This window comes from Enterobacter sp. 186315 (genome assembly GCF_053290175.1).
The window spans coordinates 1-113,137 of record NZ_JBPTTK010000013.1 but is presented as its reverse complement, the minus strand read 5'-3'; the positions used below and the strand labels follow the sequence as shown (position 1 = coordinate 113,137).

The 113,137-nt window shown below is 56.1% G+C and carries 109 protein-coding genes and 7 tRNA genes (1 of these 116 cut by a window edge); 52 read left to right on the top strand and 64 right to left on the bottom strand.

All coding sequences use genetic code 11. The features are described 5' to 3' along the window. The 4 genes from entA to ACSVHP_RS15585 form a co-directional block, all read left to right on the top strand. A protein-coding gene (entA, locus tag ACSVHP_RS15600) for a 2,3-dihydro-2,3-dihydroxybenzoate dehydrogenase EntA (protein WP_234673422.1) crosses the window boundary here: on the top strand, positions 1–261 show its end. 492 nt of this gene lie to the left of the window's left edge; 261 of the gene's 753 nt are visible here — the last part of the coding sequence; its start codon lies beyond the left edge, outside the window; its stop codon occupies positions 259–261. After that, positions 262–675 (top strand): proofreading thioesterase EntH, encoded by a 414-nt coding sequence (entH, locus tag ACSVHP_RS15595; RefSeq protein ID WP_447552367.1) that lies wholly within the window; start codon positions 262–264, stop codon positions 673–675. Between the two features lie 148 nt (positions 676–823). After that, positions 824–2,929 carry a pyruvate/proton symporter CstA gene (gene cstA, locus ACSVHP_RS15590; RefSeq protein ID WP_417315066.1) on the top strand — a complete coding sequence of 702 codons (2,106 nt, stop codon included), beginning with the start codon at positions 824–826 and terminating at the stop codon, positions 2,927–2,929. 103 nt (positions 2,930–3,032) lie between these two features. Then, positions 3,033–3,230: a YbdD/YjiX family protein gene (locus ACSVHP_RS15585; protein WP_006809671.1), complete on the top strand. Its 198-nt coding sequence runs from the start codon at positions 3,033–3,035 to the stop codon at positions 3,228–3,230. Here ACSVHP_RS15585 and ACSVHP_RS15580 read toward each other — a convergent pair. The 4 genes from ACSVHP_RS15580 to ACSVHP_RS15565 all read right to left on the bottom strand — a co-directional run bounded on the left by ACSVHP_RS15580 (position 3,227) and on the right by ACSVHP_RS15565 (position 5,988). Continuing rightward, on the bottom strand, positions 3,227–3,631 hold the full coding sequence (locus ACSVHP_RS15580; RefSeq protein ID WP_447552365.1) for a helix-turn-helix domain-containing protein: 405 nt from the start codon (positions 3,629–3,631) through the stop codon (positions 3,227–3,229). The two genes, ACSVHP_RS15585 and ACSVHP_RS15580, sit on opposite strands and share 4 nt — an antisense overlap. Next, the gene (locus ACSVHP_RS15575) at positions 3,612–3,908 is read right to left on the bottom strand and encodes a type II toxin-antitoxin system RelE family toxin (RefSeq protein ID WP_417315064.1); all 297 of its coding nucleotides are present in this window, start codon (positions 3,906–3,908) and stop codon (positions 3,612–3,614) included. Before ACSVHP_RS15575 ends, ACSVHP_RS15580 begins: the two co-directional genes overlap by 20 nt. A gap of 190 nt (positions 3,909–4,098) precedes the next feature. After that, positions 4,099–4,842, bottom strand: coding sequence for an SDR family NAD(P)-dependent oxidoreductase (locus ACSVHP_RS15570; RefSeq protein ID WP_447552363.1), 744 nt, complete (start codon positions 4,840–4,842; stop codon positions 4,099–4,101). Positions 4,843–4,899: 57 nt separating this feature from the next. Further along, positions 4,900–5,988: an oxidoreductase gene (locus tag ACSVHP_RS15565; protein ID WP_447552362.1), complete on the bottom strand. Its 1,089-nt coding sequence runs from the start codon at positions 5,986–5,988 to the stop codon at positions 4,900–4,902. Positions 5,989–6,148: 160 nt separating this feature from the next. Between ACSVHP_RS15565 and ACSVHP_RS15560 the strand changes: the two genes are divergently transcribed. The 4 genes from ACSVHP_RS15560 (at position 6,149) to ACSVHP_RS15545 (ending at position 11,071) form a co-directional block, all read left to right on the top strand. Continuing rightward, positions 6,149–7,651 (top strand): sugar ABC transporter ATP-binding protein, encoded by a 1,503-nt coding sequence (locus tag ACSVHP_RS15560; protein ID WP_417315077.1) that lies wholly within the window; start codon positions 6,149–6,151, stop codon positions 7,649–7,651. Further along, on the top strand, positions 7,648–8,643 hold the full coding sequence (locus ACSVHP_RS15555) for an ABC transporter permease (protein WP_447552361.1): 996 nt from the start codon (positions 7,648–7,650) through the stop codon (positions 8,641–8,643). Before ACSVHP_RS15560 ends, ACSVHP_RS15555 begins: the two co-directional genes overlap by 4 nt. Positions 8,644–8,673: 30 nt before the next feature. Beyond that, positions 8,674–9,738 carry a sugar ABC transporter substrate-binding protein gene (locus ACSVHP_RS15550; RefSeq protein ID WP_417314066.1) on the top strand — a complete coding sequence of 355 codons (1,065 nt, stop codon included), beginning with the start codon at positions 8,674–8,676 and terminating at the stop codon, positions 9,736–9,738. A gap of 91 nt (positions 9,739–9,829) precedes the next feature. After that, positions 9,830–11,071: an LVIVD repeat-containing protein gene (locus tag ACSVHP_RS15545; protein WP_447552360.1), complete on the top strand. Its 1,242-nt coding sequence runs from the start codon at positions 9,830–9,832 to the stop codon at positions 11,069–11,071. 92 nt (positions 11,072–11,163) lie between these two features. On the opposite strand, the gene mtnK is transcribed toward ACSVHP_RS15545, so the two are convergent. Next, positions 11,164–12,363, bottom strand: coding sequence for an S-methyl-5-thioribose kinase (mtnK, locus tag ACSVHP_RS15540; protein ID WP_447552359.1), 1,200 nt, complete (start codon positions 12,361–12,363; stop codon positions 11,164–11,166). 104 nt (positions 12,364–12,467) lie between these two features. Between mtnK and mtnA the strand changes: the two genes are divergently transcribed. Beyond that, positions 12,468–13,496: an S-methyl-5-thioribose-1-phosphate isomerase gene (mtnA, locus tag ACSVHP_RS15535; protein WP_447552358.1), complete on the top strand. Its 1,029-nt coding sequence runs from the start codon at positions 12,468–12,470 to the stop codon at positions 13,494–13,496. A gap of 42 nt (positions 13,497–13,538) precedes the next feature. Here the strand turns inward: mtnA and ACSVHP_RS15530 are convergent, their stop codons facing one another. From ACSVHP_RS15530 to ACSVHP_RS15520, 3 genes are read right to left on the bottom strand one after another with little or no spacing between them, the layout of a single operon-like run. Then, on the bottom strand, positions 13,539–14,081 hold the full coding sequence (locus ACSVHP_RS15530) for an acireductone dioxygenase (protein WP_234673434.1): 543 nt from the start codon (positions 14,079–14,081) through the stop codon (positions 13,539–13,541). Next, on the bottom strand, positions 14,078–14,767 hold the full coding sequence (mtnC, locus tag ACSVHP_RS15525; protein ID WP_447552357.1) for an acireductone synthase: 690 nt from the start codon (positions 14,765–14,767) through the stop codon (positions 14,078–14,080). The genes ACSVHP_RS15530 and mtnC overlap by 4 nt, the downstream gene beginning before the upstream one ends. Further along, complete coding sequence (locus tag ACSVHP_RS15520) at positions 14,764–15,378, bottom strand: methylthioribulose 1-phosphate dehydratase (protein WP_234673436.1); 615 nt, start codon at positions 15,376–15,378, stop codon at positions 14,764–14,766. Before ACSVHP_RS15520 ends, mtnC begins: the two co-directional genes overlap by 4 nt. 122 nt (positions 15,379–15,500) lie before the next feature. On the opposite strand from ACSVHP_RS15520, the gene ACSVHP_RS15515 reads away from it, so the two are divergent. Further along, the gene (locus ACSVHP_RS15515) at positions 15,501–16,661 is read left to right on the top strand and encodes a pyridoxal phosphate-dependent aminotransferase (RefSeq protein ID WP_447552356.1); all 1,161 of its coding nucleotides are present in this window, start codon (positions 15,501–15,503) and stop codon (positions 16,659–16,661) included. Here ACSVHP_RS15515 and ACSVHP_RS15510 read toward each other — a convergent pair whose 3' ends face one another. The 3 genes from ACSVHP_RS15510 to citR all read right to left on the bottom strand — a co-directional run bounded on the left by ACSVHP_RS15510 (position 16,662) and on the right by citR (position 19,553). Further along, positions 16,662–17,288: an IbrB-like domain-containing protein gene (locus ACSVHP_RS15510; protein WP_447552355.1), complete on the bottom strand. Its 627-nt coding sequence runs from the start codon at positions 17,286–17,288 to the stop codon at positions 16,662–16,664. Then, positions 17,273–18,496: a phosphoadenosine phosphosulfate reductase gene (locus ACSVHP_RS15505; protein ID WP_447552354.1), complete on the bottom strand. Its 1,224-nt coding sequence runs from the start codon at positions 18,494–18,496 to the stop codon at positions 17,273–17,275. Before ACSVHP_RS15505 ends, ACSVHP_RS15510 begins: the two co-directional genes overlap by 16 nt. A gap of 157 nt (positions 18,497–18,653) precedes the next feature. Beyond that, positions 18,654–19,553, bottom strand: a complete 900-nt coding sequence (gene citR / locus ACSVHP_RS15500) for a DNA-binding transcriptional repressor CitR (protein WP_447552353.1) — start codon at positions 19,551–19,553, stop codon at positions 18,654–18,656. 686 nt (positions 19,554–20,239) lie between these two features. Here citR and ahpC point away from each other — a divergent pair. Together ahpC and ahpF are read left to right on the top strand one after the other, a co-directional pair. Beyond that, positions 20,240–20,803, top strand: coding sequence for an alkyl hydroperoxide reductase subunit C (gene ahpC / locus ACSVHP_RS15495; protein ID WP_182919577.1), 564 nt, complete (start codon positions 20,240–20,242; stop codon positions 20,801–20,803). Positions 20,804–20,948: 145 nt separating this feature from the next. Further along, the gene (ahpF, locus tag ACSVHP_RS15490) at positions 20,949–22,514 is read left to right on the top strand and encodes an alkyl hydroperoxide reductase subunit F (protein WP_417312982.1); all 1,566 of its coding nucleotides are present in this window, start codon (positions 20,949–20,951) and stop codon (positions 22,512–22,514) included. A gap of 60 nt (positions 22,515–22,574) precedes the next feature. Here the strand turns inward: ahpF and uspG are convergent, their stop codons facing one another. Further along, positions 22,575–23,003, bottom strand: a complete 429-nt coding sequence (uspG, locus tag ACSVHP_RS15485; RefSeq protein WP_234673442.1) for a universal stress protein UspG — start codon at positions 23,001–23,003, stop codon at positions 22,575–22,577. A gap of 180 nt (positions 23,004–23,183) precedes the next feature. Here uspG and ACSVHP_RS15480 point away from each other — a divergent pair, with 180 nt between their 5' ends. Further along, a complete protein-coding gene (locus ACSVHP_RS15480) occupies positions 23,184–24,422 on the top strand; it encodes a zinc-dependent alcohol dehydrogenase (RefSeq protein ID WP_447552352.1) in 1,239 nt (412 codons plus the stop codon). 10 nt (positions 24,423–24,432) lie between these two features. Here the strand turns inward: ACSVHP_RS15480 and yldA are convergent, their stop codons facing one another. Both yldA and rnk read right to left on the bottom strand, forming a co-directional pair. Next, a complete protein-coding gene (gene yldA / locus ACSVHP_RS15475; RefSeq protein ID WP_417312978.1) occupies positions 24,433–24,522 on the bottom strand; it encodes a small membrane protein YldA in 90 nt (29 codons plus the stop codon). 138 nt (positions 24,523–24,660) lie between these two features. Further along, complete coding sequence (gene rnk / locus ACSVHP_RS15470) at positions 24,661–25,071, bottom strand: nucleoside diphosphate kinase regulator (protein WP_447552351.1); 411 nt, start codon at positions 25,069–25,071, stop codon at positions 24,661–24,663. A 242-nt stretch (positions 25,072–25,313) separates the two neighbouring features. Here rnk and ACSVHP_RS15465 point away from each other — a divergent pair, with 242 nt between their 5' ends. Next, the gene (locus ACSVHP_RS15465; protein WP_447552350.1) at positions 25,314–25,931 is read left to right on the top strand and encodes a flavin reductase family protein; all 618 of its coding nucleotides are present in this window, start codon (positions 25,314–25,316) and stop codon (positions 25,929–25,931) included. On the opposite strand, the gene rna is transcribed toward ACSVHP_RS15465, so the two are convergent. Next, positions 25,925–26,734 carry a ribonuclease I gene (rna, locus tag ACSVHP_RS15460; RefSeq protein WP_447552349.1) on the bottom strand — a complete coding sequence of 270 codons (810 nt, stop codon included), beginning with the start codon at positions 26,732–26,734 and terminating at the stop codon, positions 25,925–25,927. The two genes, ACSVHP_RS15465 and rna, sit on opposite strands and share 7 nt — an antisense overlap. 90 nt (positions 26,735–26,824) lie before the next feature. Beyond that, a complete protein-coding gene (gene dcuC / locus ACSVHP_RS15455) occupies positions 26,825–28,198 on the bottom strand; it encodes an anaerobic C4-dicarboxylate transporter DcuC (RefSeq protein ID WP_447552348.1) in 1,374 nt (457 codons plus the stop codon). A gap of 656 nt (positions 28,199–28,854) precedes the next feature. Between dcuC and pagP the strand changes: the two genes are divergently transcribed. Continuing rightward, a complete protein-coding gene (pagP, locus tag ACSVHP_RS15450; RefSeq protein ID WP_447552347.1) occupies positions 28,855–29,472 on the top strand; it encodes a lipid IV(A) palmitoyltransferase PagP in 618 nt (205 codons plus the stop codon). 190 nt (positions 29,473–29,662) lie between these two features. Next, positions 29,663–29,872: a transcription antiterminator/RNA stability regulator CspE gene (cspE, locus tag ACSVHP_RS15445; RefSeq protein WP_000034825.1), complete on the top strand. Its 210-nt coding sequence runs from the start codon at positions 29,663–29,665 to the stop codon at positions 29,870–29,872. Between the two features lie 220 nt (positions 29,873–30,092). Here the strand turns inward: cspE and crcB are convergent, their stop codons facing one another. Further along, complete coding sequence (gene crcB / locus ACSVHP_RS15440; RefSeq protein WP_447552346.1) at positions 30,093–30,476, bottom strand: fluoride efflux transporter CrcB; 384 nt, start codon at positions 30,474–30,476, stop codon at positions 30,093–30,095. Between the two features lie 67 nt (positions 30,477–30,543). Between crcB and ACSVHP_RS15435 the strand changes: the two genes are divergently transcribed. Together ACSVHP_RS15435 and tatE are read left to right on the top strand one after the other, a co-directional pair. Then, on the top strand, positions 30,544–31,332 hold the full coding sequence (locus ACSVHP_RS15435) for a deaminated glutathione amidase (RefSeq protein ID WP_447552345.1): 789 nt from the start codon (positions 30,544–30,546) through the stop codon (positions 31,330–31,332). 126 nt (positions 31,333–31,458) lie between these two features. Next, positions 31,459–31,662, top strand: coding sequence for a twin-arginine translocase subunit TatE (gene tatE / locus ACSVHP_RS15430; protein WP_447552343.1), 204 nt, complete (start codon positions 31,459–31,461; stop codon positions 31,660–31,662). A gap of 83 nt (positions 31,663–31,745) precedes the next feature. Here tatE and lipA read toward each other — a convergent pair whose 3' ends face one another. The 14 genes from lipA to leuS all read right to left on the bottom strand — a co-directional run bounded on the left by lipA (position 31,746) and on the right by leuS (position 46,710). Then, positions 31,746–32,711: a lipoyl synthase gene (lipA, locus tag ACSVHP_RS15425; RefSeq protein ID WP_234673451.1), complete on the bottom strand. Its 966-nt coding sequence runs from the start codon at positions 32,709–32,711 to the stop codon at positions 31,746–31,748. 206 nt (positions 32,712–32,917) lie between these two features. Beyond that, a complete protein-coding gene (locus ACSVHP_RS15420) occupies positions 32,918–33,871 on the bottom strand; it encodes a YbeF family transcriptional regulator (protein WP_234673452.1) in 954 nt (317 codons plus the stop codon). Between the two features lie 301 nt (positions 33,872–34,172). Beyond that, complete coding sequence (gene lipB, locus ACSVHP_RS15415; protein ID WP_447552342.1) at positions 34,173–34,814, bottom strand: lipoyl(octanoyl) transferase LipB; 642 nt, start codon at positions 34,812–34,814, stop codon at positions 34,173–34,175. Positions 34,815–34,908: 94 nt separating this feature from the next. After that, a complete protein-coding gene (gene ybeD / locus ACSVHP_RS15410) occupies positions 34,909–35,172 on the bottom strand; it encodes a DUF493 family protein YbeD (RefSeq protein ID WP_006177135.1) in 264 nt (87 codons plus the stop codon). Between the two features lie 106 nt (positions 35,173–35,278). Beyond that, positions 35,279–36,490 (bottom strand): D-alanyl-D-alanine carboxypeptidase DacA, encoded by a 1,212-nt coding sequence (gene dacA / locus ACSVHP_RS15405; protein WP_234673454.1) that lies wholly within the window; start codon positions 36,488–36,490, stop codon positions 35,279–35,281. A gap of 138 nt (positions 36,491–36,628) precedes the next feature. Then, a complete protein-coding gene (gene rlpA / locus ACSVHP_RS15400) occupies positions 36,629–37,735 on the bottom strand; it encodes an endolytic peptidoglycan transglycosylase RlpA (protein ID WP_447552341.1) in 1,107 nt (368 codons plus the stop codon). 16 nt (positions 37,736–37,751) lie between these two features. Next, positions 37,752–38,864 (bottom strand): peptidoglycan glycosyltransferase MrdB, encoded by a 1,113-nt coding sequence (gene mrdB, locus ACSVHP_RS15395; RefSeq protein ID WP_234673456.1) that lies wholly within the window; start codon positions 38,862–38,864, stop codon positions 37,752–37,754. A gap of 2 nt (positions 38,865–38,866) precedes the next feature. Further along, positions 38,867–40,768: a peptidoglycan DD-transpeptidase MrdA gene (gene mrdA, locus ACSVHP_RS15390; RefSeq protein ID WP_234673457.1), complete on the bottom strand. Its 1,902-nt coding sequence runs from the start codon at positions 40,766–40,768 to the stop codon at positions 38,867–38,869. A gap of 28 nt (positions 40,769–40,796) precedes the next feature. After that, complete coding sequence (gene rlmH, locus ACSVHP_RS15385; protein WP_003858701.1) at positions 40,797–41,264, bottom strand: 23S rRNA (pseudouridine(1915)-N(3))-methyltransferase RlmH; 468 nt, start codon at positions 41,262–41,264, stop codon at positions 40,797–40,799. A 3-nt stretch (positions 41,265–41,267) separates the two neighbouring features. After that, positions 41,268–41,585: a ribosome silencing factor gene (rsfS, locus tag ACSVHP_RS15380; protein ID WP_234673458.1), complete on the bottom strand. Its 318-nt coding sequence runs from the start codon at positions 41,583–41,585 to the stop codon at positions 41,268–41,270. Positions 41,586–41,854: 269 nt separating this feature from the next. Further along, entirely contained in the window at positions 41,855–42,520 is a 666-nt protein-coding gene (nadD, locus tag ACSVHP_RS15375) for a nicotinate-nucleotide adenylyltransferase (RefSeq protein WP_447552340.1), read from the bottom strand. Next, positions 42,513–43,544 carry a DNA polymerase III subunit delta gene (gene holA / locus ACSVHP_RS15370; RefSeq protein ID WP_447552339.1) on the bottom strand — a complete coding sequence of 344 codons (1,032 nt, stop codon included), beginning with the start codon at positions 43,542–43,544 and terminating at the stop codon, positions 42,513–42,515. Before holA ends, nadD begins: the two co-directional genes overlap by 8 nt. After that, complete coding sequence (lptE, locus tag ACSVHP_RS15365) at positions 43,544–44,113, bottom strand: LPS assembly lipoprotein LptE (RefSeq protein WP_234673461.1); 570 nt, start codon at positions 44,111–44,113, stop codon at positions 43,544–43,546. The genes holA and lptE overlap by 1 nt, the downstream gene beginning before the upstream one ends. Before the next feature lie 14 nt (positions 44,114–44,127). Continuing rightward, positions 44,128–46,710: a leucine--tRNA ligase gene (gene leuS / locus ACSVHP_RS15360; protein WP_417314449.1), complete on the bottom strand. Its 2,583-nt coding sequence runs from the start codon at positions 46,708–46,710 to the stop codon at positions 44,128–44,130. Positions 46,711–46,922: 212 nt separating this feature from the next. Here leuS and ACSVHP_RS15355 point away from each other — a divergent pair, with 212 nt between their 5' ends. After that, on the top strand, positions 46,923–47,405 hold the full coding sequence (locus ACSVHP_RS15355; RefSeq protein WP_234673463.1) for a zinc ribbon-containing protein: 483 nt from the start codon (positions 46,923–46,925) through the stop codon (positions 47,403–47,405). Positions 47,406–47,551: 146 nt separating this feature from the next. Here ACSVHP_RS15355 and rihA read toward each other — a convergent pair whose 3' ends face one another. The 10 genes from rihA to miaB all read right to left on the bottom strand — a co-directional run bounded on the left by rihA (position 47,552) and on the right by miaB (position 57,811). Further along, positions 47,552–48,493 carry a pyrimidine-specific ribonucleoside hydrolase RihA gene (gene rihA, locus ACSVHP_RS15350; RefSeq protein ID WP_447552338.1) on the bottom strand — a complete coding sequence of 314 codons (942 nt, stop codon included), beginning with the start codon at positions 48,491–48,493 and terminating at the stop codon, positions 47,552–47,554. 120 nt (positions 48,494–48,613) lie between these two features. Then, positions 48,614–49,339, bottom strand: coding sequence for an amino acid ABC transporter ATP-binding protein (locus ACSVHP_RS15345; RefSeq protein ID WP_134348442.1), 726 nt, complete (start codon positions 49,337–49,339; stop codon positions 48,614–48,616). Beyond that, complete coding sequence (gene gltK / locus ACSVHP_RS15340; protein WP_417315488.1) at positions 49,339–50,013, bottom strand: glutamate/aspartate ABC transporter permease GltK; 675 nt, start codon at positions 50,011–50,013, stop codon at positions 49,339–49,341. Before gltK ends, ACSVHP_RS15345 begins: the two co-directional genes overlap by 1 nt. Then, positions 50,013–50,753 carry an amino acid ABC transporter permease gene (locus tag ACSVHP_RS15335; protein WP_417315487.1) on the bottom strand — a complete coding sequence of 247 codons (741 nt, stop codon included), beginning with the start codon at positions 50,751–50,753 and terminating at the stop codon, positions 50,013–50,015. Before ACSVHP_RS15335 ends, gltK begins: the two co-directional genes overlap by 1 nt. Before the next feature lie 155 nt (positions 50,754–50,908). Beyond that, positions 50,909–51,814 (bottom strand): glutamate/aspartate ABC transporter substrate-binding protein, encoded by a 906-nt coding sequence (locus ACSVHP_RS15330; RefSeq protein WP_447552337.1) that lies wholly within the window; start codon positions 51,812–51,814, stop codon positions 50,909–50,911. 398 nt (positions 51,815–52,212) lie between these two features. Beyond that, entirely contained in the window at positions 52,213–53,751 is a 1,539-nt protein-coding gene (lnt, locus tag ACSVHP_RS15325; protein WP_447552336.1) for an apolipoprotein N-acyltransferase, read from the bottom strand. A 5-nt stretch (positions 53,752–53,756) separates the two neighbouring features. Continuing rightward, complete coding sequence (corC, locus tag ACSVHP_RS15320) at positions 53,757–54,635, bottom strand: CNNM family magnesium/cobalt transport protein CorC (protein WP_010428614.1); 879 nt, start codon at positions 54,633–54,635, stop codon at positions 53,757–53,759. A gap of 88 nt (positions 54,636–54,723) precedes the next feature. After that, positions 54,724–55,191: an rRNA maturation RNase YbeY gene (gene ybeY / locus ACSVHP_RS15315; RefSeq protein WP_447552335.1), complete on the bottom strand. Its 468-nt coding sequence runs from the start codon at positions 55,189–55,191 to the stop codon at positions 54,724–54,726. After that, positions 55,188–56,234 carry a PhoH family protein gene (locus ACSVHP_RS15310; RefSeq protein WP_447552334.1) on the bottom strand — a complete coding sequence of 349 codons (1,047 nt, stop codon included), beginning with the start codon at positions 56,232–56,234 and terminating at the stop codon, positions 55,188–55,190. Before ACSVHP_RS15310 ends, ybeY begins: the two co-directional genes overlap by 4 nt. Positions 56,235–56,386: 152 nt before the next feature. Next, entirely contained in the window at positions 56,387–57,811 is a 1,425-nt protein-coding gene (gene miaB, locus ACSVHP_RS15305; protein ID WP_234673471.1) for a tRNA (N6-isopentenyl adenosine(37)-C2)-methylthiotransferase MiaB, read from the bottom strand. Positions 57,812–57,947: 136 nt separating this feature from the next. On the opposite strand from miaB, the gene ubiF reads away from it, so the two are divergent. After that, positions 57,948–59,123, top strand: coding sequence for a 3-demethoxyubiquinol 3-hydroxylase (ubiF, locus tag ACSVHP_RS15300; protein ID WP_447552333.1), 1,176 nt, complete (start codon positions 57,948–57,950; stop codon positions 59,121–59,123). A 103-nt stretch (positions 59,124–59,226) separates the two neighbouring features. Here the strand turns inward: ubiF and ACSVHP_RS15295 are convergent. The 12 genes from ACSVHP_RS15295 to nagB all read right to left on the bottom strand — a co-directional run bounded on the left by ACSVHP_RS15295 (position 59,227) and on the right by nagB (position 66,097). Then, positions 59,227–59,301, bottom strand: a tRNA-Gln gene (locus ACSVHP_RS15295). A 36-nt stretch (positions 59,302–59,337) separates the two neighbouring features. Next, positions 59,338–59,412: transfer RNA gene (locus tag ACSVHP_RS15290), tRNA-Gln, on the bottom strand. A 44-nt stretch (positions 59,413–59,456) separates the two neighbouring features. Continuing rightward, positions 59,457–59,533 (bottom strand) — tRNA-Met (locus ACSVHP_RS15285). A 17-nt stretch (positions 59,534–59,550) separates the two neighbouring features. Next, positions 59,551–59,625, bottom strand: a tRNA-Gln gene (locus ACSVHP_RS15280). 32 nt (positions 59,626–59,657) lie between these two features. Further along, positions 59,658–59,732 (bottom strand) — tRNA-Gln (locus tag ACSVHP_RS15275). Between the two features lie 23 nt (positions 59,733–59,755). Further along, positions 59,756–59,840, bottom strand: a tRNA-Leu gene (locus tag ACSVHP_RS15270). A gap of 8 nt (positions 59,841–59,848) precedes the next feature. Beyond that, positions 59,849–59,925 (bottom strand) — tRNA-Met (locus ACSVHP_RS15265). A gap of 224 nt (positions 59,926–60,149) precedes the next feature. Next, entirely contained in the window at positions 60,150–61,814 is a 1,665-nt protein-coding gene (gene asnB, locus ACSVHP_RS15260) for an asparagine synthase B (protein WP_417315483.1), read from the bottom strand. 251 nt (positions 61,815–62,065) lie between these two features. Continuing rightward, positions 62,066–62,818: a ribonucleotide monophosphatase NagD gene (gene nagD / locus ACSVHP_RS15255; RefSeq protein WP_447552332.1), complete on the bottom strand. Its 753-nt coding sequence runs from the start codon at positions 62,816–62,818 to the stop codon at positions 62,066–62,068. Positions 62,819–62,863: 45 nt separating this feature from the next. After that, complete coding sequence (gene nagC, locus ACSVHP_RS15250; protein WP_447552331.1) at positions 62,864–64,084, bottom strand: DNA-binding transcriptional regulator NagC; 1,221 nt, start codon at positions 64,082–64,084, stop codon at positions 62,864–62,866. 8 nt (positions 64,085–64,092) lie between these two features. Further along, on the bottom strand, positions 64,093–65,241 hold the full coding sequence (gene nagA / locus ACSVHP_RS15245; protein ID WP_447552330.1) for an N-acetylglucosamine-6-phosphate deacetylase: 1,149 nt from the start codon (positions 65,239–65,241) through the stop codon (positions 64,093–64,095). A gap of 55 nt (positions 65,242–65,296) precedes the next feature. After that, positions 65,297–66,097 (bottom strand): glucosamine-6-phosphate deaminase, encoded by an 801-nt coding sequence (gene nagB / locus ACSVHP_RS15240; protein WP_234673477.1) that lies wholly within the window; start codon positions 66,095–66,097, stop codon positions 65,297–65,299. A gap of 326 nt (positions 66,098–66,423) precedes the next feature. On the opposite strand from nagB, the gene nagE reads away from it, so the two are divergent. The 4 genes from nagE to chiQ all read left to right on the top strand — a co-directional run bounded on the left by nagE (position 66,424) and on the right by chiQ (position 72,502). Further along, positions 66,424–68,445 (top strand): N-acetylglucosamine-specific PTS transporter subunit IIBC, encoded by a 2,022-nt coding sequence (nagE, locus tag ACSVHP_RS15235; RefSeq protein WP_447552329.1) that lies wholly within the window; start codon positions 66,424–66,426, stop codon positions 68,443–68,445. Positions 68,446–68,615: 170 nt separating this feature from the next. Continuing rightward, positions 68,616–70,283: a glutamine--tRNA ligase gene (gene glnS, locus ACSVHP_RS15230; protein ID WP_234673479.1), complete on the top strand. Its 1,668-nt coding sequence runs from the start codon at positions 68,616–68,618 to the stop codon at positions 70,281–70,283. Between the two features lie 447 nt (positions 70,284–70,730). After that, complete coding sequence (gene chiP / locus ACSVHP_RS15225) at positions 70,731–72,128, top strand: chitoporin ChiP (protein WP_447552328.1); 1,398 nt, start codon at positions 70,731–70,733, stop codon at positions 72,126–72,128. A gap of 47 nt (positions 72,129–72,175) precedes the next feature. Then, a complete protein-coding gene (gene chiQ / locus ACSVHP_RS15220; protein WP_447552374.1) occupies positions 72,176–72,502 on the top strand; it encodes a ChiQ/YbfN family lipoprotein in 327 nt (108 codons plus the stop codon). A 98-nt stretch (positions 72,503–72,600) separates the two neighbouring features. Here the strand turns inward: chiQ and fur are convergent, their stop codons facing one another. From fur to ybfF, 4 genes are all read right to left on the bottom strand, one after another. Next, a complete protein-coding gene (gene fur, locus ACSVHP_RS15215; RefSeq protein ID WP_447552327.1) occupies positions 72,601–73,047 on the bottom strand; it encodes a ferric iron uptake transcriptional regulator in 447 nt (148 codons plus the stop codon). A gap of 289 nt (positions 73,048–73,336) precedes the next feature. After that, positions 73,337–73,867, bottom strand: coding sequence for a flavodoxin FldA (gene fldA, locus ACSVHP_RS15210; protein WP_003858653.1), 531 nt, complete (start codon positions 73,865–73,867; stop codon positions 73,337–73,339). 156 nt (positions 73,868–74,023) lie between these two features. Beyond that, the gene (ybfE, locus tag ACSVHP_RS15205) at positions 74,024–74,311 is read right to left on the bottom strand and encodes a LexA regulated protein (RefSeq protein ID WP_234673481.1); all 288 of its coding nucleotides are present in this window, start codon (positions 74,309–74,311) and stop codon (positions 74,024–74,026) included. 129 nt (positions 74,312–74,440) lie between these two features. Then, on the bottom strand, positions 74,441–75,214 hold the full coding sequence (ybfF, locus tag ACSVHP_RS15200; protein ID WP_447552325.1) for an esterase: 774 nt from the start codon (positions 75,212–75,214) through the stop codon (positions 74,441–74,443). Between the two features lie 183 nt (positions 75,215–75,397). On the opposite strand from ybfF, the gene seqA reads away from it, so the two are divergent. Both seqA and pgm read left to right on the top strand, forming a co-directional pair. After that, the gene (seqA, locus tag ACSVHP_RS15195) at positions 75,398–75,946 is read left to right on the top strand and encodes a replication initiation negative regulator SeqA (RefSeq protein ID WP_447552323.1); all 549 of its coding nucleotides are present in this window, start codon (positions 75,398–75,400) and stop codon (positions 75,944–75,946) included. A gap of 24 nt (positions 75,947–75,970) precedes the next feature. Next, positions 75,971–77,611, top strand: coding sequence for a phosphoglucomutase (alpha-D-glucose-1,6-bisphosphate-dependent) (gene pgm, locus ACSVHP_RS15190; RefSeq protein WP_447552322.1), 1,641 nt, complete (start codon positions 75,971–75,973; stop codon positions 77,609–77,611). 101 nt (positions 77,612–77,712) lie between these two features. Here the strand turns inward: pgm and kdpE are convergent, their stop codons facing one another. The 6 genes from kdpE to kdpF are packed head-to-tail and all read right to left on the bottom strand — an operon-like array spanning position 77,713 to position 85,498. Continuing rightward, positions 77,713–78,390, bottom strand: coding sequence for a two-component system response regulator KdpE (kdpE, locus tag ACSVHP_RS15185; RefSeq protein WP_447552321.1), 678 nt, complete (start codon positions 78,388–78,390; stop codon positions 77,713–77,715). Continuing rightward, positions 78,387–81,074: a two-component system sensor histidine kinase KdpD gene (gene kdpD, locus ACSVHP_RS15180; RefSeq protein ID WP_447552320.1), complete on the bottom strand. Its 2,688-nt coding sequence runs from the start codon at positions 81,072–81,074 to the stop codon at positions 78,387–78,389. Before kdpD ends, kdpE begins: the two co-directional genes overlap by 4 nt. Beyond that, positions 81,075–81,650 carry a potassium-transporting ATPase subunit KdpC gene (gene kdpC, locus ACSVHP_RS15175; protein ID WP_447552319.1) on the bottom strand — a complete coding sequence of 192 codons (576 nt, stop codon included), beginning with the start codon at positions 81,648–81,650 and terminating at the stop codon, positions 81,075–81,077. It abuts the gene before it with no gap. Between the two features lie 12 nt (positions 81,651–81,662). Then, positions 81,663–83,711, bottom strand: a complete 2,049-nt coding sequence (gene kdpB / locus ACSVHP_RS15170) for a potassium-transporting ATPase subunit KdpB (RefSeq protein WP_447552318.1) — start codon at positions 83,709–83,711, stop codon at positions 81,663–81,665. A gap of 18 nt (positions 83,712–83,729) precedes the next feature. Beyond that, positions 83,730–85,409, bottom strand: coding sequence for a potassium-transporting ATPase subunit KdpA (gene kdpA, locus ACSVHP_RS15165; protein WP_447552317.1), 1,680 nt, complete (start codon positions 85,407–85,409; stop codon positions 83,730–83,732). Next, positions 85,409–85,498, bottom strand: coding sequence for a K(+)-transporting ATPase subunit F (kdpF, locus tag ACSVHP_RS15160; RefSeq protein WP_015386886.1), 90 nt, complete (start codon positions 85,496–85,498; stop codon positions 85,409–85,411). Before kdpF ends, kdpA begins: the two co-directional genes overlap by 1 nt. 308 nt (positions 85,499–85,806) lie before the next feature. On the opposite strand from kdpF, the gene ACSVHP_RS15155 reads away from it, so the two are divergent. The 7 genes from ACSVHP_RS15155 (at position 85,807) to nei (ending at position 91,505) form a co-directional block, all read left to right on the top strand. Then, positions 85,807–86,013: a YbfA family protein gene (locus ACSVHP_RS15155; RefSeq protein ID WP_234673490.1), complete on the top strand. Its 207-nt coding sequence runs from the start codon at positions 85,807–85,809 to the stop codon at positions 86,011–86,013. A gap of 191 nt (positions 86,014–86,204) precedes the next feature. Then, positions 86,205–87,617 (top strand): deoxyribodipyrimidine photo-lyase, encoded by a 1,413-nt coding sequence (gene phrB, locus ACSVHP_RS15150; protein ID WP_447552316.1) that lies wholly within the window; start codon positions 86,205–86,207, stop codon positions 87,615–87,617. Between the two features lie 10 nt (positions 87,618–87,627). Continuing rightward, the gene (locus ACSVHP_RS15145) at positions 87,628–88,371 is read left to right on the top strand and encodes a type 2 GTP cyclohydrolase I (protein WP_447552315.1); all 744 of its coding nucleotides are present in this window, start codon (positions 87,628–87,630) and stop codon (positions 88,369–88,371) included. A gap of 14 nt (positions 88,372–88,385) precedes the next feature. Continuing rightward, positions 88,386–89,042: a 5-oxoprolinase subunit PxpB gene (pxpB, locus tag ACSVHP_RS15140; protein WP_447552314.1), complete on the top strand. Its 657-nt coding sequence runs from the start codon at positions 88,386–88,388 to the stop codon at positions 89,040–89,042. Further along, on the top strand, positions 89,036–89,968 hold the full coding sequence (gene pxpC / locus ACSVHP_RS15135; RefSeq protein WP_417316564.1) for a 5-oxoprolinase subunit PxpC: 933 nt from the start codon (positions 89,036–89,038) through the stop codon (positions 89,966–89,968). The genes pxpB and pxpC overlap by 7 nt, the downstream gene beginning before the upstream one ends. Further along, positions 89,955–90,692: a 5-oxoprolinase subunit PxpA gene (pxpA, locus tag ACSVHP_RS15130; RefSeq protein ID WP_447552313.1), complete on the top strand. Its 738-nt coding sequence runs from the start codon at positions 89,955–89,957 to the stop codon at positions 90,690–90,692. Before pxpC ends, pxpA begins: the two co-directional genes overlap by 14 nt. A 21-nt stretch (positions 90,693–90,713) precedes the next feature. After that, on the top strand, positions 90,714–91,505 hold the full coding sequence (gene nei / locus ACSVHP_RS15125; RefSeq protein WP_447552312.1) for an endonuclease VIII: 792 nt from the start codon (positions 90,714–90,716) through the stop codon (positions 91,503–91,505). 99 nt (positions 91,506–91,604) lie between these two features. Here the strand turns inward: nei and ACSVHP_RS15120 are convergent, their stop codons facing one another. Continuing rightward, positions 91,605–92,888 carry a citrate synthase gene (locus ACSVHP_RS15120; RefSeq protein ID WP_234673497.1) on the bottom strand — a complete coding sequence of 428 codons (1,284 nt, stop codon included), beginning with the start codon at positions 92,886–92,888 and terminating at the stop codon, positions 91,605–91,607. Between the two features lie 638 nt (positions 92,889–93,526). Here ACSVHP_RS15120 and sdhC point away from each other — a divergent pair. The 19 genes from sdhC (at position 93,527) to cpoB (ending at position 112,921) form a co-directional block, all read left to right on the top strand. Further along, entirely contained in the window at positions 93,527–93,931 is a 405-nt protein-coding gene (gene sdhC / locus ACSVHP_RS15115; protein WP_234673511.1) for a succinate dehydrogenase cytochrome b556 subunit, read from the top strand. After that, the gene (sdhD, locus tag ACSVHP_RS15110) at positions 93,925–94,272 is read left to right on the top strand and encodes a succinate dehydrogenase membrane anchor subunit (RefSeq protein ID WP_234673498.1); all 348 of its coding nucleotides are present in this window, start codon (positions 93,925–93,927) and stop codon (positions 94,270–94,272) included. Before sdhC ends, sdhD begins: the two co-directional genes overlap by 7 nt. Next, positions 94,272–96,038: a succinate dehydrogenase flavoprotein subunit gene (sdhA, locus tag ACSVHP_RS15105; protein ID WP_234673499.1), complete on the top strand. Its 1,767-nt coding sequence runs from the start codon at positions 94,272–94,274 to the stop codon at positions 96,036–96,038. Before sdhD ends, sdhA begins: the two co-directional genes overlap by 1 nt. 15 nt (positions 96,039–96,053) lie before the next feature. Continuing rightward, positions 96,054–96,770 (top strand): succinate dehydrogenase iron-sulfur subunit SdhB, encoded by a 717-nt coding sequence (gene sdhB / locus ACSVHP_RS15100; protein ID WP_014169170.1) that lies wholly within the window; start codon positions 96,054–96,056, stop codon positions 96,768–96,770. Between the two features lie 268 nt (positions 96,771–97,038). Beyond that, a complete protein-coding gene (gene sucA / locus ACSVHP_RS15095; RefSeq protein WP_417316561.1) occupies positions 97,039–99,846 on the top strand; it encodes a 2-oxoglutarate dehydrogenase E1 component in 2,808 nt (935 codons plus the stop codon). A 14-nt stretch (positions 99,847–99,860) separates the two neighbouring features. Beyond that, positions 99,861–101,090 (top strand): 2-oxoglutarate dehydrogenase complex dihydrolipoyllysine-residue succinyltransferase, encoded by a 1,230-nt coding sequence (gene odhB / locus ACSVHP_RS15090; RefSeq protein WP_417316560.1) that lies wholly within the window; start codon positions 99,861–99,863, stop codon positions 101,088–101,090. A 95-nt stretch (positions 101,091–101,185) separates the two neighbouring features. Then, entirely contained in the window at positions 101,186–102,352 is a 1,167-nt protein-coding gene (gene sucC / locus ACSVHP_RS15085; protein ID WP_006809579.1) for an ADP-forming succinate--CoA ligase subunit beta, read from the top strand. Beyond that, positions 102,352–103,221, top strand: a complete 870-nt coding sequence (gene sucD / locus ACSVHP_RS15080; RefSeq protein WP_234673502.1) for a succinate--CoA ligase subunit alpha — start codon at positions 102,352–102,354, stop codon at positions 103,219–103,221. Before sucC ends, sucD begins: the two co-directional genes overlap by 1 nt. An 801-nt stretch (positions 103,222–104,022) precedes the next feature. Beyond that, positions 104,023–105,591, top strand: coding sequence for a cytochrome ubiquinol oxidase subunit I (gene cydA / locus ACSVHP_RS15075; RefSeq protein WP_447552311.1), 1,569 nt, complete (start codon positions 104,023–104,025; stop codon positions 105,589–105,591). 15 nt (positions 105,592–105,606) lie between these two features. After that, positions 105,607–106,746, top strand: coding sequence for a cytochrome d ubiquinol oxidase subunit II (gene cydB / locus ACSVHP_RS15070; protein WP_234673504.1), 1,140 nt, complete (start codon positions 105,607–105,609; stop codon positions 106,744–106,746). A 14-nt stretch (positions 106,747–106,760) separates the two neighbouring features. Beyond that, positions 106,761–106,874: a cytochrome bd-I oxidase subunit CydX gene (gene cydX / locus ACSVHP_RS15065; protein ID WP_234673505.1), complete on the top strand. Its 114-nt coding sequence runs from the start codon at positions 106,761–106,763 to the stop codon at positions 106,872–106,874. Further along, complete coding sequence (gene ybgE / locus ACSVHP_RS15060) at positions 106,874–107,164, top strand: cyd operon protein YbgE (RefSeq protein ID WP_234673506.1); 291 nt, start codon at positions 106,874–106,876, stop codon at positions 107,162–107,164. The genes cydX and ybgE overlap by 1 nt, the downstream gene beginning before the upstream one ends. Before the next feature lie 148 nt (positions 107,165–107,312). Beyond that, positions 107,313–107,717, top strand: coding sequence for a tol-pal system-associated acyl-CoA thioesterase (gene ybgC / locus ACSVHP_RS15055; RefSeq protein WP_447552309.1), 405 nt, complete (start codon positions 107,313–107,315; stop codon positions 107,715–107,717). Next, entirely contained in the window at positions 107,714–108,406 is a 693-nt protein-coding gene (gene tolQ / locus ACSVHP_RS15050) for a Tol-Pal system protein TolQ (protein WP_234673507.1), read from the top strand. Before ybgC ends, tolQ begins: the two co-directional genes overlap by 4 nt. Before the next feature lie 3 nt (positions 108,407–108,409). Then, the gene (gene tolR, locus ACSVHP_RS15045) at positions 108,410–108,838 is read left to right on the top strand and encodes a colicin uptake protein TolR (RefSeq protein WP_003858589.1); all 429 of its coding nucleotides are present in this window, start codon (positions 108,410–108,412) and stop codon (positions 108,836–108,838) included. A 41-nt stretch (positions 108,839–108,879) separates the two neighbouring features. Then, positions 108,880–110,133 carry a cell envelope integrity protein TolA gene (tolA, locus tag ACSVHP_RS15040; protein ID WP_447552308.1) on the top strand — a complete coding sequence of 418 codons (1,254 nt, stop codon included), beginning with the start codon at positions 108,880–108,882 and terminating at the stop codon, positions 110,131–110,133. Positions 110,134–110,267: 134 nt separating this feature from the next. Beyond that, entirely contained in the window at positions 110,268–111,560 is a 1,293-nt protein-coding gene (gene tolB / locus ACSVHP_RS15035) for a Tol-Pal system beta propeller repeat protein TolB (protein ID WP_234676467.1), read from the top strand. A gap of 35 nt (positions 111,561–111,595) precedes the next feature. Then, positions 111,596–112,117 (top strand): peptidoglycan-associated lipoprotein Pal, encoded by a 522-nt coding sequence (gene pal, locus ACSVHP_RS15030; RefSeq protein ID WP_003858578.1) that lies wholly within the window; start codon positions 111,596–111,598, stop codon positions 112,115–112,117. Positions 112,118–112,126: 9 nt separating this feature from the next. Then, the gene (gene cpoB, locus ACSVHP_RS15025; protein WP_447552306.1) at positions 112,127–112,921 is read left to right on the top strand and encodes a cell division protein CpoB; all 795 of its coding nucleotides are present in this window, start codon (positions 112,127–112,129) and stop codon (positions 112,919–112,921) included. The last annotated feature ends 216 nt before the right edge of the window (positions 112,922–113,137 follow it).

Sequence of the window (113,137 nt, the reverse complement as noted above, 5' to 3'; positions counted from 1 at the left end):
GCGGGCAGCGGCGTGCGCTGTAACCTGGTGTCGCCTGGCTCCACCGATACCGATATGCAGCGTACCCTGTGGAAAAGCGACGATGCCGAACAGCAGCGCATTCGCGGCTTTGGCGAGCAGTTCAAGCTCGGCATTCCGCTGGGTAAAATCGCCCGTCCGCAGGAGATTGCCAGCACCATCCTGTTCCTTGCTTCCGACGCCGCCGGCCATATCACCTTGCAGGATATCGTGGTGGACGGCGGCTCCACGCTGGGGGCGTAGATGATCTGGAAACGCCACCTGACGCTTGAGGAACTGAACGCCACCAGCCTGAACACCATGGTGGCGCATCTGGGCATCGTCTATACGCGCCTCGGCGACGACATCCTGGAAGCGGAAATGCCGGTGGATGCGCGGACCCATCAGCCCTTTGGCCTGCTGCACGGCGGGGCGTCCGCCGCGCTGGCGGAAACCCTGGGGTCGATGGCCGGATTTCTGATGACCCGCGACGGGCAGAACGTGGTCGGGACTGAGCTTAACGCCACCCATCACCGGGCGGTGTCGCAGGGCAAAGTGCGCGGCGTGTGCCAGCCGCTGCATCTGGGGCGCACCAGCCAGAGCTGGGAGATTGTGATATTTGACGAGCAGGGACGGCGATGCTGCACCTGCCGGTTGAGTACGATGGTGCTGGGGTAAGTCAGGCAGATCAAAGTGATCGGCTTAACAATGTGGTGTAAATGTCTGGTTTGACCACGCATTATTGCGTTTCGGAGTTGTTAAATTTTAAGCGGTGTTCTAGAAACAAAATGTAACATTCACTGTTTCTCGACAACGGATCACCACTATGAACAACTCAGGGAAATACCTAACATGGGCCGTGCTCTCCGTTGTGGGGGCATTCGCTCTGGGCTACATCGCCCTCAACCGGGGGGAGCAGATCAACGCGCTGTGGATTGTCGTTGCCTCCGTCTGCATCTATCTCATCGCCTATCGCTTTTACGGGCGCTATATCGCCAAAACCGTGCTGGCGGTGGACGCCACGCGCATGACGCCTGCGGTTCGCCATAACGACGGTCTGGACTATGTGCCGACCGACAAAAAAGTGCTGTTCGGTCACCATTTTGCGGCGATTGCCGGGGCAGGCCCGCTGGTGGGACCGGTGCTGGCGGCGCAGATGGGCTATCTGCCGGGGATGATCTGGATCCTCGCGGGCGTGGTGCTGGCCGGGGCGGTGCAGGACTTTATGGTGCTGTTTGTCTCGACCCGTCGCGACGGTCGCTCGCTGGGCGAACTGGTCAAAGAGGAGATGGGGGCGACCGCCGGGGTGATTGCGCTGGTGGCGACCTTTATGATCATGGTGATCATCCTCGCGGTACTGGCGATGATCGTGGTGAAAGCGCTGACCCACAGCCCGTGGGGAACCTACACCGTGGCCTTTACCATTCCGCTGGCGCTGTTTATGGGGATCTACATTCGCTATCTGCGCCCGGGGCGCATTGGCGAAGTGTCGGTGATTGGCCTGGTCTTCCTGGTGTTCGCGATTATCTCCGGCGGCTGGGTGGCGGAAAGCCCGACCTGGGCACCGTTCTTCGACTTCACCGGTGTGCAGCTTACCTGGATGCTGGTGGGCTACGGCTTCGTGGCGGCGGTGCTGCCGGTGTGGCTGCTGCTGGCTCCGCGTGACTACCTCTCGACCTTCCTGAAAATCGGCACCATCGTCGGGCTGGCGATAGGCATTCTGATCATGCGCCCAACCCTGACCATGCCGGCGCTGACCAAGTTTATTGACGGCACCGGCCCGGTCTGGACCGGCAACCTGTTCCCGTTCCTGTTTATCACCATCGCCTGCGGGGCGGTGTCGGGCTTCCACGCGCTGATCGCCTCCGGCACTACGCCGAAGATGCTGGCGAATGAAAATCAGGCCTGCCTGATTGGCTACGGCGGCATGTTGATGGAATCCTTCGTGGCGATTATGGCGCTGGTCTCCGCCTGCATCATCGATCCGGGCGTTTACTTTGCGATGAACAGCCCGATGGCGGTGCTGGCACCGGCCGGAACCGTTGACGTGGTGGCCTCTGCCGCGCAGGTGGTGAGCGGCTGGGGCTTTGCCATTACCCCAGAAACGCTGACCCATATCGCTAACGAAGTGGGCGAGCAGTCGATCATCTCCCGCGCGGGCGGTGCGCCAACGCTGGCGGTCGGTATGGCCTACATTCTGCACGGTGCGCTGGGCGGGCTGATGGACGTTTCGTTCTGGTATCACTTCGCCATTCTGTTTGAAGCGCTGTTTATCCTGACGGCGGTGGATGCGGGGACCCGCGCGGCGCGCTTTATGCTCCAGGATCTGCTGGGGGTGATCTCCCCGAACCTGAAGCGGACCGACTCGCTCCCGGCCAACCTGCTGGCGACCGCCCTGTGCGTGCTGGCGTGGGGATATTTCCTCCATCAAGGCGTGGTGGACCCGCTCGGCGGCATCAATACCCTGTGGCCGCTGTTCGGCATTGCGAACCAGATGCTGGCAGGGATGGCGCTGATGCTCTGCGCCGTGGTGCTGTTCAAGATGAAGCGCCAGCGTTACGCCTGGGTGGCACTCGTCCCGACCGCGTGGCTGCTGATCTGTACGCTGACCGCCGGCTGGCAGAAAGCCTTCAGCCCGGATAACAAAGTGGGCTTCCTGGCTATCGCTAATAAATTCCAGGCAATGATCGACAGCGGTAAAATCCCGGCGCAATATACGGAGTCGCAGCTGTCGCAGCTGGTCTTTAACAACCGACTGGATGCAGGCCTGACCATCTTCTTTATGGTGGTTGTGGTGGTGCTGGCGGTGTTCTCAATCAAAACCGCGCTGGCGGCGCTGAAAGAGGACAAGCCGACGGCGAAAGAGACACCGTATGAGCCAATGCCTGAAAACCTGGACGAGATCGTGACCCAGGCCAAAGGGGCGCATTAATTATGTGCCGGGTGGCGCTAGCGCTTACCCGGCCTACATTTCTTATCCCCCCTCTCCCTTTGGGAGAGGGCCGGGGTGAGGGGAAACAAGCGAGAAACTGATTATGTTCGACACCCTTTCCAAAGCCGGTAAATACTTAGGCCAGGCCGCCAAAATGATGATTGGCGTACCGGACTACGACAACTATGTCGAACACATGCGCGTCAACCATCCTGACCAGACGCCGATGACCTACGAAGAATTTTTCCGCGACCGCCAGGACGCGCGCTACGGCGGTAAAGGCGGGGCGAAGTGCTGTTAACCCTCTTTCGGTAAGTAGAGGCTAATCTGCTCCTGCTGACAGCCGTAGATAGCCGCCAGTTTTTCGCGGGTCCGTTTTTGCGGGCGGGAGTCCAGGGCTTCAAGCTGTGATACGGCGGACTGGGTGATGCCGAGTTTATCCGCCACTTCCTGCTGGGACATGCCGCGCAGAATGCGCCAGGCGGCCTGAAGGCTGACGTTCTCGTTATGCATGACGTCGCACACTTCACCAGGTAATCCTACGTCATCATAACAATCGTGTTCGACTTCAATGTCCTCTAGATCATCGTCGGTTTCGTCGTCGATTTCTGCCATCTGTAAGCACATACGAAAGTATTCATCATAGGGAATAACGACGTACTGCGCTTTCCCGTCATCGTCCTTAATTAGCTGAACAGCCATAGGGAGCTTTCTCCTCGTGAAGGTAGGTCGTTGATGTTCTGCGCTTGACGGCCAAAACATAACAATGGTTATCGGGATCGTCCCGAAGTGTAATCAGAATGCGGTAATCGCCCACGCGTAGTCGGAAATGATTTTCTGTTGCCGATATTCTTTTGATATCGGGCCGGGGAGCTGAGCGATCGTCCAGCGCAGCAAGTTTTGCTTTGATTCTTCGCTGAAATCGGCCATCGATTTTGGAAAACTCTTTCTCTGCCGTTTTTGACCAGACAATCTTCATCCGTACCTCCACTGTACGCCCACACGAAATATAAGGAAATAATAAGACTATTAGATAAATTCCGAATTTCTTATGTCGCACTGTAGAGCAGGGAATCTGCGGGTAAAAGAGGCAAAACGCAAACCGTCGAGGCGGCTCGAAAACGCCTCTTCCGGGCGACAGAGGCGTGCAGAAAAAGTGCGATCGGCCTTCAGGCGTTCAGCCCGCCGTCCACGTCCAGACCCGTACCGGAGATCTGCCCGGCAAGCGGGCTGGCGAGAAACAGCACCGCTGCCGCCACGTCATCCGGCTGGCCGTAATGTCCAATGGCGATCAGCTGACGCTGGGAGTCGGCCTGTTCACCGTCCTCCGGGTTCATGTCGCTGTTGGTCGGGCCGGGATGCACCAGGTTTACGGTGATGCCGCGCGGCCCCAGATCGCGGGCCAGACCCCGGGTCAGAGAGTTAAGCGCAGATTTGGTCATCGAATAGACGGCGATATTGGGCTGGGCAACGCGGTTAGCCAGACAGCTGCCGATGTTGATAATGCGCCCGCCGTCAGAGAGGTGCGCCAGCGCCGCCTGGGTGGCGATAACGACGCCGCGAATATTAACGTTGATCAGGGCGTCGATATCCGCGAGGGTCATGGCCTCCAGCGGGCCGCTGCGCGCAATCCCGGCGTTATTGACCAGAATATCCAGCCCGCCGAGGGCGCGCGCCGCATGGGTGACCGCATCCTGAATCGCCTCCGCGCTGGCGCTGTCGGCCTGCACTGCTTCACCGTGCCGTCCAAGCGCCTTAATTTCATCGGCAACCGCCTGCGCTTTGTCGGCGGATTTTTCATAGGTGATAACGACATCGGCACCGGCCCCGGCCAGCGCCAGCGCAATTGCCCGACCCAGCCCACGGCTGGCGCCGGTTACCAGCGCCTTTTTACCTGTTAAATCGATCTGCATGATGACCTCGTTGCGAGAGTGATGAGAATCATCATTAGGTATAGACGGTCGGCGCGATCAGCGGCTGAAGTATTCCACCTTCTCAAACGCGGCGCGCAGAACCGCCGGGCTGAGTTCGACAGGCAGATAGTGAATCGACTCCACCGGGCGCAGGGTGTGGGCGATAACCCTGTCCAGCTCTGCATCATGATGAATATCCACCTCCAGCTCGCGAAGCGTTGTCGGCAGATTAAAACGCTCATAGGCCGCGACCAGCTGCGCCAGCACGTCGTCCTGACCGAGCAGGGCGCTCTGCACCAGAATGCCGTAGGCCACCTTGGTGCCGTGCAGGTATTTTTCGGTTTGCGGCAGGACGGTTAAACCGTTATGCACCGCATGCGCCGCCGCCACGCGGGTATAGCGTTCGCCCAGCCCGCCCACCATGCCGCCACCGGCGATAATCGCGTCGACGACGTCCCGGAACGCCTGGGTCTCTTCGCCGCGCTTCTGGTCGGCCAGCGCCTGTTCGCTGCTCGCCAGCAGCACGTCGCGAATGGCCAGCGCGCCGTTAATGCCCAGGCGCACGGTCAGCGGCAGATGCTGCGGCTCGGGCGCCAGCACCACCGCTTCGTACCACTTCGCCAGCGTGTCGCCAATGCCCGCCAGCAGGTATTCCGCCGGGGCGTTAAGGATGATGTGAGGCTCCACCAGCACCAGGAAATTAGCGTCGTCGAAAATCTCAAACTGCAACGCCTGGCCCGCATCGTTATACCAGACGGAGAGCGGCGTCCACGCCGCGCAGGTGGCCGCGACGGTGGGAATACCGACAAACGGCACCCCTAAACGACGCGCCACGGCCTTAACCGTATCCATCACCGCGCCGCCGCCCACGCCAATCACCACGCTGGCCTCGCTGCCGGACGCGTTCACCAGCTGGGTGACGTCCCGTTCGCTACAGTGGCCCTTAAACAGCAGATGCTTCGCGCCCGGCGCGTTAAAGCTCTCCGGCAGGAAGGGGCGCGCGCCTTCGATGGCGCGTTCGCCGTAGATCCACACCGCGCGGGAAAGCTGCTCAGGGGTAAAAAATTCGTTCAGATGCGCAAGGCTTCCGGGATGGGAAAAGTAGTTCGCCGGGCCAGGCACGACGCGGATATCGGTGTTGCTCATGGTGTTGTCCTTTTTTTAGCAAGCGCTAACCCGATGTTATGTCTGGACATCCGGATGGCTAATAATATTTCGCTTTATCTTATGCCTTTTCCGTCGTTGTCAGTCAACCACAGCTGTGAAAAATTCGATAAATCAGAAGAGTTATGAAGGATTTACGCGGATGGTTTCCAGTCGCCTTGAGATGCGCGGTATCAGCCTGGCCTTTTCCGGCTTTCAGGCGCTGTCGCGCGTGGACTTTACGCTAAGCGGCGGAAGCGTCCACGCGCTGACCGGGGCAAACGGCGCCGGAAAATCGACGCTGATGGCGGTGCTGTGCGGCACGCACGCCCACTATGAGGGTGAGATCTGCATTAATAACCAGCCGGTGACGATCCGGGAACCGCGCGACGCCAGGCTGCTCGGTATTCATCTGGTGCAGCAGGAGGTGGACGTGGCGCTTATTCCGGGCCTGAGCATTGCCGAAAACATCATGCTCGATGATCTGGCGCAGCCGGGACACCGCTACCGCTGGGGGGCGATCCGCCAGCAGGCGCGACAGGCGCTGGCCCAGCTGGACGTGTCGCTGGACGTGCGCCGTTCAATTGACGGCTGTTCGCTTGCCGAAAAGCAGCAGATCCTGCTGGCGCGCGCGCTGTCGCATCACTGCCGGTTTCTGATCCTCGACGAGCCGACCGCGCCGCTGGACGCCCACGAAAGCGAGCGCCTGTTTACGGTGGTGAAACGCCTGCAACAGCAGGGGATCGGCGTGGTGTTTATCTCCCACCGCATCCATGAATTAAAAGCCATCTGCGACACCCTAACGGTGCTGCGCGACGGCAAGCTGATTGAGTCCGGCCCGATGGCGGATCTCAGCGGCGAAGAGATTGTCGAGAAAATGCTCGGCCACGAGCTGAGCGATATCTACCCGCCCGCGCGTCCGCCCCACAGCGACGAAACGCTGCTGCGCGTAGAGGGTTTGCACGACGACGCGCTGCTCAAGGATATCTCCCTGCACCTGCGTAAAGGCGAAATTCTCGGCATTGCCGGGCTGGCGGGCGCGGGGAAAACCGAACTCTGCAAGGCGCTGTTCGGCGCGATCAAAAGCCGGGTGGCAGGCGGTGAGCTGAATCATCAGCCGTGGAAACCGCGCGACCCGGCTGACTCGGTGCTGCGCGGGCTGGCGCTGGTGCCGGAGGAGCGGCGCAAAGAGGGCATTTTTATCGACGAGCAGGTGAGCATGAACCTCTCGGTGAGCGCCGATAGCAGCTTCTCGCGCTGGAGCCTGTTCGGGCATCGTCAGGCGTGGCGCTGGGCGGAGGAGGTGATTGCCAGAGTCGGCGTGCGCGCCCGCGGGCCGGGGCAGGTGTTACGTCGTCTGTCCGGCGGGAACCAGCAAAAAGTCGCTATCGGTAAATGGCTGCGCAACGACGCCAGCGTGCTGATTTTTGACGAGCCGACCAAAGGCGTGGACGTAAAAGCGAAAACTGACCTGTTCCAGCTGATCGACGGCCTGGCGCGCGAGGGCAAAGGGGTGATTTACGCCTCCGGCGAGTTTGCCGAGCTGGTGGGGCTGTGCGACCGCATCTGCGTGCTGTGGGACGGGCGGATCGTGGCGGAAATCGCCGGGGCCGAGGCCCGGGAAGAGACACTACTTTATTATTCAACCGGAGGAACGGCGTCGTGAGCAAGGCCCTTTCAGTTAATGCGGCGGCGTCTGGCCGTCAGCAGATTTTCGATTTTCTCTACAAGTGGGGCATGTTGCTGACCGTCGTCGCGCTGGTGGCCGTCTTTGGCCTGGCGTCGGACAACTTCCTCGATCCGAACAACATCATCAACATCCTGCGCTCCATCGCCATCGTGACGGTGATTGCCGTCGGCGTGTCGATTTCGCTGACCATCGGCGGGTTCGATCTCTCGGTGGGGTCAACGGCGTCGCTGGCGAACGCGCTGGTGGTGTCGCTGTTCGTCTGGCACGGCTTCGGCACGACCGAGTCGATCGTAATTACCCTGGCGCTCTGTTCGCTGGTGGGGCTGTTTAACGCCTTTCTGATCGTCATCCTGCGCATTCCGGACATGCTCGCGACCCTTGCCAGCCTGTTTGTGATCCAGGGCGTGGCGATGACCTACAGCTACGGCGGCTCGATCACCGAAAACATGGTGCTGCCGAGCGGGGACATGGCGGAAGGCACCATCCCGGCGGCGTTCAGCCTGCTGGGGCAGGTGCCGACGATTGTCATCATCATGCTGGTCGTCACGATTGTGGCGCAGCTTGGGCTGTCCCTGACCACCCACGGCCGCCGCATGTACGCCATCGGCGGGAACCCGGAGGCGGCGCGCCTCTCCGGCATTCGCACCACCCGCTACAAGGTGGCGGCCTACGTGATTGCCTCCCTGCTGGCGGGGCTGGGCGGGATCTTGCTCGCCTCGCGCATTGGCTCGTCGCAGGTGAACGCGGGCGGGGGCTATCTGATGGACGCGGTCGCGGCAGCGTGGATCGGCTTTTCGCTGGCAGGCTCCGGCAAGCCGAACGCGCTGGGGACGCTGGTCGGGGCGGTGATTCTGGGCGTGCTGTCGAACGGGCTGGTGATGCTCTCGGTGCCCTATTACGCGATGGACATTATAAAAGGGCTGGTGCTCGCCGTGGCGCTGGCGATTACCTACATACAAAAACGTTAACCATTTAAAACAACACAACGGGATAACAGAATGAAAAAAATCGCACTCTCTCTGGTGGCTTTAGGGCTGCTGACCGCGCTGCCGGGTTTTGCCGCAACGCCTGCACCGGTTCCGGCGGCCATTGCCGATCATGACGGGCCGATCCGCATCGCGGTGATCCGCAACCTCGGCTCGGACGACAACACCACGCAGTTTGTCGCCGGTGCGATCCAGGAGGGCAAAAAGCTTGGCTTTAAGGTCAGCACCTTTTTGAGCAACGGCGATGACGCCAAATTCCAGGACTTTGTGAACCAGGCGATCGGCCAGAAATACGACGGGATTATTCTCTCTCAGGGTCGCGATCCGTACTCCACCGCGCTGGTGAAGAAGGCCGTGGACGCCGGGATCAAGGTGTCGGTCTTTGATACCGCCGTGAACGGCGAGATCCCGGGCGTGACCGTGACCCAGCAGGACGACGCCTCTCTGACCAACCTCTCCTTCGGCCAGCTGGCAAAAGATTTCAACGGCAAGGCCAATATCGTCAAGCTGTGGGTGGCTGGCTTCCCGCCGATGGAGCGTCGTCAGGCGGCCTATAAAGAGCTGCAAAAACAGTATCCGGACATCAAAGAGCTTGAGTCCATCGGCGCGGTCTCGTCTGACGTGCAGGGCGATACCGCCAACAAGGTGGGCGCTATCCTGGCGAAATACCCGAAAGGCAAAATCGATGCTATCTGGGGAACCTGGGACGCCTTTAGCCAGGGCGCGTATAAGGCCCTGAAAGAGAACGGCCGCACCGAAATTAAGCTCTACAGCATCGATATCTCGAATCAGGATCTCCAGCTGATGCGCGAATCCGGCAGCCCGTGGAAGGTGAGCGTGGCGGTGGATCCGAAGCTGATTGGCGCCACCAACGTGCGTCTGATCGCCAATAAGATCGCGGGTGAAGCCACCCCGGCAACCTATGACTTTAAAGCGGCGGCGATCCCGCAGGCGCTGCTGACCGCCCAGCCGGGCGCGGTGAACGTGGCGACGCTGGGCAAAATCATCCCTGGCTGGGGCCAGACCGAAGACTTTATCGCCCCGTGGTTTGCGACGCTGGCAGCGAAAAACAAATAAACCCTTGCCGGGTGGCGCTGCGCTTACCCGGCCTACATATTGCACCCGTAGGCCCGGTAAGCGCAGCGCCACCGGGCGAAAGGAATCCACTATGTCAGCATTACCCACCCCCGAATACAGCCGCAATATGCGGTTAATCGGTCATAGCGATCAGGGCGGTCGCCCGGACGGCGTGCAGCTGATGGTGCATCGTGGTTTTGCCTATATCGGCCATATGGTGTCGCAGGGCTTTTCCATTGTGGACGTGCGCGACCCGAAAAACCCAAAACCGGCAGGCTATGTTCCCGCGCCGCCCGGCACCTGGAACGTGCATTTACAGGCGCACGACGACCTGCTGCTGGTGATCAACGCCCGGGATCTGTTTGCCGATGCCCGCTTTGCCGATGAAAAGGTCTATTACACCCGTCAGGTGGGCGAAACCGTCAGCGACGTGCAGGACAAAGGCTGGAGCGCCGGGCTGCGGGTGTTTGATATCTCCACCCCCGACAGGCCGCGTGAAATCGGTTTTCTGTCGCTGAACGGCATCGGCATTCACCGCATCTGGTACGTCGGCGGGCGCTGGGCCTATGTCTCGGCGCTGATTGACGGCTTTACTGACTATATCTTCCTGACCATCGACCTTGCCGATCCGCGTAAGCCGGAAGTGGCGGGACGCTGGTGGCTGCCGGGCATGAATCAGGCCGAAGGTGAACAGCCAGACTGGCCTGAAGGAAAACGCTACGCGCTGCATCACGCGATTATCGCTGGCGACACCGCCTACGGCAGCTGGCGCGACGGCGGGCTGACGCTGCTGGACGTAAAAGACCGCACGCAGCCTAAATTGATTAGCCATCGCAACTGGAGCCCGCCGTTTGGCGGCGGGACGCACACCGCGCTGCCGCTGCCGGATCGCAACCTGCTGGTGGTGCTGGACGAAGCGGTGCTTGATAACCAGGAGGACGGCGAGAAGCTCATCTGGCTGTTTGATATCCGCGAGCCGTCGAACCCGGTGAGTATTTCCACCTTCCCGCAGCCGGATGAAATCGACTACGTGGCGAAAGGGGCGCACTTCGGGCCGCATAACCTGCACGAGAACCGGCCGGGGAGCTTTGTCAGCTCCACGCTGATTTTCGCCACCTACCAGAACGCGGGCGTTCGCGCGTATGACATTTCGAACCCGTATCGCCCGGTGGAAACCGGCGCGCTGGTGCCCGCCGCGCCGCAGAGGATGATGGACACGCGGCCGAATCGCCCGCAGGTGATCCAGTCGTGCGACGTGTTTGTGGATGCGCAGGGGATTATTTACAGCACGGACTATAACGGCGGGCTGTCGGTGATTGAGTATTTGGGATGAGTTTTTGCCGGGTGGCGGCTCTGCCTTACCCGGCCTACATTTTGCACCCGTAGGCCCGGTAAGCGCAGCGCCACCGGGCAAACAAACGGCACTCAACTATACTGACGCACCCGTGCCACCAGCTCTTCCACGCTGTCGATACGCCCGGCAACCACAATCAGCGCCTTGCCAAGCGTAATGGCATGGCGCAGACACGCGTGGCGCATCGCCTCGTCCTGAATGGTGTCGATATCCGCTACGTGAGACAGTCCCACGCTGCGGCGGATCAGCTCGGTACCGCAGAAGCCAATCGCATCGTGCCACACTTTTTTCAGGAATTCGGAGGCATAGCCCGGTGCGCCGAGCGCCGCGTCGCGGGTTTTGTCAGTTGCCAGCGCCTGGAAGCGCTCCGCAAAGGTATTCCACAGCTCCTGAATATCGGTCAGTCGCTGTTCGCGGGCGGCGGCGGCATCGCGAATGCCCAGATGCCCCGGCAGGCCGCAGAAGTTCAGCAGCAGATTGCCGATGGCGGTGCCCACGTCAAAGCCAATCGGGCCGAAGTAGCCGAATTCCGCGTCGATGGCCTTCAGGCTGCCGTCCGCCACGAATATCGAGCCGCTGTGAATATCCCCGTGCAGCAGCGCCTCGGCCTGGGAGAAGAAGCGGTGCTTCAGAGAGGCCACGGCGATTTTTAGCTGGGCGTCATCGCGCAGGGCGGCCACGTCGTTTTCCAGCTCGGCAGGGTAGTTATTGCGCTCGTGGATCTGGTACGGATCGTTGAAGAACAGATCTTCGGTGATCTCGCACATCTCCGGGTTAATGAACTTCGCGACCTGCGCCTTTTTGTCGTGCGGATGCAGGTAAAAATCGCTGGTGTGGAACAGCGCGTGCGCGAGGTATTCACCCAGCTGACGCGCGGCCTGCGGGTAGTAATGATTTTTAATCAGCTCGCCGCGCCAGATTTGATGGCTGGACAGATCTTCCATCACCATCACCGCCAGTTCCGGGTCGAAGTGGTGAATTTTGACGGTGTGCTGCGGGCTGTGCCGGTAATGCTCGACCAGGGTTTCTGCTTCAAGACGCGCGCGATCCAGCGTCAGCGGCCAGGACTCGCCCACGCAGCGCACGTAGGGCAGCGCCTGCTTGACGATGATGCGGCTCACGCCCGCGCTGTCGAATATTTTAAACACCAGATTGAGGTTGCCGTCGCCCACCTCCTGCGCCTCTACCAGTGACGATGGTTTATCAAGGCCGCCAAACTGCTTTGCATACTCCACGGCGTCCTGGGCGGTAAAGGTACGGTATTGCGACATTGCCTGTTCCTCACTGATTTGCTAATAAAGACATGTAGACGTCTATACATCTGAACTTCATCCTGACACAATGTGCTACAACAACGCAACAGAGAATTAACGACATGCAGACATTACAGACGACCAGCCTGCGGGTGGCGGAGAATCAGCTCTTTATTCTCGATCAGCAGGCGCTTCCGCAGGAGAAACGCTGGCTGGATGCCAGTACCGTCGAGGCGCTGGTCGGCCATATTCACGCCCTTCGTGTGCGCGGTGCGCCGCTTATTGGCCTCTCTGCCAGCCTGCTGCTGGCGCTGCTGGCGGAAAACGGCAACAGCCGCGACGAGCTGGCCGTGGCGCTGGACACCCTGCGCGCCGCGCGTCCGACGGCGGTGAACCTGATGAACAACCTCGATCGCATGAAGCAGGCGCTCTGGCAGGAGGATTTTGTTCCGGCGCTGGCCGCTGAGGCGCTGCGCCTGATTGATGAGGATAAGCAGCTGTGCGATGCCATCGCCCGTGCGGGCAGCGCGCTGGTGAAGCCCGGCAGCCGACTGCTGACCCACTGCAACACCGGTGGGCTGGCAACGGCGGGCGTGGGCACGGCGCTGGGCGTTATTGCCCGTGCGCATCAGGAAGGGAACGTCAGCAACGTGTGGGTGGATGAAACCCGTCCGCTGTTGCAGGGCGGCAGGCTGACCGCATGGGAGCTCGGCGAGCTTGGCGTACCCTATCAGTTGATAACCGATTCCATGGCCGCCAGCCTGATGGCGAAAGGGCAGGTGGACGCGATCTGGGTCGGGGCTGATCGTATCGCCGCCAACGGCGATGTGGCGAATAAAATTGGCACCTACTCGCTGGCGGTGCTGGCGAAATTCCACGGCATCCCGTTCTACGTCGCCGCGCCGCATACCACCCTCGACCCGGCCTGCCCGAACGGGGATGCGATCCCGATTGAACAGCGCGCGGCCAGCGAAGTGACGGGCGTCGCCGGGAGCTTTGGCGCGGTGCAGTGGGCGCCGGAAGATGCGAAGGTATTTAACCCGGCGTTCGACGTTACGCCCGCATCGCTGATTAGCGGGTGGGTGCTTGATACCGGGGTGGTGTGGCCGGAGGATGTCATGAAGGGCGTTTTTAGGGGGAGCGCGGCCTGATGCCCTCTCGCTGACCCTCTCCCGCGGGAGAGGGAGAAAGGATCAGGCTAAACGCGGATACCCATCCGCAATCGCATCCCCGGTGAACTGCGCTACCCAGCCCTCCGGGTTATCAAATATACGAATGGCCGTGAAGTTCGGCTCTGACCCCATATCAAACCAGTGCGGCGTGCCCGCCGGCACGGAAATCAGATCGTTTTTCTCGCACAGCACCTGATACACCTCGTCGCCGATATGCAGGCAGAACAGCCCCGCGCCTTCAACGAAGAAGCGCACTTCATCTTCGCCGTGGGTGTGCTCGTTCAGGAACTTCGCGCGCAGCGCCTCTTTCTGCGGATTATCGGCGCGCAGGCTGATGACGTCCCAGCTCTGATAGCCTTTTTCCGCAACAAGCTTGTCGATCGCATGTTGATAGGCGTCGATCACCGCGTCTGGCGCAGGATCGCGACCTAAATCGCGGTCGGCGGCCCAGCGTTCAAAACGCACGCCTTGGGCGTTGAGCCGTTGGGCGATGTCGGCGGCGTCGGTGCCGTGCCACAGAGGCGTGCTGGCGTCTTTATCAGAATAAATCGTTAATGCGCTCATGAAGGGATCTGCTCCGGGTTAATCTCGTCAAACTGGTGAACCTGATGGTGGTGGCTTGCGCCATCATCATCACCACGAATCAGTTGCAGGGTGCGGAAACCGGCCTGCTCGGCGGCGTCCAGCTCCTGATGGATATCGGACAAGAACAGGATTTGCGACGGGGCAATGCCGGTATGCGCCGCAATGTTCTGATAAGACTTCACCTCGCGCTTGGCGCCGATGTGCGTATCAAAATAGCCGCTGAACAGATGAGTAATATCACCTTCATCGCTGTAGCCAAATAACAGTTTTTGTGCGGCGACGGAGCCTGAGGAATAAACATAGAGATCAATCCCTTGCGCTTTCCATTTCTCCAGCGAAGGCAGCACGTCCGGGTAGAGATGGCCGGTAAAATCGCCGTTGACGTAGCCGTCGTGCCAGATAATGCCCTGCAAGGCTTTTAGCGCGGTGGATTTACGATCTTCATCCATAAAGGCAAACAGCGCGTCGATCAGTTCGCTGACGCTGGCGTGCGGGTTGCCGATTTCATCGCGCAGGTTATCAAGGATTGATTTAACCGGCTCGGCGTACTGCTGCGCGTTCACGAAGGCCGCCAGCCGCTCACGCGCGTAGGGGAACAACACGTCGTGGACAAAACGGATATCGCTGGTGGTCCCTTCAATGTCAGTCACAATCGCGCGAATCATACTTTCTCCAGTTGTCGTAAACGCATTTCGCATTCAAATAAGAATTCCAGCCCTTCCAGATGGCGGCGAGCCTCCGCCACATCGCGGCCCCAGCAGGTTAAGCCATGCCCGCGCAGAAGAAAACCATAATTGAGCGTACGCTCCCGCGCGTAGTCCGCAATGCGCAAGGCGAGGGCGTCGATATCCTGATCGTTGTCGAAAACCGGGATCGCCACCGTATCCAGATGCGTGGTCTGCCCGGTGAGGGATTTTTGCATCTCGAAGCCGCTGAGGTGCAGTTCAGGCGATTTAACGATGCGCGACAGCACGGTGGCGTTGACGGTATGGACGTGCAGCACGGCGTTGGCGTCCGGGAAAAGGCGATAAATCAGCGTGTGCAGACCGGTTTCCGCCGACGGCTTACGGCCCGACGGCGCGCGGTTGGTGGCTATCTCCACCTGCAAGAAATCGTCGGTGGTCAGGCTGCCTTTGTCTTTGCCCGATTCGCTGAGCCAGCACAGGGCGCTGTCCTGGCGCACCGACATGTTGCCGCCCGTGGCGGGTGCCCAGCCTTTGGCGCCGATCCAGCGGCAGGCGTCGACCAGTTGTGTGAGTTGCAGGTTGTCTGTCATTTCCTTTTACCCTCGCGGCCAGGAATATTGATATGGTTTAGACGTCTAAGCGTCTTGATTGCCAAAGACTAACATCGTGTTATAGTGGCAGCAACATAAGTATTACAAGCAGGCATGACACAATGAGCAATAACCCGTTGATTCCAGAGAGTAAACTTCCCAATCTCGGCACTACCATCTTCACGCAGATGAGCGCCCTGGCGCAGCAGTACAACGCCATCAATCTGTCGCAAGGCTTCCCGGATTTTGACGGCCCCGCGTATTTACAGGCGCGTCTGGCGCATCACGTGGCGCAGGGGGCCAACCAGTATGCGCCCATGACGGGCGCGCAGGCGCTGCGCGAGGCGATTGCTGATAAAACGGCTGAACTGTATGGCTACAAGCCCGATGCGAACGGCGAGATTACGGTAATGGCGGGCGCGACCGAGGCGCTGTATGCCGCGATTACCGCGCTGGTGCGCACCGGCGATGAGGTGATTTGTTTCGATCCGAGCTACGACAGCTACGCGCCTGCGGTAGAGCTTTCCGGCGGCGTGGTGAAACGCGTGGCGCTGCAACCCCCGCATTTTCGCCCGGACTGGCAGGCCTTTGCGGCGCTGCTGAGCGACAAAACCCGGCTGGTGATCCTCAATACGCCGCACAACCCCTCCGCGACCGTCTGGCAGAAAGCCGATTTTGCCGCCCTGTGGCAGGCGATTGCGGAGCGCGAAATCTACGTTCTGAGCGACGAAGTGTACGAACACATCTGTTTTGCCGCCGAGGGCCACGCCAGCGTGCTGGCGCATCCCGAGCTGCGCGAGCGCGCCATTGCGGTGTCGTCGTTTGGCAAGACCTATCACATGACCGGCTGGAAGGTGGGATACTGCATCGCGCCGGCGGCCATCAGCGCGGAACTGCGCAAAGTGCATCAGTATCTGACCTTTGCGGTTAACACCCCGGCGCAGCTGGCGATTGCGGATATGTTACGCGCCGAGCCCGAACATTATCGTCAGTTACCGGACTTTTATCGCGCACGCCGCGATCTGTTTGTGAACGCCCTGAGCAGCAGCCGACTGGAAATTTTGCCCAGCGAAGGCACCTATTTCCTGCTGGCGGACTACAGCGCGATTTCCGATCTGGACGACGTGAGTTTTTGCCAGTGGCTGACCAAAGAGGCGGGCGTTGCCGCCATCCCGCTGTCGGTGTTTTGCGCCGATCCCTTCCCGCATAAGCTGATTCGCCTGTGCTTTGCGAAACAGGAGTCGACGCTGCTGGCGGCCGCCGAGCGTCTGAACGCCCTCTGACTATTTTACCGTCCAGGCTTCCGAGTAACGACGGTCTGCAAACATCTCCAGCAGGCCGTTGATTTGCTTCAGGCGCAGCACCTCGTCGCTGTCCATTCCCAGCTCTTTGCCTATCTTCTCATCGCTCCAGTCGAGCAGCGATAGCTCGCGCACGATGTCCGACATGGCGTTAATTTGATGGCGGCCGCGCGCCCGGTTATGGCGAATGGTGGCGGCCATGCGGTCATGCTTCTCCTGACGCTCTTTCCGCAGGCAGGTGACGGGCAGATAGCCTTTTAGCTGGCGCTTAAGCGCCGCGCGGTTTTTGCCAATCTCGTGACGGTGAAACCCGTCGACGATTTCAAAATGGTGGGGCGCGTTTTCCGTTACCACAATTGGCTGCGTAAAGCCGTCGATCTCCAGCGACTGGCTGAGCAGGCGCTTTTCCGGCGGGGCAACGTTGTTGGGATTGTAATCGTTGGCGCTGATCTCATCCTGCTTCACCCACAGCACGCAGTCGATGGGCTGCTCGCGAAACGGGCTGATTTCGTGAAGCGCCTGGCGAAAGGCGTTGATGGCCTCAATGCGCTCGCTTTCCGGCAGAGACTGAAGATAGGTCGTCATCTCTTTAATTAATCGTTGCTGCATAAAATTCCCCACTCCTTGCGTTTTGCTTTTATCCTGTCGCTGTACCGCTGATAATTTTTGGGCTTATTTGGGCTGAATGATAATGCCCGGCACCAGAAGTCATTATTCAATAGCACCTTGCATATCCGCCGCCACGATGGAATATCTTTTGAACCGATATCTCCTTCCTGGGTGTCGGGGATATCGTCCATCCCTTTCTTTTGATACCAGTTAAGGTAAATCGCAATTTTATTACGATAATGCTCCGCCGTTTTGTGCGGCATACTGTCGAGCAGAAGCATCGCGTACTGCTTCCAGCATAAATGATCGGGCTTAAGGATTTTCCTATGACCATAAAAGTGATTATCCTGGCCGGCATATATTCCACCGCTTCTGACGCCGCTGACGCGCTCGCACATCGCCGCCCAGCGGTCCGGTTCCAGAACGTGATAAAGCCACAGGCCCTGACGCTGCTCCGGCCCAAACGGTTCGCAAATTCGCATATAGCGCGGCGGTACGCCGGACTGGTACATCAGGTCGTACAGGGGGTTGTAGCAGCAGCCCGTTTTGGCAAACCAGGTCCAGATATCGGCGGTTTTCCAGTCGTAAAGCGGGTAGATATACCAGGCGTGACCGCCGGGGGCGACGGTGGTCCAGGGCTTATCATCGGCGAAACGCTGCTTGCGCGCGTTGGCAATCGTCAGAAAACGGTTGTAGGACTCGTCGGCGCGAATGCCGACCATCACCGCCGCCGGACGACGCGCGGCAAACCAGGCCGAAAACGCGCGCACGAACGCTTCGAACGTCATGCCGGGCTGGTAAAAATCAAAGAAGGCGGTATCGGTAATCGCATCTTCCGGCGGCTGACGAACCCAGTTTGTGCCGGGCTCCCAGCATTGCCATTCCGGCTGAAACTGCGACAGCGCGTTTTGCGTGGTTAAGGGCAGGGCGACCCAATAAAAGCCATCGATCACGTCCTGATACAGCGCGCGCATCGTCTCCACATGCTCGATGGTGCAGGAGAATTGGGCCTCCCAGTCGATAAACAGCACGCTGATTTTTTTATTCATCGCGCGTGCCAGCTGCGCGGTCAGGTGAAGCATGATGGTGGAATCTTTGCCACCGGAAAAGGAAACGCAGACCTGAGATAAGTTATCAAGCGTCCATTTGATGCGTTGTTGTGCGGCGTCGAGAACGTTCTGCGATAGCGGATATTTATACATCGACATAGTTAATCTCTCCCTGAGTCATTAATGTCGAATACGTTTTACGGAGTAATGATAGCAGTGAACAATTAGACAGTTCATCAACATGTTTTAAAAATGGCAAGGGGTTGACTGGAAAACAGGCGGCTCGGATATTTCCTTCCGCGCCGCATAAGAATATTTACTGGGTTTTGATGCGCTCAATAAATTTCGCAAAAATAGAGCTGTTAAGCGCCGCGCGGTTATAAACCATAAAAAGTTCAGGTTTAGGAAGTTCAAATGGAAGTTCCACTTTTCTTAAATTTAGCAGGTTTTTGTATGATTCAAAAAAAGGCTCGGGAACATATCCGACCAAATCCGACGTGCTAATTATATTCAGGATCGACATATACGAATCGCTGCGGAACGCAATATTTCTGTCGGCGAAGATGCTGTTTGATTGCGACTGAAACTCTTTAACGCCGACTTCAGCAGAGTGCAGCTGTGTAAATTTTTCCTCTTTTAACTCGTCCATTGTAACCGAGCCTTTCAGGCGCGGATGGTCGTTTCGGCACACTAAATACATCGTGAATTGATAGAAACGTGTGCATACGATCGAGCGGTTGTTCAGCGGAGAGAGAGTAAAGGCCAGATCCGCTTTTCGATAGGCGAGTAAATCCTCAGCCGTTTCGGGGGACAACATCATATCGTGTTGTTCTACTTCATAATTATGCTCGGAAAAAAGAAGGTGCAGCGGTTCAATCAAACGCCCCGGGATAACGATTTGCGGGCAGTAAATGACAAAGTTTTTCTTGAGACTGGAACCATGCATGATGTTGATAGTTTGCTCAATCTGGTTCAGGTTCTGCTCAAGATGGAGATGCAGGTTTGTGCCAACGGTGGTTGGCGTGATCCCTTTACCCGAACGGATAAAAAGAGGGTCTTCAAGCTGGTTACGCAGTCGTTGCAGGGACTGACTCACGGCGGATGGCGTGATATACAGCGTTTCAGCAGCCTTGCTGATGCTGAGGTGCTGATAGATACATTCAAAAATGACCAGAAGATTGAGGTCAAATTTTTTGAGGTCGTAGAGGTTTGCCATAGTTCATCCTGATTAAGCCATGTTTTGCGGTCGTTATCACATCACTGATAACTATAGATTGAAGCCAACCATTTACAATCCTTGTGGTTAACTTACTTAAATTACTATGAATGTCCGCTTAATATATCATGATGTCAAATTAATGAAACTAAACTTCAAAAGTCATTAAGATAATTTTATCCATAAAGAGTGACGATATTCATTGAAAAACAGATCTTAATTATATATGTGATAGCCTTTATCAGTGTTTTCTATTAATTATGCGTAAGTGAACAAGTAGTTTAATGCCGTTAATTATCTATATTGTGAATGGCTTTCGCCAATCGCTGAGAGCAGGGCAGCAAAACCGTCAGCACGTTTGATTAAACCTATCACAGCCATAGACAAGATTGCCGTGCCAGAAACGGACACGGATGATGTAATCAACCCGCTGTAATGACTTTGAAAAAGGTTATTGAGCGCAACGCAACGCCAGCTTCAGCTGGCACTGAATGTACCTATGGGAAGTTCAGGTATCAGGGCCGCCCATCGAGGCGGCCTTTTTACTTCAGGCTTTCTAATTAAGTTCACAACGTCATGTTTTCGGTTTGTAAGGTATGGCTGATTGATTTGATACAGCAAACGCATTAGCCCGCTTAGCGAAAGTTCGTTACCTTACATCCCAACGAAACAAGGAGAAAATACAGATGTCTTTAATTAATACCAAAATTAAACCTTTCAAAAACCAGGCGTTCAAAAACGGTGAATTCGTAGAAGTTACCGAGAAAGATACCGAAGGCCGTTGGAGCGTATTCTTCTTCTATCCAGCTGACTTCACCTTCGTATGCCCGACTGAACTGGGTGACGTTGCTGACCATTACGAAGAATTGCAGAAACTGGGCGTTGACGTTTACTCCGTATCTACCGACACCCACTTCACCCACAAAGCATGGCACGGCAGCTCTGAAACCATCGCAAAAATCAAATACGCGATGATCGGCGACCCGACTGGCGCCCTGACCCGTAACTTCGACAACATGCGTGAAGATGAAGGCCTGGCAGACCGTGCTACCTTCGTTGTTGACCCGCAGGGCATTATCCAGGCTATCGAAGTTACCGCTGAAGGTATCGGCCGCGATGCGTCTGACCTGCTGCGTAAAGTGAAAGCGGCACAGTATGTTGCTTCTCACCCAGGCGAAGTATGCCCGGCTAAATGGAAAGAAGGTGAAGCGACTCTGGCTCCATCTCTGGACCTGGTCGGCAAGATCTAAGTCTGTAGCGCCGGGTAGAGCTTCATTTACCCGGCATGAAATGGGTGCGTCCGCACCCATTTATTCCAACACCATGATGCAAGTTGCATTCAGGCTGCTCGTATAAGGCAGCTTGCATGATGACGTTTTAAGAGAGGGAAGAACGATGCTCGACACAAATATGAAAACCCAGCTCAAGGCCTACCTTGAAAAACTGACAAAACCCGTTGAACTGATTGCCACGCTGGACGACAGCGCAAAATCAGCCGAAATCAAAGGACTGCTGACGGAAATCGCCGAGCTGTCACCTCAGGTGACCTTTAAAGAAGACAACAGCCTGCCGGTGCGCAAGCCGTCCTTCCTGATCACCAACCCTGGCTCCGATAAAGGCCCGCGTTTTGCCGGCTCCCCGCTGGGACACGAATTTACCTCACTGGTGCTGGCGCTGCTGTGGACCGGTGGTCATCCGTCAAAAGAGGCGCAGGCGCTGCTGGAGCAGATCCGCGATATTGACGGCGATTTCGAGTTTGAAACCTACTACTCGCTCTCCTGCCATAACTGCCCGGACGTGGTGCAGGCGCTAAACCTGATGTCCGTGCTGAACCCGCGCATCAAACACACGGCGATTGACGGCGGTACGTTCCAGAACGAAATTACCGATCGCAACGTGATGGGCGTTCCGGCCGTATTCATGAACGGTAAAGAGTTTGGCCAGGGCCGTATGACCCTGACTGAAATCGTCGCGAAAGTGGACACCGGTGCAGAAAAACGTGCGGCGGAAGAGCTGAACAAGCGCGATGCGTACGATGTACTGATTGTCGGCTCCGGCCCAGCGGGTGCGGCGGCAGCGGTTTACTCTGCGCGTAAAGGTATCCGTACCGGTCTGATGGGCGAACGCTTCGGTGGTCAGGTGCTCGATACTGTCGATATCGAAAACTACATTTCTGTACCGAAAACGGAAGGCCAGAAACTGGCGGGCGCGCTTAAGGCTCACGTCAGCGATTACGACGTGGACGTGATTGACAGTCAGAGCGCCAGCAAGCTGGTTCCTGCGGCGGTGGAAGGGGGTTTGCACCAGATCGAAACCGCATCCGGTGCCGTGCTGAAAGCACGCAGCATCATCATCGCGACCGGTGCTAAATGGCGCAATATGAACGTGCCTGGCGAAGATCAGTATCGCACCAAAGGCGTGACCTACTGCCCGCACTGCGATGGCCCGCTGTTTAAAGGCAAACGCGTGGCGGTGATCGGCGGCGGTAACTCCGGTGTTGAAGCGGCCATTGACCTCGCGGGTATCGTTGAGCACGTTACGCTGCTGGAATTTGCACCAGAAATGAAAGCGGACCAGGTATTGCAGGATAAAGTACGTAGCCTGAAAAACGTGGATATCGTGCTGAACGCGCAGACCACCGAAGTGAAAGGCGACGGCAGCAAAGTGACCGGCCTGGAATACCGTGACCGCGTGAGCGGTGATATTCACAGCGTTCCGCTGTCCGGCATCTTCGTTCAGATTGGTCTGCTGCCGAATACCACCTGGCTGGAAGGCGCCATCGAGCGTAACCGTATGGGTGAAATCATCATCGATGCTAAGTGCGAAACCAGCGTGAAGGGCGTGTTTGCGGCAGGCGACTGCACCACCGTGCCTTACAAGCAGATTATCATCGCGACCGGTGAAGGTGCGAAAGCGTCCCTGAGCTCGTTCGATTATTTGATCCGCACGAAAACAGCATAATAAAAGAAAGTAAGATTACACCTGCAATGTGAGGAGGCCACCGAAAGGTGGCCTCTTTTTTTATCTGACGACCATCACCGGAATATGGGTGTGGCGGATCACGCTGGAGGCATTCGAGCCTAACAGGTGCGTGGTGATCGACGGGTTACGCGAGCCAATGACCACCACATCGGCTTTCAGCTCGTTCGCCAGCTCGTTGACCGCATCGCGGACGCTGCCAAATCTGACGTGGGTTTTGATGCGCGAAGGATCGATGCTGAAGTGATCGACCATCGTTTGCAGCCGCGCTTCCGCTTCGTGTTGCAGATGCTCTTCAAAACGGCGGACGTCGGCCGCAAAGCGGTGCAGGCTCAGGCTGGCGGAGCCTGGCAGAACGTGCAGAAGATGGATAATGCCGTCCTGCTGCGCGAGAAATTCGGCGTGACGAACGGCTTTATCGCTCAGCGCCATCTCAAAAACATCAACCGGCATAATGATTGTCTTATACATACCCGTTTCTCCTTGTTTATAAACGCTTAATTCATTCAATCACAAAATAAATGTGGTTTCTGCAAGCCGTATGGCAAATTTATCTTTCGCCAGGATAAATCTCAAAACCGCTCATTTTCCAGGCACATCTCCTGAGGTAGCTACCCTTTTATAAGCTCTCTCACATCTTCCGGAGGTTGCATGAAAGCATTGACGTATCACGGTCCGCATAATGTTCGCGTTGATAATGTCCCCGATCCGGGCATCGAACAGCCTGACGATATCATCCTGCGCGTCACGGCCACCGCTATCTGTGGCTCTGATTTACACCTCTATCGCGGGAAAATCCCTAAGGTTGAACACGGCGACATTTTCGGCCATGAATTTATGGGGGAAGTGGTGGAATGCGGCCAGGATGTGAAGAATTTGCAGAAGGGCGATCGGGTGGTGATCCCCTTTGTGATTGCCTGCGGCGACTGCTTTTTCTGTCAGATGCACCAGTATGCGGCCTGTGAAAAGACCAACTCCGGGCAGGGCGCGGCGCTGAACAAAAAGCAAATCCCGGCCCCGGCGGCGCTGTTTGGCTACAGCCACCTGTACGGCGGCGTGCCCGGCGGCCAGGCGGAGTACGTTCGCGTGCCGAAGGGCAACGTTGGCCCGTTTAAAGTCCCGCAACTGCTTTCAGATGACAAAGCGCTGTTCCTCTCCGATATTTTGCCCACCGCCTGGCAGGCCGCCAAAAACGCCCAGATAGAAAAAGGCTCGAGCGTGGCGGTATTCGGCGCGGGACCGGTTGGCTTACTGACTATCGCCTGCGCGCGGCTGCTGGGGGCGGAACAAATTTTTGTTATCGATCATCATCCGTACCGGCTGCGGTTTGCGCAGCAGCGCTACGGCGCCATCCCGATAAACTTTGACGACGATAACGACGCGGCGGAGAAAATTATCGAGCAAACCGCCGGGCAGCGCGGCGTTGACGCGGTGATTGATGCGGTAGGCTTTGAGGCAAAAGGCAGCACCACGGAAACCATCCTCAGCAACCTCAAAATTGAGGGCAGCAGCGGCAAAGCGCTGCGCCAGTGCATCGCCGCCGTGCGTCGCGGGGGGATTGTCAGCGTGCCGGGCGTTTACGCCGGATTTATCCACGGTTTTCTTTTCGGCGATGCCTTTGATAAAGGGCTTAGCTTCAGGATGGGGCAGACCCACGTTCACGCCTGGCTGGGCGAGCTGCTGCCGTTAATCGAACAAGGTCTGCTCACGCCCGAAGAGATTGTGACGCACTATCTGCCGCTGGATGACGCCGAACGCGCCTACAAGATTTTCGAAAAACGCGAAGAGGAGTGTCGCAAGATAATCCTGGTGCCGGGCGCCACATCGCCAGAAGCGGCGCAGCAGAAGGTGACGGGGCTGGCGAACACGCTGCCGGGTGGCGTAGTGTGATCGCGCTCGCTTACCAGTGGCGCTCCAGGTAAAGCACAGCCATGACAATGATTGCCAAAAAGAAGAGAAAAACCAGTGTGATAACCAGTATTTCACTCATAACCGTCCCCACGGCACCAAAACAGATTAAGCCTGGATTAAGCGGTTTTTGATCGAAATAAGAAGTTTGGGTGAATTACGCAAAGAGGATGCGAAGGCATCCTCTGGTCAAAGCGGCTGAGCGCTTGTTCAGAAGGGCTTAACGAAGATAATCGCCAGCCGCTTCTGGCTGATAGAGCAGTTCGAGCACTTCCAGGTGCGCAGAGGCTCCGCCCGGCAGCTCCCAGTGGATCGTGTCCCCGGTCCGTAAACCGATGAGTGCCGCACCAACGGGAGCCAGAACGGAAAGCTGCGTCGCGCTTTCGGTCATCTTCGCCGGATAAACCAGCGTGCGGGTGCGCTCTTCGCCGGTTGTCAGGTCGCGGAACTTCACCTGGCTGTTCATCGTCACCACGTCATGCGGCATGGATTCCGGGGTACACATTTGTGCCCGATCCAGCTCGGCGTTCAGCGCATCGGCAATCGGCAGCGCCGCATATTCTGGCTTCTCCAGAAGCATATCGATACGTTCTGCGTCGAGTTCATTAATGATAATTGTGGGTCTGGACATTTTTACTCCATGTCGTTAATGCTGCGTGTCACGCAGAAACCAATCCAAAAGAAAACCCTCGCCGTCTGGCAGCGAGGGTTTAACTCCCCTGATGATACTCATTGCGCGACCAGGTTTGAAGTGATGTCGGTCACATTCATCTGTCATATGAATTTTTGGCGAAAAACGCGACCCTTGCTACATTTGCAATATCATCAGATCCACAACGTATTCCGTATCAGACACTTCAACCCGAGAAAACTATGTACTTCTATGAACCTTCCCAGGGACACGGCCTGCCGCATGACCCGCTGAACGCTATTGTTGGCCCACGCCCTATTGGCTGGATCGCCTCTTGTGATAAAGAGGGCCGCCCGAATCTCGCGCCCTACAGCTTTTTCAACTGCTTTAACTACCGTCCGCCAGTCATTGGTTTTTCCAGCAACGGCTGGAAAGACAGCGTGCGGAATATTGTCGAAACGGGGGAGTTTGTCTGGAATCTGGCGACCTTCGATCTGGCTGAGGCGATGAACCAGACCTCGGCCATGCTGCCGCACGGCGAAGATGAGTTTGCCTTTTCCGGGCTCACACCCGCCGCGAGTCATCTGGTCAAGGCCCCGCGCGTGGCGGAAAGCCCGGTGAACTTCGAATGCCGCCTGTCCCAGTGCATACAGCTGACGGGCGCAGACGGTACGCCGATTGACACCTGGCTGGTGCTGGGCGAAGTCGTGGGGATCCATATTCAGGAAACGCTGCTGGAGGAGGGGATTTTTCAGACCGCCAAAGCCCGCCCGATCCTGCGAGCAGGCGGGCCGACGGCCTATTATTCCATTGGTGAAGAGCACCGGTTCGACATGACGCGCCCCGGCGCGGGTCAGTAACCGACCTTATCGATAACAAACTGCTTTCCGCAGTTGCCCGGATGGGGCTGCGGGGCAAACGAACTGGCGGAGAGCGGATTATTAATCGTGGCCGCCTTCAGGGAGATCTGCATTTCGGTCAGATAGGCCGGATTGCCGTTGCAGGTCAGCTTGATGGCTTTTACGTTCTGTTTGCCAAAGCTTTTCGCGACGGCGGCGTCGAATGCGTTGCGGCTAACGGTTTTACCGTAGTTTTCCGTCAGAAATGCCCCCAGCGCGCTGCTTTTCACTTCCTGATTCAGGCGCACCATCGTGCCGAAATAGGCGTCGGGATCGAACCCGAAGCAGACGCCATGCTTGGCGTATTCGTAGCGCTCAAGACAGGAATTTCCCCCGGCGCCCGGCATTACGGTGTTTAGCTTAGCGGCGCCCGACAGCGACAGCCCGGTTTCCGCCGCCGCACATTTACGGCTGGCTTTCGCTTCCGGCATGTTGGGGATCGGGCGGGTCGCGCAGCCAAAGCGCATCCAGCGGCGTTCATCGACACCGCGCGCGGCGATAGATTTTGGCAGGCCAGGCCACAGGCCGTGAACGGTCAGGAAATCGGTTTTCGTGTTGCTCTCTTTTTGCAGGCGGCATTCGTTCGGCTCGTCACGATTGCGTTCGTGCATACTCTGGCAAAAGCCCGTTTGCCATGAAAGTGCCAGAACGTAACGATCGAAATCCCCGTACTGCGTCGCCTGAAGCGGATCGGCCTGTGCGGAGAAAATGCAAAGTGCAAGCGCCACTGCCCCAGACGCAATAGCGATATCCTTCCTGAACATTTGAATTCCTGATGATTAAAAGCGGATGATTTCTGGGAGTTATTAAAGCACAAAAAGCGCCCGCAGGCGCTTTTTTGGTAAAGGGGGAATTTATCCGACCGCCGTGCCCGGAACCAGCACCTCGGTGGCAATGATGACCACAATCAGGCCAACCAGTACAGGAACGGAGGTGCGTTTTACCACTTCGAACGGGGATATTTTTGCCATCCCCGCCACCGCGACCACTACGCCGGAGACCGGGGAAATGGTACGGCCGAGGTTGGACGCTTGCAGCATCGGAATCGACAGATACGCCGGGTTAATGCCGGAAGAGTGGGCCAGTTTCGGGATCATCTCAACGAAGGCGTAGAACGGTGCGTTGCCGGAGCCGGTGGTCATGGCGGCCAGCATGGTCAGCACAACCAGCACCAGCATCAGGATGATGCTTGCCGAGCCGAACGAGGTTGCGATGGAAATCAGGCTTTGAATAAAGCCGATGGTGCTCAGCCCTTGGGCGAACACGCCCGCCGCAACCAGCAGCATCACCACGCCCGCGAAGGCATCGGCCATACCGCGATAGGCCACTTCCAGCGCCGAAAATACTTTCTGCGTATTGAAGCCGCGCACGAACTCCAGCACCGCAGCCAGCAGCATACAGATAACCAGAATGGTAATAATGTGCAGCTGTGGACCCCATTTGCCGTCAAAAATCAGCACGCCGATAATTGGGGTGAAGGGCAGAATGGCGTAAAACGCCGGGGCGGTGGTGGTGATTTCATCCACATCCAGCATTTCGTGGCTGATGTTCTCTTTTTTATCGAGATAGCGCTGCCAGAAGAAGTGGGCGACGGCCATCGCAATAATGGCGGCGATCGAAATCGGCAGCGTCGTTTTGAAGGCAAAATCGATCAGCGACATCTCTGCCGCTTTTGCGGCCAGCACCACGTCACCGGAGGTGGGCGACAGGATAATGGCGGCCGGAGAAGCACAGATAGCGGCCGCCGCACCGCGGCTGATGCCCACGTTGACCATCACCGGGAAGAGGGTAGCCATTAACAGCACGCCAAGACCGGTTGCGGAGGAAACGGCTAACGACATCAGGCAGGCGAGGAAATAGGCCGCAATCATCAGCAGGTAGGGGGAGTTGATGTATTTCAGCGGTCTGGAGGCCAGCTTCACCACCATATCGTTCGCGCCGATGTGGGTCATAAAGGCCGCAAAACCGCACAGCATCATGATCATCATGCCCAGATCGCCACCGCGGCTCATCAGCAGAATCTTGATGTATTCCACGATGTCCGTCGCGGTGTAACCGGTACTGGTTTCGCTGGCGGGTAACACCTTGTGGCCCATAATGGCGCTGATAATCAGCAGCGTCAGGCCGCCGACAAACAAGACCCCGGTGGCCGAATAGCCTTTAATGATGTAGCGTGCGACACCGACAATGACGACGACTCCGATGAGGAGTTCGATAAACGTAAGCATGGTTTCCCCTGTCTCCTGGCTGCCCGAGAGCACAAATAGTCAATAAAAAAGAACGCTAGAATGTGCCGAATTACTGGCCTGCCCTTGCTGATTAAAATCAATAAAAATACGACTAAAGGAGAGCGTAACGACATTTTTGCCATCGTCGCTGCATTTACAGCATCAAGGTATTGACCGAGTAAATCATAAGTATATGTCATATAAATGATGCTGATTTGTTAATGTTTTGCTGGTAGGGCTATAAGGTATTTTCGCTACAATATATCCTTATAAATTTAAAGGTTAATTGGGCGGGCGTTATTATTTACGCCAGTCAGGTGACGTCATTTATAGCGTGAAACTTTTTATAATTAATAAACTCCCCTGGCCAGTGAATAATCTTAAATATCAGTTTTTACTTACTTTTAGTGTGGCTTTTAAAGCGTGTTTGCGGTAGTGGGAAAGCGCCTCAACGCGCGCCTGGCCTGGGCCTGACCGGGTCGCAAGAGAGCTGGCGGCTATTTCTGTTCCCAGTTAAAGGTAGTTTTAACGTTAGGTTTACACTTCGTGTTCACTTATTTACGTACGCGGCCTATTCCGTATTAAGAATATTCCCAGAGCTGTGGTTGTTAATTAGGAATAACGCTCATGCTGTTAAGGTTTCATTAAGAAAATTTATGATAAACTCCCTGCCGAATACTAAGAATGGTAATTGTATTGTGATTGTACGAAATAAATTTATCTTGATTTTATTGTTTATTTTTGGGCAGTTAACATTTTCAACTGTGGCGATTGCTCAAGACAACGCGACGGATAAAGGCTGGTTCTCCACTTTTACGGATAACGTCGCGCAAACCTGGAACGCGCCGGAACATTACGATCTCTATATTCCAGCGATAACCTGGCACGCGCGCTTTGCTTATGACAAAGAAAAGACGGACAAATACAACGAGCGTCCGTGGGGAGCGGGTTTTGGTCAGTCGCGCTGGGACGAGAAAGGAAACTGGCACGGCATCTATCTGATGGCGTTCAAGGACTCTTTCAACAAGTGGGAACCCATTGGCGGCTACGGCTGGGAAAAAACCTGGCGACCGCTGGCGGACGATAAGTTTCATATTGGTCTGGGTTATACCGCAGGCGTGACGGCGCGTGATAACTGGAACTATATCCCTATCCCGGTGCTTCTGCCGCTGGCCTCCATCGGCTACGGACCTGCGACTTTTCAGATGACCTACATTCCAGGAACTTACAACAACGGTAACGTTTACTTCGCGTGGATGCGTTTTCAGTTTTAACTGCGAAAACCTTATCTGAAGGTGAAAAAACGTACCACCTTTGAATCATAAAGGATAAAAATGCGTCAGCTAAAATTAACGCGACTTTTGTCACTTTTTATCAAAGATCCGCTGGACAAAACGTCCCACAATTGTTGTACTGATACCCGACACAGCATTTGTGTCGTTTTTTAATGTAAAGGTAATTTTGATGTCTAAGATTAAAGGTAACGTTAAGTGGTTTAATGAGTCCAAAGGATTCGGTTTCATTACTCCAGAAGATGGCAGCAAAGACGTGTTCGTACACTTCTCTGCAATCCAGACCAATGGTTTCAAAACTCTGGCTGAAGGTCAGCGTGTAGAGTTCGAAATCACTAACGGTGCCAAAGGCCCTTCTGCTGCTAACGTAATCGCTCTGTAATTCAGACGCGTCAGCAAGAATTTCAAAACCCGCTCACTGAGCGGGTTTTTTTTCATCTGGATTTAGCCAGCCAGATAGATTTTCAGGAAGCTGGCGATTATCAGCACGCTCAACAATACCATGCCTGCACTCATCAAACTCTCTTTCATTCGTTCACCCTCGTTCTTCATTGCAACCAGAGTGACAGAGAAAAATTAAGCCAACATTAACGCACCGTGACTTAATGGGTGCTGGCGGAAGAAAATAGCCAAAATGCGAGCGCGGTCATCGCAAATGAGCCGAGCAGGTTAATGGCAATGTTGGTCAAGGCCCAGGTGAAACGGCCTTCCTGAAACAGGAACACCACTTCGGCTGAGAAGGTCGAGAAGGTCGTCAGACCGCCGCAAAAGCCGGTGGTGATCAATACCTTCCACACCGGATCGATATGGGTCATTCGGTTAAACCACGCCAGCCCGGCGCCGATAATAAATGCCCCTAACAGGTTGGCGACAAGCGTGCCTACCGGGATCGCATGATGCATCGGATTAAATCGCATACTTAAGAGCCATCGCGCAACGCTCCCCGTTCCCCCACCAATAAAAACGGCTAAAAGTAGTTGTAACACGCTAAATACCTGCTATTTGATGTGTAAGGGCAACAAGTTTAACGCTGATTACGCGCAGGGGACAAATATGTATGTTGCGGTAGGGCAGTTTGCAGTTACGCCACGCTGGCAGGAGAACGCCCGCACGTGCGTGGCATTGATGGCGCAGGCGCGTGAAAAGGGGGCCGCTCTGCTGGTGCTTCCCGAGGCGCTGCTGGCGAGGGACGATCACGACCCGGATTTATCGGTCAAATCGGCACAGCCGCTGGACGGCGAATTTTTGCGGCTGCTGCTTGCTCAGAGCGCGGGCAATCAGCTGACGACGGTTCTGACCGTGCATGTTCCTTCTTCGTCGGGAAGGACGGTCAATACGCTGGTGGTGCTGCGTGATGGCGAAATCATTGCCCGTTACGCGAAACTGCATCTCTACGATGCGTTCAGCATTCAGGAATCACGCCTGGTCGATCCCGGTGGCAGTCTTCCTCCGCTGATTGATATAGAAGGAATGAAGGTCGGGTTGATGACCTGCTACGATCTGCGTTTCCCCGAGCTGGCGCTAAACCTGGCGCTACAGGGGGCCGACGTGCTGGTGCTGCCTGCCGCGTGGGTGAAGGGGCCGCTGAAGGAGCAGCACTGGGCAACGCTGCTGGCGGCCCGCGCGCTGGATACCACCTGCTACGTTGTGGCTGCGGGGGAGTGTGGAAACAAAAATATTGGCCAGAGCCGGGTGGTTGATCCGCTCGGGGTGACGATTGCCGCCGCCGCGGAAGCGCCCGATCTTATCTTCACGGAGATAAATTCAGCCCGAATTGCGCTTGCGCGTCAGCAGTTACCCGTTCTGCGGAACCGACGGTTTGCGCCACCGCAATTAATGTGATGTTTTTTTCAACAATGCTTGATTCACCTTGTTACAGATTGCTATTGTGTGCGCGCGCCAAATGACCGTTAATAGATTCAGGTTTTTGGCGCTGAATGCAGCCTGTTTTAAGTCAAGAAGGTATCTATGGGTGAGATTAGTATTACCAAACTGCTGGTGGTTGCCGCACTGGTCGTCCTGCTGTTTGGTACCAAGAAGTTACGCACGCTGGGTGGCGATCTGGGTGCTGCCATTAAAGGCTTCAAGAAAGCGATGAATGACGATGATGCGTCGGCGAAGAAAAGCGCCGAGGATGACATCCCTGCTGAGAAGCTTTCTCACAAAGAGTAACGGCTATGCCTGAGGGCTAGCGAAAAAAAACCGGCTCAATGGCCGGTTTTTTTATAGCGTTAGTGTAAATAAATATGTCGGGTTTATTTAACTTCTTCGCCTTTCGCCTGCATATCGGCGTGGTATGAGGAACGAACAAACGGGCCACAGGCAGCATGGGTGAAGCCCATTGCCATCGCCTCGGCTTTCATCTCATCGAACTCATCTGGGCTAACATAACGCTGCACCGGCAGGTGGTGACGGCTCGGTTGCAGATACTGGCCCAGCGTCAGCATGGTCACGCCGTGACGACGCAGATCGCGCATCACTTCAATGATTTCGGCATTGGTTTCACCCAGGCCAACCATCAGACCTGACTTGGTCGGAATATCAGGATGGGCTTCTTTAAATCGCTCGAGCAGCTTCAGTGACCAGTTGTAATCTGCACCAGGACGCACCTGACGATAGATACGCGGTACGTTTTCCAGGTTATGGTTAAACACGTCTGGCGGCGTTGCGGTCAGGATATCGAGCGCGCGATCCATACGGCCACGGAAGTCCGGTACCAGCGTTTCAATTTTGATGTTCGGGCTTTTCTCACGGATAGCAGTGATACAGTCAGCGAAGTGCTGAGCACCGCCATCGCGCAGGTCGTCACGGTCAACAGAGGTGATAACCACGTAGCGCAGCGCCATATCGGCAATGGTCTGCGCCAGTTTTTGCGGTTCGTTAGCGTCAGGCGCAACGGGGCGGCCATGAGCAACGTCGCAGAACGGGCAGCGGCGAGTACAAATCGCGCCCAGAATCATAAAGGTCGCGGTACCGTGGTTGAAACATTCAGCAAGGTTGGGGCAAGAGGCTTCTTCACAAACCGAGTGAAGGCCATTTTTACGCATCGCCGCTTTGATCCCCTGGATACGCGAAGAGTCAGCCGGAAGTTTGATTTTCATCCATTCCGGTTTTCTTAACAGCGCTTCGCGCTCTGTTACCACGTTTTTAACCGGGATAAGGGCCATTTTATCGGCATCGCGGTATTTAACACCGCGTTCCATCACAATGGGTTTACTCATAGCGTGCGTGTTCCAGTTGCGAATATCGAAGGAAAGCGTTTCAATTCAAGGGAATGTTGTATTTATCAACTATTTTTGAACGAACGACAGGCAGTATATCATTGAAATGGTCACTAAAGCAGCCTGCCAGGTCGCCAAATTGTAAAATAGTTGTTGATTAGTGCCTTTTGCCCCGCATGGCGCTGGGGCAAGGAGGGTATAGGGTATCAGAAGGCCTGGCGGATCACATTAATCACGTTTTCAAGAACCGGATCGCGCAGGCTAAGCTTGTTGTAATGCAGCGAAATTTCAATGGATTCCGCATTCAGCTGAGGCATCGGGATGCTCTGAAGCGGCCAGCATTTGCACAATAACGCGAACAGACGAGCGGGCATAACGCACAGCATATCGCTGCTGCTAATCAGGGACGCCATGGTAAACATATTGTAACTGCTGAAGCTGACCTGGCGCTCCGGGAAGATTTCATCGATGCGCTGACGCAGAAGGTTCATGCTTTGCCCTTCGCTCATAAAAGAGGAGTGCTCGTAGTTGCGTAAGCTTTCCAGCGTCAGGGGCTGACTGAGCGCCGGGTGATTCTGGCGGCACACCAGTACCAGCGTATCAACGTACAGGACGTTCTGCCCCAGCGCGCGGGCGTTAAAATTGTTGGTGTCGATAATCAGGTCGGTCTGAAACTGCGCGAGCTGCATTTCGGGTTCATTCACCGGGATATTACGCAGCAGCAGCTGAGGCGCGTGTTGTTTGATTGCCTTATAAATGACGGGCATGATCAGCACACCCACTGACGGTGATGTTCCTATGGTGATGGTTCGCTGCTTGTCATAGCTGCCGGTTAAATCCAGCGCTCCAAGAATGGATTCCAGCCCCTGACTGATGTACTCATGAAGATGGGTGGCATAGGCCGTGGGCGTTACGCCCTGACCTTTACGAATAAATAAAGGATCGGGAAATATAGCGCGCAATTTTTGAATTGACTGGCTAATTGCGGAGGGGGTGAGATTAAGAATTTTCGCAGCGTTAACGATACCCTTGTGGACATATACTGCCTCAAAAATAGTCAATAAATTGAGATCAATATTACGTAAAGTCCGAAAGATTTGCGGTTTATCTTCACCGCCGGGTTCATTCAGGCGTTTGGCTGGTAAATTATTATACTCCACGCTTTCACTCCGTTTTCATTCACAATATGAATGATAGTTGAATTTATTTATTGTGCCTGTAGAGATTCGTAAAGTGTTTTGATGGTGTCACTTGTTTATCAGAAACAAACAGTTGCGTGATTATCACGCAAGTTACGTGAGTGGCACAATCGGCGCTATCCGTGGGCTAAATAATATGCGGCGCTAATATACGGGCGCGTTCAGGCGCTTCGAAAATATAGAATCTGCGGATTATTGTAAAGTGCAAAAGCGGTAAATAAGCAGTGGCCCGCCAAATAATCGAGCCAGCATGTATTATATATTAAGCAGGGATATATTCGTGGGGAGGATTGTTAAGTAGCGCTAAAAACTTGTTTAAAAGCACAGGTCGAATAATATCAGGAGTAGCGGTTTCAACCCACTGGCGCATTTGCGTCATTTCCATTCCAGGATAACCACAAGGATTGATTCGCAGGAAGGGGGTGAGATCCATATTAATATTTAGCGCCAGCCCGTGAAACGAACAGCCTTTGCGAATACGCAGCCCCAGCGAACATATTTTCATCTCACCCACATACACGCCAGGCGCGTCGGCCCGCGGATGGGCGTCAATACCGTACTCGGCAAGGGTATCTACCACGGTTTGTTCCAGCAGCGTTACCAGCTCGCGTACGCCCAGCTTTCTGCGCTTGAGATTGAGCAGCACGTACATCACCTGCTGACCGGGTCCGTGATAGGTCACCTGTCCGCCGCGATCGCTCTGGATCACCGGAATGTCGCCGGTCGTCAGCAGATGTTCTGCTTTGCCAGCTTGCCCCTGCGTAAACACCGGCAGGTGTTCAACCAGCCAGATTTCGTCAGGCGTCGTGTCATCGCGTGAATCGGTGAAATCATGCATCGCCTGAGAGACAGGCTCGTAGGGTTGCAGCCCGAGGTGGCGGACAAGAATTTTATCCTGATGCAAAACGGTGTCTCCGAAGAAGAGGGAGAAAAGGTGAGCGGGATTATATCACAGCGGGGAGGCGGGTTACCCGGCAAACCGGGTAACCGCAGGGGGACTACAGCACCATACGAACAATTTCGATGTTGCCCAGCTCTTCGTACAGCGTTTCAACCTGCTCAATGTGCGTAGCGGTAATAGTAATAGAGACCGAGTGGTAGTTGCCCTTGCTGCTTGGTTTTACTGACGGAGAGTAGTCGCCCGGCGCATGGCGCTGTACCACTTCAACCACCTGATCAACCAGCTCAGGTTTCGCCAGACCCATTACTTTGTAAGTAAAAGAGGTAGGGAATTCAAGCAGTTCGTTAAGTTTGGTTTTCATGTCAGCTCCGGCGTAACGTCAAAAAATAATAACTCCCACGTCGGGTGGGAGTTATCAGGATACTTAGTATATGGGGATCAAAATCACACTTTCAAGTGTTCAATTTTTAGCCAAACCAGTGGTGGAACATCAGCTTAATGTAATCAATGATTTTGCCGAAGAAATTGCCTTCCGGGATCTCTTGCAGAACCACCAGCGGACGCTGGTCGATGGTTTTGCCATCCAGCTGGAAGTTAATGGTGCCCACCACCTGGTTTTTCTGCAACGGTGCGTGCAGCTCGGTGGTGTTCAGCACGTAGCTGGCTTTCAGATCTTTCATGCGGCCGCGCGGAATGGTCAGGTACAGATCTTTATCCACGCCCAGTGAGGCGCGATCGTTGTCGCCAAACCAGACCGGCTCGGAGGCAAACTCTTTACCGGCTTTAAGCGGGTTCACGGTTTCGAAGAAACGGAAGCCCCAGGTCAGCAGTTTCTTGCTTTCGGTTTCACGGCCTTTAAAGGTACGGCCACCCATCACGGCGGAGATCAGACGCATCTGCCCTTCGGTCGCAGAGGCGACCAGGTTGTAACCGGCTTTATCGGTATGGCCCGTCTTAATGCCGTCAACGTTCAGGCTGTTGTCCCACAGCAGACCGTTACGGTTGGTCTGACGGATGCCGTTGAAGGTGAACTCTTTCTCTTTATAGATGGTGTATTCGTTAGGCACGTCGCGGATCAGCGCCTGACCGATCAGCGCCATGTCGCGAGCGGAGCTGTACTGACCGTCAGCGTCCAGGCCGTGAACGGTCTGGAAGTGGCTGTTTTTCAGGCCCAGCGCAGACACGTAGCTGTTCATCAGACCTACGAACGCATCCTGACTGCCGGCTGCAAAATCGGCCATCGCGACGCAGGCATCGTTGCCGGATTGCAGGTTGATACCACGGATCAACTGAGAAACAGGAACCTGCATACCCGGTTTCAGGAACATCAGGGATGAACCTTTGAATACCGGGTTACCGGTCGCCCAGGCATCGTTACCGATGGTCACCAGGTCGGTTTCTTTGAACTTACCGGCTTTCATAGCCTGACCGATAACGTAGCTGGTCATCATTTTGGTCAGGCTGGCAGGATCACGACGGGCGTCGGCATTTTGTTCGGCCAGAACTTTGCCAGAGTTGTAATCGATCAGGATGTAGGACTCCGCGTCAATCTGCGGAACGCCAGGGATCATGGTCTTGATGTTCAGGTCATCGGCGTGAGCTGCTGAAAGTGCAGCGGCGCAAAGGGCCGTGGTCAGCGCCATGCGCTTCACAAAACGAGCAGTAAGAGTGGTCTTCATGGTCAGAACTACGACATCCGTGATGGAATTAAAAAAAGTGCCTTACTATAGCAAATGCTATACAGGCAGGCATCCGACTTTAAGCATGAGTTTGTGAATGTGTTTTACACAAACTGACAATCGGACACCGCCAATTCACTATTTTGCAACAGCGATAAATGACTGAAGCTGCGCTTCGCTTTGCAGACGTTGTTGCAGGGAGGCCGCCTGAGATTTACTGGCGAATGGCCCCATCTGGATACGCCACACCGCGCCGTTTTGCTCAACGCGCCCCGGTACGCCGAACTGCTGGCTTAAACGCTGCTGATACTGCTGCGCACGCGCCTGATCGCTAACGGCACCGACCTGCACCACAAAGCCACCGCTGGAGGCGGCTGGCGCAGAGACCGGCGCGCTTTGCGTCGTCGCAGGCGCCGTGACAGGGGCGGGCTGCGTCACCGGAGCAACCGCCGGAGCAGGGGTTGGCTCGCTGCCTTCCAGCACGCCAGAGGCTAACGTGGTCGGTGCGCCGAGGAAGCCGCTGCTTTTCACCGGCGCGCCGGTGCTGTCATCGCTTTGCAGCGTATCGTTACTGATTGCGCGCACTTCACCCTGAGGCTGAGCGGGCTCGGCCGGAGAAGAGGCTGCGCCCATACCGCCGCTTAAATCCGGGCGAGCAGGCAGGGCATAGGTCTGTTTCGCGACCGTGGTACAGGCGGTGCCTGGCCCGGAGAGCGTGCCGTCCTGCGCGACGATAATAGGATCGATACGCACTTTGGTGTTGTTTGAGGTGTTCAGACGATCGGCGGCGGCGCGTGATAATGAAATCACGCGATCGTTACCGTACGGGCCGCGATCGTTGATACGCACGACGATCATGCGTCCGTTCGCCAGGTTCGTAACGCGAACGTAGCTTGGGATCGGCAGGGTCGGGTGCGCGGCGGTAATCTGCATTGGATCGAAGGTTTCGCCCGATGCGGTCAGGTTGCTGCCCGGCTCGGCATCGTAAATGGCCGCAAGACCGGCCTGGCTGAAGCGGGACGGATCTTGCACAATTTTATAGCTTTTACCGTCGCGCTGATAATCCTGGTTTGCCGTGGCGTTTAGCGGTTCATAAACGGGATCCGCGCCGCTAATTTCGACAATCGGGCCGTTACAGACCGCAGGCTGCGGCGGCGCAACGGTCGCCTGCTGCTGACCATCATCACTTGTACAGGCTGCAAGCAAACTTGCTGCGATGCAGATACCCAGCCACTGCTTACGCATTGCGATCCCCTTATTTTTATACGCTTTTGGACAACATTTTCCTGTGGGTATGGATCGACATCACGATACCAAACCCGGCCATCAACACGATCAGTGCCGAGCCTCCGTAACTCACCAGCGGAAGCGGTACGCCTACGACCGGCAGAATACCACTCACCATACCAATATTTACGAAGACATAAACGAATAAAATCAACATCAACCCGCCGGCCATCACGCGACCAAAGGTGGTCTGGGCGCGCGCGGCGATCCACAGTCCACGCATGATCAGCAGCACGTAAAGCGCCAGCAGAACCAGGATGCCCACCAGCCCCAGCTCTTCGGCCAGAACGGCGAAAATAAAGTCGGTGTGGCGTTCGGGCAAGAACTCCAGCTGCGACTGCGTGCCGTGCAGCCAGCCTTTTCCGCGCAGGCCACCGGAACCAATTGCAATTTTAGACTGAATAATATGATAGCCCGCGCCCAGCGGATCGGTTTCCGGATCGAGCAGCATCATCACGCGCTGTCGCTGATAGTCATGCATCAGGAAGAACCACAGAATCGGGATAAAGGCGGCCACCAGCACCACCGCGATACCGATCAAACGCCAGCTCAGACCCGACAGGAACAGCACAAACAGACCGGACAGGGCGATAAGAATCGACGTTCCGAGGTCAGGCTGCGCGGCCACGAGCAGGGTAGGGAGGAAGATCAGCACCAGCGCAATCGCGGTGTTTTTCAGCGACGGCGGACAGACATCGCGGTTGATAAAGCGCGCCACCATCAGCGGAACGGCGATTTTGGCGATTTCTGACGGCTGGAAGCGAACAACGCCCAGATCCAGCCAGCGCTGCGCCCCTTTGGAGATGGCACCGAAGGCATCTACCGCCACCAGCAGGATAATACAGAAGATATAGAGATAGGGCGCCCAGCCTTCGTACACGCGCGGCGGGATTTGCGCCATCACTACCATGATCACCAGACCCATCGCGATTTGGCCGATTTTGCGCTCCATCATGCCGATGTCCTGGCCGCTGGCGCTCCAGATCACCAGGGCGCTGTAAACCAGCAGCGCGAGGAGGATCAGCAGCATGGCTGGGTCGATGTGGATTTTATCCCACAGCGATTTTTTATTTGGATTATCCGTCATGATTATTGGTCCTCCGCCGCTGCGGATGCCGGGTTTTCAGCCGGCAGTTCGGTGTTGTTGTCACCCAGCATAATGTGGTCGAGGATTTGGCGCATGATGGTACCTACAGCCGGACCTGCGCCGCCGTTTTCCAGAATCATCGCCACCGCAACCTGCGGGTTATCATAAGGGGCAAACGCCGTCATCAGCTTGTGGTCACGCAGGCGCTCGGCGATTCGGTGCGCGTTATAGGTTTCATTGGCCTTCAGGCCAAAGACCTGCGCCGTCCCTGATTTGGCCGCCACTTTGTAAGGCGCACCGGCGAAATATTTATGCGCCGTACCGTTAGCGCGGTTGGCTACGCCATACATGCCGTCTTTGGCAATTTCCCAGTAACCGGAGTGGATGTCCCCGACCGGCGCTTCGTGCGGCTGGATCCACGGCACTTTTTTGCCGTCTTCTACCGTACTTTGCAGCAGGTGAGGCACCTTCACCACGCCATCGTTAATCAGGATCATCATCGCCTTGTTCATCTGGATCGGCGTAGCCGTCCAGTAGCCCTGGCCGATGCCCACGGGAATGGTGTCCCCTTGATACCACGGCTTTTTAAAGCGTTTCAGCTTCCACTCGCGGGTTGGCATGTTGCCCGAACGCTCTTCAGAGAGGTCAACCCCGGTGTAGTGGCCGTAGCCGAATTTGCTCATCCACGTCGAGAGGCGGTCGATCCCCATGTCGTAGGCGACCTGGTAGAAGAAGGTATCCGCCGACTCTTCCAGCGATTTGGTGACGTTCAGATGCCCGTGACCCCATTTCTTCCAATCGCGGTAGCGTTTATCAGAGCCGGGTAACTGCCACCAGCCCGGGTCAAACAGGCTGGTATTGCGGTTTATGACGCCAGCGCTCAGCGCAGACACCGCCACGTAAGGTTTCACCGTCGATGCCGGAGGGTAGACACCCTGGGTGGCGCGGTTAACCAGCGGCGTGTTCGGGTCGTTCAACAGGCCGGAGTAATCTTTACTGGAGATACCGTCAACGAACAGGTTCGGGTCATAGCTTGGCATGGACACCATCGCCAGAATCCCGCCGGTGCGCGGATCGGTGACGACCACTGCCGCGCGGCTTCCGGCGAGCAGGGTTTCGATATACTGCTGGAGCTTCAGGTCAAGCGTCAGGTAGACGTCGTGACCGGCCTGCGGCGGCACCTCTTTGAGCTGACGGATCACGCGGCCGCGGTTGTTAACTTCAACCTCTTCATAGCCGGTTTGGCCGTGCAGCACGTCTTCGTAGTAACGCTCAATGCCCAGCTTGCCGATGTCGTGGGTTGCGGCGTAGTTCGCCAGCTTGCCGTCTTTATCGAGGCGGTCGACGTCTTTGTCGTTGATTTTCGACACGTAGCCGATAACGTGCGTCAGCGCGGAGCCGTACGGGTAGAAGCGGCGCTTGTAGCCTTTAACTTCTACGCCGGGAAAGCGGTACTGGTTCACGGCAAAACGGGCCACCTGCACTTCCGTGAGGTTGGTTTTGACCGGAATGGAGGTAAAGCGGTGCGAGCGTGCGCGCTCTTTTTTGAAGGCGGCGATATCGTCGTCGTTCAGGTCGACCACGCTTTTGAGCGCTTCGAGCGTGTTCTGAACGTTATCGACCTTCTCCGGCATCATCTCAATCTGATAGATGGTACGGTTCAGGGCCAGCGGGGTGCCGTTGCGATCGTAAATAATGCCGCGGCTCGGGGCGATAGGCACCAGCTTGATTCGGTTTTCGTTGGAACGCGTCTGGTAATCGGTGAAGCGGACAATTTGCAGATTATAAAGGTTGGCGATCAGCACGCCGGTAAGCAGCAAAATCCCCGTAAAGGCGACCAGCGCCCGGCGCACAAACAGCGCGGACTCAGCCGTATAGTCGCGAAAAGAATTCTGTAGTTTCATCCGCTGCTTAATCTACCCTGGTCAGTCATTACTCGCGGTGATAGGGGTGGTTGGTAGTAATGCTCCACGCGCGATACAAGCTTTCTGCCACCAAAACCCGAACAAGCGGGTGGGGCAACGTCAGCGCGGAGAGGGACCAACTTTGTTCTGCTGCCGCTTTGCAGGCGGGGGAAAGCCCCTCCGGTCCGCCAATCAGCAGGCTGACGTCGCGACCATCCTGCTTCCAGCGCTCCAGTTCGTGCGCCAGCTGCGGCGTATCCCAGGGTTTACCTGGAATATCGAGGGTAACGATGCGGTTCTTGCCAGCGGCAGCCAGCATCAGTTCGCCCTCTTTATCGAGAATACGTTTGATATCCGCGTTCTTGCCGCGCTTTCCTGCTGGGATCTCCACCAGTTCGAACGGCATATCTTTCGGGAATCGACGCAGATACTCAGTAAAACCGGTTTGTACCCAGTCCGGCATTTTGGTGCCGACGGCGACCAGCTGCAACTTCACGCATTAACCCCAGAGTTTTTCCAGCTCATACAGGCGACGGCTTTCGTCCTGCATAACGTGGACAATCACATCGCCAAGGTCGACAACCACCCAGTCAGCGGTCGCTTCGCCTTCAACGCCAAGCGGCATCAGCCCGGCAGCGCGCGATTCCTGAACAACGTGATCGGCAATCGAAACCACGTGGCGCGTAGACGTACCGGTGCAAATAATCATGCAGTCGGTGATGCTGGATTTACCCTTAACGTCGATCGTAATGATGTCCTGACCTTTCAGGTCATCAATTTTGTCGATAACAAAATCCTGGAGTTCTTTACCCTGCAAGTTTTCCCCCTGGGGTGATGAGATGGTGCAACTGTGAATTCGTGGCCAGACAGTATACCTGAACTGACGCCTGTGTCGGGACAAATGTCACCGGCCGGGCTTTTGAAGGCGGGTATCATCCCACCCTCCGCCTGAGATTGCATCGCCATTTTTGTAAAACAATTTCTGTAAAGCAATGCCTGGCGGGAAAGTCTGGCAGCGGAGGATATCAGCATGGTCGGGCCTGTCAAGGCAGGAGCGCGAATAACAGAGTTTTTCGCGCATCGTGCTTATTCTTCGGCGCTTTTCTGATACAGCCCGTGCTGATGAATATAGTCCAGCACGGCGCCTGGCAGCATGTCGGCGCAGGACAACCCCTGCTGCAAACGCTCGCGGATCAGGGTCGCGGAAATATCAAACCACGGGGTTTCCGCGAGATAAATCTTTCCGGCAGGCTGGTTATGGAGATCTTCGATATTGTCGGTCAGGTGGGCGTTAAGCCACTCCTGATGCTGCGCGTCGCGCATGGTGAGCGGATAGCCCGGACGGCGGCACACCAGCAGATGGCTGTTGTGCAAAATGGTTTCGTACTGGTGCCAGCTCGGAAAGTTGAGCAGCGAATCCTGACCAATGATAAACGCCAGCGGCTGCTGCGGCCCCTGTTCGGCGCGCCACTCGCTTAAGGTTTGCGACGTCCAGGAGGGCGTATCGCGGCGCAGTTCACGCTCATCAAGGGTAAACAGCGGCTTATCGGCTATCGCCAGCTCAAGCATCTGCTTGCGTTGTTCGCTGGTGGCTTCGGGCTGGGGGCGATGCGGCGGGACATTATTCGGCATGATAATGACGCGCTTCAGGCCAATCAGGTTGGCCAGGATCTCAACCGGCTTAAGATGCCCGTAATGCACCGGATCGAAGGTGCCGCCGTACAGTGCCTGTAAAGAGTGCATATTATCCATCAATAAAAACGTCTGCCAGCGCCTTATGGCACAGCAGCAGAGAGAGGCTTTCCAGCTCGCCCCAGATCGACTGACCGTAGTCTTGCTTGAGGGTCAGCTCGGCGCGCATCAGCAGCTGAATCGCCTGACGAAGCTGTTCGTGGCTCAGGCGATTGATCGCCTCGGTGGTCATCGCCCGGCGGTTTTGCCAGACGCGGTGCTTGTCGAACAGCGCGCGCAGCGGCGTCGTGGCCGACTGGCGTTTCAGGTTGATGAGCATCACCAGCTCACGCTGCACGGTGCGCAGCAGAATCACCGGCTCGCTGCCCTCAAGACGCAGCTGTTGCAGGATGTGCAGTGCGCGTTTGCTTTTGCCAGACAGCAGGGCGTCAACCCAGTGGAAAGGAGTAAAGTGCGCGGCGTCATTCACCGCCTGCTCAACGCGCGGCAGCGTCAGTTTGCCGTCAGGCCACAGCAGGGAAAGCCGGTCCAGCGCCTGGGCCAGCGCCAGCAGGTTGCCTTCGTAGCAGTAGCAAAGCAGCTGGTTCGCGGCATCGTCGAGCTGAAGATTGTGCTGTTTCGCGCGAGCGGCCACCCATTTAGGCAGGTGCGCTTGTTCGGGCGTCTGACAGGTGACCTGCACCGCGTTGGCTGAAAGCTGGGTAAACCAGGCCGCGTTCTCTTGCGCTTTGGTCAGTTTGTTACCGCGCACGATGAGCAGCAGATCGCTGTGCAGCAGGCTGACCAGCGTCGCCAGCTGTTCGTTAATGGCCGCGTTTGGGCCGTTTTCCGGCAGCAGGATCTGAATGGTCTGGCGCGAGGCAAACAGGCTCATCGCCTGACACAGCGAGAAGAGGGCGTTCCAGTCGGTGCTGTTGTCGATTTGAACGGTGTGGTGCTCGTCAAAGCCTTGCGCCGCCGCAGCCTGGCGGATGGCATCAAGACTTTCCTGGAGCAATAACGGATCGTTTCCAAGCAGCAGATACGCCGCGCGCAGCCCTTCATTGAGCTGCGCGCGGAGTTGTTCAGGATACAACCTGATCATCAGTTACCCATCGAGGTCGCGGCCGGCAGAGAATCTGCCGCCGGTTTTTCGACGATGTCGGTCCCTTCTTTCGAAGTGGCTTCGATGCTTGGCAGTTTACGGATCAGCTGTTCCGCTGCCTTGTCGTACATTTCGTTGATGATAATTTGCTGCTCGGCGTCTTTTGCCAGCGCAGTTTGCGGGTTATCAAAGAACGAACGGTAGACCTTGGTGCTGATTGGGTAAATGTCTTTACCCGGGATCAGAACCGCCGCGTTAACGTTCAGCACCATCTGGTATTCCGCCGTACGTCCATCCTGGAAGATAGACGCGGTATCTTTCGACAGCGTTGACGTTAAGACGCGCAGCGACGGCACGTCCTGACGCAGCGTTGACTTATCAACAAGCTCTACGCCATTAAGACGCAGCTGGTTGCGGATCGCGCGGCTCAGCGGGCCGTTTGGATCCCCGGAATCGAAGATCATGGTTTTCATCTGCGTTGGCACTGCCGTGGTGTTGCGCAGATGCCAGCCGCAGCCAGCGGTGACAAGCACCGCCAGAGATAAGAGTATTGTTGCCAGGTGTCGCACGTTTCCTCCCGCGCTTAGCCAACGACCAGATTCAGCAGTTTACCCGGTACGTAGATTGCTTTACGTAGGGTAACGCCCTCAAGATACTTCGCAACCAGCGGTTCCTGACCTGCACGCTCGCGTACCTGTTCTTCGGTTGCATCGACCGCCACGGTAATTTTACCGCGCACTTTGCCGTTTACCTGCACCACAACCAGCGTGGTGTTTTCAACCATGGCTGCTTCATCAGCAACCGGCCACGGCGCGTTGTCGATATCGCCTTCGCCTTTCAGCTCCTGCCACAGGGTGAAGCTTGCGTGTGGCGTGAACGGGTTCAGCATACGCACCACTGCCAGCAGCGCTTCACGCATTAATGCGCGATCCTGCTCGCCGTCCTGCGGGGCTTTCGCCAGCTTGTTCATCAGTTCCATAATAGCCGCAATTGCGGTGTTGAAGGTCTGACGACGACCAATATCATCGGTCACTTTCGCAATGGTTTTATGAACATCGCGACGCAGCGCCTGCTGATCTTCGCTCAGTGCCGCGGCGTTCAGCGCAGGGGCATCACCCTGAGAGGTGTGCTCGTAAACCAGTTTCCAGACGCGCTTCAGGAAGCGGTTAGCGCCTTCTACGCCGGATTCCTGCCACTCCAGGGTCATATCCGCCGGAGAAGCAAACATCATGAACAGACGCACGGTGTCCGCGCCGTAACGCTCAACCATCACCTGCGGGTCGATGCCGTTGTTTTTGGACTTCGACATCTTGCTCATGCCGGTATACACCAGTTCATGACCTTCGGCGTCTTTTGCCTTCACGATACGGCCTTTCTCGTCGCGCTCAACGATGGCATCAACTGGAGACACCCAGTTACGCTCGCCGTTAACGCCCACGTAGTAGAAGGCATCCGCCAGCACCATGCCCTGACACAGTAGCTGTTTGGCTGGCTCGTCAGAGTTCACCAGGCCTGCGTCGCGCATCAGCTTGTGGAAGAAGCGGAAGTAGAGCAGGTGCATGATGGCGTGTTCGATACCGCCGATGTAGATATCAACCGGCAGCCAGTAGTTCGCCGCTTTGGAGTCCAGCATACCTTCCTGATACTGCGGGCAGGTGTAGCGCGCGTAGTACCAGGATGACTCCATAAAGGTGTCAAAGGTGTCGGTTTCACGCAGCGCAGGCTGGCCGTTAACGGTGGTTTTTGCCCACTCAGGATCGGCTTTGATCGGGCTGGTGATGCCGTCCATGACCACATCTTCCGGCAGAATAACCGGCAGCTGATCTTCTGGGGTTGGCAGCACGGTGCCATCTTCCAGGGTCACCATTGGGATTGGCGCGCCCCAGTAACGCTGACGGGAAACGCCCCAGTCGCGCAGACGGTAGTTAACTTTACGCTCGCCGACGCCCAGAGAAGCCAGCTTGTCGGCGATGGCGTTGAAGCCCTCTTCGAAGCTCAGACCGCTGAATTCGCCGGAGTTGAACAGGGTGCCTTTTTCGGTCAGCGCCTGCTCGGACAGGTCAGGTTCAGAACCGTCAGCCGCCAGAATAACCGGCTTGATGTTCAGGCCGTATTTGGTGGCAAATTCATAGTCGCGCTGATCGTGACCCGGAACGGCCATCACCGCGCCCGTGCCGTATTCCATCAGGACGAAGTTCGCCGCCCAGACCGGGATCGCTTCACCGGTCAGTGGGTGAATGGCTTTAAAGCCGGTGTCGACGCCTTTTTTCTCCATCGTCGCCATATCTGCTTCGGCCACTTTGGTGGTACGGCATTCATCGACGAAGGTCGCCAGCTCTGGATTGTTCTCTGCCGCTTTCTGCGCCAGCGGGTGACCCGCAGCAACCGCCAGATAGGTCGCACCCATGAAGGTGTCCGGGCGGGTGGTGTAGACGGTCAGGGTCTGGTCGTAGTTTTCGACGTTGAAGGTAATTTCTACGCCTTCAGAACGGCCGATCCAGTTGCGCTGCATGGTCTTAACGGTGTCAGGCCAGTGATCCAGGTTATCCAGATCGTTCAGCAGTTCGTCAGCGTAAGCGGTGATTTTGATAAACCACTGTGGGATCTCTTTACGCTCAACTTTGGTGTCACAGCGCCAGCAGCAGCCGTCGATAACCTGTTCGTTCGCCAGAACGGTCTGGTCGTTCGGGCACCAGTTAACGGCAGAGGTCTTCTTATACACCAGGCCTTTTTTATACAGCTCGGTGAAGAACTTCTGCTCCCAACGGTAGTATTCCGGGGTACAGGTCGCCAGCTCGCGGCTCCAGTCATAGCCGAAGCCCAGCATTTTGAGCTGGTTTTTCATGTAGGCGATGTTGTCGTAGGTCCACGGCGCAGGCGCAGTGTTGTTTTTCACCGCCGCGCCTTCAGCCGGCAGGCCGAACGCATCCCAGCCGATTGGTTGAAGGACGTTTTTGCCCAGCATACGCTGGTAGCGTGCAATCACATCACCGATGGTGTAGTTACGCACGTGGCCCATGTGTAGTCGACCAGAAGGATAGGGAAGCATCGACAGGCAGTAATACTTCTCTTTGCTCTCGTCTTCGGTTACTTCAAAGGTGCGCTTCTCGTCCCAGTGTTGCTGGACTTTGGATTCTATCTCTTCCGGGCGGTATTGCTCTTGCATGGCAGCCAGTGGTCCTGTTTTCAATACAGCTACAAATGTAGCCAATGGATGTGTTGTCAGATCGGCATAGCATAGCCCAAACGCCCGCGTCAAAACAGCCTTTCACGCAAATGCGCTTTGCAGGAATTTACCGGGTCTGTGCTTCACCTGACAAAGCAGTGTCCAAATAAGGTCTATTATTAGAAACAGTTACTGACCCGGGAGGCAAAAGGATGAACAAGGTTGCTCAATTTTACCGCGAACTGGTTACTTCACTGACGGAGCGCCTGCGTAACGGCGAGCGAGATATCGACGCGCTGGTTGAACAGGCCCGCGTGCGGGTGATGCAAACGGGTGAGTTAACGCGAACCGAAGTCGAAGAGGTCACGCGCGCCGTTCGCCGCGACCTGGAGGAGTTCGCGCGCAGCTACGAAGAGAGCCAGGACGAGGTCGCCGACAGCGTATTCATGCGGGTGATCAAAGAGAGCCTGTGGCAAGAGCTGGCCGATATCACCGATAAAACCCAGCTTGAATGGCGCGAAGTGTTCCAGGATCTGAACCATCATGGCGTGTACCACAGCGGCGAGGTGGTCGGGCTGGGAAATCTGGTGTGCGAGAAGTGCCATCACCATATTGCGGTGTATACGCCGGACGTGCTGCCGCTGTGTCCAAAGTGCGGTCACGACCAGTTCCAGCGCCGACCGTTTGAGCCATAACTAAACGTAAAACGGCAACAAAGTTGCCGTTTTTAGTGTCTGCTCCCTCTCCCTGTGGGAGAGGGTTGGGGTGAGGGCATCACACCGCACAAGGTAAAAAAACTGTTTGCCCCCTCTCCCCGTGGGAGAGGGCCGGGGTGAGGGCATCAGGCCGCAGAGTAATAACCCAGTCTCTCCGCCAGCAAATCCACAAACGCCTCACGGTCAATATCCACCATCACCGTGGTATTCGGCTTATTCCCGGACAGCGAATAGTAATCCACCACCGTCATCCCCTGCGTGTATTTCCCCTGCGTTTCCACGCCCACCCAGCGCTCAATGGTGGTAAAGATGTCAGGCTTCAGCAGCCAGGCGATAGTGCAAGGATCGTGTAGCGGCGCGCCGTGGAATCCCCATTTCTCGTCTTTGTGATACTCCAGGAAGAAGTCGAGCAGCTCCGCCACGGTGGTGGCAACCGGATTGCCGATTGCGCGGAAGCGTTCGGTGTCTTCTGACATGATCTGCGCGCGGTGGGTCACGTCCAGCCCGGCCATCACAATCGGCAATCCTGACTGGAAAACAATTTCAGCCGCTTCCGGGTCAACAAAGATGTTGAACTCGGCCGCGGGCGTCCAGTTTCCCAGCCCCATCGCGCCGCCCATGATGACGATACGGGCGATTTTGCTGTGCAACTCGGGATGACAATTAAGCAGCAACGCGACGTTGGTTTGCGGGCCGGTAGCGACCAGCGTGACAGGCTCCTGGCTTTCACGCAGCACCTTTGCCATCAGCTCGACGGCGGTGCAGTTTTGCGGCGCAAAACCAGGCTCAGGCAACGCCGGGCCGTCCAGGCCGGACTCGCCGTGAACGTTGTCGGCAATAATCAGCTCGCGCATCAGGGGCTTCACCGCGCCGCCCGCCACCGGAATATCCGGGCGTTTTAACAGGGTCAGCATCCGCAGCACGTTACGCAGCGTTTTGTCCGGCGTCTGGTTCCCGGCAGATGAAGTCACCGCTTTGAGGTCAAGTTCAGGCGAGGCAAGAGCAAGGACGAGTGCAATCGCGTCATCATGACCTGGATCGCAGTCGAGAATGATAGGTAAGGCCATAGCGTTCTCCATTTTTAGCGTTATTTTGTGACAAGGGTAACGCTGCAATATGAAGTCGACGAGAGAAAGAAATGCAAAGCGTGAAGTAGTGCGCAATCAACAGATTGCGCACATAACGGATTAATGCAGGATTTTAGCGAGGAAGTCTTTTGCGCGGTCGGATTTTGGATTCGCGAAGAACTCTTCTTTCGGTGAATCTTCGACGATTTTCCCTTCATCCATGAAGATCACGCGGTTCGCCACTTTGCGGGCAAAGCCCATTTCGTGGGTCACCACCATCATGGTCATCCCTTCGTGCGCCAGTTCAACCATCACGTCGAGCACTTCGTTGATCATCTCAGGATCGAGCGCTGACGTCGGTTCATCAAACAGCATGGCGACCGGATCCATACACAGCGCACGGGCAATCGCGACACGCTGCTGCTGGCCGCCGGAAAGCTGCGCCGGGAACTTATCGGCGTGTGCCGACAGCCCAACGCGTTCCAGTAGCTTCAGCCCTTTCTCGCGCGCTGCTTTTTTATCGCGCTTAAGCACTTTCACCTGCGCCAGCGTCAGGTTCTCGATGATTGACAGGTGAGGGAACAGCTCGAAGTGCTGGAACACCATGCCGACGTGGGAACGCAGCTGCGCCAGATTCGTCTTCTTATCGTTCACTTTGGTGCCGTTAACGACGATCTCACCCTGCTGCACCGGCTCCAGGCCGTTGACCGTTTTGATGAGCGTGGACTTACCGGAACCTGACGGGCCGCAAACCACCACCACATCGCCTTTTTTGACTTCGGTAGAGCAGTCGGTCAGCACCTGAAAGTGCCCATACCATTTAGAAACATTTTTCAGGGAAATCATTACACAGTCCTTTTCTTCAGCCAGCTGACCAACAGCGACGCGCTTAAACTAATTGCAAAATAGACCGCACCGGCAAACAGAATCATCTCGACCTGCGTACCATCGCGCTCGCCAATGGTGGAGGCGGTACGGAAGAAGTCTGCCAGGCTGAGTACGTAGACCAGCGAGGTATCCTGGAACAGCACGATACCCTGCGTCAGCAGCAGCGGAACCATGGCGCGAAACGCCTGCGGCAAAATGATGAGCTGCATGGACTGCCAGTGGGTCATCCCCAGCGCCAGCGCGGCGCTCGACTGCCCGCGAGAGATGCTCTGGATCCCCGCGCGGATAATCTCTGAGTAATAGGCCGCCTCAAACATCGAAAACGCCACCATCGCAGAGATCAGACGAATGTCCGATTTCGGCGACAGTCCCAGCACGTTCTGTAAGAAGCCCGGCACAATCAGATAAAACCACAGCAGCACCATCACCAGCGGGATAGAGCGGAACACGTTGACGTAGGCGGTGGCAAACCAGGCAAGCGGCTTAAAGCTTGAGAGGCGCATCACCGCCAGCAGGGTGCCCCACACGATACCGATAATGATGGCGGTCACGGTGATCTTAAGCGTGATCAGCAGGCCATCAAGCAGATAGGGCATCGATGGAACGATAGAACTCCAGTCAAATTCGTACATTATTTACCCCCCAGATTGCCCGGCAGGCGAATTTTGCGTTCAACCAGGTTCATCACCAGCATGATGACAGCGTTTATCAGAACATAGGCGAGCGTGATCGCGGTGAAGGATTCCCACGCGTGCGCGGAGTAATCCAGCAGCTTCCCGGCCTGCGCCGCCATATCGACCAGCCCGATGGTGGAGGCGATGGCCGAGTTTTTCACCAGGTTCATCATCTCGGAGGTCATCGGCGGGACGATTACGCGGTAGGCGTTAGGCAGCAGCACGTAGCGGTAGGTCTGCGGCAGCGTCAGCCCCATCGCCAGCCCGGCGTTCTTTTGCCCGCGCGGCAGAGACTGAATGGCGGCACGCACCTGCTCGCACACGCGTGCGGCGGTGAACAGACCCAGACAGAGCATCGAGGAGACAAAGAACTGAATATTCGGATCCAGCTCAGACTTGAACCACATGCCAATATCTTCCGGCAGCAGTTCAGGAATAACCAGATACCAGGTAAAGAACTGCACGATCAGCGGAACGTTACGGAACAGTTCCACATAGAGGGTGCCAATAGTTGAAAGAAAACGGTTAGGAACGGTACGCAGAATACCGAACAGCGAGCCGACGAGAAACGCGATGATCCAGGCCGTGATGGAAAGCGCCACGGTGACCTGAAAGCCGCTCCACAGCCAGCCGAGATAGGTGGTGTTGCCGAACGGGGCTTGTTGCAGAAAAATGCCCCAGTTCCAGTCGATTGACATAATAAACTCCAGAAAAAAAAGGGTAGCAGCGCTACCCTCGAAGATTGGTGAGAAGCTCAATGTTCGCGCTGAGTGGGGAACGACCACTCAGCGTATAGTCTGTCCGCGCTTCCCGACAATCGAGAGGGCAGGAGATCCCGCCCCTGTCGTTCTAATTAGTTAAGAGCTTTATCGTTTGGTGATTTGAACAGCGCTTTCATATCGTCGGACAGTTCAAAGTTCATGTTGAGATTTTTTGGTGGAATCGGGTTCTTGAACCACTTATCGAACCATTTCGTCGCTTCGCCGGAGGTCTGTTTCTCAGCGATGGTGTCATCGATCAGCTTTTTAAAGTCCGCATCGTCTTTACGCAGCATACAGCCGTACGCTTCTTTAGACTGCGCGGTGCCGACGATTTCCCAGTTGTCTGGTTTCTTCGCTTTAGCGCGTTCGCCGGCCAGCAGGGCATCATCCATCATAAACGCCACCGCGCGGCCGCTTTCCAGCGTACGGAAGGAGTCGCCGTGGTCTTTCGCGCTGATGATGCGCATATCCATTTTCTTCTCATCGTTCAGCTTATGCAGCAGAACTTCAGAGGTGGTCCCGGAGGTCACGACAACCGCTTTGCCTTTCAGGTCAGCAAAATCTTTGATATCGCCGCCTTTCTTGGTCAGCAGACGGGTGCCTACCACGAAGATGGTGTCAGAGAAGGCAGCCTGTTTCTGGCGCTCCAGGTTGTTGGTGGTGGAACCACACTCAAAATCGAAGGTGCCGTTTTGCAGCAGGGGAATACGGTTCTGGGAAGTGATTGGGATCAGCTTCACCTGAAGGTCAGGTTTGTTCAGCTTTTTCTTCACAGCTTCAACGATGGCGTTGGAGTAGTCCTGTGAATAGCCCACGACTTTTTGCGTGTTGTCGTAGTAAGAGAACGGGACGGAAGATTCACGGTGGCCGACCACGATGACGCCATTTTTGGCAATCTTGTCGAGAGTGCTCCCGGCAGCCGGTGCGTCTTCAGCGTGTACGACGCCAGCGGACATTCCCATAACCAGCATTGCTGTGGCCAGTTTACGTAATTGCATACCCAACTCCTTTCTTATCAGCGCCAGTGACGCATTGATACCCATTGTGATGTTGTTATATCTCGCTTTATGCGAGTGCAGTGTTATGCAAGCTTGTTAACATTTAGTCTGGCTTAATGTAAAGATTTTGCTGCGTTATTGTTTATTTTTGCGAAGCGCGCCGCACCATTCAGAGGCAATAATCTCTCGTTGCACCGTTTCGGTGCTACCTGCGATCAATGCTGGTGCGACAAGGTTGCACAGTAAGCCAAACCGCGTTTGCGTGAATAAACAAAGCAATAGGCGTGCCAGAAATGAAGTTTGGAGGGAACTGTCGGGTGGCGGCTACGCCTTACCCGACCTACGAAGCGAAATGTAGGCCGGGTAAGCGTCAGCGCCACCCGGCAAAGGAGGTAAGTTTATTTATTACGCTGACGAAGGCTCATCAGCACGGCGCCAAAACCAAACAGCGCGGTCAGGATCCACAGCGGCCAGTTGCCGGTACGGGCGTACGGCGTCAGGCCGGTGGTTGGCGTCACTTTGGTGGTCAGCACCTGGCGGGTGAACTGCGGGATCATGGCCTGGATTTCGCCCTGCGGGCCAATCACCGCCGTAATACCGTTGTTGGTGCTGCGCAGCAGCGGACGCGCCAGCTCCAGGGAGCGCATACGCGCCATCTGGAAGTGCTGCCACGGGCCAATCGACTTGCCGAACCACGCATCGTTAGAGATGGTCAGCAGGAAGTCGGTGTCCGGGCGGAAGTTATCGCGCACCTGTTCACCGAGAATGATCTCGTAGCAAATGGCGGCGGTCAGTGCAAAACCGTGTGCGTGAAGCTGCGGCTGCACGTAAGGGCCACGGCTGAACGAAGACATCGGCAGGTCAAAGAACGGCGCCAGCGGGCGCAGAATCGATTCCAGCGGCACAAACTCGCCGAACGGCACCAGATGGTTCTTGTTGTACCGGTCAGTAGAGTTGTAGCTGTATTCGCTGTCTTTGCCGAGCGTAATGATGGTGTTGTAGGTATCGTAGCGGTTCTGCTGATTCAACCGCGCGTCTACAATGCCGGTGATCAGCGTACTGCCCCGCGCCAGCAGCAGGTCGTTCATCATCTTAAGGAACGGCTGCTGGTTGATTTCGAGATCGGGAATGGCGGATTCCGGCCAGATAATCAGCTGGGATTTGCCCATCACCTGCTCGGTGGCGTTGGCGTAGACTTTCAGCGTGTTGATCAGCTGGTTTTCGTCCCACTTCATGGCCTGCGGGATATCCCCCTGAACCATCGACACCTGCGTGGCGCGTTCCGGCAGCGGGGTGTACCACTGGATATAGCGCAGCGGGAAGGGAAGGGCAAACAGCACAACCGCCGTCGCCAGCGGCTTCCAGCTGCGTGAAACCAGCGCCAGCACCAGCAGCCCGCTCACCACCATTAGCAGGAAGTTAATTGCCTCCACGCCCATGACCGGGGCAAGCCCCTTTAGCGGGCCGTCAATCTGGCTGTAACCGAACTGGAGCCACGGGAAGCCGGTCAGCACCCAGCCGCGCAGAAACTCGGTGATTTGCCAGACGACCGGCGCGGCAATCGCCACGCGCACCCAGGTGGTTTTCGGCCACAGTCGCGCAAGGATCCCGGCAAAAAGACCGGTATAGAGCGAAAGATAGGCGGCGAGCAACACCACGAGGAAGACGTTGACCGGGCCGGGCATACCGCCAAACTGCGCGATGCTGACGTACACCCAGTTGATGCCGGAACCAAACAGCCCCAGCCCCCAGAAGTAGCCGATGGCGGCAGCCTGTACCGGACGGCGGTTCAGGGTTAACCCCTGTAGCCCCATCAGGGAAAGAAGCGCGGCAGGCCAGATGTCATAAGGAGAAAAAGCCAGCGTACCGCTGGCTCCGAGTAACAGCGCCAGCAGCAAACGGACGCGCTGGCGTTCAAGTAATGGGGCAAATGCCATTTACATTAATCTTCCAGTTTTGGCACCGGTGAGTCGTCCGGCGTTCTGACGTGAACCTGAATAATACGTCGGCTGTCGGCCATGGCGACTTTGAACTGGTAACCGTCTATGTCAACGGTTTCGCCACGGGCAGGAAGATGACCGAAGGCCTGCATCACCAGACCGCCAATGGTGTCCACCTCTTCATCGCTGAAGTGGGTACCGAAGGCATCGTTGAAATCTTCAATCGAGGCCAGCGCGCGCACGGTCCAGGTGTGGCGGCTCAGCTGACGGAAGTCGATATCCTCTTCTTCGTCATACTCGTCTTCAATTTCACCTACGATCAGTTCGAGAATATCTTCGATCGTGACCAGACCGGACACGCCGCCAAATTCATCAATAACAATCGCCATGTGGTAACGCTGAGAGCGGAACTCTTTGAGCATCCGATCCACACGTTTACTTTCCGGCACAACCACGGCCTGGCGTAACACTTTTTCCATGCTGAAGGCTTCGGCATCGCTGCGCATAAACGGCAGCAGATCTTTGGCCATCAAAATCCCTTCGATGTGATCTTTGTCTTCGCTGATGACCGGGAAACGCGAGTGGGCCGATTCGATGATCACATCGAGGCACTCGTCTAAAGTCTGGTTACGTTTCAGGGTGATCATCTGCGAGCGGGGGATCATAATGTCGCGGACGCGCTGGTCGGCGATATCCATAACCCCTTCGAGCATTTCGCGCGTATCTTCGTCGATAAGGTCGTTCTGCCCGGAATCACGAATCAGCTCCAGCAGTTCGTCACGGTTTTTGGGTTCGCCGTGGAAAAGCTGGTTCAGAATGAGGGAGAAGAATCCCTTTTTACTGTTTGTCGTGTCGCTACTGTGTGAATTGTCGTCGCTCATGGCGTTTGTTAAGGGTTCTCTTGTTAGTTCAACGTTATCCGCCGCGCTTTTTCCCTGCGCGGCGGCATGTTAGTCGGTCGGTGACTGACTATTCTTTCTCGGCAATGTACGGATCCTCATAGCCCAGAGCAAGCATTATCTCTGTCTCAAGGGACTCCATCTCTTCCGCTTCTTCATCTTCAATATGGTCGTAGCCCAGCAGATGCAGGCTGCCGTGTACCACCATATGCGCCCAGTGCGCATCCAGCGGCTTCTGCTGCTCTTTGGCTTCCTGTTCAACCACCTGACGGCAGATGATCAGATCCCCCAGCAGCGGCATCTCCATGCCCGGCGGTGCTTCAAACGGGAAAGAGAGCACGTTGGTGGGCTTATCTTTCCCGCGGTAGGTCAGGTTAAGCTCGTGGCTTTCTGCTTCATCCACCAGGCGAATCGTTACTTCTGATTCTTCCTGGAACTGCGGAATAACCGCATCCAGCCATTTCTGAAACTGTGCCTCTTCTGGCAGTCCGGAATTATCTCCACAGGCCAGCTGTAAATCGAGGATCACCTGACTCATTTATTCTCTTGCTCCTGCGCTTCGCGCTTACGTTCTGCGGCCACCTCGGCCCTGCGTTTCTGGTCTGCCTCTTCCCAGGCTTCATAGGCGTTAACGATGCGCGCGACTACCGGATGGCGCACCACGTCCTCGCTGTGGAAGAAGTTAAAGCTGATTTCATCGACTTCGGCGAGCACTTCGATAGCGTGGCGCAGGCCAGACTTGGTGCTGCGCGGCAGGTCAATCTGGGTGACGTCACCGGTGATAACCGCTTTCGAGTTAAAGCCGATACGCGTCAGGAACATCTTCATCTGTTCGATGGTGGTGTTCTGGCTCTCATCAAGAATGATGAACGCGTCGTTAAGCGTACGACCGCGCATGTAGGCCAGCGGGGCGACTTCGATAACGTTACGCTCGATGAGCTTCTCAACCTTCTCAAAGCCCAGCATCTCGAACAACGCGTCGTACAGCGGGCGCAGGTACGGGTCCACTTTCTGGCTTAAATCACCGGGCAGGAAGCCCAGTTTTTCACCCGCTTCAACCGCCGGACGGGTCAGCAGAATACGCCGGATCTCCTGGCGCTCAAGCGCATCTACCGCAGCCGCTACCGCCAGATAGGTTTTACCCGTCCCCGCCGGGCCCACGCCGAAGGTGATGTCATGGTCGAGGATATTGGCGATGTACTGCGCCTGGTTTGGCGTGCGTGGCTTAATCACGCCGCGCTTGGTCTTAATATTGATGGCCTTGCCGTAGTCCGGCACGCTTTCCGCGCTCTGTTCAAGCACGCGCGCCTCTTTAATGGCGAGGTGGATCTGTTCCGGTTCGATATCCTGGGTTTCACCGCGCATCGGGGCGGTATCGACATACAGGCTGCGCAGAATGTCCGCAGCCGCGTTGACGCAGATAGGGCGTCCGGTGAGTTTGAAATGGTTATCGCGACGATTGATTTCGATACCCAGACGTCGCTCCAGTTGTTTGATATTGTCATCAAACGGCCCGCACAGGCTCAGCAGGCGAGCGTTGTCTGCTGGCTCAAGGCTAATTTCACGCGTGTCTATATTCAAACCGTTCCTCTTTGATTGTCGTGTAGGGCTGGCATCGTAAAACTGTCATTACCGAAATTATTCACGCCATAGAATAAAGGCGCAAGCATTGGGAAAGATATTGGGATAAAGAAAGGAATTACAAGGCCTGCCGGAGCGGCAGGCCGGGCGGATTATGGCTGGTAGATACCCACGCCAGAATCGTTAACTTTACGGGTGCGAGTGATCACAGATTCCGGGGATTCGGCAATACGTAACCCCATTTCCTCTTCGGTGCGCACCACTTTGCCGCGCAGGGAGTTGGTCAGCACTTCGAGGATCTCCACGTCCACGAACTTACCGATCATGTCCGGGGTGCCCTCAAAGTTCACCACGCGGTTATTTTCGGTGCGACCCGAAAGCTGCATGATGCTCTTACGGGAGGTGCCTTCCACCAGAATACGCTGGGTGGTGCCGAGCATCCGGCGGCTCCAGGCGTTCGCCTGCTGAAGGATACGCTCCTGCAAAATGTACAGACGCTGCTTTTTCTCTTCTTCCGGCACATCGTCGACCATATCAGCCGCCGGAGTACCCGGGCGTGCGGAGAAGATAAAGCTGTAGCTGACGTCGAAATTCACTTCGCCGATAAGCTTCATGGTGCGCTCGAAGTCATCCGCGGTTTCGCCAGGGAAGCCGACGATAAAGTCGGAGCTGATCTGGATGTCCGGACGCGCCTGAATCAACTTGCGGATCGTGGATTTGTACTCCAGCACCGTATGCGGGCGGCCCATCAGGTTCAGCACGCGGTCAGAGCCGCACTGGATCGGCAGGTGCAGGAAGCTCACCAGCTCCGGCGTGTCGCGATAGACATCGATAATGTCGTCAGTAAATTCCATTGGGTGGCTGGTGGTGAAGCGAATACGGTCGATGCCGTCAATGGCGGCCACCAGGCGCAGCAGCTCGGCAAAGCTGCCGGTGGTGCCGTCGTAGTTCTCACCGCGCCAGGCGTTAACGTTCTGGCCCAGCAGGTTCACTTCGCGTACGCCCTGCGCCGCAAGCTGTGCGATCTCAAACAGAATATCGTCCGCCGGACGGCTGACCTCTTCACCGCGCGTGTAAGGCACGACGCAGTAGGTACAGTATTTGTTGCAGCCTTCCATGATGGACACAAAGGCGGTCGGGCCGTCGGCGCGTGGCTCCGGCAGACGGTCAAATTTCTCGATTTCCGGGAAGCTCACGTCAACAACCGGGCTACGGTTGCCGCGAACTTTGTTGATCATCTCCGGCAGGCGGTGCAGGGTCTGAGGGCCAAAGACAATATCCACATAGGGTGCTCTCTGGCGAATGAGCTTGCCTTCCTGCGAGGCGACGCAGCCGCCCACGCCGATGATCAGGTCCGGATTTTTTCGTTTAAGAAGTTTCCAGCGGCCTAAGACATGAAAGACTTTTTCCTGCGCTTTTTCACGAATTGAGCAGGTGTTAAGCAGCAGCACGTCGGCTTCTTTCGCGTTTTCAGTCAGCTGGTATCCGTGGGTAGTATCCAGCAGATCGGCCATCTTTGATGAATCATATTCGTTCATCTGACAGCCCCAGGTTTTTATATGGAGTTTTTTTGTCATCGACTTGCTCAGGCTCAGGATTGCAGGGCGCGTATTGTAATGCTTTGGTGCGGTTGTGACCAGTATGAAGGTTGTCAACCTCCTGAGCGCAAAAATCCGGTAAACTTAAGGGATTCTGGAATAAGGAAAATTGACCATGACACTCCAACAAACCGAAATTGCCGTTGTCGGCGGCGGGATGGTCGGCGGCGCACTGGCGCTGGGGCTGGCGCAGCAGGGATTCGAGGTAACCGTCATTGAACAGGCGGCACCGGCGGCGTTTGACGCTTCAGCGAAGCCGGACGTGCGTATCTCGGCGATCGGCGCGGCTTCCGTCGATCTCCTTCGCGGGCTGGGCGTGTGGGAGGCGGTGCTGGCGATGCGCGCTCACCCCTACAGTCGGCTCGAAACGTGGGAGTGGGAAAGCGCTCACGTCACGTTTGATGCCGCCGAGCTGAAGCTGCCGCGTCTGGGCTATATGGTGGAAAATAACGTTCTCCAGCAGGCGCTCTGGCAGGCGCTGGAAGCGCATCCGAAGGTGACGCTGCGCGTTCCCGCTTCGCTGAAAGCGCTGCATCGCGACGGAAACGGCTATCGTCTGACGCTCGATAATGACGACGAGCTGGCGGTCAAGCTGGTGGTGGGAGCGGACGGCGCGAACTCCCAGGTTCGGCAGATGGCGGGCATCGGCGTTCATGCCTGGCAGTATCATCAATCCTGCATGTTGATTACCGTGCAGTGTGAACAGGATCCGGGCGAGAGCACCTGGCAGCACTTTACGCCGAACGGCCCTCATGCGTTCCTGCCGCTGTTCGATAAGTGGGCGTCGCTGGTGTGGTACGACAAACCCGCGCGTATTCGCCAGTTGCAGGGGCTGTCGATGGAACAATTGCAGCGCGAGATAGCGCAGCACTTCCCGGCGCGTCTGGGGGATGTCACGCCGGTGGCGGCTGGCGCGTTCCCGCTCACGCGCCGTCATGCGTTGAAATACGCCCAGGAAGGGTTAGCGCTGGTGGGCGATGCGGCACACACCATCCATCCGCTGGCCGGGCAGGGGGTGAATCTGGGGTATCGGGATGTGGATGCGCTGCTGGACGTGCTGGGCAACGCGCGGGCACAGGCTGAACCCTGGGCGAGCCATCAGGTATTGAAGCGCTATCAGACGCGGCGGATGGCGGATAACTTCCTCATGCAGTCGGGAATGGATCTGTTTTATGCAGGATTCAGTAATGACTTAGGCCCGGTGCGCATTCTGCGAAATATTGGCTTGATGGCAGCGGAGCGTGCCGGGGGGCTGAAGCGTCAGGCGCTGAAATACGCCTTAGGACTCTGATATTTATTCCCTCTCCCTGTGGGAGAGGGCCAGGGTGAGGGCATCAGGCCGCACAACTCTGAAAAACAAAAAAGCCCGCAGAGCGGGCTTTCTTGTTTTTAAGTGGCTGGGGTGCAGGGATTCGAACCCCGGAATGCTGGTATCAGAAACCAGAGCCTTACCGCTTGGCGACACCCCAATTGCGTTAAGCAAACTGCCTAACGACTTTTTAAATTGGCTGGGGTACGAGGATTCGAACCTCGGAATGCTGGTATCAGAAACCAGAGCCTTACCGCTTGGCGATACCCCAACAATTTTTTCTAGTTTACCGAATAAATCGATAATTCACTAATTTGGTGGCTACGACGGGATTCGAACCTGTGACCCCATCATTATGAGTGATGTGCTCTAACCAACTGAGCTACGTAGCCAGTACTGCGTTCTTCGATGGCTGGGGTACCTGGATTCGAACCAGGGAATGCCGGTATCAAAAACCGGTGCCTTACCGCTTGGCGATACCCCAATACCGCGGAGAACCGCATAATCGAAGAAATATGGCTGGGGTACCTGGATTCGAACCAGGGAATGCCGGTATCAAAAACCGGTGCCTTACCGCTTGGCGATACCCCATCCGTGCAACGCTTACCTGGGAATGGTGCGGGAGGCGAGACTTGAACTCGCACACCTTGCGGCGCCAGAACCTAAATCTGGTGCGTCTACCAATTTCGCCACTCCCGCAAAAAAGATGGTGGCTACGACGGGATTCGAACCTGTGACCCCATCATTATGAGTGATGTGCTCTAACCAACTGAGCTACGTAGCCATCTTTTTTTCGCGTTACCTTATCGGCGTTGCGGGGCGCATTATGCGTATAGACCCTGGCAGCGTCAACACCTTTTTCAACGAAAATAGAGCGAAAGTGACTGTTTGGTTAGGTTGCGAACAGCGTGACCGAATATTCGGCAATTATTGGTTATTTATCGTTTTTGTCCAGCGAAACGGGAGGCAAAAAAAAGGCCCCGAAGGGCCTGTGAACGATCCTGTGGATCATTTATAAGCAGACTGATGCACGCCTACCGCGCGGCCTGACGGATCGTTCATGGATTTGAACGATTCATCCCATTCGATCGCTTTTGCAGAAGAGCAGGCGACGGACGGGCCACCCGGAACGCATTCCGCCGCGCTCGGTACCGGGAACAACTCTTCGAAGATCTCACGGTACAGATAGGCCTCTTTCGATCCCGGCGTGTTGTACGGGAAGCGGAAGCTCGCGGTTTCCAGTTGTTGATCGGAAACCTGCTTCGCGGCGACCTCTTTCAGAGTGTCGATCCAGCTATAGCCGACGCCGTCAGAGAACTGCTCTTTCTGACGCCACGCCACGCTTGCCGGCAGGTAGGATTCAAAACATTCACGCAGGATATGTTTTTCCATTTTGCCGTTGCCGCACATCTTGTCCTGCGGGTTAATGCGCATCGCCACATCGAGGAACTTCTTATCCAGGAACGGCACGCGGGCTTCAACGCCCCAGGCAGACATCGCTTTGTTGGCGCGGGCGCAGTCAAACATATGCAGCGCCTGTAATTTACGCACGGTCTCTTCGTGCAGTTCTTTCGCGTCTGGCGCTTTGTGGAAGTAGAGATAACCGCCAAATACTTCGTCAGACCCTTCGCCGGACAGCACCATTTTGATGCCCATCGCCTTGATTTTACGCGACATCAGGTACATCGGCGTCGAGGCGCGAATGGTGGTTACGTCATAGGTTTCAATGTGATAGATCACATCACGAATGGCATCCAGACCTTCCTGCACGGTGAAATGAATTTCATGGTGTACGGTGCCGAGGTGGTTTGCCACCTCCTGCGCGGCTTTCAGATCCGGTGCGCCTTCCAGACCCACGGCAAAGGAGTGCAGCTGCGGCCACCAGGCTTCTGAACGCTCCTGATCTTCCACGCGACGCGCGGCGTATTTCTTGGTGATCGCCGAGATCACCGAGGAATCCAGACCGCCGGAGAGCAGCACGCCGTACGGCACGTCTGACATCAGGTGGCTTTTAACGGAATCTTCCAGCGCCTGGCGCAGCTCGGCTTTGTCGGTCACGTTGTCTTTTACTGCGTCATAGTCGAACCAGTCGCGCTGATAGTATTGACGGATTTCGCCGTCTTTGCTCCACAGGTAGCTGCCCGCTGGGAACTCTTTAATGGTGCGGCAGACCGGCACCAGGGCTTTCATTTCAGAGGCAACGTAGAAGTTACCGTGTTCGTCGTGGCCCATGTACAGCGGGATGATACCGATGTGGTCGCGGCCGATCAGGTACGCGTCTTTTTCGCTGTCGTACAGCGCGAAGGCAAACATGCCCTGAAGATCGTCCAGGAATTCTGGCCCTTTTTCCTGATACAGCGCCAGGATCACTTCACAGTCAGAACCGGTCTGGAAAGCGTAGCGATCGCCATATTCAGCGCGCAGCGCCTGATGGTTATAGATTTCACCGTTGACGGCCAGCGCGTGCGTTTTTTTCTCGTTATACAGCGGCTGGGCACCGGCGTTGACGTCAACAATAGACAGACGCTCATGCGCCAGAATAGCTTTATCGCTGGCGTAAACGCCTGACCAGTCCGGGCCGCGATGGCGCATCAGGCGGGACAATTCCAGTGCTTTTTTACGCAGTTCGCCCGCGTCAGTTTTGATATCCAGTACGCCAAAAATAGAACACATAACCTTCTCCGTTAACCCTGTTGCTGTGTGATGTCGCTTGCTTATGAAAATGCCGCAAAGGGGCAGGGCGCGCAAGGTATTTACGGGGTAAATGGTAAAAAGTGCAATGCGGATTGCCGATCGGCGAAAAATGCGTATGTCTTGAGCGGATTTATTGATGAATCAGCAATAAAAGAGGATTTTTATTAGATGCGCTAATGTTCTGGCGCGTTAAAAATGAAAAACCACGCGCTGGGGCGTGGTTTTCGTCATTACAGAACGTCGATTTCGGCGACGGAGGGATAAATCCAGCTCGGGCGGAACGGCATGGCATCGATATCGTCAAGCTGCGAAACGCCGGAGAGCACCAGGATGGTTTCAAGACCTGCCTGGAAACCGGCCAGAATATCGGTGCGCAGGTTGTCGCCGACAATAATGGTCTCTTCTGAGTGTGCCTGCATCGTGTTCAGCGCGGCGCGAATAATCCACGGGCTCGGTTTGCCGACAACAAACGGCTTACGGCCGGAGATTTTTTCGATACCCGCGCACAGGGCACCGCAGGCCGGATAAAAACCACGACCGTGCGTATCCGGGTTGGTGGCGATAAAACGCGCCCCGTTGGCGACAAAGTAGGCTGCTTTATGCATCATCTCCCAGTTAAAGGAGCGCGTTTCGCCCACGATCACAAAGTCCGGGTTAACGTCGGTGATGGTAAAGCCGGCTTTATACAGCTCGTGGATCAGCGCGCCTTCACCGACCACGTAGGCCTTTTTGCCTTCCTGACGCTTCAGGAAATCGGCCGTTGCCATCGCGGAGGTATAAAACACGCTGTCCGGCACGTTAACGCCCGCTGTCGCGAAGCGGTTTGCCAGATCCTGACCGGTTTGGGAAGGGTAGTTCGTGAGCAGAACCAGTGGCATTCCTTTATCGATGATGCGGTGAAGAAACTCCGCAGCACCCGGCACGGCAACGTTGTCGTGCATCAGCACGCCGTCGATATCACAAATTACGTTCTTAATGGTCATGGACGTCCCGACATCAAAAAAAGAAGGCGTTACTATAAGGTCCGATCAGGATTCCAGCAAATGCTGGAGGAGGATCCCGTTAAGCATCGCCCGTTTCACCAGCGCAAAGGCGCCAATCGCGGAGCGGTGATCCAGCGTCGAGCGCACCACCGGCAGGTTCTGGCGAAACGCCTTCAGCGCCTGGGTATTAATGCAGCCTTCAATGGCGGGCAGCAGGACTTTTTCGGCTTCGACGATCTCACCGGCAATGACCACTTTCTGGGGGTTAAACAGGTTGATGGCGATGGCGATGGTTTTGCCCAGATGGCGTCCAACCTGCTCAATCACCTCGCAGGCCAGCGCATCGCCCTTGTTGGCCGCCTTGCAGATTGCGCCGATTTTACAGTCTTCCAGCGTGACGCGGCTCTGGTAGCCCTGCTCAAGCAGATGGCGGACGCGCTGCTCGATGGCGGCGTTGGCGGCCACGGTTTCGAGGCAGCCAAAGTTACCGCAGTGGCAGCGTTCGCCGAGCGGCTCGACCTGAATATGGCCGATTTCGCCCACGTTGCCGTTGCGGCCAATAAAAATGCGGCCATTGGAGATAATCCCCGCCCCGGTTCCCCGGTGAACGCGCACCAGAATAGAGTCTTCACAGTCCTGACTCGCACCAAAGTAGTGCTCCGCCAGCGCCAGAGAGCGAATGTCGTGACCGACGAAACAGGTGACGTTGAAACGCGCTTCGAGCGCCTTCACCAGCCCCCAGTTCTCCACCTGAATGTGCGGCATATAGCGGATCACGCCGCTCTCAGGATCGACCAGCCCCGGAAGAATGACCGAGATGGCAATCAGCTCGCGGATTTTGCGCTGACAGGTTTCGATAAACTGCGCGATGGTGTTCAGCAGCGCATGTTCCAGCGTTTCCTGGGTGCGCTCCGGCAGGGGATAGTGCTCTTCGGCGATGGCTTTGCTGCTCAGATCGTAAAGCGTCAGCGTGGTGTCGTGACGACCCAGGCGCACGCCAATCGCGTGGAAATTGCGGGTTTCGGTGACGATGGAGATAGCGCGGCGGCCCCCCGTAGAGGCCTGCTGATCGACCTCTTTGATCAGGCCGCGCTCGATAAGCTGACGTGTAATTTTTGTCACACTGGCGGGAGCAAGCTGGCTTTGTTCGGCTATCTGAATGCGTGAGATTGGCCCGTGCTGGTCAATCAGGCGATAAACTGCCGCGCTGTTAAGTTGTTTAACGAGATCGACATTACCGATTTGAGCTTGTCCGCCTGGTGTCATACTTTTACTTACTCAGTGACGACCTCGTTACCATTAACGATGGTCTTAATGATTTTAAAATCGCGTGTGAATGCCGTCAGGTTGGCAACCATACCCGGAGCAATGGCGCCGAGCTGTTTATCTACGCCCATCGCGCGCGCTGGATAAAGGGTAGCCATACGCAGCACTTCATCAAGGGCAATGCCGCAGTGCTCAACCAGATTGCGCACCCCTTCGATCATCGTCAGGGCCGAGCCGCTCAGCGTGCCGTTTTCATCCACACACAGTCCATTACGGTAGTATATTGTTTTACCAGCAAAAATGAACTGGTCAATATTTGCCCCTGCTGGCGCTGTGGCATCTGTGACCAGACACAGCTTGTCGCCTTTCAGACGCTTGGCGTTACGGATGTTGGTGAAATCGACGTGTAGCCCGTCCGCGATAATACCGCAGTAGAGGTCTGGTTCATCCAGAATCGCGCCTACCAGACCCGGTTCACGCCCGGTGATGTAAGGCATGGCGTTGTAAAGATGGGTCGCAAAGGTAATGCCCGCGCGGAAGCCGATTTTCGCCTCTTTCAGCGTGGCGTTCGAGTGGCCCGCTGAGACAACAATTCCGGCCGCGGCCAGTTTACTGATGACGTCCGGCCCGGCTACCTCTGGTGCCAGAGTCACTTTGGTAATTACGTCGGCGTTTGCGCACAGGTAATCCACCAGCTCGGCATCCGGCTTACGCACGTAGTTTGGGTTATGCGTGCCTTTCTTGACGATGTTCAGCCACGGCCCTTCAAGGTGCAGACCCAGCGCCTGATGAGGGTGTTTCGCCAGGTACTCGCGCATGACGCGGATACCCTGTTTCATCAGGTCGTCGCTGCTGGTGATCAGGGTTGGCAGATAGCTGGTGCAGCCCGATTTCTCGTTGGCTTTTTGCATGATCTCCAGCGTTTCAACGGTCACCGCGTCCGGCGTGTCGTTGAACTGCACGCCGCCGCAGCCGTTGAGCTGCACGTCGATAAAACCGGGGGAGATAATTGCTCCATTGAGTGAGCGCTGCTCAATCTCCGACGGCAAATCAGCCAGCGGACAGATACGTTCAATCAGGCCATTCGCGACAACAATCGCGTGGTCATCCAGAATTTCATGGCCGGTATAAATCCGACCGTGGGTTAAAGCGTACATAACGACCCCCGGTTTAAAAATGCGACCGCCTCTGGGTTAAGAGGCGGTTATTCAATTACAGACCTTTGATGTTTTCGGCTTCTAACTCGTTGAAGTATTTCAGCGTCTTCACTTTCAGTTCCATGGTGGACGGCTCGTCACACACCACAACGGCTTTCGGATGCAGTTGCAGGCAGCTGATGGTCCACATGTGGTTGACGTTGCCTTCAACGGCCGCCTGAAGCGCCTGGGCCTTCACGTTGCCCAGCACCAGAATCATTACTTCTTCGGCATCCAGCAGGGTGCCCACGCCAACGGTCAGGGCATATTTTGGTACCTGGTTAACATCGCCGTCAAAGAAGCGGGAGTTTGCCACGCGGGTGTCATGGGTCAACGTTTTAATACGGGTACGAGACGCCAGGGAAGAGGCTGGCTCGTTAAACGCGATGTGACCGTCGTTGCCTACGCCACCCATGAACAGGTGAATTTTACCGTAGGAGCGAATTTTTTCTTCGTACTGACGGCATTCCGCATCGATATCAGGCGCGTTACCATTCAGCAGGTTAATATTTTCCGCCGGGATATCAACGTGGTCGAAGAAGTTGCGGTGCATGAAGCTGTGGTAGCTTTCAGGATGTTCCTTCGGCAGGCCAACATATTCGTCCATGTTGAAGGTCACAACGTGTTTAAAGCTAACCTGGCCCGCTTTGTGCATTTCAACCAGAGCTTTATAGGCGGTCAGCGGGGTGCCGCCGGTTGGCAGGCCGAGAACGAAAGGACGATCGGCGGTAGGTTTGAACGCATTAATGCGGTTAACGATATGGCGCGCGGCCCATTTACCAACCTGTTCAGCAGTCGCCAGGGGAATCAGTCTCATTGTTCACCTCAAGAGTTAAAGTAAGAAAGTGGGCGGAATGGCTATCGAACCTGATACTAAGCGTAACCTGGAACGTGTCGGGCTGGAGCACTCCGTCTTGATTTTTTGAATGATAAAATAAGTTTTCGCTGTTAGCCAGTGAAAGGGAGGGTTAATAACGATATTTGGTGACAAAAATCACAAAAAGACCGCGTTTAATTTGCGATACGAATTAATTTTTCACACACTCACCATGCCAGTGAATCATCAACCGTATCTATAGGTTAGTGACACAATAAAAACACAGCTGAGAACGTGCCTTAACGGGGTCTCATAGGGGGAAGAAAGTGAGTATTCTAGGTTATTTACAAAAAGTAGGCCGCGCACTGATGGTGCCAGTGGCCACGCTGCCGGCCGCAGCCATCCTGATGGGTGTCGGCTACTGGATTGACCCGGTGGGCTGGGGTGGGGATAACGCGTTAGCGGCTTTCTTCATCAAATCCGGTTCCGCCATCATCGACAACATGTCCGTACTGTTCGCCATCGGTGTAGCGTATGGCATGTCCAAAGATAAAGACGGTGCTGCGGCGCTGACCGGTTTCGTGGGCTTCCTGGTGTTGACCACGCTCTGTTCTCCGGCTGCGGTGTCCATGATCCAGAAGATCCCGGCAGACCAGGTGCCTGCCGCGTTCGGTAAGATCAGCAACCAGTTCGTGGGTATTCTCGTCGGTATTATCTCTGCGGAACTGTACAACCGCTTCAGCAGCGTTGAGCTGCCAAAAGCGCTGTCGTTCTTCAGCGGCCGTCGTCTGGTGCCAATCCTGACCTCTTTCGTGATGATTTTCGTGGCGTTCATCCTGATGTACATCTGGCCTGTCATCTTCGACGGTCTGGTGAACTTCGGTGAGCACATTCAGAAACTGGGTTCCGTCGGTGCGGGCGTGTATGCGTTCTTCAACCGTCTTCTGATCCCGGTCGGTCTGCACCACGCGCTGAACTCCGTATTCTGGTTCGACGTTGCCGGTATTAACGATATCCCTAACTTCCTGGGTGGCGCACAGTCCATCGAAGCAGGTAAAGCGGTGGTGGGTATCACCGGTCGTTACCAGGCTGGCTTCTTCCCAATCATGATGTTCGGCCTGCCGGGTGCCGCGCTGGCTATCTACCACTGCGCGCGTCCAGAGAACAAAGCGAAAGTGCTGGGTATTATGATGGCGGGTGCGTTTGCCGCTTTCTTCACCGGTATCACCGAGCCGCTGGAATTCTCCTTCATGTTCGTGGCACCTGTGCTGTACGTGATCCACGCCGTGCTGACCGGTATCTCCGTGTTCATCGCCGCAAGCATGGAGTGGATTGCCGGCTTCGGCTTCAGCGCCGGTCTGGTGGATATGGTGCTTTCTTCCCGTAACCCGCTGGCGACCCACTGGTGGATGCTGATCCCACAGGGTCTGGTGTTCTTCGTTATCTACTACGTGGTGTTCCGTTTCACTATCACCAAATTCAACCTGATGACTCCGGGCCGCGAGCTGGCCGTTGCCGGTAGCGAAGCGGATGGTCAGGACGTGAACGTGAGCGCGGATAAAGAGCAGGATGTGGCAGGCCTGGCGCGTCAGTACATCGCCGCTGTGGGTGGCTCTGACAACCTGACCGGTATCGACGCCTGTATCACCCGTCTGCGTCTGAACGTGAAAGACTCTTCTCTGGTGAACGAAGCGCTGGCAAAACGTCTGGGTGCGTCGGGTGTTATCCGCCTGAACAAAACCAGCGTGCAGATTATCGTTGGCTTCGTGGCCGAGAAAATTGCTAACGCGATGAAAACCACCGGCCCGGTCGCGGCAGCAGAAGCGACAGCGGCTCCGGCAGCGGCGCCAGCGGCAGCCAAACCGCAGGCAGTACCGAACGCAACGACCATCGCCGCGCTGGTTTCTCCAGTGACCGGTGAAGTGGTGGCGCTGGAGCAGGTGCCTGACGAAGCCTTTGCCAGCAAAGCGGTCGGTGACGGTATCGCGGTGAAACCAACGGATAAAACCGTGGTATCTCCGGCTGCTGGGACTATCGTTAAAATCTTCAACACCAACCATGCGTTCTGTCTGGAAACGGAGAAAGGCGCGGAAATCGTTGTCCACATGGGTATCGATACCGTTGCGCTGAACGGGCAGGGCTTTACTCGCCTGGTGGAAGAGGGGGCTGAAGTGGTGGCAGGCCAGCCGATCCTGAGTATGGATCTGGAGTTCCTGAACGCTAACGCACGCTCTATGATTAGCCCGGTGGTTTGCAGCAACATCGACGACTTCAGCGGCCTGGTGCTTCAGGCGAAAGGTCAGGTTGTTGCAGGCCAAACGCCACTGTACGAGATTAAAGGCAAGTAATCGTTCCTGAGTAGAATCATGCCTTACGCGGCGGGGGAAAACCTCCGCCGCTTTTTTTTGCAGCAAATGCCCCCATTATTTACATCCTGGACGTTTTAAAGGGTTGTCACTGCGTCCGGCTTATAAGATCATATGCCGTTATACGTTGTTTACGCTTTGAGGAACCTGCGATGAGTGAGGCTGAAGCCCGCCCGAGTAACTTTATTCGCCAGATCATCGATGAAGATCTGGCCAGTGGTAAGCACACCACGGTCCATACCCGTTTCCCGCCGGAGCCAAACGGCTACCTGCACATCGGTCACGCGAAATCCATCTGCCTGAACTTTGGCATCGCGCAAGACTATCAGGGCCAGTGCAACCTGCGCTTCGATGACACCAATCCAGTAAAAGAAGACATCGAATACGTTGAGTCCATCAAGAACGACGTGCAATGGCTGGGCTTCAACTGGTCTGGCGATATCTGCTACTCCTCTGACTATTTCGATCAGCTGTACGCTTACGCGGTTGAACTGATCAACAAAGGGCTGGCGTATGTCGACGAACTCTCTGCTGACGAGATCCGCGAATACCGCGGCACGCTGACCGCGCCGGGTAAAAACAGCCCGTACCGCGATCGCAGCGTGGAAGAGAACCTGGCGCTGTTTGAAAAAATGCGTGCAGGTGGCTTCGAAGAGGGCAAAGCCTGTCTGCGTGCCAAAATCGACATGGCCTCTCCGTTTATCGTGATGCGCGATCCGGTGCTGTACCGCATTAAGTTTGCGGAACACCACCAGACCGGCAACAAGTGGTGCATCTACCCGATGTACGACTTCACCCACTGCATCAGCGATGCGCTGGAAGGCATTACCCACTCGCTGTGTACGCTGGAGTTCCAGGACAACCGTCGTCTGTACGACTGGGTGCTGGATAACATCACCATCCCTGTGCATCCGCGTCAGTACGAGTTCTCTCGTCTGAATCTGGAATACACCGTGATGTCCAAGCGCAAGCTGAACCTGCTGGTCACCGACAAGCACGTTGAAGGCTGGGACGATCCGCGTATGCCGACCATCTCCGGTCTGCGTCGTCGCGGCTACACTTCTGCCTCTATTCGCGAGTTCTGTAAGCGTATCGGCGTGACCAAGCAGGACAACACCATTGAGATTGCCTCTCTGGAATCCTGCATACGTGAAGATCTGAACGAGAACGCACCACGCGCGATGGCGGTTATCGATCCGGTTAAGCTGGTTATCGAAAACTACCCGCAGGGCGAGAGCGAGCTGGTGACTATGCCTAACCATCCGAGCAAGCCGGAAATGGGCAGCCGTGACGTGCCGTTCAGCGCTGAAATCTGGATCGACCGTGCTGACTTCCGCGAAGAGGCGAACAAGCAGTACAAGCGTCTGGTGCTGGGCAAAGAGGTGCGTCTGCGTAACGCTTACGTCATCAAAGCCGAGCGCGTAGAGAAAGACGCAGAAGGCAACATCACCACCATCTTCTGTACTTACGACGCTGAAACGCTGAGCAAGGATCCGGCGGACGGTCGCAAAGTGAAAGGCGTTATCCACTGGGTCAGCGCTGCCCACGCGCTGCCGGTTGAAATCCGTCTGTACGATCGTCTGTTCAGCGTGCCTAACCCGGGCGCGGCTGACGACTTCCTGGCGACCATCAACCCGGAATCTCTGGTAATCAAACAGGGCTACGCTGAACCGTCGCTGAAAAATGCTGAAATCAGCAAAGCGTACCAGTTTGAGCGTGAAGGCTACTTCTGCCTCGACAGCCGCTACAGCACCGCGGAAAAACCGGTATTTAACCGTACCGTCGGTCTGCGTGATACCTGGGCGAAAGCAGGCGAATAATAACGCCGAACAGGTCAATGAGAAACAAACGCCGCATCTGCGGCGTTTTTTTTATTTAACGATCATGCCTTTATTGGCGTTAATAATAAACCGACCTCGAAATAACAGGTCAATGAGCTGCTACTTATTTTACTCAAAAAAAGTTTATATCTTTGCGGGAACATTAAAACGTGAAAAATTAACGCCCGTGCAGGTTATTACCCCCTGAATTTAATCGCTTTCCCTTATAAATCCTCGCCTCTCGCTAAATGTTACAAAGCACTACTAATTATGTGCACTTCGTCATAATCCTGACTTTTGCCCGCTAAAAAGCGTTGATAATTCGCGTCGCGAAAAATAACCTAAAGACGGTAGTTAATTCGAGGGTATTTCTAACTACCCCTGACCAATCGGTCTTTTTATTTTTCGCCGTTTTAGGCGTTTTAATTCGTCAAAGAGGAATAATCTATGCGTACGTTCAGTGGCAAACGTAGTGCGCTGGCGCTGGCTATTGCCGGTGTGACAGCAATGTCGGGCCTGATTGTTGTTCCACAGGCACAGGCAGAAGGTTTCGTCGATGATTCTACCCTCACGGGCGGTATTTATTACTGGCAGCGTGAACGTGACCGTAAAGACGTCAGGGAAGATAAATATAAAACCAACCTTGCTCACTCCACCTGGAACGCCAACCTGGACTTCCAGTCAGGCTATGCCGCCGATATGTTCGGTCTGGATATTGCGGCATTCACCGCCATTGAAATGGCTGAAAACGGCGACAGCGGCCACCCGAACGAAATTGCTTTCTCCTCCAGTAACAAAGCCTATAAAGAAGACTGGTCAGGTGATAAGAGCGGTATCAGCCTCTATAAAGCGGCTGCGAAATTCAAATATGGCCCGGTCTGGGCGCGCGGTGGTTATATTCAGCCAACCGGACAAACGCTATTAGCACCACACTGGAGCTTTATGCCGGGTACTTATCAGGGGGCAGAAGCCGGGGCTAATTTCGATTATGGCGATGCGGGCGCGCTGAGCTTCTCCTATATGTGGACCAACGAGTACAAAGCGCCGTGGCACATTGAGATGGACAAGTTCTATCAAAATGACAGAAAGACCAAAGTCGATTACCTGCACTCGCTGGGCGCGAAGTATGACTTTAAAAACGACCTGGTGCTCGAAGCCGCATTCGGCCAGGCGGAAGGCTATATCGATCAGTACTTCGCGAAAGCCAGCTACAAATTTGATATCGCCGGTAGCCCGCTGAGCACCAGCTATCAGTTCTACGGCACCCGCGATAAAGCCAGTAACGGCACCGTGAACGACATTTACGACGGCACCGCATGGTTGCAGGCGCTGACCTTCGGGTACAAGGTCGGGCAGGTGGATTTACGTCTGGAAGGGACCTGGGTTAAGGCGGAAGGCCAGCAGGGCTACTTCCTGCAACGTATGACGCCAACCTACGCCTCTTCAAACGGTCGTCTGGATATCTGGTGGGATAATCGCTCTGACTTCAACACCGATGGCGAAAAAGCGGTCTTCTTCGGCGCGATGTATGATCTGAAGAACTGGAACCTGCCGGGCTGGGCGGTGGGCGCGTCTTACGCTTACGCATGGGATGCAAAACCTGCCGATATGGCTACCCCGGACGCCTACTACGATCCGAACTACCGCCTGAAAGAGTCTTCTTATAGCCTGGACGCGATGTACACCGTTCAGGATGGCCGTGCGAAAGGCACGATGTTCAAACTGCACTTCACCCAGTACGACAACCACTCCGATATCCCAAGCTACGAGGGCGGTTACGGCAACATCTTCCAGGATGAACGTGACGTGAAATTCATGGTCATTGCCCCATTCACTATCTTCTGATGAACCTTCCGGCGGGCTGAGTCCCGCCGACATGGAGACTGAACATGATGAAAAAAATGGTTATTGTCGGGCTGCTGGCGTCGGGGCTGGTGGCGTGCGCGCAGCCGCAGGCCGCTAAAGAGGATTCCCGTCTGAAAGAGGCGTACAGCGCCTGCATTAATACGGCGGAAGGGTCGCCAGAGAAGATTGAAGCCTGCCAGAGCGTGCTGAACGTGCTGAAGAAAGAGAAGGCGCACGAGCAGTTTGCTAATCAGGAAAACGTCCGCGTGATGGATTACCAGGCCTGTATTCAGGCGCGTAAAACCGGTAACGATCAGGAAGTGGCAAAGCGCTGCGATCGGATTTGGGACGAGATACGCAATAACAATAAATAAGTTGTTGTCATCATCATGCCCGGTGGCGCAGCGCCACCGGGCTTTTTTAATGCAAAAAAAAGCCAACCTTGCGGCTGGCTCAGAGTATGAAAGCTTGCTTACTTCGCGTCGTGCGCGTGATCGTTCTCGCGGCAATCGCCTTCAGCACAGTGGCCGTACAGGTACAGGCTGTGGTTGGTCAGGCGGATGCCGTGACGGGCTGCGATTTCACGCTGGCGTGATTCGATAGAATCATCGCTAAATTCAATAACCTTGCCGCAGTCGAGGCAGATCAGGTGATCGTGGTGATGCTGCTGGGTCAGTTCGAAAACAGATTTACCGCCTTCGAAGTTATGACGGGTAACAATGCCCGCGTCATCAAACTGGTTCAGCACGCGATAAACGGTTGCCAGTCCAATTTCTTCACCCATGTCGATAAGACGCTTATAAAGGTCTTCCGCACTGACATGGTGATTGTTTGGCCCCTGAAGGACTTCAAGGATTTTTAACCGAGGAAGCGTAACTTTCAGGCCAGCCTTCTTTAGTGCGGTGTTGTTGTCTGTCATGCGGAATCTGTCCTGTTGCTAAACAATTCACTTCTAAGGAAGAAGTGACTGAGAATGCGCCTGGGATAATGCGTATCATTATAGAACTGCCATGGCTAAATGAAAACTGCAAGTCTCAAGCAAAATATGCGTATAAAAACGTGGGATCACCGACAAACTTGTCCGATGTCATCCACTTTAACTCGGGGGATATTGTACAGGTCTGAGCGAAAAAGTTAAAAGTTTGTAGCAATTAATTTAATCGGTTTCACCTGGAAACGGGCGCAACCGAAGCTGCGCCACCGGGATATCAGGCGTTGAGAATGTCGTCGAGGTTCAGCTCTTCGCGAACCTGCTTCACCCATTTTTCAACGCGTTCAGCGGTCAGTTCTGGCTGACGGTCTTCATCGATGGCCAGACCAACGAAGTGGTCGTCATCTGCCAGACCTTTAGAGGCTTCGAAGTGATAGCCTGCGGTTGGCCAGTGGCCCACGATGGCCGCGCCGCGTGGTTCAATGATGTCGCGAATGGTGCCCAGCGCGTCACAGAAGTATTCCGCGTAGTCTTCCTGATCGCCACAGCCGAACAGTGCAACCAGCTTGCCGTTGAAATCAACCTCTTCCAGCGTCGGGAAGAAATCGTCCCAGTCACACTGCGCTTCGCCGTAGTACCAGGTTGGAATACCCAGCAGCAGGATGTCATAGCCTTCGAGATCTTCTTTGCTGCTCTTGGCGATGTCGTGCACATCGGCAACGTCTTTACCGAGCTGTTTTTGAATGTTTTTTGCGATGTTTTCGGTATTGCCGGTATCACTGCCGAAGAAAATGCCGATGATTGCCATGAGTAAAATAACCTCTTGAAACTTAATGGTATGGTGGCGCAATTTGTCCACGGATAAGGGCAATAATAGCAGAACAGACAACCCTGCGGAAACAGCTATCACGCAGGACTGCACTCTCTGCTACATGAAAAAAGAGGATAAAGGGGATTTTAAGACTTATGCCTTGCCGTGCAGCTGTTCAAGCTGGGCGATCAGCATCTCTTCAATCAGCTCGCTGCGGCTGATGTCGCGGGCGCTGGCCAGCTCGTTTAACGCGTCAACGGCATCGGCGTTGAGCTTTAATTCGACGCGCTTAAGCCCACGATTTTTATCGCGTTTAAGCTGGTTGCGTTTATTGATACGCAGCTGTTCATCACGCGAAAGCGGATTTGTCTTAGGACGTCCCGGGCGACGCTCATTCGCGAACAGATCTATTGTCGTGCGGTCCGTTTGTTCTTTGGCCATGATTTTGAGACTTCGGGGGAAAACAAGCCGCCCTGCTATAGCCCGGGCGATAAGCGCGCCATCATACATCACCGAAAACGGCACGCCAACGACTGGAAGCCCGCGGCCTTCCAGTCGCTGCCTTTTTAATCAATTAGCGGTATCAGAGAGATAGCGGCGGATGGCGCGCAGCACGGCGTCCGGTTTTTCGGCATGAACCCAGTGTCCGGCACCGGCGATCACATGCGCGCGCGCCTCGGGGAACTGCTTAAGCAATTCATCGCGGCAGGCTTCGGTAACGTACGGCGAATTACCGCCGCGCACGAAGAGGGTAGGGTGGTGCCAGGCCGGAACCGGCTCCCAGCCGACGATATGGGGATACTGATCCCAGAGCACCGGCACGTTGAAGCGCCACTCGCCGTCGACGAAGGATTTCAGCAAAAACTGCACCACGCCTTCTTCGTCCAGATGTTCACGCATTATTGCGGCAGCCTGCTGGCGCGTGGCGACACCCGCCTGTGTGACCGCGTTGATGGCGGCAAAAATCTCGTCGTGGCGGCGCACGTGGTAATCCACGGGGGCGACGTCAATCACCACCAGGCCCGCAATACGTTCAGGCGCAAGCGCCGTCAGCGCCATTACCGCTTTGCCGCCCATTGAATGCCCGATCAGCGTCACCTTTTCGAGGTTATTGGCATCCAGCGTATCCAGAAGATCCTGCGCCATCGCCGGGTAGGTCATCTCCGGGGAGCGCCCGGAAAGTCCGTGATTACGCATATCCACCTGAAGGATGTCGTGATCGCTTACCAGATCGCGCGCCAGTACGCCCAGGTTATCCAGGCTGCCAAACAGGCCGTGAACCAGTACGATGGGAGAATTATTGTTCGGCGATTGTGCAGATTGCGCTCGGGTATTCAATTTCATGGCAAAGTTCTTTTTTTACGTATGTCAGGTTAGGGTATCATGTTGACCATTCTGCCGCCCGGCTGCAAGGATCCAGTTTAATCTGACTTTTGCCGCCAACCCGGCTTGACGCTATCCGCTGTTGGGATTTGACCTTATACTCCCAACGACTTGTATTCAGATAAGATATCGCACTGGATTAAGATGAAAACAATCGAAGTTGATGACGAACTCTATCAGTATATCGCCAGCCAGACGCGGCATATCGGGGAGAGCGCGTCAGACATTTTACGGCGCATGCTTAAAATTTCCGCCGCCTCACAGCCTGTCACTCCCGTCGCGAAAGATGTCGTGTCTCAGACAAGCGTAGCCGCCCCGGCCAAACCTGCCGCGATCCCGGCGAAAGACAAAGTCCGCGCCATGCGCGAGCTGCTGCTTTCCGACGAATACGCTGAGCAGAAAAAAGCGGTTAACCGCTTTATGCTGGTGCTGTCTACACTCTACTCACTGGATAACAAAGCGTTTGCCGAAGCGACCGAGTCGCTGCATGGCCGCACGCGCGTCTATTTCGCGGGTGACGAGCAGACGCTGTTACAGAATGGCAATCAAACTAAGCCCAAACACGTTGCCGGTACGCCGTACTGGGTCATCACCAATACCAACACGGGCCGCAAGTGCAGCATGGTGGAACACATCATGCAGTCCATGCAGTTCCCGGCGGAATTGATTGAAAAGGTTTGCGGTACAATTTAACCCTTGCATAAGAAGGACCAGGCAATGGCAAATCACAGCCGTGCGGGACAACCTGCACAACAAAGCGATTTGATTAACGTCGCCCAGCTGACCGCTCAGTACTACGTGCTGAAGCCGGAAGTGGGTAACGCAGAACACGCAGTGAAGTTCGGTACATCTGGCCACCGCGGCAGCGCGGCGCGCCATAGTTTTAACGAACCGCATATTCTGGCCATTGCCCAGGCCATCGCGGAAGAGCGCGCTAAAAATGGCGTGACCGGTCCGTGCTATGTAGGCAAAGATACCCACGCCCTGTCCGAACCTGCCTTCATCTCCGTGCTGGAAGTGCTGTCAGCCAACGGCGTTGACGTCATCGTGCAGGAAAACAACGGCTTCACCCCAACCCCTGCGGTGTCTAACGCTATTCTGGTTCACAACAAGAAAGGCGGCGCGCAGGCGGACGGTATCGTGATTACCCCGTCCCACAACCCGCCGGAAGACGGCGGCATCAAATACAACCCGCCTAACGGTGGCCCGGCGGATACTAACGTCACGAAAGTGGTGGAAGATCGCGCCAACGCGCTGCTCGCAGACGGCCTGAAAGGGGTTAAGCGCATCTCTCTGGATGCGGCGATGGCCTCCGGTCATGTGAAAGAGCAGGATCTGGTGCAGCCGTTTGTGGAAGGGCTGGCGGATATCGTCGATATGGCGGCTATCCAGAAAGCGGGCCTGAAGCTCGGCGTGGATCCGCTCGGCGGTTCCGGTATCGAATACTGGAAACGTATTGCGGAGCACTACAAGCTGGATCTGACCATCGTGAACGATCACGTCGATCAGACCTTCCGCTTTATGCACCTTGATAAAGACGGCGCGATCCGCATGGACTGCTCCTCTGAATGCGCGATGGCTGGCCTGCTGGCGCTGCGCGACAAATTCGACCTGGCGTTCGCTAACGATCCGGATTACGACCGTCATGGTATCGTGACCCCGGCCGGTCTGATGAACCCGAACCACTATCTGGCCGTTGCGATCAACTATCTGTTCCAGCATCGTCCACAGTGGGGCAAAGAGGTTGCCGTCGGTAAAACGCTGGTGTCCTCTGCGATGATCGACCGCGTGGTTGACGCGCTGGGCCGCAAGCTGGTGGAAGTGCCGGTAGGCTTCAAGTGGTTCGTTGATGGTCTGCACGACGGCAGCTTCGGCTTCGGCGGCGAAGAGAGCGCGGGCGCATCCTTCCTGCGCTTCGACGGCACGCCGTGGTCCACCGATAAAGACGGCATCATTATGTGCCTGCTGGCAGCGGAAATTACCGCTGTGACCGGGAAAAACCCGCAGGAGCACTATAACGAGCTGGCTGAACGCTTCGGCGCACCAAGCTACAACCGTATCCAGGCGGGTGCGACCTCTGCGCAGAAAGCGGCGCTGTCCAAACTCTCTCCAGAGATGGTCAGCGCAAGCACGCTGGCGGGCGACCCGATCACCGCGCGCCTGACGGCGGCACCGGGTAACGGCGCGTCCATCGGTGGCTTGAAAGTGATGACCGAAAACGGCTGGTTCGCCGCGCGTCCTTCCGGTACGGAAGATGCGTACAAAATCTACTGCGAAAGCTTCCTCGGCGCGGAACACCGTCAGCAGATCGAGAAAGAAGCGGTTGAGATTGTCAGCGAAGTGCTGAAGAACGCATAAGTGGCTTGGTGCGGGCTGATGCCCTCACCCCGTCACAAACGCAAAACGGCAACCTCAGGGTTGCCGTTTTGCGTTTACCTCGTCGCCGGGCATGTTTATGCTCACAGCATAAAGCGATAGCCAATCCCGGTTTCGGTTAACAGATGGCGCGGACGGGCGGGATCCGCTTCGAGTTTCTGACGAAGATGTCCCATATAGATGCGCAGATAGTGGCTGTGCTCCACCGCGTTCGGCCCCCACACCTGATTTAGCAGCTGTCGCTGGGTCAGCACCTTGCCGTGGTTATTGAGCAACACCGCCAGCAGACGAAACTCAATCGGGGTGAGGTGGATCTCTTCGCTGCCGCGCTGAATGCGCCGCGAGGCTAAATCGACCTGAACGTCGGAGAAGGTATAGACCGGCTCGGAAGGGGCAGTGGCGCTATGCCGACGCAGCGCCACGCGCAGCCGCGCCTGTAGCTCGCCAATACCGAAAGGCTTGATCAGGTAGTCGTCGGCTCCGGCATCCAGCGCGGCGATTTTGTCGGACTCTTCGGTTCGCGCCGAGAGCACCAGAATCGGCATCTGGCTCCACTGGCGCACCTCACGGATAAAATCAATGCCGTCACCGTCCGGCAGTCCCAGATCGAGGATGACCAGATCCGGCTTGCGGGTGGCGGCTTCAATCAGACCGCGCTGTAGCGTTCCGGCCTCGTGTACGCGCAGGCCGTCCCCCTCCAGCGCGGCGCGCAGAAAACGGCTAATGGCAAGCTCATCTTCAACAATCAGGACGTTAATCACAAATCCTCGGGATAGTCATCAAGTTCGGGCGGCGGATCGAGGGGAAGTGTAACACAAAAACGAGCGCCCCCTTCCGGGCGGTTGTGCGCCGAAATCGTGCCGCCGTGGACGTCGATAATGGCCTGACAAATCGCCAGCCCAAGCCCGACGCCGGGAATGGCGGACTCCTTATTCCCGCGCGCGAATTTCTCAAAGATGGCCTGCTCTTGCCCGGCAGGGATCCCCGGCCCGGTATCCCACACCTCAAGCTGCAACGCCTGATTTTGTACCGTAGCGTTAATGCCGATCCGGGCTTTTTGCCCGGCGTATTTAGCGGCGTTTTCCAGCAGGTTGATTAGCACGCGCTCAAACAGCGGGCCGTCGACGTGAATTAAGGTCAAGGGTTCCGGCAGGTTCAGCTCAATATGTCGACCGCCCATCCCCGGCTCCAGCATTTTCAGAGCGCTGCCGACCACCTCTTCGAGGGTCAGCCACTCTTTCTTCAGGTTAAAGCCGCCGGACTGAATGCGCGCCATATCCAGCAGGTTGTTGACCAGACGGGTGGTGTTCAGCACGTGCTCGCGGATTTCGCTGGCCTGCTTCGCGTGGCGGGAGCCTTCGGCGGCCAGATCCAGCGTCAGAATCTCAGACTGGCCAAAGAGCACCGTGAGCGGCGTGCGCAGATCGTGAGAGAGCGCCGCCAGCAGGGCGTTGCGAATGCTTTCGCGCTCGCTCGCCAGCCGCGCCTGTTCTTCGCTGGCGGTCAGCGCCAGACGCTCAAGGGCGCTGGCGACCAGCAGGGTGAAGGTTTCCAGCAGGCGCTGCTGCTCGGGGATCATCAGCTGGCGAAGGTTGGTTGGCTCAACAATCACCAGCCCCTGATTTTTATCGGCGCTGCGCAGCGGCAGGATCTGATAAGGCACCCCCGGCAGCGTGTCGGTCCCCGCGCCTGCGGGCAGCCCTTTATCAAAGCTCCAGCGGGCGATGGCTTCGTCCCACGGCATCATGCCGGAGGCAGGGGTCAGCGGGCGTAAATGCCCCTGCTCGTCAGGGAGCAAAATCAGGTTGCTGGCGTGAAAGGTCGAGCGAATAAACTGCTCGCTGGTCTGGACGATATCCAGCGGTGTGCGCCCCACGGCCAGGGATTTGGACATCTCGTAAAGATGACGGGTGCGCTGTTCACGATAGCGGGCGATACGCGCCTGATAGCGCACCCCCGCCGTGAGGTTGCCGATCACCAGCCCGACGGTAAGCATCACGCCAAAGGTCAGGATGTACTGCACGTCAGACACTGCCAGCGTGCCGCGCGGGGCAATAAAGAACAGATCGAAGCTGATGACGTTAATGATCGTGGCCAGCACAGACGGCCAGCGCCCGTAAAACAGCGCCACGACGACTACGCCGAGCAGGTAGATCATTACCAGGTTGGCGGCATCAAAGGCGATCAGCCACTGGCTGGCAATAATGGTGATCAGCGCGCACAGCACGGCGGCCACCAGGCAGCCGCGGATCTGAATGCGCCATTTATCACCAAAGCTGCGGGCGTCCGGCAGACGACCGGGCAGGGGGGCGGGTTTGTCGTCGAGCGCAACGATCACCAGATCCAGATCCGGCGCGCGGCGCGCCAGCCTGTCGGCAAACGACTCGCGGCTAAACCAGCGGCGATGCTGACGCCGGCCAATCACAATTTTGCCCAGGTTGTGCTCCCGGGCGTAGCGCAGGATCGCTTTATCCTCCTGCGGTTCGGAAAGCGTGGCGGTTTCAGCGCCCAGCTCCTGCGCCAGCCGCAACGAGCCTAAAATGGCCCGGCGCTGGTTTTCCGGCAGGGCGTGAAGCTGCGGCGTTTCCACGTAAACCGCGTGCCAGACGCTGCCAAACTTGGCGGCGAGGCGTGCGGCGGTGCGGATCAGCTTTTCGTTGCCGCTGCCGTGCCCGATGCACAGCAGAATGGCGTCGCGCGTATGCCAGACGCGCTCCTGGCCTTGCAGATCGCGCCAGGCGCGCATCTGGTCGTCCACCCTGTCGGCGGTGCGGCGCAGGGCCAGCTCGCGCAGGGCGATCAGGTTGCCTTTACGAAAGAAATGCTCAATGGCGCGTTCGGCCTGGCCTGCGATATAGACTTTGCCTTCGTGCAGGCGCTGACGAAGATCGTCCGGCGGCAGGTCAACCAGCACCACTTCGTCGGCGGAATCAAAAAAGGGATCGGGCACGGTTTCGCGCACCTGAATGCCGGTCACGCCGCTCACCACGTCGTTCAGGCTCTCCAGATGCTGAACGTTGACGGTGGTGAACACGTCAATGCCCGCGTCGAGAAGCTCCTGCACGTCCTGCCAGCGCTTCGGGTGGCGCGAGCCGGGGGCGTTGCTGTGCGCGAGTTCGTCCATCAGGATCAGCGCCGGGCGGCGGGCGAGGGCGGCATCCAGATCGAACTCGGTGACGAGCCGCCCCCGATGGCTGATGCGCCGGGGCGGCTGTGTCGCCAGCCCGTTAAGCAGCGCCGCGGTCTCTTTGCGTCCGTGGGTTTCTACCACCCCAATAAGAATGTCGAGCCCCTGCGCCCGTAACCGCCGGGCCTCCGTCAGCATGGCGAAGGTTTTCCCGACGCCCGCGCAGGCGCCGAAGAAAATTTTCAACTTGCCGCGATGCGTCTCTGCGGTCTGTTCCAGCAGCCTGTCCGGATCCGGGCGCATAGGCTCGTCGGTCATTTAGTTTTTCCTTAGCGCGTCCAGCGCCAGATTCAGCTCAACAATATTCACTACCGGCATCCCGATAAAACCGACCAGCGGCTTTTGCGTGTGCTCTGCTACCAGCTGGCTGACCTGTTCTGTGGTCAGCTGGCGGGCGGCGGCAACGCGCGGGATCTGCCAGGCCACCGCCTGCGGCGTCAGGCTGTAGTCCAGGCCGCTGGCGGAGGCGGTCACCAGCTCGACGGGCACCTCACGGCTGGCCTGTGGGTTGGCGGCGCGCAGGGCGGCCACGCGTTCGGCAACGGCGCTATCGAGCGCCGGGTTGCTGCCCGCCAGATTACTGCCGCCGGACGCCATCGGATTATACGGGCTTTCCGCCGTGGCGGAAGGACGGCCCTGGAAGTAGCGGGCGTCCGTAAAGCTCTGCCCAATCAGGCGTGAACCGCGATGCTCACCGTTCTGGATAATCAGCGAGCCGTTCGCCCGATCCTGAAACCACCACTGGCCGAGCGCGGTGGTCACCAGCGGGTACAGGCCGCCCGTAATGAGCGCTAACAGAATAAACAGAAGTATAGCGGGGCGTAACATAGTCATTTGATTCACCTTTTAAACCAGCCCGAACAGGGTTAACAGCACGTCGATCGCCTTAATCCCAATGAAGGGAACGACCAGCCCGCCGAGGCCGTAAATCCACAGGTTGCGGCGCAGCATGGCGGCGGCGGTCAGCGGCTTATAGCTCACCCCTTTCAGCGCCAGCGGGATCAGGAAGACGATAATCAGGGCGTTAAAAATCACCGCGCTGAGAATGGCCGAGGCGGGGGAGTGCAGATGCATCACGTTCAGGGCGTTAAGCTGCGGATAGGTCGCCGCGAAGGCCGCCGGAATAATGGCGAAGTACTTCGCCACGTCGTTGGCAATGCTGAAGGTGGTCAGCGAGCCGCGCGTCATCAGCATCTGCTTGCCGATGTGAACCACTTCGATCAGCTTGGTCGGGTTAGAGTCGAGGTCAACCATGTTGCCCGCCTCTTTTGCCGCCTGGGTACCGGAGTTCATCGCTACCGCCACGTCGGCCTGCGCCAGCGCCGGGGCGTCGTTGGTGCCGTCCCCGGTCATCGCCACCAGACGTCCTTCCGCCTGATACTGGCGAATCAATGCCAGCTTGGCTTCCGGCGTCGCTTCTGAGAGGAAATCGTCCACGCCCGCCTCGGCGGCAATGGCGGCGGCGGTCAGGCGGTTGTCCCCGGTGATCATCACCGTCTTGATCCCCATTTTGCGCAGCTGGGCGAAGCGCTCTTTGATGCCGCCCTTCACGATATCCTTCAGGGCAATCACCCCGAGCACGCGGGATCCTTCTGCCACTACCAGCGGGGTGGCACCCTGACGGGCGACGCTCTCGACCAGCTTGTCCACCTCCGGCGGGAAGTGGCCGTTGTTGGCCTCGATATGGCGACGGATCGCGTCAACCGACCCTTTGCGGATCATCCGGTCCTGAATGTTGATGCCGCTCATGCGGGTCTGCGCGGTAAACGGCACGAAGGTCGCTTGCAGGCTCTGCACGTCGCGCTGGCGCAGGTTAAAGCGCTGCTTGGCGAGGATCACGATGCTGCGGCCTTCCGGCGTTTCATCGGCCAGCGACGAGAGCTGCGCCGCGTCCGCCAGCGTCTGTTCATCCACGCCCGGCGCGGGCAGGAAGTCAGACGCCTGACGGTTGCCGAGGGTGATGGTCCCGGTTTTATCCAGCAGCAGCACGTCCACGTCGCCTGCGGCTTCGACCGCGCGACCGCTGGTGGCAATCACGTTGGCGCCGAGCATCCGGCTCATCCCGGCTACGCCAATGGCGGAAAGCAGGCCGCCGATGGTGGTCGGGATCAGGCAGACCAGCAGGGCCACCAGCACGGTGACGCTTACCGCCGTCCCGCCGTAAACGGAGAACGGCCACAGGGTTGCGGTTGCCAGCAGGAAGACGATGGTCAACGCCACCAGCAGAATGGTCAGCGCGATTTCGTTTGGCGTTTTGCGGCGCTGCGCCCCTTCAACCATCGCGATCATCCGGTCAAGGAAGGTTTCGCCCGGGTTGACGCTGCACTGGATCACCAGCCAGTCAGAGAGGATGCGCGTGCCGCCCGTTACCGAGGCGAAATCGCCGCCGGACTCACGGATAACCGGCGCGGACTCCCCGGTAATGGCGCTTTCGTCTACCGATGCGCCCCCTTCAATGACTTCGCCGTCGCAGGGGATGATGTCCCCGGCTTCTACCAGCACCACGTCGCCTTTACGCAGATCTTCTGCGGGAACCTGGTCCATCTGCGCGCCGTATTTCGGCTCGCGCAGCTTGCGGGCGAAGGCGGTCTTTTTTACCCCTTTGAGGCTGTTGGCCTGGGCTTTGCTGCGTCCCTCCGCCAGCGCTTCGGCGAAGTTGGCGAACAGCACGGTAAACCACAGCCACAGGCTGATGGCCCCGGTAAACAGGGCGTTCCCCGTCAGGTGCCCGGTGCTCATGGCGACGGCCAGCAGGGTAGTCAGTACGCTCCCAATCCAGACGATAAACATCACCGGGTTATGCCACTGAACGCGCGGGCTTAATTTTTTCACCGCATCCATAAGCGCCTGGCGAACGAGCGACGGTTCGAGCAGGGCCAGTTGTTTACGACTCATGACAAATACTCCGCAAAATCAGCGTAAAGAGAGAGTTTCCGCGACCGGGCCTAGCGCGAGAGCGGGGATAAAGGTCAACGCGCCCACCAGCAGCACGGTGCCGATCAGCAGGCCGACAAACAGCGCGCCGTGGGTAGGCAGCGTGCCGCTGGTGGTCGGCTGTATTTTTTTACTCACCAGCGAACCGGCAATGGCGAGGACGGGAATAATCACCCCGAAGCGGCCCACAAACATGCAGAAGGCCAGCAGGCAGTTCCAGAACGGCGAGTTGGCGCTCAGGCCTGCAAAGGCGCTGCCGTTGTTGTTGGCGGCGGATGAGACGGCGTAAAGCACTTCGCTAAAGCCGTGAATGCCGGGGTTGAAGATGCCGCTGCGCCCGGCCTCGGTCATTAGCGCCAGCGCGGTGCCGAGCAGCACCAGCGCCGGAGTGACCAGGATCGCCAGCGCGGTGAGCTTCATCTCGCGCACGTCGATTTTTTTGCCGAGATATTCCGGGGTGCGGCCAATCATCAGCCCGGCGATAAACACCGCCAGCAGGACAAACAGCAGCATGCCGTACAGCCCGGATCCCACGCCGCCGAAGACCACTTCACCGATCTGCATCAGCCACATTGGGATCATCCCGCCGAGCGCGGTAAAGGAGTCGTGCATGGCGTTCACCGCACCGCAGGAGGCCGCCGTGGTGACCACCGCGTACAGGCTGCTGGCGAGAATGCCGAAGCGGCTCTCTTTGCCTTCCATGTTGATATTGCTGTCCGCGCCAAGCGGCATAAAGTGGCCGTTGCCGTGCCATTCGGCCCACATCACCAGCGCCACGCAGACTACGAAGATGAGCGTCATCGCCCACAGCAGCGTGCGCCCCTGACGGCGGTCGTTGACCACATCACCAAAGGCAAAGCACAGGGCGGTGGGGATCAGGAAGATCGCCAGCATCTGCACGTAGTTGGTCAGCGCCGTGGGGTTTTCAAACGGGTGAGAGGAGTTGGCGTTAAAGAAGCCGCCGCCGTTGGTGCCGAGCATCTTAATCGCCTCCTGCGACGCCACCGGCCCCATCGGCAGCAGCCCGTTGGCCCCCTCCAGCGAGGTATACGCGGTGTAAGGCAACAGGTTTTGCAGGGTGCCCTGCTGAATAAAGAACAGCGCAATCAGCAACGACAGCGGGAGCAGGATCCACAGGGTAATGCGGGTGAGGTCAACCCAGGCGTTGCCCAGCGTGCCGACGTTTTGACGCGCAAAGGCGCGGGTCAGGGCGAAGATCACGGCGATGCCGCTGGCGGCAGAGAGGAAGTTCTGCACCGTTAAGCCCGCCATCTGGCTGAAGTAGCTGAGCGTGGTTTCGCCCGCGTAGGATTGCCAGTTGGTATTGCTGACGAAGCTGACGGCGGTATTAAGTGCCAGATGCCAGGAGAGGCCCGGCAGCCGCTGCGGGTTCAGCGGCAGGCTGCCCTGTAGCATCAGCATCGCGAACAGCACAATCAGCCCGACGATGTTCAGCAGCAGGATCGCCAGCAGATATTGACGCCAGTTCATCTCCCGCTCGTCAATGCCGAGCACCCGCCAGAGGCCTTTTTCAACGCCGCCCGCCACCGGCAGCGCCACGTTGTTAATCATCCGCGCAAGCAAGGTTCCCAGCGGCCTTGCGAGCAGAAACAGCACCAGTAAAAAGCTGGCAATAAGCAAAAACGCCTGAGCAGCCATCAGAATGCCTCCGCATTAATCAGGGCATAGACCAGATAACCCAATAACAGGAACACCAGCACGATGCCGGTAATCAGACCTGCACTCACACTTCACCTCCGGGTGACGTTTGTATTTGTGCTAACGGTAGGATTTACGGCGCAAAGATTTCGCAAAAATCAGGAGGAGGGGTGTAAAAAAAGTATAAAAATGGAAAAGCCACAATTTAACTATTGTTAAGTATTTCGTTAACTTTTCTGTAACTAACTTACGAGTCGAGTGTAAATATTCATTAAATGGATGAAAATAAGTGGTCGGATGAGTAGTAAAATTACAAACAAAACGATATTATTTTATCCAGCTCACAAATTTTAAATTTTCCGGATTGCGTTTCCGGCCAACTATAGGGGAGAAAAATATGGATCTTTATAAAGAGTATCCGGCTCATATCGTTCTGATGCGTCGCACTTTCGCTGTAGTGGCGGGTGTTCTGGCCCTGCCGGTGATGTTGTTCTGGAAAGATCGCGCACGTTTTTACAGCTATCTGCACCGCGTCTGGGCAAAAACCAGTGAAAAACCGGTCTGGATGGACCAGGCAGAAAAAGCGACCTGCGATTTCTACTGATACAGTTCTAAAAAAAACCGCCTTTCGCAATAAGGCGGTTTTTTTGTGCCCGACGTACGGGTAAGGCCGCCTCGTGCGGCCTTTTTTGTTTTAACGCGTCTACACTTCATGGCAAAGTAGTTCAACGCGTGCCCCATTTTCTCTTTGGTGGCATAGCCTTATGGACATAATGGATATTTGCCAGGAGTTTTATGCCCACCCATCTCGTTTGGTTTCGCGCGGATTTACGCGTACACGACAACATCGCCCTTGCGGCCGCCTGCCGCGCTAAAAATGCCCGCGTGCTGGCCCTGTTTATTGCCACCCCCGAACAGTGGCGGGAGCATGAGATGGCCCCGCGCCAGGCGGCGTGTCTCGCGGCATACCTGAACGACCTGCAACATTCGCTTGCGGAAAAAGGGATCCCGCTGATCTATGAAGAAGTCGGCGATTTTGCGGCGCAGATCCAAAAGGTGCAGGACGTCTGCAAGCAGCATGAGGTCACGGATCTTTTTTATAACTACCAGTACGAATTCAACGAACAGCAGCGCGATCGCCAGCTGGAAAAGGTGCTGGACGAGGTGGTGTGTCAGGGGTTTGATGACAGCGTGATGCTGCCGCCCGGCAGCGTAATGACCGGCAGCCACGAGATGTATAAAGTCTTTACGCCGTTTAAAAACGCCTATATCAAACGGCTTAAAGAGGCGCTGCCCGAGTGCGTCCCCGCGCCGTCCGTCAGGGGCGATGCGATAACGGACGTGCCGGAACTGAGCTTCAACTATCCGCAAAAAGAGTTTGATGACACGCTGTTCCCGGCGACGGAAAAAGCGGCCATCGCCCGACTTCGCCACTTCTGTAAAGAGGGGGCGGAGGATTACGAGGCGCAGCGTGATTTCCCGGCCATCGACGGCACCAGCCGCCTGTCTGTCTGCCTGGCGCTGGGCGCGCTCTCCCCGCGCCAGTGCCTGCATCGCCTGCTGGCTGAACAGCCGAAAGCGCTGGACGGCGGGGACGGCGCGGTGTGGCTCAATGAGCTTATCTGGCGCGAGTTCTATCGCCATCTGATGACATATCATCCAGGCTTGTGTAAGCATCGTCCCTTCATTCGCTGGACCGAAAACGTAAAATGGCAGGACAACGAGGCGCACTTGCAGGCCTGGCAGAAGGGAGCCACGGGCTACCCGATTGTGGATGCCGCCATGCGTCAGATGAATGAAACCGGCTGGATGCACAACCGTCTGCGTATGATTACCGCCAGCTTCCTGGTTAAAGATCTGCTTATCGACTGGCGTACCGGAGAGCGTTATTTTATTTCTCAGCTGATCGACGGCGATCTGGCCGCCAACAACGGCGGCTGGCAGTGGGCGGCCTCCACCGGAACGGATGCCGCGCCCTATTTTCGGATCTTTAACCCGACCACGCAGGGACAAAAATTTGATGCCGACGGCGAGTTTATTCGCCGCTGGGTGCCTGAACTGAAGGATGTCCCGGCAAAAGCGATCCACGACCCGTGGGCATGGGCGGACAAACAGCGCGTCACGCTGGATTACCCCCGCCCGATTGTCGACCATAAACAGGCGCGCGCCGCCACGCTGGCAGCGTATGAAGCCGCCCGTAAAGCTTAAGAGAGTCAGAATGAAAAATACCGCACTGGAAAGCCTGATTAACGAAAAACTGAACGCCAGCAGCTTTAGCGACTACGGTCCGAACGGGTTGCAGGTAGAAGGGCGTGAAAACATCCAGAAAATTATCACCGGGGTGACGGCAAGCCAGGCGCTGCTGGATGAAGCGGTGCGCCAGGAGGCGGATGCGGTAATTGTGCATCACGGCTACTTCTGGAAAAACGAATCGCCGATTATTCGCGGCATGAAGCGCAATCGCCTGAAAACCCTGCTCTCTAACGACATCAACCTGTACGGCTACCACCTGCCGCTGGATGCGCACCCTGAGCTGGGCAACAACGTTCAGCTCGCGCAGCTGCTGGGCATTACCGTGATGGGCGAAATTGAACCGCTGGTGCCGTGGGGCGAGCTTTCTATGCCGGTTCCCGGCCTTGAACTGGCCTCCTGGATCGAAGCGCGTCTGGGGCGTCGTCCGCTGTGGTGCGGCGATACCGGACCGGACACCATCAAGCGCGTGGCCTGGTGTACCGGCGGCGGTCAGGGCTTTATCGACAGCGCGGCGCGTTTCGGCGTTGACGCGTTCATCACCGGCGAAGTGTCGGAGCAGACCGTCCACTCCGCGCGTGAGCAGGGCCTGCATTTCTACGCGGCCGGGCACCACGCCACGGAGCGCGGCGGTATTCGCGCCCTCAGCGAATGGCTGACCGAAAATACCGATCTGGACGTCACCTTTATTGATATCCCTAACCCTGCGTGATGAGAGGTGCCTGAGTGCAGCGAGCGCGTTGTTATCTTCTGGGTGAAACGGCAGTGGTTCTGGAGCTGGAGCCGCCTGTCACCCTTGCCACACAAAAGCGGATCTGGCGGCTGACGCAGCGTCTGCCCGAAATACCGGAAGTGGTGGAGGCCATTCCGGGGATGAACAATATCACCGTGGTGCTGCGCAATCCGCACATGAAGGCGCTGGACGCCATCGAGCGGTTGCAGCGCTGGTGGGAAGAGAGCGACGCGCTGGAGCCGGAATCCCGCGCCATCGACATCCCGGTGGTGTACGGCGGGGAGGGCGGTCCGGATCTGTCCGTGGTCGCAGCGCACAGTGGATTGACGGAAAAACAGGTGGTCGAGCTTCACGCCTCGGTGAACTACGTGGTCTGGTTTGTCGGTTTCCAGCCGGGCTTCCCCTATCTCGGCGGGCTGCCTCCCGCGCTGCGCACGCCGCGACGTGCCGAGCCGCGCCTGAGCGTGCCTGCGGGTACGGTGGCGATCGGCGGGGAGCAGACCGGCATCTATCCGCTGGCCTCCCCCGGCGGCTGGCAGCTGATTGGCCACACGCCGGTGCCGCTGTTTGAGCCATCACACGCGTCGCCCATCCTGCTTCGTCCGGGCGACACGCTGCGCTTTATCCCGCAGAAGGAGGGGATATGTTAACGCTGATCCGCGCGGGGCTTTACACCTCGGTACAGGATGCAGGGCGCTTTGGCCTGCGCCAGTCGGGCGTGAGCTATTGCGGCGCGCTCGACAGGCCGTCGTTTGAAATTGCCAACCTGCTGGTGGGTAATCCCGCAAGCGCTGCGGCGCTGGAAATCACCCTTGGACAGTGCGTGGTGGAGTTTAGCGAAGAGACCTGGTTCGCCCTGACCGGCGCAGGCTGTGACGCGACGCTGGACGGCAAAGCGGTGTGGACCGGCTGGCGTTTGCGCGCCAGAGCGGGCCAGCAGCTGGTGCTTAACCGCCCGCGTCACGGGGTTCGCAGCTACCTTGCCGTTGCCGGGGGCATTGACGTGCCGGAGGTAATGGGCTCGTTCAGCACCGATGCTAAAGCCGCTATCGGCGGGCATGAAGGGCGGCTATTGCGCGACGGCGATCGGCTGGCGGTGAAGCCGTCTGACCGCCACTTCACCACCACGCAGGGGGTGAAACAGCTGCTGTGGGGCAACCGCATTCGCGCCCTGCCGGGGCCGGAATATCAGGAGTTCGACGCGGTATCGCAGGAGTCCTTCTGGCGTTCGCCCTGGTATCTTAGCCCGCAGAGTAACCGCATGGGCTATCGTCTCCAGGGACAGCCGTTAACGCGCACGACGGATCGCGAATTGTTGTCACACGGGCTGCTGCCGGGCGTGGTGCAGGTGCCGCCAAACGGGCAGCCGATTGTGCTGATGAACGACGCCCAGACCACGGGCGGCTATCCGCGTATCGCCTGTATTATCGATGCCGACAGGTATCATCTGGCGCAGATCCCGCTCGGACAGCCGATCCACTTCGTACAGTGCTCGCTGGAAGAGGCGCTCGACGCGCGTCAGGATCAGCAGCGCTTTTTACAGCAGATGGCGTGGCGACTCGATGGTAAAGATTGATTTAAACGCCGATCTGGGCGAGGGCGGAAGCGCAGATGCGGAGCTGATGACGCTTGTGTCGTCGGTGAATATCGCCTGCGGCTTTCACGCGGGCGATGCGCAGACCATGCTGACGAGCGTGCGCCACGCGATAAAAAATGGCGTCGCCATTGGCGCCCATCCGGGCTTCCCGGACCGGGAAAATTTCGGCCGCACGGCCATGAGGCTGCCGCCCGAAACGGTCTATGCCCAGACGCTTTATCAGATTGGCGCGCTGGAGGCGATTGTCCGCTCGCAGCAGGGCGTGCTGCGCCACGTCAAGCCCCACGGGATGCTCTACAACCAGGCGGCGAAAGAGCCTGCGCTGGCCGACGCGATTGCCCGGGCGGTGCGTGACGCGAATCCGCAACTGATCCTCACGGGTCTTGCGGGAAGCGAGCTGATCCGCGCCGGGCAGCGTTACGGGCTCATCACCCGGCAGGAGGTGTTTGCCGACCGGGGATATCAGCCGGACGGCACGCTGGTTCCGCGTCACCAGCCGGGCGCGCTGATTACCGACGAGGAGCAGGCGCTTGAACAGACGCTGGAGATGGTGCGCGACGGGCGGGTGAAAACCTGCGACGGGTCGCGGGTACAGGTACAGGCAGACACGGTTTGTTTACACGGTGATGGCGAGCACGCGCTGCTGTTTGCGCGTCGGCTCCGGGCGGCGTTTGCCGCGCAGGGGATCCTCGTCAGCGCCTGAATTTCACAATAAGGACACGATATGCCAGAAGGTCCGGAGATCCGCCGCGCGGCGGATAGCCTGGAGGCGGCGATAAAAGGCAAACCGTTGACGGAAGTCTGGTTTGCTTTCCCTCAGCTGAAACCGTTTGAAAGCGAGCTTGTCGGGCAGACGGTGACCCATATAGAAACCCGGGGCAAAGCGCTGCTGACCCACTTTTCCCATAACCTCACGTTATATAGCCATAACCAGCTTTACGGCGTCTGGCGGGTGGTGAATGCGGGGGAAGAGTTACAAACGTCCCGGATACTGCGCGTGAAATTGCAGACGGCGGATAAAGCTATCCTGCTGTACAGCGCGTCGGATATCGAAATGTTAACGCCGGAGCAGCTGCTCACTCACCCCTTCCTGCAACGGGTTGGCCCGGACGTGCTGGACATGGGACTGACGGCGAGCGACGTTAAAGAACGTCTGCTGTCGCCCAAGTTCCGCAACCGGCAGTTCTCCGGACTGCTGCTCGACCAGGCGTTTCTCGCCGGGCTGGGGAACTACCTGCGGGTGGAAATCCTCTGGGCGGTGGGGCTGGCACCTCAGCACAAGGCGTCGCAGCTCAGCGATGAACAGCTGGAGGCGCTGTCCCACGCGCTGCTGGATATTCCCCGGCTGTCGTACAACACGCGCGGCAGGGTAGATGAGAACAAGCATCACGGGGCGCTGTTCCGCTTTAAGGTGTTTCATCGGGCGGGGAAGAAGTGCGAGCGGTGCGGCGGGATTATTGACAGAACAACGCTCTCGTCGAGGCCGTTTTACTGGTGTCCGCACTGCCAGAAATAAAAAGAAAACGGTAACCCTGAGGTTACCGTTTTTAATGTGTTCACACTCTCCCTGTGGGAGAGGGCCGGGGTGAGGGCATCAGGCCGCACCCAGTGTCTTTCAGCGCTTAATATCGTTCTTGAAATCACGCTGCTCGTAGCCGGTGTACAGCTGACGAGGACGGGCGATTTTCATGCCTTCGCTGTGCATTTCGTTCCAGTGCGCAATCCAGCCGACGGTACGCGCCATCGCGAAGATCACGGTGAACATGGAAGACGGAATACCCATCGCTTTCAGAATGATACCGGAGTAGAAGTCCACGTTCGGGTAGAGTTTCTTCTCGATGAAGTACGGGTCGTTCAGCGCGATGTGTTCCAGCTCCATCGCCACTTCCAGCAGATCGTCTTTGGTGCCCAGCTCTTTCAGCACTTCGTGGCAGGTTTCACGCATCACGGTCGCGCGCGGGTCATAGTTTTTGTAAACACGGTGACCGAAGCCCATCAGACGGAAGGAGTCATTCTTGTCTTTCGCGCGGCGCACGAACTCAGGAATGTGCTCGACGGAGCTGATCTCTTCCAGCATTTTCAGGGCTGCTTCGTTCGCGCCGCCGTGCGCCGGTCCCCACAGGGAGGCGATGCCCGCAGCGATACAGGCGAACGGGTTCGCGCCTGACGAGCCAGCGGTACGGACGGTAGAGGTAGAGGCGTTCTGTTCGTGGTCAGCGTGCAGGATCAGAATACGGTCCATTGCGCGTTCCAGCACCGGGTTCACTTCGTACTCTTCGCATGGGGTAGAGAACATCATGCGCAGGAAGTTGCCCGCGTAGGAGAGGTCGTTGCGTGGATAAACGAACGGCTGACCGATGGAATATTTGTAGCACATCGCCGCCATGGTTGGCATTTTGGACAGCAGGCGGAAGGCCGCAATGTCACGGTGGCGAGGGTTATTCACGTCCAGGGAGTCGTGGTAGAACGCGGCCAGGGCGCCGGTAATACCGCACATGACCGCCATCGGATGTGAATCACGACGGAACGCATGGAACAGACGGGTGATCTGCTCATGAATCATGGTGTGACGGGTCACGGTGGTTTTGAATTCATCGTACTCTGCTTGAGTCGGCTTTTCGCCGTTCAGCAGGATGTAGCACACTTCCAGATAGTTGGATTCGGTGGCTAACTGATCGATGGGGAAGCCGCGATGGAGCAGGATACCTTCGTCACCGTCAATGTAGGTGATTTTGGATTCGCAAGATGCGGTAGAGGTGAATCCAGGGTCAAAGGTGAAAACCCCTTTGGAACCCAGCGTACGGATATCAATAACATCCTGACCGAGCGTGCCTTTTAGCACATCCAGTTCAATAGCATCACCACCGTTGAGGGTGAGTTTTGCCTTTGTATCAGCCATTTACGGTCTCCTTAGCGCCTTATGCTTAAGACTGCGCTTACCGGATTTGCTTTCAGCTGTTAATCACCGTTACCAGATTGTTATTTGGCTTACCGCTCAGCTCACGAGGAGAAACCAGGGTACAGAGCTATGGCGCCTTGCAGGTAAACGAATGAAAAATCAGTGAAACAACAGCAAATCAGTGTCTTTGCAGTCCGAATTATTCAAACCTGTATATCACTAATAACTGTCCTGATAACTTCGGTCAATACCGTCACACTGTTACATAACTATTTGTCAGGTGAAAGAGAGACCTCATAACTTTTGCGCATTATATGCCTTTTCTGCTGACGTTTGTAACAATATTGTTTAACATTTGTCAAATCAGATGATTAAAAATTAAAAATATGTTGTTATCGTGACCCTGATCACTGTTCCAGAGAAAACCCGACAAACTGTATGTAGGTTAATTGTAATGATTTTGTGAACGGCCTATACTGCCGCCAGGTCTCCGGAACACCCTGCAATCCCGAGCCACCCAGCGTTGTAACGTGTCGTTTTAGCATTTGGAAGCAATGTTTTGCATGACGCGCAGTTATAGAAATGGAACGCTGCTTGACCCGCATCGCAGTCCGGAGGAAGGAAACAATAAGAACAGCATGTGGGCGTTATTCATGATAAGAAATGTGAAAAAACAAAGACCTGTCAATCTGGATCTCAAAACGATCCGATTCCCCGTAACAGCAATAGCGTCCATTTTGCACCGCGTTTCTGGTGTGATTACGTTCGTGGCAGTGGGTATTCTGCTGTGGTTACTGGGAACCAGCCTCTCCTCTCCTGAAGGATTCCTTCAGGCCTCTGCCATTATGAACAGCTTCTTCGTGAAATTTATCATGTGGGGCATTCTGACCGCGCTGGCATATCACGTTGTAGGTGGTGTTCGCCATATGCTGATGGACTTTGGCTATCTGGAAGAAACCTTCGAATCCGGGAAACGCTCCGCTAACATTTCATTTGTTATCACTGTCGTGCTTTCACTTCTCGCAGGAGTTCTCGTATGGTAAGCAACGCCTCCGCATTAGGACGCAACGGCGTACATGACTTCATTCTGGTCCGTGCCACCGCTATCGTTCTCACCCTTTATATCATCTACATGATCGGTTTCTTCGCCACCAGCGGACCGCTGACGTGGGAAATCTGGAGTGGGTTCTTCGGATCTGCCTTCACCAAAGTCTTCACCCTGCTGGCGCTGTTCTCCATCCTTATTCATGCCTGGATTGGCATGTGGCAGGTGTTGACCGATTACGTTAAACCACTGGCTATCCGCCTTCCTCTGCAACTGATTATCGTCGTTGCGCTCGTGGTTTACGTTATTTATGGATTCGTTGTGGTGTGGGGTGTGTAATGAAACTGCCAGTCAGAGAATTTGATGCTGTTGTGATTGGTGCGGGTGGCGCAGGTATGCGCGCCGCACTGCAAATTTCCCAGAGCGGCCAGACCTGTGCGCTGCTCTCTAAAGTCTTCCCGACCCGTTCTCATACCGTATCCGCGCAGGGCGGTATCACCGTTGCGCTGGGCAATTCCCATGAAGATAACTGGGAATGGCACATGTATGACACGGTAAAAGGCTCCGACTACATCGGTGACCAGGACGCTATCGAATATATGTGTAAAACCGGCCCGGAAGCGATTCTGGAGCTGGACCATATGGGCCTGCCGTTCTCCCGTCTGGAAAACGGCACCATCTATCAACGTCCGTTTGGCGGCCAGTCGAAGAACTTCGGCGGCGAGCAGGCTGCACGTACTGCGGCAGCGGCTGACCGTACCGGCCACGCGCTGCTGCACACCCTGTATCAGCAAAACCTGAAAAACCACACCACTATCTTCTCCGAATGGTATGCGCTGGATCTGGTGAAAAATGCCGATGGCGCTGTCGTAGGGTGTACCGCGCTGTGCATCGAAACCGGTGAAGTGGTCTACTTCAAAGCCCGTGCAACCGTGCTGGCAACCGGCGGTGCAGGCCGTATTTACCAGTCCACCACCAACGCCCACATCAACACCGGTGACGGTGTCGGTATGGCTATCCGCGCGGGCGTGCCGGTGCAGGATATGGAGATGTGGCAGTTCCACCCAACCGGTATCGCCGGCGCGGGCGTGCTGGTTACAGAGGGCTGCCGTGGTGAAGGCGGCTACCTGCTGAACAAACACGGTGAGCGCTTCATGGAGCGTTATGCCCCGAATGCGAAAGACCTGGCGGGTCGTGACGTGGTGGCGCGTTCCATCATGATCGAAATCCGTGAAGGTCGCGGCTGTGACGGCCCGTGGGGTCCACACGCCAAGCTGAAGCTTGACCATCTGGGTAAAGAGGTTCTGGAATCCCGTCTGCCGGGCATCCTGGAGCTATCCCGTACCTTCGCCCACGTTGACCCGGTGAAAGAGCCGATTCCGGTTATCCCAACCTGTCACTACATGATGGGCGGTATTCCGACCAAAGTGACCGGCCAGGCGCTGACCGTGAACGAGCAGGGTGAAGACGTGGTGATCCCGGGCCTGTTCGCGGTAGGCGAAATCGCCTGCGTATCGGTACACGGTGCGAACCGTCTGGGCGGCAACTCGCTGCTGGACCTGGTGGTGTTTGGTCGCGCGGTGGGCCTGCATCTGCAAGAGTCTATTGCCGAGCAGGGCGATCTGCTTGATGCCACCGACGACGAAATCGACGCTTCCCTTGAGCGCCTCAACCGCTGGAACGGCAACCGTAACGGCGAAGATCCGGTAGAAATCCGTAAAGCGCTTCAGGAATGTATGCAGCACAACTTCTCGGTGTTCCGCGAAGGTGACGCGATGGCGAAAGGGCTTGAGCAGCTGAAGGCGATCCGCGAGCGTCTGAAAAATGCCCGTCTGGACGATACCTCCAGCGAGTTCAACACCCAGCGCGTCGAGTGTCTGGAGCTGGATAACCTGATGGAAACCGCCTTCGCCACCGCGATGTCGGCAAACTTCCGTACCGAGAGCCGTGGCGCGCATAGCCGCTTCGACTTCCCGGATCGCGATGACGAAAACTGGCTGTGCCACTCCCTGTATCTGCCAGAGTCGGAATCCATGACGCGTCGTAGCGTCAATATGGAACCGAAACTGCGTCCGGCGTTCCCGCCGAAGATTCGTACTTACTAATGCGGAGACAGGATAATGAAACTCGAATTCTCAGTTTATCGTTATAACCCGGATGTAGACGATGCTCCGCGTATGCAGGATTACACGCTGGAAGCAGAAGAAGGCCGTGACATGATGCTGCTGGATGCGTTAATCCAGCTGAAAGAAAAAGATCCGACCCTGTCGTTCCGCCGCTCCTGCCGTGAAGGGGTCTGTGGCTCGGATGGCGTCAACATGAACGGTAAAAATGGTCTGGCCTGCATCACGCCAATTTCGGCGTTGCAGCGAGCGGGTCAGAAAATTGTTATCCGTCCACTGCCTGGGCTGCCGGTCGTTCGCGATTTGGTGGTAGACATGGGGCAATTCTATGCACAATATGAGAAGATTAAGCCTTACTTATTGAATAATGGGCAAAATCCACCCGCTCGCGAGCATTTACAGTCGCCTGAGCAGCGTGAAAAACTCGACGGTCTTTACGAGTGTATTCTCTGCGCATGTTGTTCTACGTCCTGCCCGTCGTTCTGGTGGAACCCGGACAAATTTATCGGCCCGGCCGGTCTGCTGGCTGCCTATCGCTTCCTGATCGATAGCCGCGACACCGAAACCGATAGCCGTCTGGAAGGACTGAGTGACGCTTTCAGCGTATTCCGCTGCCATAGCATCATGAACTGCGTCAGTGTGTGTCCGAAGGGGCTGAACCCAACGCGCGCCATCGGCCATATTAAGTCGATGCTGTTGCAGCGCAGTGCGTAAGTAGTGAGAGGGGAGCGGTGTTCCCCTCACCCTAACCCTCTCCCACAGGGAGAGGGAACAGATTGCAGGAAATCTTTAAAAACTGCCGACGACCTTCCCCCTCTCCCCGTGGGAGAGGGTCGGGGTGAGGGGGAAACCCTTAAGACAGTTTCTAAAGGTTCCTTCGCGGGCCAGAAAGAGCTCGCAGGTGAACCCCGGCACGTACACGCGTGGTGTGCGTGGTAGTTTCTACGGCGAAAGTAAGCATAAAAATGCTTAAGGGATCACGATGCAGAACGGCGCAATGAAAGCCTGGCTGGACTCTTCTTACCTCTCTGGTGCCAACCAGAGCTGGATAGAACAGCTCTATGAAGACTTCTTAACCGATCCTGACTCAGTGGACGCAAACTGGCGTTCCATGTTCCAGCAGTTGCCTGGTACAGGGGTCAAACCGGATCAATTCCATTCCAAAACACGTGATTATTTCCGTCGTCTGGCGAAGGATGCCTCACGTTACTCTTCTGCGATTTCCGACCCTGATACCAATGCGAAGCAGGTTAAAGTCCTGCAACTTATCAACGCTTATCGCTTCCGTGGTCACCAGCATGCGAATCTCGATCCGCTGGGACTGTGGCAGCAAGACCGTGTGGCGGATCTCGATCCGGCGTATCACGATCTGACCGAGGCCGATTTCCAGGAAAGCTTTAACGTAGGTTCTTTTGCTATCGGCAAAGACACGATGAAGCTGGGCGAGCTGATTGATGCGCTCAAACAGACCTACTGCGGCTCCATCGGCGCGGAATATATGCACATTACCTCCACCGAAGAGAAACGCTGGATCCAGCAGCGTATCGAATCCGTGGCGGGCCACGCTAATTTCTCTACCGAAGAGAAAAAACGCTTCCTGAGTGAACTGACCGCCGCAGAGGGCCTTGAGCGCTATCTGGGTGCGAAATTCCCTGGCGCAAAACGCTTCTCGCTGGAAGGCGGTGATGCATTAGTGCCAATGCTCAAAGAGCTGATTCGCCATGCGGGAAACAGCGGCACGCGCGAAGTGGTACTGGGCATGGCGCACCGTGGTCGTCTGAACGTGCTGGTCAACGTGCTGGGTAAAAAACCGCAGGACCTGTTCGACGAATTCGCGGGCAAACATAAAGAACACCTCGGCACCGGTGACGTGAAGTACCACATGGGCTTCTCGTCTGATATCGAAACCGACGGCGGCCTGGTTCACCTGGCGCTGGCGTTCAACCCGTCGCACCTGGAGATCGTCAGCCCGGTGGTTATCGGTTCCGTGCGCGCCCGTCTGGATCGTCTGGACGAGCCAAGCAGCAACAAGGTACTGCCAATCACCATTCACGGCGATGCGGCGATTACCGGACAGGGCGTGGTTCAGGAAACCCTGAACATGTCGAAAGCGCGTGGTTACGAAGTGGGCGGTACCGTTCGCATCGTGATCAACAACCAGGTGGGCTTCACCACCTCTAACCCGCTGGACGCGCGTTCTACCCCGTACTGCACCGACATCGGTAAAATGGTTCAGGCGCCTATCTTCCACGTCAACGCGGATGACCCGGAAGCCGTGGCTTTCGTTACCCGTCTGGCGCTGGACTTCCGTAATACCTTCAAGCGCGACGTGCTGATCGACCTGTTCTGCTACCGCCGTCACGGCCACAACGAAGCCGACGAGCCAAGCGCAACCCAGCCGTTGATGTACCAGAAAATCAAAAAACACCCAACGCCACGCAAAATCTACGCGGACAAGCTGGAAGCGGACAAAGTCACCACGCTGGAAGATGCGACCGAAATGGTCAACCTCTACCGTGATGCGCTGGATGCGGGTGAATGCGTCGTGAAAGAACTGCGCCCGATGAACATGCATTCGTTCACCTGGTCGCCGTACCTCAACCACGAGTGGGATGAGAGCTACCCGAACAAGGTCGAAATGAAGCGCTTGCAGGAGCTGGCTAAACGCATCAGCACCGTGCCGGACGCTATCGAAATGCAGTCCCGCGTAGCGAAAATTTACGCTGACCGTCAGTCCATGGCAGCAGGCGAGAAGCTGTTCGACTGGGGCGGCGCGGAAACCCTGGCATACGCCACGCTGGTTGACGAAGGCATTCCTGTACGTCTGTCCGGTGAAGACGCGGGCCGTGGCACCTTCTTCCACCGTCACGCCGTGGTTCACAACCAGTCCAACGGTTCTACCTACACGCCACTCCAGCACGTGCATAACGGTCAGGGCCAGTTCAAGGTCTGGGATTCCGTGCTGTCTGAAGAGGCGGTACTGGCATTTGAATACGGCTACGCCACCGCAGAACCGCGCACCCTGACCATCTGGGAAGCGCAGTTCGGTGACTTCGCCAACGGTGCGCAGGTGGTGATCGACCAGTTCATCTCCTCCGGCGAGCAGAAGTGGGGCCGTATGTGTGGCCTGGTCATGCTGCTGCCGCACGGTTACGAAGGGCAGGGGCCGGAGCACTCCTCCGCGCGTCTGGAGCGTTATCTGCAACTCTGCGCCGAGCAGAACATGCAGGTGTGCGTGCCGTCTACCCCGGCTCAGGTTTACCACATGCTGCGTCGTCAGGCGCTGCGCGGAATGCGCCGTCCGCTGGTGGTGATGTCACCGAAGTCGCTGCTGCGTCATCCGCTGGCGGTGTCCAGCCTGGACGAACTGGCTAACGGCACCTTCCTGCCGGCTATCGGCGAGGTGGACGAGCTTGATCCGAAAGGGGTTAAGCGTGTCGTCATGTGTTCTGGTAAGGTTTATTACGACCTGCTGGAACAGCGCCGCAAGAACGATCAGAAAGATGTCGCCATCGTGCGTATCGAGCAGCTTTATCCATTCCCGCATCAGGCGATGCAGGACGTGCTGAAACAGTACGCTCACGTACATGATTTTGTCTGGTGCCAGGAAGAGCCGCTCAACCAGGGCGCATGGTATTGCAGCCAGCATCATTTCCGTGAAGTGATTCCATTTGGGTCTGCTCTGCGTTACGCAGGTCGCCCGGCCTCCGCCTCTCCGGCGGTAGGGTATATGTCCGTTCACCAGAAGCAGCAACAAGATCTGGTCAATGACGCGCTGAACGTCGATTAATTAAAGGATACAAAATGAGTAGCGTAGATATTCTTGTTCCCGACCTGCCTGAATCCGTAGCAGACGCCACCGTCGCCACCTGGCATAAAAAACCGGGCGATAGCGTTAAACGTGATGAAGTGCTGGTAGAAATCGAAACTGACAAAGTGGTACTGGAAGTACCGGCATCGGCGGATGGTGTTCTGGATGCGGTGCTGGAAGATGAAGGCACCACCGTAACCTCTCGTCAGATCCTGGGTCGCCTGCGTGAAGGCAACAGCGCGGGCAAAGAGTCCAGCGCCAAATCTGAAGAGAAAGCGTCTACCCCTGCACAGCGTCAGCAGGCTTCTCTGGAAGAGCAGAGCAACGACGCGCTCAGCCCGGCGATCCGTCGCCTGCTGGCCGAGCACAGCCTCGACCCGGCTGCCATTAAAGGCACCGGCGTGGGTGGCCGTCTGACTCGCGAAGACATCGACAAGCATCTGGCGAAAGGGCCTTCTGAAGCGAAAGCAGAAGCCAAAGCCCCTGCGGCAGCCGCTGCACAGCCTGCGCCAGCGCTGGGCGCACGTAGCGAAAAACGCGTGCCAATGACCCGCCTGCGCAAGCGCGTGGCCGAGCGTCTGCTGGAAGCGAAAAACTCCACCGCGATGCTGACCACCTTCAACGAAGTCAACATGAAGCCAATCATGGATCTGCGTAAGCAGTACGGTGACGCGTTCGAAAAACGTCACGGTATCCGTCTGGGCTTTATGTCCTTCTACGTGAAGGCAGTGGTTGAAGCGCTGAAACGCTACCCGGAAGTGAACGCGTCTATCGATGGCGATGACGTGGTTTACCACAACTACTTCGATGTGAGCATGGCGGTTTCTACCCCACGCGGTCTGGTGACCCCGGTTCTGCGTGACGTTGATACCCTGGGCATGGCTGACATTGAGAAAAAGATCAAAGAGCTGGCCGTTAAGGGCCGCGACGGCAAACTGACCGTTGACGACCTGACCGGCGGTAACTTCACCATTACCAACGGCGGCGTGTTCGGTTCCCTGATGTCTACCCCGATCATCAACCCACCGCAGAGTGCGATCCTGGGTATGCACGCCATTAAAGATCGTCCGATGGCGGTCGACGGTAAAGTGGAGATCCTGCCAATGATGTACCTGGCGCTCTCTTACGATCATCGTCTGATCGACGGACGCGAGTCCGTGGGCTTCCTGGTTGCCATTAAAGAGCTGCTGGAAGATCCAACGCGTCTGCTGCTGGACGTGTAGTAGTTTTTTAGCATCACCTGCCCTGTAGGCCGGACGCGCGTAGCGCTGGCCTACAGGTTTGAAATAACGATTACCCTGAAGGATGGATAGAACACATGAACTTACATGAATATCAGGCCAAACAGCTGTTTGCCCGGTATGGCTTACCGGCTCCGGTGGGTTATGCCTGTACTACCCCACGTGAAGCAGAAGAAGCCGCATCAAAAATCGGCTCCGGCCCTTGGGTAGTTAAGTGTCAGGTTCACGCTGGTGGCCGTGGTAAAGCGGGCGGTGTGAAGGTTGTTAAGAGCAAAGAAGAGATCCGTGCGTTCGCTGAACATTGGCTCGGCAAACGTCTGGTGACCTACCAGACGGACGCGAACGGCCAGCCGGTTAACCAGATCCTGGTTGAAGCCGCGACCGATATCGCAAAAGAATTGTACCTCGGGGCGGTTGTCGATCGCAGCTCCCGTCGCGTGGTGTTCATGGCGTCTACCGAAGGCGGCGTGGAAATCGAAAAAGTGGCGGAAGAGACGCCGCACCTGATCCATAAAGTCGCTATCGATCCGCTGGCAGGCCCAATGCCTTACCAGGGTCGCGAGCTGGCGTTCAAACTGGGTCTGGAAGGCAAGCTGGTTCAGCAGTTCACCAAGATCTTCATGGGCCTGGCGACCATCTTCCTGGAGCGCGATCTGGCGCTGATCGAAATCAACCCGCTGGTGATCACCACCCAGGGCGACCTGATCTGCCTCGACGGCAAGCTGGGCGCTGACGGTAACGCGCTGTTCCGCCAGCCGGATCTGCGCGAAATGCGCGACCAGTCTCAGGAAGATCCGCGTGAAGCGCAGGCGGCACAGTGGGAACTGAACTACGTGGCGCTGGATGGCAACATCGGCTGCATGGTTAACGGTGCGGGCCTGGCAATGGGCACCATGGACATCGTTAAGCTGCACGGCGGTGAGCCTGCAAACTTCCTCGACGTTGGCGGTGGCGCAACCAAAGAGCGCGTAACCGAAGCGTTCAAAATCATCCTCTCTGATGACAACGTGAAAGCCGTTCTGGTTAATATCTTCGGCGGTATCGTGCGCTGCGACCTGATCGCTGACGGTATCATCGGTGCGGTAGAAGAAGTGGGTGTTAACGTTCCGGTGGTTGTACGTCTGGAAGGTAACAACGCTGAACTCGGCGCGAAAAAACTGGCTGACAGCGGCCTGAATATTATTGCAGCGAAAAGTCTGACGGATGCAGCTCAGCAGGTTGTTGCCGCAGTGGAGGGGAAATAATGTCCGTTTTAATTAATAAAGATACCAAGGTTATCTGCCAGGGCTTCACCGGTAGCCAGGGTTCATTCCACTCCGAACAGGCGATCGCCTACGGCACGCAGATGGTTGGCGGCGTAACGCCAGGCAAAGGCGGCACCACGCACCTGGGCCTGCCGGTGTTCAACACCGTGCGTGAAGCAGTAGAAGCGACGGGCGCCACCGCGACCGTTATCTACGTTCCGGCTCCGTTCTGTAAAGACTCCATTCTCGAAGCGATCGACGCGGGCATTAAGCTCATCATCACCATCACCGAAGGTATCCCGACGCTGGATATGCTGACCGTGAAGGTGAAGCTGGACGAAGCGGGCGTGCGCATGATTGGCCCGAACTGCCCAGGCGTTATCACCCCGGGCGAATGCAAAATCGGCATCATGCCTGGCCACATTCACAAGCCGGGTAAAGTGGGCATCGTTTCCCGCTCCGGTACGCTGACCTATGAAGCGGTTAAGCAGACCACCGACTACGGCTTCGGCCAGTCTACCTGTGTCGGTATCGGCGGTGACCCGATTCCGGGCTCTAACTTCATCGATATCCTGAAGCTGTTCCAGGAAGATCCACAGACCGAAGCGATCGTGATGATCGGCGAGATCGGCGGTAGCGCGGAAGAAGAAGCGGCTGCGTATATCAAAGATCACGTCACCAAGCCGGTTGTGGGGTACATCGCGGGCGTAACTGCGCCAAAAGGCAAACGTATGGGCCACGCGGGCGCCATCATTGCCGGGGGTAAAGGCACGGCGGATGAGAAATTCGCCGCGCTGGAAGCCGCAGGCGTGAAAACCGTGCGTAGCCTGGCCGACATCGGCGAAGCGCTCCAGTCCATCATTAAGTAAGTCCTCTCTGCTCCCGGGAACGGGAGCCTGAAATAAAAAAATGTCCGTTTCGACATGGTTGGCCGCTGAAAAGCGGCCTTTTTTATTGGAGGTTTTATGAACCCCGTTTTCTGCTGGCTGAAAAATGTGCAAACAAAACGGACATAGGGCAGGCAAAAAAAATCTCTTTACGAAATGGTCACAATGAGGTGTTAATTTACAGCGGGTTAAAAGTAAATTAATTGTTATTTGTTTTTCCGCGTGAAGGAGAAATGGAAAGTGGCAGCGGAACGGCTAAAATGAGAAGTTTGTCACCGTCAAAAATAGATATTCGCTTTCGTTAATTAAAATCACCTCTATTTATATTATTTCCGCCTTTTGATAACCATTCATAGCCTGCTGTACACATATCATTAACAAGGTCTTTACCGTGTTCACTCAATATAAACACGGTTAACAAAAGAAAGTTATTTTGATTTAAATCAATGTTTAATATTTGGAAAAAGGCTCCAAAAGAGGCTAAATTGTGCCAGATCAAACTGGCCTAAAAATGGTAAATTCGCTATATATTGATCACCGTCGAAAAACGTAAAAGTGATTCAATAAAAACCTGTTTATTGTAAGGGTTTTGCGGCGTAATATATTTGCGGGATCAATTTGGGTTTTATTAACGTATTCGCAACCTTTCATCACTGCTTTTTCTTCCCGATGAGAATAAGCAACGAAGAAGGGGAGTGGATAAATTTGTATTGGGGCATGTGTGTGAATCCTTGCTAACGGGGTTCACTCTCGGAGTCTTCATGCGATGAGCAAGGAGTCATAATGTTAGATGTAGTCGAACTGTCGCGCTTACAGTTTGCCTTGACCGCGATGTACCACTTCCTGTTTGTGCCACTGACGCTCGGTATGGCGTTCCTGCTGGCCATCATGGAAACGGTCTACGTCCTCTCCGGCAAACAGATTTATAAAGATATGACCAAGTTCTGGGGCAAGTTGTTTGGTATCAACTTTGCGCTGGGCGTGGCAACCGGTCTGACCATGGAGTTCCAGTTCGGGACTAACTGGTCTTACTATTCCCACTACGTTGGGGATATCTTCGGTGCGCCGCTGGCCATTGAAGGTCTGATGGCCTTCTTCCTCGAATCCACCTTTGTAGGTCTGTTCTTCTTTGGTTGGGACCGTCTGGGTAAAGTCCAGCATATGGCGGTAACCTGGCTGGTGGCGCTTGGCTCCAACCTGTCCGCTCTGTGGATCCTGGTGGCCAACGGCTGGATGCAGAACCCAATCGCATCTGATTTTAACTTTGAAACCATGCGTATGGAGATGGTCAGCTTCGCCGAGCTGGTCCTGAACCCGGTCGCACAGGTTAAATTCGTTCACACCGTGGCATCCGGCTACGTTTGTGGCGCGATGTTTATCCTCGGTATCAGCTCCTACTACATGCTGCGCGGTCGCGACTTTGCCTTTGCGAAGCGTTCTTTCGCTATCGCAGCAAGCTTCGGTATGGCCGCTATCCTGTCCGTTATTGTTCTGGGTGATGAATCTGGTTACGAAATGGGCGACGTGCAAAAAACCAAACTGGCAGCAATTGAAGCTGAATGGGAAACCCAACCGGCACCGGCTGCGTTTACTCTGTTTGGTATTCCGAATCAGGATGCACAGGAAAACCGTTTCGCGATTCAAATTCCTTACGCGCTGGGCATCATCGCGACGCGTTCCGTCGACAAACAGGTTACTGGCCTGAAAGATCTGATGGTGCAGCATGAAGAGCGTATCCGTAACGGTATGAAAGCGTACGCGCTGCTTGAGCAACTGCGTGCCGGTTCTACTGACCAGGGCGTTCGCGATCAATTTAACGACGTGAAGAAAGACCTGGGTTACGGCCTGCTACTGAAACGCTATACCCAGAATGTCTCTGACGCGACTGAAGCACAGATTCAGATGGCGACCAAAGACTCTATTCCGCGCGTTGCACCGCTGTACTTCGCGTTCCGTATCATGGTGGGCTGCGGCATCCTGATGCTGCTGATCATTGCGGCCTCCTTCTGGTCCGTGATTCGTAACCGCATCGGTGAGAAAAAATGGCTGCTGCGCACCGCGCTGTACGGTATTCCACTGCCGTGGATCGCTATCGAATCCGGCTGGTTTGTGGCGGAATATGGCCGTCAGCCGTGGGCGATTGGTGAGGTGCTGCCAACGGCAGTCGCTAACTCCTCTCTGACGGCGGGCGATCTGATCTTCTCCATGCTGCTGATTTGTGGTCTGTACACCCTGTTCCTGGTGGCTGAACTGTTCCTGATGTTCAAGTTCGCGCGCCTTGGCCCAAGCAGCCTGAAAACCGGTCGCTATCACTACGAGCAGTCCACTGCGACTACTCAGCCGGCACGCTAAGACAGGAGTCATCAAATGATCGATTATGAAGTATTGCGTTTTATCTGGTGGCTGCTGATCGGTGTTCTGCTGATTGGTTTTGCGGTCACCGACGGTTTCGACATGGGGGTGGGGATGCTCACCCGCTTCCTCGGTCGCAGCGACACCGAGCGTCGAATTATGATCAACTCCATCGCCCCGCACTGGGACGGTAACCAGGTGTGGCTGATCACCGCAGGCGGCGCGCTGTTCGCTGCCTGGCCGATGGTCTACGCGGCTGCGTTCTCTGGCTTCTACGTGGCGATGATTCTGGTACTGGCGTCTTTATTCTTCCGTCCGGTGGGCTTCGACTACCGTTCCAAGATTGAAGACACCCGCTGGCGCAACATGTGGGACTGGGGCATCTTCATCGGTAGCTTCGTTCCACCGCTGGTGATTGGCGTGGCGTTCGGTAACCTGCTTCAGGGCGTACCGTTTAACGTCGATGAGTACATGCGTCTTTACTACACCGGTAACTTCTTCCAGCTGCTGAATCCGTTTGGCCTGCTGGCAGGCGTGGTGAGCGTGGCGATGATCATTACTCAGGGCGCAACCTACCTGCAAATGCGTACCGTGGGCGAACTGCACCTGCGTTCCCGCGCGACGGCACAGGTTGCTGCGCTGGTGACCCTGGTCTGCTTCGCACTGGCTGGCGTGTGGGTGGTATACGGTATTGATGGTTATGTGGTGACGTCTGCGATTAACCATGCTGCGCCGTCTAACCCGCTGACCAAAGAAGTGGCGCGTCAGGCAGGTGCATGGCTGGTGAACTTCAATAACATGCCTGCGCTGTGGGCTATCCCGGCTCTGGGCGTGCTGCTGCCGCTGCTGACCGTGCTGACCTCTCGTCTGGAAAAAGGCGCACTGGCGTTCGTGTTCTCTTCACTGACGCTGGCCTGCATCATCCTGACGGCAGGTATTGCCATGTTCCCATTCGTGATGCCGTCCAGCACCATGCTGAACGCTAGCCTGACCATGTGGGATGCAACGTCCAGCCATATGACGCTGAACCTGATGACATATGTGGCCTGCGTGTTCGTACCGATTGTTCTGGCCTACACCATCTGGTGTTACTGGAAAATGTTCGGTCGTATCACGAAAGAGCATATCGAAAGCAACACCCACTCTATGTACTAAGTAAGGAGCTGAATATGTGGTATTTCGCATGGATTTTAGGGACGCTTCTTGCCTGTGCATTTGGTGTCATTACCGCCCTGGCGCTTGAGCACGTTGAAGCGACCAAAGCCGGTGACGAAAAGCACTGATGAATATCATTGCGACACTTTATGGTGTCATGGATAAGCGCCCGTTACGGGCGCTTTCTCTCATCATGGCACTCTTGCTGGCAGGCTGTATCTTCTGGGACCCGTCGCGCTTTGCGGCGAAGACCAGCGAGCTTGAGATCTGGCACGGTTTTCTGATCATGTGGGCCGTGTGTGCTGGCGTTATTCACGGTGTCGGCTTTCGTCCGAAAGCCCTTCACTGGCAAGGCATTTTCTGCCCGCTGATCGCCGATCTCGTTTTGCTTGCCGGGCTGATTTTCTTCTTCTCCTGAATAAGAAATGTCCGTTAACGATATGGGCTTACTGTAGCCCATAAAAATTTACCCTCCGTTTACTTTCCCCCATTCCAAACCACCTTTGCCGCGCGTATAGTAGCGAAGTTTAAAAGCTCTAACTTTTGTTGCATTACCGGGATGTAAAGTGAATACAACGCTGTTTCGATGGCCGGTACGTGTCTACTATGAAGATACCGATGCCGGTGGGGTGGTCTACCACGCCAGCTACGTTGCTTTTTATGAACGGGCACGCACAGAGATGCTGCGACATCATCACTTTAGCCAGCAGGTGTTGTTGGCTGAGCGAGTTGCCTTCGTGGTACGCAAGATGACGCTTGAGTATTTTGCGCCTGCCAGACTCGACGATATGCTCGAAGTCCAAACAGAAATAACATCAATGCGCGGAACCTCACTGGTTTTCACGCAGCGGATCCTCAATGCAGAGAACACGGTACTGAACGAAGCTGAAGTCCTGATTGTCTGTATTGATCCACTCATCATGAAGCCTCGTGCGCTTCCTAAGTCTATTGTCGCGGAGTTTAAGCAGTGACTGACATGAATATCCTTGATTTGTTCCTGAAGGCTAGCCTTCTGGTTAAACTTATCATGTTGATTTTGATTGGTTTTTCAATCGCATCCTGGGCCATCATCATCCAGAGAACGCGTATCCTCAATGCCGCTGGCCGCGAAGCCGAAGCGTTTGAAGACAAGTTCTGGTCTGGCATCGAACTTTCCCGTCTGTACCAGGAAAGCCAGGGGCGTCGTGATAACCTTACAGGCTCCGAACAAATTTTCTATAGCGGTTTCAAAGAGTTTGCCCGCCTTCATCGCGCAAATAATCATGCGCCGGAAGCGGTGGTGGAAGGGGCGTCGCGTGCGATGCGTATCTCCATGAATCGTGAACTTGAAACGCTCGAAACCCATATTCCTTTCCTCGGCACCGTCGGTTCTATCAGCCCGTATATCGGTCTGTTCGGTACGGTATGGGGGATTATGCACGCCTTTATCGCCCTGGGCGCGGTGAAGCAGGCAACGCTGCAAATGGTTGCTCCGGGTATCGCAGAAGCGCTGATCGCAACCGCTATCGGTCTGTTCGCGGCTATTCCTGCGGTAATGGCGTACAACCGTCTGAACCAGCGCGTGAACAAACTGGAGCTGAACTACGACAACTTTATGGAAGAGTTCACCGCGATTCTGCACCGTCAGGCGTTTACCAGCACCGAGAGTAACAAGGGGTAAACCATGGCCAGATCGCGTGGACGAGGTCGTCGCGAACTCAAGTCCGAAATCAATATCGTTCCGCTGCTCGACGTGCTGTTGGTGCTGCTGCTGATCTTTATGGCAACGGCGCCGATCATCACCCAGAGCGTGGAAGTTGATCTACCGGATGCGACAGAATCACAGGCGGTTAGCACCAATGACGATCCTCCGGTCATCATTGAGGTTTCCGGCGTAGGGCAGTACAGCGTAGTGGTAGAGAAAGATCGTATGGACCAGCTGCCGCCAGAGCAGGTGATTGCCGAAGCGCAGCGCCGCCTGGAGTCAAATCCGAAAACGGTCTTCCTGATCGGTGGGGCAAAAGATGTACCCTACGATGAAATTATTAAAGCGCTGAACTTGCTACATAGCGCGGGCGTTAAGTCTGTTGGCTTAATGACGCAGCCTATTTGATCACCTGCTAGCAGTGGGATACGAGTTTTTGGGAACCGATAGTGTCAAAGGCAACCGAACAAAACGATAAGCTTAAGCGAGCGATAATTATCTCCGCAGTGCTGCACGTGATTCTTTTTGCGGCACTGATCTGGAGTTCGTTCGACGAGCATATAGATGCATCAGCTGGCGGCGGTGGGGGATCCTCCATCGACGCGGTTATGGTGGATCCTGGTGCGGTCGTGCAGAACTATAATCGTCAGCAACAGCAGCAGGCGAGTGCAAAACGTGCTGAAGAGCAGCGTGAAAAACAGGCGCAACAGCAGGCTGAGGAGCTGCGTGAAAAGCAGGCCGCAGAGCAGGAGCGTCTGAAGCAGCTCGAAAAAGAACGTTTACAGGCGCAGGAAGCGGCAAAAGAGCAGGCGGAGCAGCAGAAGCAGGCTGAGGCCGCAGCGAAGAAAGCTCAGGAACAGCAGAAACAGGCTGAAGAAGCCGCAGCAAAAGCGGCTGCCGACGCGAAAGCGCAGGCAGATGCTCAGGCCAAATTAGCCGCAGAGGCTGCCAAGAAAGCCGCTGCCGATGCTGCGAAGAAAGCGGAAGCGGAAGCCGCGAAGAAAGCGGCTGCCGATGCTCAGAAGAAAGCTGAAGCCGAAGCTGCGAAGAAAGCCGCTGCGGATGCTCAGAAAAAAGCGGAAGCAGACGCTGCCAAAAAAGCCGCCCAGGAAGCAGAGAAAAAAGCGGCTGCCGAGGCTGCGAAGAAAGCTGCCGCAGCTGAAAAAGCGGCCGCAGAAAAAGCCGCCGCCGCAGAGAAGGCCGCTGCCGATAAGAAAGCCGCCGCTGAAAAAGCCGCTGCTGACAAAAAAGCCGCCGCCGATAAAGCTGCCGCTAAAAAGGCTGCTGCCGCTGAAAAAGCGGCCGCTGCGGCAGGTGTTGATGACCTGTTAGGCGATCTCAGCTCAGGTAAGAATGCGCCGAAATCCGGCGGTGGAGCGAAAGGAAACAACGCAGCGCCGTCAGGAAGTGGTAACACTAAGAGTAACGGTGCTTCTGGCGCTGAAATCAACGGCTATGCCGCGCAGATTAAATCCGCTATCGAAAGCCGATTCTATGATGCGTCCTCCTACACCGGTAAAACGTGTACGTTGCGTATAAAACTGGCGCCGGACGGTATGCTGCTTGATATTCAGTCTGAAGGTGGCGATCCCGCTTTATGTACTGCGGCCCTGGCTGCGGCACGTCAGGCGAAGATGCCAAAACCGCCTTCGCAGGCAGTCTACGAAGTCTTTAAAAATGCACCGCTGGACTTCAAACCTTAATTTACATTTTCCCCGTGCAAACGGGGAAAAATAGACCAGGTTTAGTCACAGGGTTCATGTAGTTTTGTCTATTTGGGTTTGTTAACATTCTGCTAAATTATCGTGGGTAAGGTTACCCAGATAAGGGAGATATGATGAAGCAGGCATTACGTGTAGCATTTAGTTTTTTAATGCTGTGGGCAGCTGTTCTGCACGCAGAAGTACGTATCGAGATCACCCAGGGGGTGGACTCGGCACGCCCAATCGGTGTTGTTCCGTTCCAGTGGGCTGGCCCTGGCGCCGCGCCTGAAGATATTGGCGGCATCGTGGCGGCTGACCTGCGTAACAGCGGGAAATTCAACCCGTTAGATCGCTCTCGTCTGCCACAGCAGCCGGGCAGCGCGCAGGAGGTTCAACCTGCTGCATGGTCTGCGCTGGGTATCGATGCTGTCGTAGTCGGGCAGGTAACCCCTAACCCGGACGGCGGCTATACCGTAGCCTATCAGCTGGTTGATACCGGCGGTGCGCCGGGTACCGTTCTGGCTCAGAACTCTTACAAAGTGAACAAGCAATGGCTGCGTTACGCGGGCCACACTGCAAGTGACGAAGTGTTTGAGAAGCTGACCGGTATCAAAGGTGCGTTCCGTACCCGTATCGCCTACGTGGTGCAGACTAACGGCGGTCAGTTCCCTTACGAACTGCGCGTGTCTGATTATGATGGCTACAACCAGTTCACCGTTCACCGTTCACCGCAGCCGCTGATGTCTCCGGCATGGTCGCCAGACGGTTCTAAGCTGGCCTACGTGACCTTCGAAAGCGGCCGTTCTGCGCTGGTTATCCAGACGCTGTCTAACGGTGCGGTTCGCCAGGTGGCGTCGTTCCCACGTCACAACGGTGCGCCTGCGTTCTCTCCTGACGGGACTAAACTGGCCTTTGCACTGTCGAAAACCGGTAGCCTGAACCTGTACATCATGGACATCGGTTCCGGTCAGATCCGCCAGATCACCGATGGTCGCAGCAACAACACCGAACCAACCTGGTTCCCGGACAGCCAGAACCTGGCCTTTACCTCTGACCAGGCCGGTCGTCCGCAGGTGTATAAAATGAACATTAACGGCGGCGCGCCGCAGCGTATTACCTGGGAAGGTTCTCAGAACCAGGATGCTGACGTAAGCGCAGACGGTAAAACAATGGTAATGGTCAGTTCTGCGGGTGGTCAGCAGCACATTGCCAAACAGGATCTGGTAACGGGTGGCGTACAAGTTCTGTCGTCAACGTTCCTGGATGAAACGCCAAGTCTGGCACCTAACGGCACTATGGTAATCTACAGCTCTTCTCAGGGGATGGGATCTGTGCTGAATCTGGTTTCTACAGATGGGCGTTTCAAAGCGCGTATTCCGGCAACTGATGGACAGGTAAAATCACCTGCCTGGTCGCCGTATCTGTAAATAATAATTAATTGATTACTAAAGGAATCATAGAAATGCAACTGAACAAAGTGCTGAAGGGGCTGATGATCGCTCTGCCTGTAATGGCAATCGCGGCGTGTTCTTCTAACAAGAATGCAAGCAATGACCAGAGCGGCGAAGGCATGATGGGTGCCGGCACCGGTATGGACGCTAACGGCAACGGCAACATGTCCTCTGAAGAGCAAGCGCGTCTTCAGATGCAGCAGCTGCAACAGAACAACATCGTTTACTTCGATCTGGATAAATACGACATCCGTTCTGATTTCGCTGCGATGCTGGATGCTCACGCTAACTTCCTGCGTAGCAACCCGTCTTACAAAGTCACCGTAGAAGGTCACGCGGACGAACGTGGTACTCCAGAGTACAACATCTCCCTGGGTGAGCGTCGTGCTAACGCCGTTAAGATGTACCTGCAAGGTAAAGGCGTTTCTGCTGACCAGATCTCCATCGTTTCTTACGGTAAAGAAAAACCAGCAGTACTGGGTCATGACGAAGCGGCTTACTCCAAAAACCGTCGTGCCGTACTGGTTTACTAAGAGAATTGCATGAGCAGTAACTTCAGACATCATCTGTTGAGTCTGTCGTTACTGGTTGGAATAGCGGCCCCCTGGGCCGCTTTTGCTCAGGCACCAATCAGTAGTGTCGGCTCAGGCTCGGTAGAAGACCGGGTCACTCAACTTGAGCGTATTTCTAATGCTCACAGCCAGCTTTTAACCCAGCTCCAGCAGCAACTTTCCGACAACCAAAACGATATTGACTCCCTGCGCGGTCAGATTCAGGAAAGTCAGTATCAGCTTAACCAGGTTGTGGAACGTCAGAAGCAGATCCTGCTGCAAATGGATAGCCTTAGCAGCGGTGGTGCAGCGGCACAGCCAGCGGCAGGCGATCAGAGCGGTACGGCGACAGCAACACCGGCGCCGGCAGCAGATGCTTCGGCCTCGACAGGTGCGCCTGTACAGAGCGGTGACGCGAATACGGACTACAACGCTGCCATTGCCCTGGTGCAGGATAAATCTCGTCAGGACGACGCTATCGTTGCGTTTCAGAACTTCGTGAAGAAGTACCCTGATTCCACTTACCAGCCAAACGCGAATTACTGGCTCGGTCAGTTGAATTACAACAAGGGTAAAAAGGATGATGCGGCGTTTTATTTTGCCTCTGTGGTGAAAAATTACCCAAAATCACCGAAAGCACCTGACGCGATGTTTAAAGTGGGCGTGATCATGCAGGACAAAGGTGATACCGCCAAAGCGAAAGCTGTGTATCAGCAGGTTGTCGCGAAATTCCCGGGCACTGAAGGTGCCAAACAGGCGCAAAAACGTCTGAGTTCGATGGGATGATTATCGCATGACCAGAAATCGCGTTATTTCTGGTCGTGCAGCATGATTCCTAAGCAGTTAAGCGCGCGTTATCGAAATACTTGTTGCGCTGAATTCTTAAATCAGTAATATATGCCGCCGTTGCCACGGGATATCAAACAACGTGAAAGCAGCGCAAAAGTGGGTCGTTAGCTCAGTTGGTAGAGCAGTTGACTTTTAATCAATTGGTCGCAGGTT

What these genes read in the sequence shown, in the direction of transcription:
- entH (WP_447552367.1), top strand. Translation starts at nt 262, where the DNA reads ATGATCTGGAAACGCCACCTGACGCTTGAGGAACTGAACGCCACCAGC.
- cstA (WP_417315066.1), top strand. Translation starts at nt 824, where the DNA reads ATGAACAACTCAGGGAAATACCTAACATGGGCCGTGCTCTCCGTTGTG.
- ACSVHP_RS15585 (WP_006809671.1), top strand. Translation starts at nt 3,033, where the DNA reads ATGTTCGACACCCTTTCCAAAGCCGGTAAATACTTAGGCCAGGCCGCC.
- ACSVHP_RS15580 (WP_447552365.1), bottom strand. Translation starts at nt 3,631, where the DNA reads ATGGCTGTTCAGCTAATTAAGGACGATGACGGGAAAGCGCAGTACGTC.
- ACSVHP_RS15575 (WP_417315064.1), bottom strand. Translation starts at nt 3,908, where the DNA reads ATGAAGATTGTCTGGTCAAAAACGGCAGAGAAAGAGTTTTCCAAAATC.
- ACSVHP_RS15570 (WP_447552363.1), bottom strand. Translation starts at nt 4,842, where the DNA reads ATGCAGATCGATTTAACAGGTAAAAAGGCGCTGGTAACCGGCGCCAGC.
- ACSVHP_RS15565 (WP_447552362.1), bottom strand. Translation starts at nt 5,988, where the DNA reads ATGAGCAACACCGATATCCGCGTCGTGCCTGGCCCGGCGAACTACTTT.
- ACSVHP_RS15560 (WP_417315077.1), top strand. Translation starts at nt 6,149, where the DNA reads ATGGTTTCCAGTCGCCTTGAGATGCGCGGTATCAGCCTGGCCTTTTCC.
- ACSVHP_RS15550 (WP_417314066.1), top strand. Translation starts at nt 8,674, where the DNA reads ATGAAAAAAATCGCACTCTCTCTGGTGGCTTTAGGGCTGCTGACCGCG.
- ACSVHP_RS15545 (WP_447552360.1), top strand. Translation starts at nt 9,830, where the DNA reads ATGTCAGCATTACCCACCCCCGAATACAGCCGCAATATGCGGTTAATC.
- mtnK (WP_447552359.1), bottom strand. Translation starts at nt 12,363, where the DNA reads ATGTCGCAATACCGTACCTTTACCGCCCAGGACGCCGTGGAGTATGCA.
- mtnA (WP_447552358.1), top strand. Translation starts at nt 12,468, where the DNA reads ATGCAGACATTACAGACGACCAGCCTGCGGGTGGCGGAGAATCAGCTC.
- ACSVHP_RS15530 (WP_234673434.1), bottom strand. Translation starts at nt 14,081, where the DNA reads ATGAGCGCATTAACGATTTATTCTGATAAAGACGCCAGCACGCCTCTG.
- mtnC (WP_447552357.1), bottom strand. Translation starts at nt 14,767, where the DNA reads ATGATTCGCGCGATTGTGACTGACATTGAAGGGACCACCAGCGATATC.
- ACSVHP_RS15520 (WP_234673436.1), bottom strand. Translation starts at nt 15,378, where the DNA reads ATGACAGACAACCTGCAACTCACACAACTGGTCGACGCCTGCCGCTGG.
- ACSVHP_RS15515 (WP_447552356.1), top strand. Translation starts at nt 15,501, where the DNA reads ATGAGCAATAACCCGTTGATTCCAGAGAGTAAACTTCCCAATCTCGGC.
- ACSVHP_RS15510 (WP_447552355.1), bottom strand. Translation starts at nt 17,288, where the DNA reads ATGCAGCAACGATTAATTAAAGAGATGACGACCTATCTTCAGTCTCTG.
- ACSVHP_RS15505 (WP_447552354.1), bottom strand. Translation starts at nt 18,496, where the DNA reads ATGTCGATGTATAAATATCCGCTATCGCAGAACGTTCTCGACGCCGCA.
- citR (WP_447552353.1), bottom strand. Translation starts at nt 19,553, where the DNA reads ATGGCAAACCTCTACGACCTCAAAAAATTTGACCTCAATCTTCTGGTC.
- ahpC (WP_182919577.1), top strand. Translation starts at nt 20,240, where the DNA reads ATGTCTTTAATTAATACCAAAATTAAACCTTTCAAAAACCAGGCGTTC.
- ahpF (WP_417312982.1), top strand. Translation starts at nt 20,949, where the DNA reads ATGCTCGACACAAATATGAAAACCCAGCTCAAGGCCTACCTTGAAAAA.
- uspG (WP_234673442.1), bottom strand. Translation starts at nt 23,003, where the DNA reads ATGTATAAGACAATCATTATGCCGGTTGATGTTTTTGAGATGGCGCTG.
- ACSVHP_RS15480 (WP_447552352.1), top strand. Translation starts at nt 23,184, where the DNA reads ATGAAAGCATTGACGTATCACGGTCCGCATAATGTTCGCGTTGATAAT.
- yldA (WP_417312978.1), bottom strand. Translation starts at nt 24,522, where the DNA reads ATGAGTGAAATACTGGTTATCACACTGGTTTTTCTCTTCTTTTTGGCA.
- rnk (WP_447552351.1), bottom strand. Translation starts at nt 25,071, where the DNA reads ATGTCCAGACCCACAATTATCATTAATGAACTCGACGCAGAACGTATC.
- ACSVHP_RS15465 (WP_447552350.1), top strand. Translation starts at nt 25,314, where the DNA reads ATGTACTTCTATGAACCTTCCCAGGGACACGGCCTGCCGCATGACCCG.
- rna (WP_447552349.1), bottom strand. Translation starts at nt 26,734, where the DNA reads ATGTTCAGGAAGGATATCGCTATTGCGTCTGGGGCAGTGGCGCTTGCA.
- dcuC (WP_447552348.1), bottom strand. Translation starts at nt 28,198, where the DNA reads ATGCTTACGTTTATCGAACTCCTCATCGGAGTCGTCGTCATTGTCGGT.
- pagP (WP_447552347.1), top strand. Translation starts at nt 28,855, where the DNA reads ATGATAAACTCCCTGCCGAATACTAAGAATGGTAATTGTATTGTGATT.
- cspE (WP_000034825.1), top strand. Translation starts at nt 29,663, where the DNA reads ATGTCTAAGATTAAAGGTAACGTTAAGTGGTTTAATGAGTCCAAAGGA.
- ACSVHP_RS15435 (WP_447552345.1), top strand. Translation starts at nt 30,544, where the DNA reads ATGTATGTTGCGGTAGGGCAGTTTGCAGTTACGCCACGCTGGCAGGAG.
- tatE (WP_447552343.1), top strand. Translation starts at nt 31,459, where the DNA reads ATGGGTGAGATTAGTATTACCAAACTGCTGGTGGTTGCCGCACTGGTC.
- lipA (WP_234673451.1), bottom strand. Translation starts at nt 32,711, where the DNA reads ATGAGTAAACCCATTGTGATGGAACGCGGTGTTAAATACCGCGATGCC.
- ybeD (WP_006177135.1), bottom strand. Translation starts at nt 35,172, where the DNA reads ATGAAAACCAAACTTAACGAACTGCTTGAATTCCCTACCTCTTTTACT.
- dacA (WP_234673454.1), bottom strand. Translation starts at nt 36,490, where the DNA reads ATGAAGACCACTCTTACTGCTCGTTTTGTGAAGCGCATGGCGCTGACC.
- rlpA (WP_447552341.1), bottom strand. Translation starts at nt 37,735, where the DNA reads ATGCGTAAGCAGTGGCTGGGTATCTGCATCGCAGCAAGTTTGCTTGCA.
- mrdB (WP_234673456.1), bottom strand. Translation starts at nt 38,864, where the DNA reads ATGACGGATAATCCAAATAAAAAATCGCTGTGGGATAAAATCCACATC.
- mrdA (WP_234673457.1), bottom strand. Translation starts at nt 40,768, where the DNA reads ATGAAACTACAGAATTCTTTTCGCGACTATACGGCTGAGTCCGCGCTG.
- nadD (WP_447552340.1), bottom strand. Translation starts at nt 42,520, where the DNA reads ATGGATAATATGCACTCTTTACAGGCACTGTACGGCGGCACCTTCGAT.
- holA (WP_447552339.1), bottom strand. Translation starts at nt 43,544, where the DNA reads ATGATCAGGTTGTATCCTGAACAACTCCGCGCGCAGCTCAATGAAGGG.
- leuS (WP_417314449.1), bottom strand. Translation starts at nt 46,710, where the DNA reads ATGCAAGAGCAATACCGCCCGGAAGAGATAGAATCCAAAGTCCAGCAA.
- ACSVHP_RS15355 (WP_234673463.1), top strand. Translation starts at nt 46,923, where the DNA reads ATGAACAAGGTTGCTCAATTTTACCGCGAACTGGTTACTTCACTGACG.
- rihA (WP_447552338.1), bottom strand. Translation starts at nt 48,493, where the DNA reads ATGGCCTTACCTATCATTCTCGACTGCGATCCAGGTCATGATGACGCG.
- ACSVHP_RS15345 (WP_134348442.1), bottom strand. Translation starts at nt 49,339, where the DNA reads ATGATTTCCCTGAAAAATGTTTCTAAATGGTATGGGCACTTTCAGGTG.
- gltK (WP_417315488.1), bottom strand. Translation starts at nt 50,013, where the DNA reads ATGTACGAATTTGACTGGAGTTCTATCGTTCCATCGATGCCCTATCTG.
- ACSVHP_RS15335 (WP_417315487.1), bottom strand. Translation starts at nt 50,753, where the DNA reads ATGTCAATCGACTGGAACTGGGGCATTTTTCTGCAACAAGCCCCGTTC.
- ACSVHP_RS15330 (WP_447552337.1), bottom strand. Translation starts at nt 51,814, where the DNA reads ATGCAATTACGTAAACTGGCCACAGCAATGCTGGTTATGGGAATGTCC.
- lnt (WP_447552336.1), bottom strand. Translation starts at nt 53,751, where the DNA reads ATGGCATTTGCCCCATTACTTGAACGCCAGCGCGTCCGTTTGCTGCTG.
- corC (WP_010428614.1), bottom strand. Translation starts at nt 54,635, where the DNA reads ATGAGCGACGACAATTCACACAGTAGCGACACGACAAACAGTAAAAAG.
- ybeY (WP_447552335.1), bottom strand. Translation starts at nt 55,191, where the DNA reads ATGAGTCAGGTGATCCTCGATTTACAGCTGGCCTGTGGAGATAATTCC.
- miaB (WP_234673471.1), bottom strand. Translation starts at nt 57,811, where the DNA reads ATGACAAAAAAACTCCATATAAAAACCTGGGGCTGTCAGATGAACGAA.
- ubiF (WP_447552333.1), top strand. Translation starts at nt 57,948, where the DNA reads ATGACACTCCAACAAACCGAAATTGCCGTTGTCGGCGGCGGGATGGTC.
- asnB (WP_417315483.1), bottom strand. Translation starts at nt 61,814, where the DNA reads ATGTGTTCTATTTTTGGCGTACTGGATATCAAAACTGACGCGGGCGAA.
- nagD (WP_447552332.1), bottom strand. Translation starts at nt 62,818, where the DNA reads ATGACCATTAAGAACGTAATTTGTGATATCGACGGCGTGCTGATGCAC.
- nagC (WP_447552331.1), bottom strand. Translation starts at nt 64,084, where the DNA reads ATGACACCAGGCGGACAAGCTCAAATCGGTAATGTCGATCTCGTTAAA.
- nagA (WP_447552330.1), bottom strand. Translation starts at nt 65,241, where the DNA reads ATGTACGCTTTAACCCACGGTCGGATTTATACCGGCCATGAAATTCTG.
- nagB (WP_234673477.1), bottom strand. Translation starts at nt 66,097, where the DNA reads ATGAGACTGATTCCCCTGGCGACTGCTGAACAGGTTGGTAAATGGGCC.
- glnS (WP_234673479.1), top strand. Translation starts at nt 68,616, where the DNA reads ATGAGTGAGGCTGAAGCCCGCCCGAGTAACTTTATTCGCCAGATCATC.
- chiP (WP_447552328.1), top strand. Translation starts at nt 70,731, where the DNA reads ATGCGTACGTTCAGTGGCAAACGTAGTGCGCTGGCGCTGGCTATTGCC.
- chiQ (WP_447552374.1), top strand. Translation starts at nt 72,176, where the DNA reads ATGAAAAAAATGGTTATTGTCGGGCTGCTGGCGTCGGGGCTGGTGGCG.
- fur (WP_447552327.1), bottom strand. Translation starts at nt 73,047, where the DNA reads ATGACAGACAACAACACCGCACTAAAGAAGGCTGGCCTGAAAGTTACG.
- fldA (WP_003858653.1), bottom strand. Translation starts at nt 73,867, where the DNA reads ATGGCAATCATCGGCATTTTCTTCGGCAGTGATACCGGCAATACCGAA.
- ybfE (WP_234673481.1), bottom strand. Translation starts at nt 74,311, where the DNA reads ATGGCCAAAGAACAAACGGACCGCACGACAATAGATCTGTTCGCGAAT.
- ybfF (WP_447552325.1), bottom strand. Translation starts at nt 75,214, where the DNA reads ATGAAATTGAATACCCGAGCGCAATCTGCACAATCGCCGAACAATAAT.
- seqA (WP_447552323.1), top strand. Translation starts at nt 75,398, where the DNA reads ATGAAAACAATCGAAGTTGATGACGAACTCTATCAGTATATCGCCAGC.
- pgm (WP_447552322.1), top strand. Translation starts at nt 75,971, where the DNA reads ATGGCAAATCACAGCCGTGCGGGACAACCTGCACAACAAAGCGATTTG.
- kdpD (WP_447552320.1), bottom strand. Translation starts at nt 81,074, where the DNA reads ATGACCGACGAGCCTATGCGCCCGGATCCGGACAGGCTGCTGGAACAG.
- kdpC (WP_447552319.1), bottom strand. Translation starts at nt 81,650, where the DNA reads ATGACTATGTTACGCCCCGCTATACTTCTGTTTATTCTGTTAGCGCTC.
- kdpB (WP_447552318.1), bottom strand. Translation starts at nt 83,711, where the DNA reads ATGAGTCGTAAACAACTGGCCCTGCTCGAACCGTCGCTCGTTCGCCAG.
- kdpA (WP_447552317.1), bottom strand. Translation starts at nt 85,409, where the DNA reads ATGGCTGCTCAGGCGTTTTTGCTTATTGCCAGCTTTTTACTGGTGCTG.
- ACSVHP_RS15155 (WP_234673490.1), top strand. Translation starts at nt 85,807, where the DNA reads ATGGATCTTTATAAAGAGTATCCGGCTCATATCGTTCTGATGCGTCGC.
- phrB (WP_447552316.1), top strand. Translation starts at nt 86,205, where the DNA reads ATGCCCACCCATCTCGTTTGGTTTCGCGCGGATTTACGCGTACACGAC.
- ACSVHP_RS15145 (WP_447552315.1), top strand. Translation starts at nt 87,628, where the DNA reads ATGAAAAATACCGCACTGGAAAGCCTGATTAACGAAAAACTGAACGCC.
- pxpC (WP_417316564.1), top strand. Translation starts at nt 89,036, where the DNA reads ATGTTAACGCTGATCCGCGCGGGGCTTTACACCTCGGTACAGGATGCA.
- pxpA (WP_447552313.1), top strand. Translation starts at nt 89,955, where the DNA reads ATGGTAAAGATTGATTTAAACGCCGATCTGGGCGAGGGCGGAAGCGCA.
- nei (WP_447552312.1), top strand. Translation starts at nt 90,714, where the DNA reads ATGCCAGAAGGTCCGGAGATCCGCCGCGCGGCGGATAGCCTGGAGGCG.
- ACSVHP_RS15120 (WP_234673497.1), bottom strand. Translation starts at nt 92,888, where the DNA reads ATGGCTGATACAAAGGCAAAACTCACCCTCAACGGTGGTGATGCTATT.
- sdhC (WP_234673511.1), top strand. Translation starts at nt 93,527, where the DNA reads ATGTGGGCGTTATTCATGATAAGAAATGTGAAAAAACAAAGACCTGTC.
- sdhD (WP_234673498.1), top strand. Translation starts at nt 93,925, where the DNA reads ATGGTAAGCAACGCCTCCGCATTAGGACGCAACGGCGTACATGACTTC.
- sdhA (WP_234673499.1), top strand. Translation starts at nt 94,272, where the DNA reads ATGAAACTGCCAGTCAGAGAATTTGATGCTGTTGTGATTGGTGCGGGT.
- sdhB (WP_014169170.1), top strand. Translation starts at nt 96,054, where the DNA reads ATGAAACTCGAATTCTCAGTTTATCGTTATAACCCGGATGTAGACGAT.
- sucA (WP_417316561.1), top strand. Translation starts at nt 97,039, where the DNA reads ATGCAGAACGGCGCAATGAAAGCCTGGCTGGACTCTTCTTACCTCTCT.
- odhB (WP_417316560.1), top strand. Translation starts at nt 99,861, where the DNA reads ATGAGTAGCGTAGATATTCTTGTTCCCGACCTGCCTGAATCCGTAGCA.
- sucC (WP_006809579.1), top strand. Translation starts at nt 101,186, where the DNA reads ATGAACTTACATGAATATCAGGCCAAACAGCTGTTTGCCCGGTATGGC.
- sucD (WP_234673502.1), top strand. Translation starts at nt 102,352, where the DNA reads ATGTCCGTTTTAATTAATAAAGATACCAAGGTTATCTGCCAGGGCTTC.
- cydA (WP_447552311.1), top strand. Translation starts at nt 104,023, where the DNA reads ATGTTAGATGTAGTCGAACTGTCGCGCTTACAGTTTGCCTTGACCGCG.
- cydB (WP_234673504.1), top strand. Translation starts at nt 105,607, where the DNA reads ATGATCGATTATGAAGTATTGCGTTTTATCTGGTGGCTGCTGATCGGT.
- cydX (WP_234673505.1), top strand. Translation starts at nt 106,761, where the DNA reads ATGTGGTATTTCGCATGGATTTTAGGGACGCTTCTTGCCTGTGCATTT.
- ybgE (WP_234673506.1), top strand. Translation starts at nt 106,874, where the DNA reads ATGAATATCATTGCGACACTTTATGGTGTCATGGATAAGCGCCCGTTA.
- tolR (WP_003858589.1), top strand. Translation starts at nt 108,410, where the DNA reads ATGGCCAGATCGCGTGGACGAGGTCGTCGCGAACTCAAGTCCGAAATC.
- tolB (WP_234676467.1), top strand. Translation starts at nt 110,268, where the DNA reads ATGAAGCAGGCATTACGTGTAGCATTTAGTTTTTTAATGCTGTGGGCA.
- pal (WP_003858578.1), top strand. Translation starts at nt 111,596, where the DNA reads ATGCAACTGAACAAAGTGCTGAAGGGGCTGATGATCGCTCTGCCTGTA.
- cpoB (WP_447552306.1), top strand. Translation starts at nt 112,127, where the DNA reads ATGAGCAGTAACTTCAGACATCATCTGTTGAGTCTGTCGTTACTGGTT.